This window comes from Phyllobacterium sp. NPDC097923 (genome assembly GCF_044760925.1).
Taxonomy (GTDB): Bacteria; Pseudomonadota; Alphaproteobacteria; order Rhizobiales; family Rhizobiaceae; genus Phyllobacterium; species Phyllobacterium calauticae.
This window is the reverse complement of record NZ_JBIWBL010000005.1, coordinates 167921-283263: the sequence shown is the minus strand read 5'-3', so window position 1 is coordinate 283263 and position 115343 is coordinate 167921. Positions and strand designations below refer to the sequence as shown.

At 60.6% G+C, this 115343-nt stretch carries 101 protein-coding genes, 1 tRNA gene and 1 riboswitch (2 of these 103 running past the window's edge); of the genes, 55 read left to right on the top strand and 47 right to left on the bottom strand.

Going from position 1 to position 115343, the window contains the following annotated elements:
- Window positions 1–520, top strand: the end of a protein-coding gene (locus ACIQWS_RS21700; protein ID WP_403184163.1) for an alpha/beta hydrolase. The gene continues 665 nt to the left of window position 1, outside the view; the window shows 520 of its 1185 coding nt (coding positions 666–1185); its start codon lies beyond the left edge, outside the window; its stop codon occupies window positions 518–520.
- On the opposite strand, the gene ACIQWS_RS21695 is transcribed toward ACIQWS_RS21700, so the two are convergent.
- Window positions 521–1003 carry a MaoC family dehydratase gene (locus tag ACIQWS_RS21695; RefSeq protein ID WP_223615957.1) on the bottom strand — a complete coding sequence of 161 codons (483 nt, stop codon included), beginning with the start codon at window positions 1001–1003 and terminating at the stop codon, window positions 521–523. It lies immediately after the preceding gene.
- A 131-nt stretch (window positions 1004–1134) separates the two neighbouring features.
- Complete coding sequence (locus ACIQWS_RS21690) at window positions 1135–2061, bottom strand: LysR family transcriptional regulator (protein WP_403184161.1); 927 nt, start codon at window positions 2059–2061, stop codon at window positions 1135–1137.
- Between the two features lie 88 nt (window positions 2062–2149).
- Between ACIQWS_RS21690 and ACIQWS_RS21685 the strand changes: the two genes are divergently transcribed.
- On the top strand, window positions 2150–3109 hold the full coding sequence (locus tag ACIQWS_RS21685) for an NAD(P)H-binding protein (RefSeq protein ID WP_403184160.1): 960 nt from the start codon (window positions 2150–2152) through the stop codon (window positions 3107–3109).
- Window positions 3110–3203: 94 nt separating this feature from the next.
- Here the strand turns inward: ACIQWS_RS21685 and ACIQWS_RS21680 are convergent.
- Together ACIQWS_RS21680 and cpdR are read right to left on the bottom strand one after the other, a co-directional pair.
- Window positions 3204–3278, bottom strand: a tRNA-Val gene (locus ACIQWS_RS21680).
- A gap of 101 nt (window positions 3279–3379) precedes the next feature.
- Window positions 3380–3742 carry a cell cycle two-component system response regulator CpdR gene (gene cpdR / locus ACIQWS_RS21675; protein WP_091878276.1) on the bottom strand — a complete coding sequence of 121 codons (363 nt, stop codon included), beginning with the start codon at window positions 3740–3742 and terminating at the stop codon, window positions 3380–3382.
- A gap of 275 nt (window positions 3743–4017) precedes the next feature.
- Here cpdR and ACIQWS_RS21670 point away from each other — a divergent pair, with 275 nt between their 5' ends.
- Window positions 4018–4908, top strand: coding sequence for an N-formylglutamate amidohydrolase (locus ACIQWS_RS21670; protein ID WP_346305329.1), 891 nt, complete (start codon window positions 4018–4020; stop codon window positions 4906–4908).
- A gap of 249 nt (window positions 4909–5157) precedes the next feature.
- Window positions 5158–5931 carry a histidinol-phosphatase gene (gene hisN, locus ACIQWS_RS21665; RefSeq protein WP_288194345.1) on the top strand — a complete coding sequence of 258 codons (774 nt, stop codon included), beginning with the start codon at window positions 5158–5160 and terminating at the stop codon, window positions 5929–5931.
- A gap of 4 nt (window positions 5932–5935) precedes the next feature.
- Here hisN and ACIQWS_RS21660 read toward each other — a convergent pair whose 3' ends face one another.
- On the bottom strand, window positions 5936–6919 hold the full coding sequence (locus ACIQWS_RS21660) for an alpha/beta hydrolase (protein ID WP_346305330.1): 984 nt from the start codon (window positions 6917–6919) through the stop codon (window positions 5936–5938).
- 194 nt (window positions 6920–7113) lie between these two features.
- Window positions 7114–7563: a hypothetical protein gene (locus ACIQWS_RS21655; protein WP_403184154.1), complete on the bottom strand. Its 450-nt coding sequence runs from the start codon at window positions 7561–7563 to the stop codon at window positions 7114–7116.
- 298 nt (window positions 7564–7861) lie between these two features.
- On the opposite strand from ACIQWS_RS21655, the gene ACIQWS_RS21650 reads away from it, so the two are divergent.
- The gene (locus ACIQWS_RS21650; RefSeq protein ID WP_403184152.1) at window positions 7862–8332 is read left to right on the top strand and encodes an Hsp20 family protein; all 471 of its coding nucleotides are present in this window, start codon (window positions 7862–7864) and stop codon (window positions 8330–8332) included.
- A 46-nt stretch (window positions 8333–8378) separates the two neighbouring features.
- On the opposite strand, the gene ACIQWS_RS21645 is transcribed toward ACIQWS_RS21650, so the two are convergent.
- Window positions 8379–9428, bottom strand: a complete 1050-nt coding sequence (locus tag ACIQWS_RS21645; RefSeq protein WP_403184150.1) for a threonine aldolase family protein — start codon at window positions 9426–9428, stop codon at window positions 8379–8381.
- 453 nt (window positions 9429–9881) lie between these two features.
- Between ACIQWS_RS21645 and gltB the strand changes: the two genes are divergently transcribed.
- Together gltB and ACIQWS_RS21635 are read left to right on the top strand one after the other, a co-directional pair.
- Complete coding sequence (gene gltB / locus ACIQWS_RS21640) at window positions 9882–14600, top strand: glutamate synthase large subunit (RefSeq protein WP_403184148.1); 4719 nt, start codon at window positions 9882–9884, stop codon at window positions 14598–14600.
- Between the two features lie 114 nt (window positions 14601–14714).
- Window positions 14715–16169, top strand: a complete 1455-nt coding sequence (locus ACIQWS_RS21635; RefSeq protein ID WP_403184145.1) for a glutamate synthase subunit beta — start codon at window positions 14715–14717, stop codon at window positions 16167–16169.
- Window positions 16170–16177: 8 nt separating this feature from the next.
- On the opposite strand, the gene ACIQWS_RS21630 is transcribed toward ACIQWS_RS21635, so the two are convergent.
- Window positions 16178–17380: a DUF459 domain-containing protein gene (locus ACIQWS_RS21630; RefSeq protein ID WP_403184229.1), complete on the bottom strand. Its 1203-nt coding sequence runs from the start codon at window positions 17378–17380 to the stop codon at window positions 16178–16180.
- A 23-nt stretch (window positions 17381–17403) separates the two neighbouring features.
- Entirely contained in the window at window positions 17404–18630 is a 1227-nt protein-coding gene (locus tag ACIQWS_RS21625; protein ID WP_223615969.1) for a lytic murein transglycosylase, read from the bottom strand.
- 223 nt (window positions 18631–18853) lie between these two features.
- Between ACIQWS_RS21625 and galU the strand changes: the two genes are divergently transcribed.
- Window positions 18854–19759 (top strand): UTP--glucose-1-phosphate uridylyltransferase GalU, encoded by a 906-nt coding sequence (gene galU / locus ACIQWS_RS21620; protein ID WP_223615970.1) that lies wholly within the window; start codon window positions 18854–18856, stop codon window positions 19757–19759.
- 35 nt (window positions 19760–19794) lie between these two features.
- Here the strand turns inward: galU and ACIQWS_RS21615 are convergent, their stop codons facing one another.
- On the bottom strand, window positions 19795–21474 hold the full coding sequence (locus ACIQWS_RS21615; RefSeq protein WP_403184141.1) for an outer membrane beta-barrel protein: 1680 nt from the start codon (window positions 21472–21474) through the stop codon (window positions 19795–19797).
- A 236-nt stretch (window positions 21475–21710) separates the two neighbouring features.
- Here ACIQWS_RS21615 and ACIQWS_RS21610 point away from each other — a divergent pair, with 236 nt between their 5' ends.
- Window positions 21711–22706 carry an SIS domain-containing protein gene (locus ACIQWS_RS21610; protein WP_223615980.1) on the top strand — a complete coding sequence of 332 codons (996 nt, stop codon included), beginning with the start codon at window positions 21711–21713 and terminating at the stop codon, window positions 22704–22706.
- Between the two features lie 166 nt (window positions 22707–22872).
- Here ACIQWS_RS21610 and ACIQWS_RS21605 read toward each other — a convergent pair whose 3' ends face one another.
- The 8 genes from ACIQWS_RS21605 to ACIQWS_RS21570 form a co-directional block, all read right to left on the bottom strand.
- A complete protein-coding gene (locus ACIQWS_RS21605; RefSeq protein ID WP_403184138.1) occupies window positions 22873–23334 on the bottom strand; it encodes an NfeD family protein in 462 nt (153 codons plus the stop codon).
- Window positions 23335–23358: 24 nt separating this feature from the next.
- A complete protein-coding gene (locus ACIQWS_RS21600; RefSeq protein WP_346306411.1) occupies window positions 23359–24369 on the bottom strand; it encodes an SPFH domain-containing protein in 1011 nt (336 codons plus the stop codon).
- A gap of 134 nt (window positions 24370–24503) precedes the next feature.
- Complete coding sequence (gene hemH, locus ACIQWS_RS21595) at window positions 24504–25547, bottom strand: ferrochelatase (protein WP_403184135.1); 1044 nt, start codon at window positions 25545–25547, stop codon at window positions 24504–24506.
- A gap of 198 nt (window positions 25548–25745) precedes the next feature.
- Window positions 25746–27605, bottom strand: a complete 1860-nt coding sequence (locus ACIQWS_RS21590) for a 5'-nucleotidase C-terminal domain-containing protein (RefSeq protein WP_403184133.1) — start codon at window positions 27603–27605, stop codon at window positions 25746–25748.
- Between the two features lie 177 nt (window positions 27606–27782).
- Entirely contained in the window at window positions 27783–28175 is a 393-nt protein-coding gene (locus tag ACIQWS_RS21585) for a hypothetical protein (RefSeq protein WP_223615976.1), read from the bottom strand.
- Between the two features lie 541 nt (window positions 28176–28716).
- Window positions 28717–30159 carry a homospermidine synthase gene (locus ACIQWS_RS21580; RefSeq protein ID WP_403184130.1) on the bottom strand — a complete coding sequence of 481 codons (1443 nt, stop codon included), beginning with the start codon at window positions 30157–30159 and terminating at the stop codon, window positions 28717–28719.
- Window positions 30160–30311: 152 nt separating this feature from the next.
- The gene (locus ACIQWS_RS21575) at window positions 30312–31223 is read right to left on the bottom strand and encodes a heme-dependent oxidative N-demethylase family protein (RefSeq protein WP_403184126.1); all 912 of its coding nucleotides are present in this window, start codon (window positions 31221–31223) and stop codon (window positions 30312–30314) included.
- On the bottom strand, window positions 31220–33055 hold the full coding sequence (locus ACIQWS_RS21570) for a M3 family oligoendopeptidase (RefSeq protein ID WP_403184227.1): 1836 nt from the start codon (window positions 33053–33055) through the stop codon (window positions 31220–31222). Before ACIQWS_RS21570 ends, ACIQWS_RS21575 begins: the two co-directional genes overlap by 4 nt.
- Window positions 33056–33512: 457 nt before the next feature.
- Here ACIQWS_RS21570 and ACIQWS_RS21565 point away from each other — a divergent pair, with 457 nt between their 5' ends.
- Window positions 33513–35408: a DUF882 domain-containing protein gene (locus tag ACIQWS_RS21565; protein WP_403184225.1), complete on the top strand. Its 1896-nt coding sequence runs from the start codon at window positions 33513–33515 to the stop codon at window positions 35406–35408.
- Window positions 35409–35646: 238 nt separating this feature from the next.
- Here ACIQWS_RS21565 and ACIQWS_RS21560 read toward each other — a convergent pair whose 3' ends face one another.
- Complete coding sequence (locus ACIQWS_RS21560; protein ID WP_346307206.1) at window positions 35647–36288, bottom strand: 2-dehydro-3-deoxy-phosphogluconate aldolase; 642 nt, start codon at window positions 36286–36288, stop codon at window positions 35647–35649.
- Window positions 36289–36326: 38 nt separating this feature from the next.
- A complete protein-coding gene (locus ACIQWS_RS21555; RefSeq protein WP_403184124.1) occupies window positions 36327–36959 on the bottom strand; it encodes an N-acetylmuramidase family protein in 633 nt (210 codons plus the stop codon).
- Between the two features lie 125 nt (window positions 36960–37084).
- Here ACIQWS_RS21555 and ACIQWS_RS21550 point away from each other — a divergent pair, with 125 nt between their 5' ends.
- The 5 genes from ACIQWS_RS21550 to modC all read left to right on the top strand — a co-directional run bounded on the left by ACIQWS_RS21550 (window position 37085) and on the right by modC (window position 41607).
- Window positions 37085–38014 (top strand): rhodanese-related sulfurtransferase, encoded by a 930-nt coding sequence (locus ACIQWS_RS21550; RefSeq protein ID WP_403184123.1) that lies wholly within the window; start codon window positions 37085–37087, stop codon window positions 38012–38014.
- Between the two features lie 87 nt (window positions 38015–38101).
- Entirely contained in the window at window positions 38102–38818 is a 717-nt protein-coding gene (locus tag ACIQWS_RS21545) for a tellurite resistance TerB family protein (RefSeq protein WP_403184120.1), read from the top strand.
- 277 nt (window positions 38819–39095) lie between these two features.
- Window positions 39096–39848 (top strand): molybdate ABC transporter substrate-binding protein, encoded by a 753-nt coding sequence (modA, locus tag ACIQWS_RS21540; RefSeq protein ID WP_403184118.1) that lies wholly within the window; start codon window positions 39096–39098, stop codon window positions 39846–39848.
- Window positions 39845–40534 carry a molybdate ABC transporter permease subunit gene (modB, locus tag ACIQWS_RS21535; protein ID WP_403184223.1) on the top strand — a complete coding sequence of 230 codons (690 nt, stop codon included), beginning with the start codon at window positions 39845–39847 and terminating at the stop codon, window positions 40532–40534. The genes modA and modB overlap by 4 nt, the downstream gene beginning before the upstream one ends.
- Window positions 40531–41607 carry a molybdenum ABC transporter ATP-binding protein gene (gene modC / locus ACIQWS_RS21530; RefSeq protein WP_403184116.1) on the top strand — a complete coding sequence of 359 codons (1077 nt, stop codon included), beginning with the start codon at window positions 40531–40533 and terminating at the stop codon, window positions 41605–41607. Before modB ends, modC begins: the two co-directional genes overlap by 4 nt.
- Window positions 41608–41610: 3 nt before the next feature.
- Here the strand turns inward: modC and ACIQWS_RS21525 are convergent, their stop codons facing one another.
- Complete coding sequence (locus tag ACIQWS_RS21525) at window positions 41611–42780, bottom strand: pyridoxal phosphate-dependent aminotransferase (protein WP_403184114.1); 1170 nt, start codon at window positions 42778–42780, stop codon at window positions 41611–41613.
- A gap of 91 nt (window positions 42781–42871) precedes the next feature.
- Here ACIQWS_RS21525 and ACIQWS_RS21520 point away from each other — a divergent pair, with 91 nt between their 5' ends.
- Both ACIQWS_RS21520 and ACIQWS_RS21515 read left to right on the top strand, forming a co-directional pair.
- Window positions 42872–43546 carry a GNAT family N-acetyltransferase gene (locus ACIQWS_RS21520; protein WP_403184112.1) on the top strand — a complete coding sequence of 225 codons (675 nt, stop codon included), beginning with the start codon at window positions 42872–42874 and terminating at the stop codon, window positions 43544–43546.
- 61 nt (window positions 43547–43607) lie between these two features.
- Window positions 43608–43820 carry a hypothetical protein gene (locus ACIQWS_RS21515; RefSeq protein ID WP_403184110.1) on the top strand — a complete coding sequence of 71 codons (213 nt, stop codon included), beginning with the start codon at window positions 43608–43610 and terminating at the stop codon, window positions 43818–43820.
- Between the two features lie 10 nt (window positions 43821–43830).
- Here the strand turns inward: ACIQWS_RS21515 and ACIQWS_RS21510 are convergent, their stop codons facing one another.
- The 4 genes from ACIQWS_RS21510 to ACIQWS_RS21495 all read right to left on the bottom strand — a co-directional run bounded on the left by ACIQWS_RS21510 (window position 43831) and on the right by ACIQWS_RS21495 (window position 47769).
- Window positions 43831–44946, bottom strand: coding sequence for a nickel/cobalt transporter (locus ACIQWS_RS21510; RefSeq protein ID WP_403184108.1), 1116 nt, complete (start codon window positions 44944–44946; stop codon window positions 43831–43833).
- Window positions 44947–44950: 4 nt separating this feature from the next.
- The gene (locus tag ACIQWS_RS21505; RefSeq protein ID WP_346307210.1) at window positions 44951–45565 is read right to left on the bottom strand and encodes a DUF1007 family protein; all 615 of its coding nucleotides are present in this window, start codon (window positions 45563–45565) and stop codon (window positions 44951–44953) included.
- A gap of 112 nt (window positions 45566–45677) precedes the next feature.
- Window positions 45678–46577: a LysR family transcriptional regulator gene (locus tag ACIQWS_RS21500; RefSeq protein ID WP_223612442.1), complete on the bottom strand. Its 900-nt coding sequence runs from the start codon at window positions 46575–46577 to the stop codon at window positions 45678–45680.
- 1 nt (window position 46578) lies between these two features.
- Entirely contained in the window at window positions 46579–47769 is a 1191-nt protein-coding gene (locus ACIQWS_RS21495; protein ID WP_403184106.1) for an amidase, read from the bottom strand.
- Between the two features lie 541 nt (window positions 47770–48310).
- Here ACIQWS_RS21495 and odc2 point away from each other — a divergent pair.
- Window positions 48311–49444: an ornithine/lysine decarboxylase gene (gene odc2 / locus ACIQWS_RS21490; protein ID WP_105731891.1), complete on the top strand. Its 1134-nt coding sequence runs from the start codon at window positions 48311–48313 to the stop codon at window positions 49442–49444.
- A gap of 84 nt (window positions 49445–49528) precedes the next feature.
- Window positions 49529–50158, top strand: coding sequence for a GNAT family N-acetyltransferase (locus tag ACIQWS_RS21485; protein ID WP_403184221.1), 630 nt, complete (start codon window positions 49529–49531; stop codon window positions 50156–50158).
- Between the two features lie 33 nt (window positions 50159–50191).
- Here the strand turns inward: ACIQWS_RS21485 and ACIQWS_RS21480 are convergent, their stop codons facing one another.
- The gene (locus tag ACIQWS_RS21480; RefSeq protein ID WP_403184102.1) at window positions 50192–50800 is read right to left on the bottom strand and encodes an alpha/beta hydrolase; all 609 of its coding nucleotides are present in this window, start codon (window positions 50798–50800) and stop codon (window positions 50192–50194) included.
- Between the two features lie 428 nt (window positions 50801–51228).
- Between ACIQWS_RS21480 and ACIQWS_RS21475 the strand changes: the two genes are divergently transcribed.
- Window positions 51229–51792: an isochorismatase family protein gene (locus ACIQWS_RS21475; protein ID WP_403184100.1), complete on the top strand. Its 564-nt coding sequence runs from the start codon at window positions 51229–51231 to the stop codon at window positions 51790–51792.
- Window positions 51789–52787 carry a GlxA family transcriptional regulator gene (locus ACIQWS_RS21470; RefSeq protein WP_403184097.1) on the top strand — a complete coding sequence of 333 codons (999 nt, stop codon included), beginning with the start codon at window positions 51789–51791 and terminating at the stop codon, window positions 52785–52787. Before ACIQWS_RS21475 ends, ACIQWS_RS21470 begins: the two co-directional genes overlap by 4 nt.
- Before the next feature lie 69 nt (window positions 52788–52856).
- Here ACIQWS_RS21470 and gndA read toward each other — a convergent pair whose 3' ends face one another.
- Window positions 52857–54275: an NADP-dependent phosphogluconate dehydrogenase gene (gene gndA / locus ACIQWS_RS21465; protein WP_403184095.1), complete on the bottom strand. Its 1419-nt coding sequence runs from the start codon at window positions 54273–54275 to the stop codon at window positions 52857–52859.
- Window positions 54276–54365: 90 nt separating this feature from the next.
- Window positions 54366–55199 carry a MurR/RpiR family transcriptional regulator gene (locus tag ACIQWS_RS21460; RefSeq protein ID WP_223612448.1) on the bottom strand — a complete coding sequence of 278 codons (834 nt, stop codon included), beginning with the start codon at window positions 55197–55199 and terminating at the stop codon, window positions 54366–54368.
- A gap of 135 nt (window positions 55200–55334) precedes the next feature.
- Between ACIQWS_RS21460 and ACIQWS_RS21455 the strand changes: the two genes are divergently transcribed.
- From ACIQWS_RS21455 to ACIQWS_RS21435, 5 genes are all read left to right on the top strand, one after another.
- Window positions 55335–56138 (top strand): N-formylglutamate amidohydrolase, encoded by an 804-nt coding sequence (locus ACIQWS_RS21455; protein WP_403184092.1) that lies wholly within the window; start codon window positions 55335–55337, stop codon window positions 56136–56138.
- Window positions 56139–56192: 54 nt separating this feature from the next.
- Complete coding sequence (locus ACIQWS_RS21450) at window positions 56193–57773, top strand: amino acid permease (protein ID WP_346307190.1); 1581 nt, start codon at window positions 56193–56195, stop codon at window positions 57771–57773.
- Between the two features lie 81 nt (window positions 57774–57854).
- Window positions 57855–59225 carry a glutamine synthetase family protein gene (locus ACIQWS_RS21445; protein ID WP_223612451.1) on the top strand — a complete coding sequence of 457 codons (1371 nt, stop codon included), beginning with the start codon at window positions 57855–57857 and terminating at the stop codon, window positions 59223–59225.
- 82 nt (window positions 59226–59307) lie between these two features.
- Window positions 59308–60693, top strand: a complete 1386-nt coding sequence (locus ACIQWS_RS21440; protein WP_403184089.1) for an aldehyde dehydrogenase family protein — start codon at window positions 59308–59310, stop codon at window positions 60691–60693.
- Window positions 60694–60713: 20 nt separating this feature from the next.
- Window positions 60714–61880 carry an iron-containing alcohol dehydrogenase gene (locus ACIQWS_RS21435; RefSeq protein ID WP_403184087.1) on the top strand — a complete coding sequence of 389 codons (1167 nt, stop codon included), beginning with the start codon at window positions 60714–60716 and terminating at the stop codon, window positions 61878–61880.
- Between the two features lie 81 nt (window positions 61881–61961).
- On the opposite strand, the gene ACIQWS_RS21430 is transcribed toward ACIQWS_RS21435, so the two are convergent.
- The 4 genes from ACIQWS_RS21430 to ACIQWS_RS21415 form a co-directional block, all read right to left on the bottom strand.
- A complete protein-coding gene (locus ACIQWS_RS21430; protein ID WP_223612456.1) occupies window positions 61962–63029 on the bottom strand; it encodes an ABC transporter ATP-binding protein in 1068 nt (355 codons plus the stop codon).
- 15 nt (window positions 63030–63044) lie between these two features.
- Window positions 63045–63836, bottom strand: coding sequence for an ABC transporter permease (locus tag ACIQWS_RS21425; protein WP_403184084.1), 792 nt, complete (start codon window positions 63834–63836; stop codon window positions 63045–63047).
- Entirely contained in the window at window positions 63833–64648 is an 816-nt protein-coding gene (locus ACIQWS_RS21420; RefSeq protein ID WP_403184219.1) for an ABC transporter permease, read from the bottom strand. The genes ACIQWS_RS21425 and ACIQWS_RS21420 overlap by 4 nt, the downstream gene beginning before the upstream one ends.
- A gap of 242 nt (window positions 64649–64890) precedes the next feature.
- Window positions 64891–65994: an ABC transporter substrate-binding protein gene (locus ACIQWS_RS21415; protein ID WP_223612458.1), complete on the bottom strand. Its 1104-nt coding sequence runs from the start codon at window positions 65992–65994 to the stop codon at window positions 64891–64893.
- A 461-nt stretch (window positions 65995–66455) separates the two neighbouring features.
- Between ACIQWS_RS21415 and ACIQWS_RS21410 the strand changes: the two genes are divergently transcribed.
- Window positions 66456–67157, top strand: a complete 702-nt coding sequence (locus ACIQWS_RS21410; protein ID WP_403184081.1) for an MOSC domain-containing protein — start codon at window positions 66456–66458, stop codon at window positions 67155–67157.
- Here ACIQWS_RS21410 and ACIQWS_RS21405 read toward each other — a convergent pair.
- Window positions 67154–68746 (bottom strand): DHA2 family efflux MFS transporter permease subunit, encoded by a 1593-nt coding sequence (locus ACIQWS_RS21405; protein ID WP_403184079.1) that lies wholly within the window; start codon window positions 68744–68746, stop codon window positions 67154–67156. The genes ACIQWS_RS21410 and ACIQWS_RS21405 overlap by 4 nt on opposite strands.
- A gap of 26 nt (window positions 68747–68772) precedes the next feature.
- Window positions 68773–69951 carry an HlyD family secretion protein gene (locus tag ACIQWS_RS21400; RefSeq protein ID WP_346307182.1) on the bottom strand — a complete coding sequence of 393 codons (1179 nt, stop codon included), beginning with the start codon at window positions 69949–69951 and terminating at the stop codon, window positions 68773–68775.
- Window positions 69952–70132: 181 nt separating this feature from the next.
- On the opposite strand from ACIQWS_RS21400, the gene ACIQWS_RS21395 reads away from it, so the two are divergent.
- Window positions 70133–70771 carry a TetR/AcrR family transcriptional regulator gene (locus ACIQWS_RS21395; protein ID WP_346307181.1) on the top strand — a complete coding sequence of 213 codons (639 nt, stop codon included), beginning with the start codon at window positions 70133–70135 and terminating at the stop codon, window positions 70769–70771.
- Here the strand turns inward: ACIQWS_RS21395 and ACIQWS_RS21390 are convergent, their stop codons facing one another.
- A complete protein-coding gene (locus ACIQWS_RS21390; protein WP_223612462.1) occupies window positions 70772–71176 on the bottom strand; it encodes a Fur family transcriptional regulator in 405 nt (134 codons plus the stop codon). It lies immediately after the preceding gene.
- 256 nt (window positions 71177–71432) lie between these two features.
- Here ACIQWS_RS21390 and aztA point away from each other — a divergent pair, with 256 nt between their 5' ends.
- From aztA to zigA, 5 genes are all read left to right on the top strand, one after another.
- Window positions 71433–72260, top strand: a complete 828-nt coding sequence (gene aztA / locus ACIQWS_RS21385) for a zinc ABC transporter ATP-binding protein AztA (RefSeq protein ID WP_403184075.1) — start codon at window positions 71433–71435, stop codon at window positions 72258–72260.
- Window positions 72261–72265: 5 nt separating this feature from the next.
- A complete protein-coding gene (gene aztB, locus ACIQWS_RS21380) occupies window positions 72266–73132 on the top strand; it encodes a zinc ABC transporter permease AztB (protein ID WP_223612464.1) in 867 nt (288 codons plus the stop codon).
- 22 nt (window positions 73133–73154) lie between these two features.
- Complete coding sequence (aztC, locus tag ACIQWS_RS21375) at window positions 73155–74093, top strand: zinc ABC transporter substrate-binding protein AztC (protein WP_403184072.1); 939 nt, start codon at window positions 73155–73157, stop codon at window positions 74091–74093.
- A gap of 106 nt (window positions 74094–74199) precedes the next feature.
- On the top strand, window positions 74200–75405 hold the full coding sequence (gene aztD / locus ACIQWS_RS21370; protein ID WP_403184070.1) for a zinc metallochaperone AztD: 1206 nt from the start codon (window positions 74200–74202) through the stop codon (window positions 75403–75405).
- A gap of 70 nt (window positions 75406–75475) precedes the next feature.
- A complete protein-coding gene (gene zigA / locus ACIQWS_RS21365) occupies window positions 75476–76681 on the top strand; it encodes a zinc metallochaperone GTPase ZigA (RefSeq protein WP_346307208.1) in 1206 nt (401 codons plus the stop codon).
- A 156-nt stretch (window positions 76682–76837) separates the two neighbouring features.
- Here zigA and ACIQWS_RS21360 read toward each other — a convergent pair whose 3' ends face one another.
- The 5 genes from ACIQWS_RS21360 to ACIQWS_RS21340 form a co-directional block, all read right to left on the bottom strand.
- Window positions 76838–78403, bottom strand: a complete 1566-nt coding sequence (locus ACIQWS_RS21360; protein ID WP_346307177.1) for a TerC family protein — start codon at window positions 78401–78403, stop codon at window positions 76838–76840.
- Window positions 78404–78746: 343 nt separating this feature from the next.
- Window positions 78747–79298 carry a DUF924 family protein gene (locus ACIQWS_RS21355; protein ID WP_346307176.1) on the bottom strand — a complete coding sequence of 184 codons (552 nt, stop codon included), beginning with the start codon at window positions 79296–79298 and terminating at the stop codon, window positions 78747–78749.
- A 26-nt stretch (window positions 79299–79324) separates the two neighbouring features.
- Window positions 79325–81169: a monovalent cation:proton antiporter-2 (CPA2) family protein gene (locus ACIQWS_RS21350; RefSeq protein WP_403184066.1), complete on the bottom strand. Its 1845-nt coding sequence runs from the start codon at window positions 81167–81169 to the stop codon at window positions 79325–79327.
- A 247-nt stretch (window positions 81170–81416) separates the two neighbouring features.
- Window positions 81417–82250 (bottom strand): amidohydrolase, encoded by an 834-nt coding sequence (locus ACIQWS_RS21345; RefSeq protein WP_346307174.1) that lies wholly within the window; start codon window positions 82248–82250, stop codon window positions 81417–81419.
- A gap of 17 nt (window positions 82251–82267) precedes the next feature.
- Entirely contained in the window at window positions 82268–83071 is an 804-nt protein-coding gene (locus tag ACIQWS_RS21340; RefSeq protein WP_403184063.1) for an IclR family transcriptional regulator, read from the bottom strand.
- A 167-nt stretch (window positions 83072–83238) separates the two neighbouring features.
- Between ACIQWS_RS21340 and ACIQWS_RS21335 the strand changes: the two genes are divergently transcribed.
- The 14 genes from ACIQWS_RS21335 to ACIQWS_RS21270 all read left to right on the top strand — a co-directional run bounded on the left by ACIQWS_RS21335 (window position 83239) and on the right by ACIQWS_RS21270 (window position 97391).
- Window positions 83239–84555, top strand: a complete 1317-nt coding sequence (locus tag ACIQWS_RS21335; protein WP_288194395.1) for a sugar ABC transporter substrate-binding protein — start codon at window positions 83239–83241, stop codon at window positions 84553–84555.
- Between the two features lie 108 nt (window positions 84556–84663).
- Window positions 84664–85560 (top strand): carbohydrate ABC transporter permease, encoded by an 897-nt coding sequence (locus tag ACIQWS_RS21330; protein WP_288194393.1) that lies wholly within the window; start codon window positions 84664–84666, stop codon window positions 85558–85560.
- A gap of 1 nt (window position 85561) precedes the next feature.
- Entirely contained in the window at window positions 85562–86428 is an 867-nt protein-coding gene (locus ACIQWS_RS21325; protein WP_346307173.1) for a carbohydrate ABC transporter permease, read from the top strand.
- A gap of 11 nt (window positions 86429–86439) precedes the next feature.
- Window positions 86440–87537 carry an ABC transporter ATP-binding protein gene (locus ACIQWS_RS21320; protein ID WP_223612474.1) on the top strand — a complete coding sequence of 366 codons (1098 nt, stop codon included), beginning with the start codon at window positions 86440–86442 and terminating at the stop codon, window positions 87535–87537.
- A 2-nt stretch (window positions 87538–87539) separates the two neighbouring features.
- On the top strand, window positions 87540–88652 hold the full coding sequence (locus ACIQWS_RS21315) for a mandelate racemase/muconate lactonizing enzyme family protein (RefSeq protein ID WP_346307364.1): 1113 nt from the start codon (window positions 87540–87542) through the stop codon (window positions 88650–88652).
- A 4-nt stretch (window positions 88653–88656) separates the two neighbouring features.
- On the top strand, window positions 88657–88986 hold the full coding sequence (locus ACIQWS_RS21310; protein WP_346307365.1) for an L-rhamnose mutarotase: 330 nt from the start codon (window positions 88657–88659) through the stop codon (window positions 88984–88986).
- Window positions 88987–89181: 195 nt separating this feature from the next.
- The gene (locus tag ACIQWS_RS21305) at window positions 89182–90270 is read left to right on the top strand and encodes a Gfo/Idh/MocA family protein (protein WP_403184058.1); all 1089 of its coding nucleotides are present in this window, start codon (window positions 89182–89184) and stop codon (window positions 90268–90270) included.
- Window positions 90271–90720, top strand: a complete 450-nt coding sequence (locus tag ACIQWS_RS21300) for a MaoC/PaaZ C-terminal domain-containing protein (protein WP_346307367.1) — start codon at window positions 90271–90273, stop codon at window positions 90718–90720.
- A gap of 38 nt (window positions 90721–90758) precedes the next feature.
- A complete protein-coding gene (locus tag ACIQWS_RS21295; protein ID WP_105731930.1) occupies window positions 90759–91493 on the top strand; it encodes an SDR family oxidoreductase in 735 nt (244 codons plus the stop codon).
- 166 nt (window positions 91494–91659) lie between these two features.
- Entirely contained in the window at window positions 91660–92505 is an 846-nt protein-coding gene (locus ACIQWS_RS21290; RefSeq protein ID WP_346307368.1) for a fumarylacetoacetate hydrolase family protein, read from the top strand.
- A gap of 37 nt (window positions 92506–92542) precedes the next feature.
- Window positions 92543–93820, top strand: a complete 1278-nt coding sequence (locus ACIQWS_RS21285; RefSeq protein WP_346307369.1) for an L-fuconate dehydratase — start codon at window positions 92543–92545, stop codon at window positions 93818–93820.
- An 80-nt stretch (window positions 93821–93900) separates the two neighbouring features.
- Entirely contained in the window at window positions 93901–94611 is a 711-nt protein-coding gene (locus tag ACIQWS_RS21280) for a DUF1868 domain-containing protein (protein WP_403184052.1), read from the top strand.
- 111 nt (window positions 94612–94722) lie between these two features.
- Window positions 94723–94923: riboswitch (cobalamin riboswitch) on the top strand.
- A 124-nt stretch (window positions 94924–95047) separates the two neighbouring features.
- Window positions 95048–96292 (top strand): aromatic ring-hydroxylating dioxygenase subunit alpha, encoded by a 1245-nt coding sequence (locus ACIQWS_RS21275; protein WP_288193477.1) that lies wholly within the window; start codon window positions 95048–95050, stop codon window positions 96290–96292.
- A gap of 7 nt (window positions 96293–96299) precedes the next feature.
- The gene (locus tag ACIQWS_RS21270) at window positions 96300–97391 is read left to right on the top strand and encodes a hybrid-cluster NAD(P)-dependent oxidoreductase (protein ID WP_346307370.1); all 1092 of its coding nucleotides are present in this window, start codon (window positions 96300–96302) and stop codon (window positions 97389–97391) included.
- Between the two features lie 223 nt (window positions 97392–97614).
- On the opposite strand, the gene purU is transcribed toward ACIQWS_RS21270, so the two are convergent.
- From purU to ACIQWS_RS21245, 5 genes are all read right to left on the bottom strand, one after another.
- Window positions 97615–98511, bottom strand: a complete 897-nt coding sequence (purU, locus tag ACIQWS_RS21265; RefSeq protein ID WP_346307385.1) for a formyltetrahydrofolate deformylase — start codon at window positions 98509–98511, stop codon at window positions 97615–97617.
- A 4-nt stretch (window positions 98512–98515) separates the two neighbouring features.
- Window positions 98516–99313, bottom strand: a complete 798-nt coding sequence (locus ACIQWS_RS21260; protein WP_403184048.1) for a 3-methyl-2-oxobutanoate hydroxymethyltransferase — start codon at window positions 99311–99313, stop codon at window positions 98516–98518.
- Between the two features lie 16 nt (window positions 99314–99329).
- On the bottom strand, window positions 99330–100562 hold the full coding sequence (locus ACIQWS_RS21255) for an NAD(P)/FAD-dependent oxidoreductase (RefSeq protein ID WP_403184046.1): 1233 nt from the start codon (window positions 100560–100562) through the stop codon (window positions 99330–99332).
- Between the two features lie 2 nt (window positions 100563–100564).
- Entirely contained in the window at window positions 100565–100882 is a 318-nt protein-coding gene (locus ACIQWS_RS21250) for a MocE family 2Fe-2S type ferredoxin (protein ID WP_403184044.1), read from the bottom strand.
- Window positions 100883–100957: 75 nt separating this feature from the next.
- The gene (locus ACIQWS_RS21245; protein WP_403184042.1) at window positions 100958–102052 is read right to left on the bottom strand and encodes a fatty acid desaturase family protein; all 1095 of its coding nucleotides are present in this window, start codon (window positions 102050–102052) and stop codon (window positions 100958–100960) included.
- 161 nt (window positions 102053–102213) lie between these two features.
- Between ACIQWS_RS21245 and ACIQWS_RS21240 the strand changes: the two genes are divergently transcribed.
- Both ACIQWS_RS21240 and ACIQWS_RS21235 read left to right on the top strand, forming a co-directional pair.
- Complete coding sequence (locus ACIQWS_RS21240) at window positions 102214–103245, top strand: LacI family DNA-binding transcriptional regulator (protein ID WP_403184040.1); 1032 nt, start codon at window positions 102214–102216, stop codon at window positions 103243–103245.
- Between the two features lie 126 nt (window positions 103246–103371).
- On the top strand, window positions 103372–104205 hold the full coding sequence (locus ACIQWS_RS21235) for a TIM barrel protein (RefSeq protein ID WP_403184037.1): 834 nt from the start codon (window positions 103372–103374) through the stop codon (window positions 104203–104205).
- A gap of 73 nt (window positions 104206–104278) precedes the next feature.
- Here ACIQWS_RS21235 and ACIQWS_RS21230 read toward each other — a convergent pair whose 3' ends face one another.
- Window positions 104279–107527 carry a glycoside hydrolase domain-containing protein gene (locus tag ACIQWS_RS21230; RefSeq protein ID WP_403184034.1) on the bottom strand — a complete coding sequence of 1083 codons (3249 nt, stop codon included), beginning with the start codon at window positions 107525–107527 and terminating at the stop codon, window positions 104279–104281.
- 438 nt (window positions 107528–107965) lie between these two features.
- Here ACIQWS_RS21230 and ACIQWS_RS21225 point away from each other — a divergent pair, with 438 nt between their 5' ends.
- The 4 genes from ACIQWS_RS21225 to iolG all read left to right on the top strand — a co-directional run bounded on the left by ACIQWS_RS21225 (window position 107966) and on the right by iolG (window position 112610).
- On the top strand, window positions 107966–108895 hold the full coding sequence (locus ACIQWS_RS21225; RefSeq protein ID WP_346307378.1) for a sugar ABC transporter substrate-binding protein: 930 nt from the start codon (window positions 107966–107968) through the stop codon (window positions 108893–108895).
- 75 nt (window positions 108896–108970) lie between these two features.
- On the top strand, window positions 108971–110512 hold the full coding sequence (locus tag ACIQWS_RS21220) for a sugar ABC transporter ATP-binding protein (RefSeq protein ID WP_403184031.1): 1542 nt from the start codon (window positions 108971–108973) through the stop codon (window positions 110510–110512).
- Between the two features lie 28 nt (window positions 110513–110540).
- Window positions 110541–111566, top strand: a complete 1026-nt coding sequence (locus tag ACIQWS_RS21215; protein WP_346307380.1) for an ABC transporter permease — start codon at window positions 110541–110543, stop codon at window positions 111564–111566.
- Between the two features lie 54 nt (window positions 111567–111620).
- A complete protein-coding gene (gene iolG / locus ACIQWS_RS21210) occupies window positions 111621–112610 on the top strand; it encodes an inositol 2-dehydrogenase (protein WP_403184028.1) in 990 nt (329 codons plus the stop codon).
- A gap of 226 nt (window positions 112611–112836) precedes the next feature.
- Here the strand turns inward: iolG and ACIQWS_RS21205 are convergent, their stop codons facing one another.
- The gene (locus ACIQWS_RS21205; RefSeq protein ID WP_403184026.1) at window positions 112837–113970 is read right to left on the bottom strand and encodes a Gfo/Idh/MocA family protein; all 1134 of its coding nucleotides are present in this window, start codon (window positions 113968–113970) and stop codon (window positions 112837–112839) included.
- Window positions 113971–114130: 160 nt separating this feature from the next.
- On the opposite strand from ACIQWS_RS21205, the gene ACIQWS_RS21200 reads away from it, so the two are divergent.
- Together ACIQWS_RS21200 and iolC are read left to right on the top strand one after the other, a co-directional pair.
- Window positions 114131–114973: a MurR/RpiR family transcriptional regulator gene (locus tag ACIQWS_RS21200; RefSeq protein ID WP_403184024.1), complete on the top strand. Its 843-nt coding sequence runs from the start codon at window positions 114131–114133 to the stop codon at window positions 114971–114973.
- A 135-nt stretch (window positions 114974–115108) separates the two neighbouring features.
- Window positions 115109–115343: the 5' end (the start) of a 5-dehydro-2-deoxygluconokinase gene (iolC, locus tag ACIQWS_RS21195; protein WP_403184022.1), read on the top strand. 1697 nt of this gene lie beyond the right edge of the window; only the first 235 of its 1932 coding nucleotides appear in the window; its start codon is at window positions 115109–115111; its stop codon lies beyond the right edge, outside the window.

The window sequence follows — 115343 nt, the reverse complement described above, 5'->3', positions numbered from 1 at the left end:
CATCATCGGGCACAGCCTTGGCACGGTGCCGGCTGTCGAGGCCATTGCCGATGTCTGGCGCAGTGCGCCGCAGCTCATCAGGCAGCAGCCGGTTTCGCTGGTGGCGACCGGTTCGTGCCTGTTGATGATCGCCTTTCATCCGCGTGCAACGGATTTGCGGGAAGACGTGCGGGTTGTCCTGCAGGATACGCCGGTTCTGTGGGCGGAGTATCAGACCATTGCGGATATCGTGCATTTCTACCGGTCGAACCCGGCGGCGGCGCTGGGGATAATCCCGCGCACCGAACCGCTGATCCGGCGTATCCGGTTCAAGCGCATTCACAGCGCCAAGCGCTATGCGCGTGCCAAGAAGAATTTTTTCAAGATGCACCTTCTGTTCCTGAAGGGCGCGCAGATCCGCAATGCCTACGATATGGGCATGTTCGTGCAGGGGCCGTTTGCCTTCCAGGATCTGGCCGTGCGCGACAGTGCGCCGCCGCTGGACGATGCCGGGCGGCTTGTCGAGGCGGTCCGCGCCTGATCAGTCCATTTCCGGCGGATGCTCGAGCACGGCAATCGTCAGCCAATTGGCGACGAGTGCCGGTTTGATCGAGCCTTCGATTTCCAGGGTGACTTCGTAGTTATTGAGCACACGGCCGGACGGGCGGATATCCGCATCCACCAGCTTGAAGCGGGCACGCACCTGCTTGCCGGATTTGACCGGCGCCATGAAGCGCACCTTGTCGAAACCGTAATTGATGCCCATCGTCGCGCCTTCGATCATCGGCAATGCCTCATAGGCGAGCGTCGACAGCAGCGAGATGGTCAGGAAGCCATGGGCAATGGTGCCGCCGAACGGCGTTTCCTTGGCCGCGCGCTCCGGATCGGTATGGATGAACTGGTGATCATCGGTCGCATCGGCAAACTTGTCGATCATGTCCTGGCTGACCACGCGCCATTCCGAACAGCCGATTTCTGTGCCGACACCGGCCTTCAACTGCTTGAGCGTGATAGCGTTCTTCATGGTTCCAAGGCTTTCCGAAAATTGGATCAGATCATCGATGGGGCTGTCGATAGACTTTTATGAGCCAAATGTCATCCCTTGCGCGTCACCCCGTTGTTTCAAAGCCGGAACGCACCGTTATGATCAGCACGTCAGAACGCAGGGGGACCTTGCACCTTCCTGCTTGACGCCAGTTCAATATGGGCAAGCATGCCTCTGATCAGCGTATCGAAGATCAGCCGAAAGCGGTGTGAAGACCGCAGGTTTTCGTGCATGGCGATCCAGGTGGGCAGCATGATCGAAAACGCGTCGGGCAGCAGGCATACGAGGTCAGGATTTGCCTGGCCGAGACTGTCCTGGCATATGCCGATGCCAATTCCTGACCGGATAGCGGCGAGTTGGGCCAGATTGTTATCCGTGCGATAGCTGAACTTAAGCTCGTGTGACATCGGAAAACGTTTCTCGATGCTGCGTATGAAGGCGGTCTGCCTGTCGAACCCGATGAGCCGGTGATTTTTCAATTCTGCCAGCGTGCGGGGCACGCCGTATCTGGCAAGATAGGCACGGTGCGCGTAGAGCCCGAGCGAAATGCCCCCGACATTGCGCACAAGCAGCGCCTCCTGCGTGGGCTCTGCCATTCTGACAGCAATATCAACCTCGCGGTTCAAGAGATTTTCGACCGTATCGGAGGCGGATAATTCGATGTGCAAGTCGGGATATGTCTCAAGCAGCGGCGCGAGTATCTGTGGGAGAACTTCGGTGCCGATAACCTCGCTCGCGCCAATGCGTACCGTGCCTTCCACCGCGTCACGCTGTGCTGTTGCCAGACGGACCAGTGCCGCGGCATTGGCAGCCATGGCGGCAGCGTAGGGTTGCAGTTCCAGCGCGGCATCGGTTGCAAGCAGGCCGTTCGGCGAGCGGGTGAAGAGCTGGGCGCCAATAAGGTCCTCCAGCGTATCGATATGCCGTCCCACGGTAGGCTGTGTCAAACCGAGCTCGCGCGCCGCTGCGGACAGCGAGCCGTGCCGGATGACATGAAGAAAGGTCCAGTAAAGATCCCAGTTCGGCATCTGTTGCATTATTTATGTATAGCTAGTCAAGGAATTTTGTCAATTTTGTTTATCACATTGCTGGTGCACTCTTGCCTAGACAACGGAGAAAACGCGCATGCAATCAACAGAACAGAAGATGGCGCTTGTATTGGGCGCAACAGGTGGCATCGGCGGTGCGGTAGCACGCAACCTCCTGAAGCGAGGCTGGTATATCAAGGCCCTGACGCGCGACGTCGGCAAGGCCGGGAAAACCGCGGGTGATTTCGAATGGATTGCGGGTGATGCCCTCAATCCGCAGGATGTCAGCAAGGCAGCGGAGGGCGTGTCCCTGATCGTCCATGCCGTCAACCCGCCCGGATACCGGGACTGGGAGAAGCTTGTTGTGCCCATGCTCGACAATACCATCGCGGCGGCAAGACGGGTGGGTGCCCGCGTGCTTCTGCCCGGCACTGTCTATAATTTCGGACCCGATGCCTTTCCGGTACTGGGTGAGGACAGTCCGCAACATCCCGTCACGCGAAAAGGCAGGCTGCGTGTCATGATGGAGCAGCGTCTGAAGGATGCTTCCGCATCCGGTCTCGACGTGCTGATCGTGCGCGCTGGTGATTTCTTTGGCCCGAAGGCCGCAAACAACTGGTTCTCGCAAGGGCTTGTCACGCCGGGAAAGCCGGTATCGCTCGTCAGCAACCCTTCAAGGCGCGGCATCGGACACCAATGGGCGTTTCTTCCCGATGTCGCCGAAACAATGGCTCAACTGGTCGACCGGGCCGAAACCCTTCCCCGTTTCGCGGTCTATCACATGCAAGGCTTCTGGGATGCGGACGGCATGCAGATGGCAGCGGCCATCAGGCGTGTGGTTGGCCGCCCGGTGAAGGTCAGATCGTTTCCATGGTGGATCGTGCCGATCATGGCACCCTTCAATGCATTCATGCATGAGTTGAAGGAGATGCGGTATCTGTGGAAGCAACCGCTGCGCATGACGAACACGCGTCTGGTTGGCATACTCGCGGCCGAGCCAAGGACACCGATCGATGAGGCAGTACGGCAGACCCTGGCTGACCTCGGCTGTCTCTGACAGCCCGGGTTGCCTTTGGCGGGTGCCGCCTTCACGCGGCAAAACTGCCACGAACCGCAGATGCAAAGTAGAATATGGTTCAGGGAAGTTCGGATGGTGGGCGTGACAGGGATTGAACCTGTGACCCCTACGATGTCAACGTAGTGCTCTCCCGCTGAGCTACACGCCCATCCGACAGGGGCGCATACACCATATTGATTCCGGTCCGTCAATAGGGTTGGAAGAAGTTATCAGGCTTTCTTCACCGGAGCAGGCAGATAGGGCCTTTGATCAGGCCGCTACCAGCATTTTTTCAATCTCATTGACGAGATCGCGCAGGTGGAAAGGCTTGGAAAGCACTTTCGCATCCTTCGGCGCTTTCGAATCGGAATTCAGCGCCACGGCGGCAAAGCCGGTGATGAACATGATTTTCAGGTCCGGGTCGATTTCCGACGCACGGCGTGCCAGCTCGATGCCGTCCATCTCCGGCATGACAATGTCGGTGAGCAGCAGTGAAAACGGCTCTTCGCGCAATCGGTCGTAGGCGCTTGCGCCATTGTCGAAAGGCGTGACGTGATATCCTGCCTTCTCCAGCGCCTTCACCAGGAAGCGCCGCATGTCATTGTCATCTTCTGCTAGCAGGATTCTCTTCATCAGTCCGTCCGAATTGTCTGTCGCCTGATCATCCCCAGACAGGCGCCCCATCATGCTTAACAAGACGCTTTTTTGGTAAAGATCGCGTGAATGATTTGCTGAAAATAAGGGGGAACCCCGGAAAAGTCGAGCAAGATCGCAGCCGGGCGGCTGAAGAATGCGCCTGGTCCGGTCAGCCTGGAAAAGTTCCGCTGCCTTTGGCGGCTGATCAATTCCCTCCGGGGCGAAGTTGCTCTAAAGTAACGGCATATTCAAGCAAACCGTCGAAGTGAATGATGACCCTCGAGCGCGATTTCCCTGACAAGCTGCCCTATGAACTGCGCCGGCCGGCTGACCAGCGTATTCCGTTTGTGTTCAATTCGCCGCACAGCGGTCAGGTTTATCCGCCGGCCTTCCTGCAGCAGTCGCAGCTCGATGCGCAAACGATTCGCCGCTCGGAAGACTGTTTCGTCGATCAGCTCTTTGCCGCCAGCGTCATGCTCGGTGCGCCGATGCTGGTGGCGCATTTCCCCCGCGCCTATCTCGACGTCAACCGCGAGCCCTATGAACTCGACGCGAAGATGTTCAGCGATTCGCTTCCCTCTTTTGCCAATGCAAATTCGGCCCGGGTTGCCGGCGGTCTTGGCACCGTTCCGCGCCTTGTCGGCGAAGGGCAGGAAATCTACGCGCAGAAACTGCCTGTCGAGGAAGCGCTCGGCCGCATCACCACGATCTACAAGCCCTATCATGCGCTGCTTGCCGGGATGCTGGTGGAAACGCGCAGCCGTTTTGGCTATGGCGTTCTCGTCGATTGCCATTCCATGCCCACCGGCATCCGGTTTCCGGAAAGCGGCCTGCGCCCGGACTTCATCATCGGCGACCGGTTCGGCACCAGCTGTTCGCCGGAATTGACGCACACCGCCATCCACCTCCTGCGCGAGATGGGCTATGCGGTGGCGCACAACAAGCCCTATGCGGGCGGTTACATCACCGAGCATTACGGGCGCCCGCTCAAGCGTTTCCATGCATTGCAGATCGAGGTCAATCGCGGCCTTTATCTCAATGAGCACAATTACGAGCGCAAATCGGGCTTCGGGCAGCTGCAGCGCGATATCAGCCAGTTCCTGGCCGATCTCGTTTCGCTGCCGGACTTCCACTTCCTCGATGTGCCGCTCGCGGCGGAATAGGGTCTTGTTGCTGTTGCCCGTCCGCAAACAAAAAAAGACCGCGCAAGTGCGCGGTCCAAGTCTAGGGAGGAAACGCCCAAGGAGGGCATAGACAGGTCACCCCGTCTGTTAACCAATCTATGCTGCATCGCACAAATGTCAAGTGATTTGTGCGTTTTTTTAAGCAACATCATTATGTGCCTAAAAAAAATGCAATAATTTAGCCGACAATGCAGGTAAATGAGAAAATTTTGATCGCGAGGAACCATTTTGGCCATTGAACTTTCGTTTTTGCGGCGGATTGCCGAGGTTGCGGCAGCGCAGACATTGCCCCGCTTTCGCACCGTTTCGTCCATCGACAACAAATATCAGGTGGGATTCGACCCGGTCACCGAGGCCGACAGGGAAGCCGAACGGGCGATTCGCGCGCTGATCAACAGCACCTTTCCCGCTCACGGCATCATGGGCGAGGAGTTTGGTTCGGAAAATCTCGACGCTTCGCATGTCTGGGTGATCGATCCCATCGACGGCACGCGCGCCTTCATTTCAGGCCTGCCGGTGTGGGGCACACTTGCGGGCTTGACCATCGATGGCGATGCGGTGGCCGGCGTCATGGCACAGCCCTTCACCGGTGAGCTGTTCATGTGCGACGGCACGGCATCCTATTACGAGGGACCGGGTGGCGCGCGCCAGCTGAAAACCCGGCAGAACCCGGATATCGCCCAGGCCACGCTGTTCACCACGACACCAGCCCTGTTCAAGGACAAGAAGCGCGAGGCCTATGACCGTGTGGAGCGCAGCGTGCGCATGCCGCGTTACGGCGCCGACTGCTACGGCTATGCCATGATTGCCGCCGGTTTCGTCGATCTGGTGGTGGAGACCGCCTTGCATCCCTACGATATCGTTGCGCTGGTGCCGATCATCGAAAAGGCGGGCGGTGTCATCACCAATTGGGATGGCGGCCCGGCGGAAAAGGCCGGCGATATCGTGGCGGCGGGCTCAAAGGAACTGCACGCACAGGCGCTGGAGCTTCTCAACCGCTGAAAGCTCACATCTGCGTGGCCTGTTCGTTCTCTATACCAGCCATGTCGCCGCCGGTTCCGGGAATGAAGGCATCGAATGCCGCGAAAAACTGTTCGCGGTAAAAATCCTTTTCCTGCAGGATTTCATGCTTGGCGCCGTCGATGGTGACCAGTGTCGCATTGCGCAATTGCAGGGCGAACCGTTCGATTGCCGGGGTGGACACAACGCTGTCCGCCCCGGCGGCGACGACAAGGCTGGGGATGCGGATCGCCTCGATGTAATCGGGATTCGTCACGCGTTTGATCGCCTTGGCCGCCGACGCTATCCATCCGGCGGTCGGGCCGCCAATGGCGAGCTCCGGCGCGGTTTTCACTATTTCGCTGTTGCGCAGGTAGCGCGCGGCGTCCGATGTAACCTCGTTGAGGGCAAAGGGCTTGATCACCGGCTTGCCGCCGCGGATGTACATCCCGCCGAGACCGGTCAGCCGCAGGCTATTGGCGACGGCGCTGAGCAGGATCTTGCCGAGCCGGCTGCCGTTGACGTCGAGTAGCGGCACCATCAGCACCATGCGGCGGATGCGGTTTGCCAGGGCAGGGGCTGCAAGAAGCGCCGCCAGCGCGCCGGTGGAATGGGCCAGCACGTAAAACGGTCCGCGGCAGTCGGGCAGGAGCACGCTTTCGAACAGCAGCTCCAGGTCGGCCGCATAATGGTCGAAACTCCGGACATGGCCGCGCAGCGGGTCCTTCAGCAGGCGGCTCGAACCGCCCTGGCCGCGCCAGTCGAAGGTGGCCACGGCAAAACCCCGCTTGGCAATGTCACGGATGGTCTCGAAGTATTTTTCAATGCATTCGTTGCGGCCCTGCAGGATGATCACGGTGCCCTGGACGGGATGGGTGGTGGCGGGGAAAATCGCGTAGCGCAGCTGCCTGCCGCCCTTGAGCGGCAATGCGGCAACGCGGGCATCCTGCGGTGTCGGGTTGGCGGCTGTTTCGACAAGCGGATGGGTCATGAATACCGGTCAGTCCTCGTCCCGCCCATGGGGGGATCACACGGGTGCATTTGCATCTTTTGATAAAATGCATGGCAATAAAGGTCAAACCGGGTTCGCGTAAAAACAAAAAAATGACCGGAAACCCTTGGGAGGGCTTCCGGTCAGTACATTCCAGGCGGAAGGGACGTTACACCTGGAACGATCTCAGGAAATCAGTAGCCGTTCGCCGGGCGGATCTCGATGCTGAACCCGTTGTCGCTGCGGCGGTCGCGGTAGCCGCGCCGATCGTCCATCACGCGGGTATCGAGGATGTCGCCATCGCGGGATACGGTGACCAGAACCGGCGCGCCGCGGCGCCATGCCTGGACAAAATAACGGCCGCGTTCGAAGTTCACATCGCGGACACGGTAGCCGCGGCGCTCCAGCATGCGGGTTACCTCGCGCGGACCGATCTGGTCGCGGAAGCGCTCATCGCGGCGCCATTCTCCACGCCGATCACCATAGAAACGGCGGTCCTGAACGAGCAGGCCATCCATGTCACCGCCGCCATCCATGTAGATTGCCCGGTCACCGCGATAGGTGAAGTCGTCGGCCATGGCCGAGGCAGAAAAGCCTGTGACCAGCAGGGCGGCGGCGGTCAGTGCCAGAACAGTCTTTTTCATCATCTTGTCCTCGTCTCTTGCCGGTCAAATCCCGGCGTTGGATGTGTTTATAGGGGAGGGCGTGTGAACGTATCCCGAAGGGCGCGTTCATCTGGCGTTCATCGCTGCGGGATGCGTTCGGAGGTGTAAAAACCGGAACATCCGGCAGCAAAAGGGGGCTTGAAATGGCTCTGGCCGTTTCCCAAATACCTGATGTGACCGCCATAACGGGGTCACTGGTTCAGCGGGACTTGCCGATTGAGGGGGTCTCTTGACGAGCCAGAACACGCAACATTGTCGCTCTAAAGGAGGGCTTACTATGCGTCACGTGGATTTTTCCCCACTCTATCGTTCGACTGTCGGTTTTGACCGGCTTTTCACCATCCTCGACTCGCTGGCTCAGCCAGACGGTGCCCAGTCCTATCCGCCCTACAATATCGAGCGGACCGGCGAGAACACCTACCGCATCACCATGGCCGTTGCCGGCTTCTCGGAAGACGAAATCCAGATCGAAGCCCATCGCAACCAGCTCAAGGTGACCGGCGAAAAGGGTGCTGAAACATCGGACGATAATGCCGAAACCCTGTATCGCGGCATTGCTTCCCGCGCGTTCGAGCGCCGCTTCCACCTTGCCGATTTCGTGGAAGTCAGTGGTGCCAGCCTGAAAAACGGCTTGCTGCATATTGATCTCAAGCGCGAAATTCCCGAGGAAATGAAGCCGCGCAAGATCGCTGTCACTGCCCTGTCGGAAAAGACAGCCAAGCAGATCGAAGCCAAGACCACGAACTGAGCTTTTATGGCTTGAGTGAAAGAAGCGGCGCGATTGCGCCGCTTTTTTATGCGATCAGGTCGCCGAAGCGGCGGATGTCTTCGGAGGTCGTGGCGAAGCTCGTGACAAAACGGGTGATCGTTTCGTCTTCGGCAACGTGGCCCTTTTCGGCATGGGGCGTGTGCCAGTCATAGAAAACGGCGCCCGCCGCCTGCAGTTTTGCCGATGTCTGCTTTTTCATGATCGCGAACACTTCATTGGCGCGTGGCTGCCAGGCGAGACGCAGATCGTTCGAATTGCTGATCAGCTTTGCCAGTTCCGCCGCCATGGCATTGGCATGCGTTGCCGTTTCCAGCCACAGCCCGTCGGCAAAATAAGCCTCGAACTGGGCCGCGATGAAGCGGGATTTTGAAAAATTCTGTGCCGACCGCATGCGGATATAGGGCATCTGCCTTGCTTGTTCGGGGTTCATGAAAACCAGCGCTTCCGCACACCAGCAGCCATTCTTGGTGCCGCCGAATGACAGGATGTCGACGCCCTGTTTCCAGGTCATTTCCGCAGGGGAACAGCCAAGCGAGACAAGCGCATTGGCAAAACGCGCGCCATCCATGTGCAGCGGCAGGCCGTTTTCCCGGCACAACGCTGAGATGGCGGCGATCTCGGCCAATTCATACAGTGTACCGCTTTCGGTCGACTGCGTAATGGAAACACTCATCGGCTGGCCCGCATGGACGTGGCCTTCGGGGAAGCCGTTCAGGGCGGCTTTCAGATTATCGATGGCAATGCGGCCGGTTGGCCCGTCGATGGCCTGCACCCGTGCGCCGCTCGCGAAAAATCCGGGGGCACCTGCCTCATCGGCAATCATGTGCGCTTCGCGGTGGGCAAAGGTGATGCCGCCAGGACGGACGATGCTGGCCTGCGCCAGGGAATTGGCCGCTGTTCCGGTCCCGACAAAGAAGACGACGACGTCGCGCTCGAAAATTGCGCTGAATGTCTGCTGGACGGCGCGGTCGAGATCGCCCGTGCCATAGGCAGCCGCGAAACCGCTGGCATGTCTGGTCAGATTTTCGGCAATTTTCGGATGGGCTCCGGCCCAATTATCGGATGCGAAAAGCATGAAACAACCTCGGATGTGAAACTGACGCCGCCACGCTTACGCTTTTCCCCGCGGGCTGGAAAGCAGAAGATGATGTCTTTCCCGCAAGGGACTTTCGGGGTGTGTGGCGGAACCGTCTGTTTTTCCTTGCTTATTTAGGGGAAAACGCCTGACTCGAAATGAAATGCATAAATCACCCGATGTTTGCGCAATGATATTTCGTCCAATGCTGTTATTTTTTGCTTTTCCATCTTGTTTGTTTGGAATTATTCTGGCATACGAGGATATGACAGCAATGCTGTCCTAATTTGCACGATCCAAGCGCGGGATGGCAAGCAAGGGTGCTTCCGTCCTCAAAATGGTGACCGCAGTTTGCAACCGGAAGATATGCCGCACCAGAAGGGGCAGGAATATATGCTATTCCGTCCCGCGAGGAATTGACCGCCCCAAGGGGCCCATTTGGAGGGAATGACGATGTCGGATTTGACGCCATCTGTAACGACTGAACTTGCTCAGGCCGTACAGAACCGTGCGGTCAAAACCAATAAATCGTCCGGCATTCCCACCCGACAAGGCTTGTACGACCCGCGCAACGAACATGACGCCTGCGGCGTCGGTTTCGTCGCGCATATGAAGGGTGTCAAGTCGCACAAGATCATTGAAGACGGGCTGTTCATGCTCGAAAACCTGACGCATCGCGGTGCCGTCGGCGCCGACCCGCTGATGGGCGATGGCGCAGGCATGCTCGTGCAGATTCCCGATGCGTTTTTCCGCGCGGAATGGGCCGAAAAGGGTGTCGAGCTGCCGCCGGTCAATCATTACGCCGTCGGTTATCTGTTCATGCCGCAGGATGCCGAAGAGCGCGCCCATATCGAAACCGTCATCACGGAAGTGATCGCCTCGGAAGGTCAGACGCTGATCGGCTTCCGCGATGTTCCCGTCGACAATTCGTCCCTGTCCAAGGCGCCGCATATCGCGGCGACGGAACCGTTCCACCGCCAGGTGTTCATCGGGCGCAACCCGAACATCGAATCCAACGAGGATTTCGAAGGCCGGCTGTTTATCCTGCGCAAGGTGATTTCCAACCGCATCTATCAGGAGAACGGCGGCAAGGAGAGCGACTTCTACGTCGTGTCCATGTCGGCGCGCACCATCGTCTACAAGGGCATGTTCCTCGCCTATCAGGTCGGCGCCTATTACAAGGATCTGAAGGATCCGCGTTTTGTCAGCGCGGTGGCGCTGGTGCATCAGCGGTTCTCGACCAACACTTTCCCGTCGTGGAAGCTGGCGCATCCCTACCGCATGGTTGCGCACAATGGTGAAATCAACACCCTGCGCGGCAACGTCAACTGGATGGCGGCGCGTCAGGCGTCTGTCGACAGCGAATTCTTCGGCAACGACATCTCGAAGCTCTGGCCGATTTCCTATGAAGGCCAGTCCGATACGGCCTGTTTCGACAACGCGCTGGAATTCCTGTTCCAGGGCGGCTACTCGCTCGCCCATTCGATGATGATGCTCATTCCCGAGGCATGGTCGGGCAACAAGCTGATGTCGGACGACCGCAAGGCTTTCTACGAATATCATGCCGCCCTGATGGAGCCATGGGACGGCCCGGCAGCGGTTGCCTTCACCGATGGCCGCCAGATCGGCGCGACGCTCGACCGCAACGGTCTGCGTCCGGCCCGCTATATCGTCACCGACGATGATTTCGTCATCATGGCGTCGGAAGCCGGCGTGCTGCCGGTACCGGAGGAAAAGATCGTCAAGAAGTGGCGGCTTCAGCCGGGCCGCATGCTGCTGATCGACATGGAAAAGGGCGAAATCGTCTCCGACGACACGATCAAGTCCGAGATCGCCAACCGGCATCCCTACAAGACATGGCTGAAGAACACCCAGCTCATTCTTGAAGAGCTGAGCCCGGTCGAGCCGCGCGCGCTGCGCAAGGATGTCAGCCTGCTCGACCGCCAGCAGTCCTTTGGCTATACGCAGGAAGACACCAAGCTGCTGATGTCGCCGATGGCGACGACGGGGCAGGAAGCCATCGGCTCGATGGGTACGGACACGCCGATCTCGGCCATGTCCGACAAGTCGAAGATGCTCTACACCTATTTCAAGCAGAACTTTGCGCAGGTCACCAACCCGCCGATCGATCCGATCCGCGAGGAACTGGTGATGAGCCTTGTTTCGTTCATCGGTCCGCGTCCGAACATTTTCGATCTGGTCGGCACGTCCCGCCGCAAGCGTCTGGAAGTGCGCCAGCCGATCCTGACCAATGGCGATCTGGAAAAGATCCGCTCCATCGGCCACACGGAAGACCGCTTCGATACGAAGACGCTGGATATCGCCTATAATGTCGAGGAAGGCGCGGCTGGCATGGCCGGTGCGCTGGAGCGTCTGTGCGAACGCGCCGAGGCGGCCGTGCATGGCGGCTACAACATCATCATCCTGTCCGACCGTCAGGTCGGGCCGGACCGCATTCCGATCCCGGCACTGCTGGCGACGGCTGCCGTCCACCATCACCTTATCCGCAAGGGCCAGCGCACCTCCGTCGGCCTGGTCGTGGAATCGGGCGAGCCGCGCGAAGTGCACCATTTCTGCTGCCTCGCCGGCTATGGCGCGGAAGCGATCAACCCCTATCTTGCCTTCGATACGCTGCTCGACATGCACAAGCGCGGCGAGTTTCCGCCGGAAGTGGACTCCAAGGAAGTCGTATCGCGTTACATCAAGTCCATCGGCAAGGGCATCCTCAAGGTCATGTCCAAGATGGGCATCTCCACCTACCAGTCCTATTGCGGCGCGCAGATTTTCGATGCGGTCGGTCTCAAGTCGGAATTCGTCGACCGCTTCTTCTTCGGAACGGCGACGACCATCGAAGGTGTCGGCCTGGAGGAAGTGGCCGAGGAGACGGTGCGCCGCCACCGCGATGCATTCGGCAATGACCCGGTCCTGCTCAGCACGCTGGATGTCGGCGGTGAATATGCCTACCGCATGCGCGGCGAGGCACATCTCTGGTCGCCGGATGCGGTAGCCAAGCTGCAGCACGCTGTGCGCACGGAGTCGGCCACCACGTTCAGGGAATATTCCGATCTGGTGAACAGCGAGTCCGCCCGCGCGCAGACCATCCGCGGCCTGTTCAAGATCAGGATGGCTGGAGATGCCGGGCGCAAGCCTGTCACCATCGACGATGTCGAACCGGCCAAGGATATCGTCAAGCGGTTCTCAACCGGCGCCATGTCGTTCGGCTCGATCAGCCGCGAGGCGCACACGACCCTTGCCGTCGCCATGAACCGGATCGGCGGCAAGTCGAACACGGGTGAGGGCGGCGAGGAGCCGGACCGCTTCTATCCGCTGCCGGACGGCAAGCCGAACCCCGAACGCTCGGCCATCAAGCAGGTCGCATCGGGACGCTTTGGCGTGACGACCGAATATCTCGTCAACTCCGACATGATGCAGATCAAGGTGGCGCAGGGTGCCAAGCCCGGCGAGGGCGGCCAGCTGCCCGGCCACAAGGTCGACGCGACGGTTGCCAAGACCCGCCACTCCACGCCGGGTGTCGGCCTGATTTCGCCGCCGCCGCACCATGACATCTATTCCATCGAGGATCTGGCGCAGCTCATCTACGATCTGAAGAACGTCAACCCGCAAGCCGATGTTTCGGTCAAGCTGGTGTCGGAAGTCGGCGTCGGCACGGTTGCGGCCGGCGTTGCCAAGGCGCGCGCCGACCACATCACCATATCGGGCTATGACGGCGGCACGGGTGCATCGCCGCTCACTTCGCTCAAGCATGCCGGTTCCCCGTGGGAAATGGGCCTTGCCGAGACCCAGCAGACGCTGGTGCTCAACGGCCTGCGCTCGCGCATTGCCCTGCAGGTCGACGGCGGTCTGCGCACCGGCCGCGACGTGATCATCGGTGCCCTGCTGGGCGCCGACGAATTCGGCTTCTCCACGGCGCCGCTGATTTCCGCCGGCTGCATCATGATGCGCAAGTGCCATCTCAACACCTGCCCGGTCGGTGTGGCAACGCAGGATCCCGTCCTGCGCAAGCGCTTCAAGGGCACGCCGGAACACGTCATCAACTTCTTCTTCTTCATGGCGGAAGAGGTGCGGCAGTTCCTGGCCGACATGGGTTATACAAGGCTGGAAGAGATCGTCGGCAAGGCCGAACTGCTCGAAAAGCGCGAGATGATCGATCACTGGAAAGCCAAGGGTCTCGATTTCACCCGCATCTTCCACAAGCCGGAAGCGGCGGAGGAAAAGACGCGCTGGACCGAGCGGCAGAACCATCCGATCACCGATATCCTGGATCGCAAGCTGATCGAGCAGGCCATGCCCGCGCTGGAAAGCAAGATCCCGGTCAAGATCGAAATGCCGATCAAGAATGTTGACCGATCGGCGGGTGCCATGCTGTCGGGTGAGGTGGCCAAGCGCTACCGGCACAAGGGTCTGAAGGAAGACACGATCTCGGTCACGTTCACCGGGACGGCCGGCCAGTCCTTTGCGGCATTCCTCGCACGCGGCATTTCGTTCGAGCTGATCGGCGACGGCAATGATTATGTCGGCAAGGGCCTGTGCGGCGGACGTATCGTTATTCGCCCGCCGGACAACACGAAAATCGTGCCTGAGAATTCCATCATCGTCGGCAATACCGTGCTGTACGGTGCCATCGAAGGCGAAGCCTATTTCCGCGGCGTCGCGGGCGAACGCTTTGCCGTGCGCAACTCCGGCGCCATCGCGGTGGTTGAAGGCACGGGCGATCATGGCTGCGAATACATGACCGGCGGTGTCGTCGTGGTCATCGGCCAGACGGGACGCAACTTCGCGGCAGGCATGTCCGGCGGCGTGGCCTACGTCCTCGATGAAGCCGGTGATTTTGCCCAGCGCTGCAACATGGCGATGGTCGAGCTGGAGCCGGTGCCGGAAGAGGATGATATCCTCGAAAAACTGCACCATCACGGCGGCGATCTGGCCCATAAGGGCCGCGTCGATGTCTCGGCCAATATGACCAGGCATGACGAGGAACGCCTCGTGCAGCTCATCTCGAACCACATGCATTACACGGGTTCGGGCCGGGCGAAGGAAATTCTCGACAATTGGGAAGCCTTCCGGCCGAAATTCGTGAAAGTCATGCCGGTCGAATACCGCCGGGCGCTCGAAGATATGGAGCGCATGCGGATGGGTGTCGCAGCGGAATAAAATCAACGCACTCCTGCTTCGAGCGTCATCACAATGATGCTCGGCATGGGGTCCAATGCTGCCCAGACCCAACACGGGAACGGGTGGTCCTCCAAGGGTGAGGGGAGCAGTTTTATGGGTAAGGTTACAGGTTTTCTCGAGATCGACCGGCAGGTCGGAAAGTATCAGCCCGCGTCTGACCGCATTCGCCATTTCCGGGAATTCACCATTCCCATGACCGATGGCGAAGTGAAGAAGCAGGCCGCCCGCTGCATGGATTGCGGCATCCCGTTCTGCCACGGGCCGACCGGCTGCCCGATCCACAACCAGATTCCGGACTGGAACGATCTCGTCTACAACGACAATTGGGACGAGGCGATCCGCAACCTGCATTCCACCAACAATTTCCCCGAATTCACCGGCCGCATCTGCCCGGCCCCGTGTGAGGAAGCCTGCACGCTGAATCTGGAAGACGTGCCGGTGTCCATCAAGACGGTGGAACAGGCGATTGCCGACAAGGCCTATGAAAAGGGCTTTATCATCCCGCAGCCTGCGGCATCGAAGACCGGCAGGAAAGTGGCCGTCATCGGCTCCGGCCCGGCCGGTCTGGCCGCGGCCCAGCAGCTTGCCCGCGTCGGCCATGAAGTGCATGTGTATGAGCGCGAAAGCCGCGCTGGCGGCCTGCTGCGTTACGGTATTCCCGATTTCAAGATGGAGAAGCACTTCATCGACCGCCGCGTGGCGCAGATGGAAGGCGAAGGCGTCACCTTCTTCTACGGCGTCAATGTCGGCATCGACAAGCCGGTGCAGGAACTGCTCGATACCTATGATGCGGTGCTCTATTGCGGCGGTGCCGAAACGCCGCGTCCTGCGGGCATTCCGGGTGCTGATCTCGACGGCGTCCACGATGCCATGAACTATCTCGTGCAGCAGAACCGCCGCGTCGGCCGCGAGAACATCGAATCCGTGGCCTGGCCGAGCGATCCGATTGTGGCGTCAGGCCGCCATGTGGTTGTCGTCGGCGGCGGCGATACCGCTTCGGATTGTGTCGGCACGGCATTCCGCCAAGGCGCGGTGAAGGTCACCCAGCTCGATATCCGGCCGCAGCCGCCGGAAAAGGAAGACAAGCTCAGCGTCTGGCCCTATTGGGCGACGAAGATGCGCACGTCCTCCTCGCAGGCGGAAGGCGCGGACCGCGAGTTCCAGGTGGCAACGCTTGAATTCATCGGTGAAAACGGTGCATTGACCCATGTCAAATGCTGTGAAGTCGACGAGGCGCGCAAGCCGGTTCCCGGCACCGAATTCTACATCAAGGCGGATCTCGCCTTCATCGCCATCGGCTTTTCCGGTCCGTTCGAAACCAGTGTTGTCAAGGAACTCGGCGATACGCTGGAGATGCGGGCGGATCGCCGCGGCAACCGTTCGATTGCCGCTGATGACAAGGATTACCGCACCAGCGTCGACAAGCTGTTTACCGCCGGGGACATCCGCCGCGGCCAGTCGCTGGTCGTCTGGGCGATCCGTGAAGGCCGCCAGGCGGCACAGGCCATCGATGTCGCGCTGATGGGATCGTCGGTTCTGCCGCGATAGTCAGGCCGTTATTTCGGTGCTGCGTCGGACTTTGCCGGCCACGCATAGTCGTTGATGCGGCCCGGCTGGGCGTCCGGCGCCTTGCCTTCGAGAAGCAGCTTGTCCTGCGCCGACTTGTCGGCGGCCGCGGCTTTCGGTGCGGCGCCGAGGAGATCGGTGCCGCCATCCAGTTCCGGGTCGCTCAGGCTGATCGGTGCGATGCGGTCGACCTTGACCGGTGCCTGCGGCGTTTCCGGCAGTGCCTGCACGGGCGAGCCCGGCTTGACAGCGGCGATGGCCGGTGACGTGGCGTTGCCCAGCATCTGGCGCAATGGTTTTTCCGCATAAAAGGCCAGCTTGCGCTTGCCTGCAGTGGTCAGGCCGACGCCGTCATTGTTGCGCAGGCGGGCTGTCTGGCCGGAGATGTCAAAGCCCGACAGCGTAAAGCTGCCGCCCTGGTCGACAAAGCCTTCCCAGACATCGACGAATTTGCCGTCGGCCTTCTCCGTCGCATTGCGGTAGAGCTCATTGAACGCCAGCAGGTCGGTGCTCATGTTCTTGAACTTGAACGAGGGCTGGCCGACCCACACCACGGGGTGCCCGGTCTTCTTCACCGCTTCAAGGAAGGCGTTGATGCGGCCCTGGTATTCCTTTGTCCAGGCTTCGCTCTGCGGCGCGGGGCCGTTGGCGAATTGCTGGCGGTCATTGGCACCGATCATCACGACGACGACAGCCGGTTTTTCCGCGTCGATCAGACTGCCGATGGTGGCAGGCCAGTTGCGGTGGTCGCTGCGCACGAAACCGGATGAGCCGTCGCTCTTGTCGACCACGCGCACGCCGGGCGAATCCATGAAGGCCGCGTTGAGGCCTTCGGCAAGGCCGCTGGCCATGAAGTCACCGACAACCAGGATGGTTTTGGCATCGGCCAGTTTCGACGGAATGACCGGTTCGTCCGCCGGCGCGGAGGGTTGGCTGGCGGGGGCTGCCGGTTGCGGCCGCGGCCGCTCGGCCCGCTTGGTCGTGCGGTTCTTGGAGGGGCGGACGGGCCGGTTGTTCTCATCGAAGATCATCCGGTCGGTATTTTCGCGGTAGACTTCGCGGCGCGAGCCGAAGAGCATGTCGAGCAGTGTGCGCTGCTGGGCGGCAGCGATGTCGGTAAAGACAAGGCCGCCGGCCGCACCGAGGGATACGGACACAACGATGCAACGGATGAGGCGAGCCGGCCGTTTCATTGTATCCATCGTATTTCCAAACCTTATCGCTTGCGGATAATGGTCAGCACTTCCTTGCTGGGATGACCATCGGGATCGAGCCCCATTTTCTTCTGGAACGCCTGGATGGCATCCCGTGAGCCGGAGCCGATTTTCCCGTCCACTTCGCCGTCATAATAACCCAATGCGCGCAGATGTGTCTGCAATTCTTCACGCTCCTTCATCGAGATGGGCGTGAATGGGCGATTCCAGTCGCGGCGCAGCGGCGGCGCACCGCCGATCTGATCCGCAAGAAGACCAACGCCAAGGGCATATTTGTCGGCATTGTTGTAGTTCTTCAAAACGGAGAAATTCCGGGTCATCAGGAAGGCGGGCCCCTCGCGCCCGTCGAGCACCTTCAGCTGGGCCTTTTCATTGCCACGCGGGAACGGTTTGCCGTTGGCGCGCACCACGCCGAGGCTCTGCCATTCCGCCATGGTCTTTGAGCCAGCGGGAAATTTGCGCCCGGCCGGAAGGGTCACTTCGTAACCCCAGGTCCGGCCCGATTCCCAGCCGTTCTTGGCCAGGAGATTGGCGGCTGTCGCCAGCGCATCGGGTACGGATGTCCAGATATCGCGCTTGCCGTTGCCGTCCATGTCGACGGCATAGGCGAGATAGCTCGTGGGAATGAACTGTGTATGGCCAAGGGCGCCCGCCCAGGACCCAGTGAGGTGGCTGCGGTCGATGTCTCCGGTCTGCAGGATCTTCATCGCCGCAATCAGCTGGGTGCGGGCATATTTTGCCCGGCGCTGGTCGGCATAGGCGAGGGTTGCGAGCGAACGCACGGCGTCGCGCATGATGTCGGGCCGCTGCATGGCTTCGCCGTAATTGGTTTCCATCGACCAGATCGCCAAAAGGATATTGCGGTCGACACCGAATGATTTTTCGATGGCGGCGAGCCAGCGGCTGTATTTGCGCGCCATTTCCCGCCCGGTGGTGATGGAATGCTCATTGACGCGGTTGTCGATGTAATCCCAGACCGGTGCCGTGAATTCCGGCTGATAGGCGGCTTTCTGCAGCACTTCCGGATCGATATCCTTGACGCCGGCAAAGGCGCGCTGGAACGTCGAGGCGGAAATTCCGCTCTGCAGCGCCGTGGTGCGGAAATTGGCAATCCACGTCTGGAACTTTGCATCGGCGGAGGCACTCGTCGCCGTGACTGCAAAAGCCAGGCTCGCGGTTGCGGCCAAAATCATGATTCGCTTTGCAAAACTCGACGGGCTCTTGAACATGTTGTCTCCTTGAACTGGGTTTCCACCTATTCCGGCAAACAATAAATTATGCACATCAAAGTTAGGAATTGGTTTACCATGCATATTTGACGGGCGGTTCCTGCGGGAACATTACCGGTCGAAAAAAATGTTTATTATGCAGCTCAAACTATTTTCATTCTTTGCAGGGCAAATGTCCATTACCAATGTTAACTGAGTTTTTGTGTGAGATGGGGAATATATTGTGACGACAGCGAAGAGAATCCGCAAAGCCGTTTTTCCAGTCGCAGGTTTTGGCACCCGCGTTCTTCCGGCAACCAAGTCTATCCCGAAGGAAATGCTGACCGTTGTCGACAAGCCGGTCATCCAATACGTGGTGGACGAAGCCCGCGAAGCCGGTATCGAGCACTTTATTTTCGTGACCGGCCGCAACAAGGCGGTCATCGAAGATTATTTCGACGCCCAGTACGAGCTCTATTCAACCCTAGCCGAGCGCGGCAAGACGGCGCTGCTCGACGAGTTGCAGAGCATCCAGCCGGGACCCGGCACGACCAGTTTCACCCGCCAGCAGGTGCCGATGGGGCTGGGCCACGCCGTGTGGTGTGCCCGCGATATCGTCGGCGATGAGCCTTTCGCGCTGCTGCTGCCCGACATGATCATGCAGCCGGAGAAAAACGGCTGCCTTGCCGACATGGTCGAGCTGTATAATCAGGCGGGCGGCGGCAACATCGTGGCTGTACAGGAATGCGATCCGGAAGAAGCCCACAAATACGGCATCGTCGGCAAGGGCAAGGATGTCGGCAACGGTTTCGAGCTCACCGAAATGGTCGAGAAGCCTGCCAAGGGCACCGCGCCATCCAATCTCTACATCAACGGCCGCTATATCCTGCAGCCGGAGATTTTCGACATTCTCGAGCATCAGGAGCGCGGTGCCGGCAATGAAATCCAGCTGACCGACGGCATGCTGAAACTGGCCAAGGAGCAGGATTTCTTCGGCTATCACTTCCAGGGCCGCACCTATGATACGGGCTCGAAGGAAGGCTTTGTCGAAGCCAATGTGGCGTTTGCCCTGTGGCGCAACGATATCCGCAACGGCGTGATCGACAATATCGGCAACATGCTGAAGACCATCCAGCCGCGCAAGGTTTGAGATGCGTTGAGGGGGGGATATCACCCCCCTCTGTCCTACCGCTGCAGCGTCAGGCCCATATAGACGCTGCTTTCGCTGGTCTGGCGGGTATCGACCTCGCTGCGTGTGACGCGGTGCCGGGCGCTGACATCCAGCCCGAGGAAGCGGTTGAACCAGTAGGTGGCGCCGACTTCCGCGCCAAAGCCCTTGTCGAGGCCGCTGCCATCCTTGTTGTCGCGCAGCGACGCGCTCAACTCGGCATTGACGCTGAGGTTTGAGCGGATCTGGCGCTTTACGCCAAGCCGTCCCTCATAGAAGATCGAACCGCTGTCATTGGGCGTTGTCCCGCCTTCGACACGGGTGAGCAAACCAAGATTGACATCGGTGCCACGCTGCGGCGACCATTTGATTGCCCCGTCGACGCTCAGACCATCGATATTGGACAGCCGCTCATCGTCGATACTCTGGCGCAGATAGCCCAGCGCCAGCTCGCCCGAGAGTTTCTCGCCGAAATCGGCCTCGATACCGCCGCGCAGCGCGGTGCGCATACCGGAGCGGCGAAAGCCGTTGGAATCTTCCGTTTCATCGTAGATCAGCTTGCCGATCTCCACTTCGGCGAAGGGTTTGATCGCCGGGGACATTTCGAAGCCGCCGCGCAGCGCGATGCTGGCAAAGGTGTTGTTGCGATCCTTCTGGCTGAGCGTTGTCCCGTCGGGGAACTGGGCCTGACCATAGGTTGTCCGGTCGACCTTGCCCTTCACCTGGCCAAAGAACCGGCCAAATTCATGCCGCACGCCCAATGTGCCATCCAGTTCCTGCACGCCGGGCCTGTTGGATGCGCCGACAACCGCCGTCGGAGCGCTGGCATCCTCCTGCCGGTAGCGGTAGCCGCCTTCGCCGGTCACGGTCGTGCGGTCGCCGAGATCAAGCTTGAAACCGCCGCGCAGCCCGACATTGGGCGCGGAATACTCCTGACCAGACAGCGTCTTGTCGTAGAGACCGTCGAAATCGAGAAAGGCCGAATGGCGCGACCAGTCCGTCGTCGCCCGCAGGCGTAGCCGTGTTTCCGAGAGAATCGCGCTCTTGCCGGTTGAACTGCCGTCGGCGTTGGTCGTGGCGCGCAGGCCCTGCGATATGGATGGCCGCAGCGTGACCGTACCGGCCCTGATGCCGAAGGGTGCAAACGGGTCCGGATCCGGCCGCACGGTCCGCCGCTCGATGGCCGGTTCAGACACGCTGTCCCTGCTTTCACGCTGTACGCGCGGATTGCCGTCCGTATCGTCGGCAATGCTGCCGGTGGTTGGTGTGGCCGGCGTCTGTCCGTTGCGTTGGGCGCGTGGAAGAGGACGTGTTCGCTGCGTTGCTGCCGTCGTGCGGTCGGCCGGAAGCGGAACGGTGCCTGGCGTGGCAGTGGGACGCGGATTGAGCGTGCGGCTGTTGTTCACCGGTCCGGATGACAGCGAGGTGTCATTCGCCGTCCCGGTCACCGTCGGCGGAGCGCCCGCATCGTCATTGGGCAGGGCGCCCGGACTGACGGGTTCATAGGGGTCCGACGGAATACCGCCCGCGGTGGCGGGTGATGGCGCTGGCGTTGCGGCAACCACAGGCGCGCGCCGCACCGGGGCGCGCGGCGCATTCTGCTGGGTTTGCAGGACATTTTCGTCCACCGCGCCGCGCAGGGGCACGGCCTGCTGGGCCATGGCCGTTCCACTGGCGGAAAACGCAACACTGCTCATCAACCCCGTCCACAGACACAGGTTGATCGCAGAGGTGAAGCTGCCGCGATAGGCCGGTGCTCCGATGCGGGATTGCCGATGATACATAAATAGCATTGCCAATGAGTTCGAACGTTTATGGAGCGTAAACTGTCATGGTTAATGACTGGTTTCCGCTTGGGCCGCCGGACAGGTTTGAAAGGGGCGGCGCAACAAAAAATGGACAGCGGCGCGGCAAAGCGCTAACGGTTCTCGCCATGCAGGCAATAAACGACAGCGAACTGGACAAGACCGCAGCGGTGGACTCCGCCAAGCGGACGATTTCAACCGAAAGAGACGGGCTGAGCGCGCTGCGCGATGCGCTGGATGGCAGCCTTGCGGATGCCTTCGGCAAGGCCATCGAACGCATCGCCGCGGTCCGGGGCAGAATCATCGTCACCGGGGTCGGCAAGAGCGGTCACATCGCTTCCAAGATCGCCGCGACCTTTGCCTCAACCGGGACGCCGGCCTTTTTCGTGCATCCGGCCGAAGCCAATCACGGCGATCTCGGCATGATCGGCAGCGACGATGCGATTCTGGCCCTGTCATGGTCGGGCGAAACGGCGGAGCTGAAGGGGATTGTCAGCTATTCCAGGCGGTTCCGCATTCCGCTCATCGCGGTTACATCAGGGGAAAACTCGGCACTGGCCCTCGCCGCCGATGTCGTCCTGCTGCTGCCCAGGGTCACCGAGGCCTGCCCGCACGGGCTGGCGCCGACCACCTCGCCGCTGCTGCAACTGGCCATGGGTGATGCGATCGCCATTGCCCTCCTGGAAGCGCGGGGCTTTACCGCCGTCGACTTCAAGACATTCCACCCCGGCGGATCGCTCGGCGCGAGCCTGACCCATGTGCGCGAGATCATGCATCGCGGTGACGAGATTCCGCTGGTTCCGCTTGGGACGCTCATTCCCGATGCGATGAAAGTGCTGTCCGGAAAGCGTTTTGGCTGTGTTGCGGTTCACAATGATGACGGCTCGCTGGCCGGGATCATCACGGATGGCGACCTGTCGCGCAACCTTCACCGCAATCTGGTGACGGTGCGGGTCGAGGAAATCATGACCCGCAATCCCAAAACCGTGCCGACGAGCATGCTGGCGAGCGCCGCGCTCGCCCTGCTCAATGAGCACAATATCGGGGCGCTGATCGTGACGGAAGACCGCTTCCCCGTTGGTATCGTGCACTTCCACGACCTCTTGCGGATCGGCGCCGCCTGATTTCAGTGTCTGCAGGCTCGTGGTGCGTGGTTCGACAAGCTCACCATGAGGGAAGTGGATTGGTGCAACGCTCATCATAGACGTTGCAGAACTTGGCTCCCTACAGCCCACTCCATTCCTCATGGTGAGCTTGTCGAACCACGCACCGCACATTAACGTCCCCGGATCAAGCCGCTTCGACCGTCAGCGTTCCCTGATCGGTGCCGGTGATCCTGACCCGGCTGCCAGCGGGCAGATCGGGGCCTTTGACACGCCACAGGCTGTCGCCGATGCGGGCGCGCCCGTGCCCGTTCACCGTTGCCTCCTCCAGCACGACGATCTGGCCGATCATCTGTTCGTTGCGCCGGTTGAGCAGTGGTTCATCGGTCGGCACGTCAGCCGCGCCCATCAGCCTGCGGCCGATGAAGACGGTGATGACAGACAGAATCAGAAACAGGATGATCTGCACCTGCCAGCCGAGGGCGAGCATCGGTCCAAGCACGAGGATCGTCAGGAAGCCGACGATGATGGCGGCAATGCCGAACCACAGCAGGAAGATGCCGGGCACCGCCACTTCAAAAATCAGGAGGATGAAACCGAGCACCACCCAGTTCCACGGGCCGAGTTCATAGAAGAGATGTTCCAACATCAGTGCAACTCCTCCATAAATGCGTCAGGTCGCCGAGCCGGTCCCGCCGCCCGTGCCGGGAACGGTGCGCCCGCGCCCCGGCTGTGCCGGGGGCGATGTCCGTTCCGTCTGCGCCGCATCACCGAATACTTCCCTGGCGATTGCGCCGATGCCGCCGAGCGTGCCCACCAGTGACGAGGCCTCCATCGGCATCAGGATCAGCTTCTGGTTGTTGCTGGTCGCAAACTTGCCAAAAGCCTCGGTGTATTTCTGCGCGACGAAGTAGTTGATGGCCTGCACGCTGCCCGCGTTGATCGCGGCGGACACGAGTTCGGTCGCCTTGGCTTCGGCCTGCGCGAGGCGTTCGCGGCCTTCGGCCTCGCGGTAGGCGGCTTCGCGCTTGCCCTCCGCTTCGAGAATCTGCGCCTGCTTCAGGCCTTCGGCGCGCAGGATCTGTGCGGCGCGGTTGCCTTCGGCCTCCAGGACCAGCGCGCGCTTGTCGCGTTCCGCCTTCATCTGGCGCGCCATGGAATCGATCAGGTCCTTCGGCGGATTGATGTCCTTGATCTCGACACGGGTCATCTTGATGCCCCAGGAATGGGCGGCCTCATCCACCACCCGCAGCAGGCGGTCGTTGATCGCGTCGCGATTGGACAGGAGTTCGTCGAGATCCATCGAGCCCATGACCGTGCGGATATTGGTCATGGTGAGGTTGAGAATGGCGTTCTTCAACCCGCTGACCTGGTAGGCGGCCTGCGGTGCATTCAGGATCTGGTAGAAGGCGATGCCGTCGACGGCGATATTGGCGTTGTCCTTGGTGATGACCTCCTGCGTCGGCACGTCAAGCACCTGTTCCATCATGTTCAGCTTGGCGCCGATACGGTCGAAGAACGGAACGATGAGATTAAGGCCGGGTGCGAGGGTACGGGTATACTTGCCAAAACGCTCGATGGTGTAATTATAACCCTGCGGCACGGTCTTGACGCCCGCAAACAGCACCACCAGAACCAGAAGAACCAGCACCGGAATGGTAAAATCGAAACCGCTGAACGGCATTGTACTCCCCCTTGCCTGACATCAGGATCAATGTCATCTCGCATCATCATCCTCTATACGGATGAGGCCAAGATAGACCAAAGTCTTGATCTCAGAAAGGCTTAAGCCGGGAATTATACAGGCGTTCCGTCGGCTCAGATCCAGCCCTGCAATTCGCGCCGCACCAGCTCTTCGATTACCCGCATGCCTTCGTCGGAATCATTCAGGCAGGGGATATGGGTGAAGTTGATGCCGCCATGCTCGCGGAAGGTGTTGCCGGCTTCAACGGCGATTTCCTCCAGCGTTTCCAGGCAGTCGGCGACGAAACCCGGATTGAACACGGCAACGGATTTTACGCCGTCCGCGGCGAGCTTTTCCATCGTCTTGTCCGTATAGGGCTGCATCCACTCTTCCGGACCGAAGCGGGACTGGAAACAGGTGATCAGCTTCTTCTCGTCCCAGCCAAGCCGCTCGCGCAGCAGGCGCGTGGTCTTCCAGCAATGGCAGGGGTAGGGGTCGCCGCGCTTGAAATAGCTTTGCGGGATGCCGTGATAGGAGGCAACCACCACCTCCGGCTCGAAATCCAATGTCGCAAAATGCTTCTCGATGGAGACGGCAAGCGCTTCGATATAGACAGCCTCGTCCTGATAGGAGGGGACGGTGCGGGTGGCGGGCATGAAGCGCATCTTGGTGAGCGCCTCGAAGAATTTATCGTTGACCGTCGCCGTGGTCGTTGCCGAATATTGCGGATAGAGCGGGAACATGACGATGCGCTTGCAGCCCTGCTTGTCAAGCCGTTGCAGCGCCTCTTCGATGGAGGGCTGTCCGTAGCGCATGCCCCAGTCGACGATCACATCGGGATGGGCGGCGAGGCTTGCGGCCAGCTTTTCGCTTTGCGCGCGGGTATAGGTGCGCAGCGGCGATTCATTGCGCTCGCGGTTCCAGATCTTGTCATAGAGCGCGCCGGATTTTTTCGGGCGGGTGTTGAGCACGATGCCATACAGCACCGGCAGCCAGATGGCGCGGGGCCATTCGATCACGCGCTTGTCCGACAGGAATTCCTTGAGGTAGCGCCGCATGGAGGTGACATCCGTGCCGTCAGGCGTGCCCAGATTGACCAGAAGCACGCCGACTTTCGAGGTTTCGATGCGCGGATGGTCGCCGGGCTTGTTCATTGCCACACCAACCTCACCAGACATCACCATCTCTTTCAACTCCTGCTTTGCGGTTGGAACCTAGTGGCGGGAACCGGGATTGCAAGGGCGCGAAAAGACGCAGCAAAATGGGGTAAATCGCAATCGGGCGGGGAAAACCCTGGCTGCTATGAAAGAACCCGGCACAACATTCAAGTTGCACCGGGTCGAAATAACAGTCCTGGGACCGTTTGTCCTAGGGGATTACTTCGGCGGGATTGTCATCTCGCCGCCGATGGGCAGTTTCTCGGCGATCATCCGCGGATTGGCTGCCGCCAGCTTTTTCCAGTCCGAACCCTTGCCGTAGACCTGCTTGGCAATGTTCCAGAAATTGTCGCCGCGCTTGATCGTATAGGTCGATGGCGCGGCAACGGCTGCGGGTGCCGGCGCTGCTGTTTGCGCCGCAGGCTTGGCGGGCGGTGCCGGGTCCGCTGCGGCTGGTGTGGCCGCTGCGGCCAGAACGGTTATGCGCCCGTCCGTATAGGGCTTGTAGGGCGTGTTCTTGGCGAGATAGTCCGATACCACGGCTTCAAGGCCGGGGCCGTAATCATAGGCGTTCTGGGCATTGCTGGCGAAAATCTTGTAGCCGTCGCCGCCCGCGCGCATGTAGTTGTTGGAGACGACGCCGTAGGTGGCGGCCGTGTCAATCGGCTTCCAGCCGCTGCCGTCGCGCACTTCCACGGCGGAAACGCGCTGGCCGACGGGTTTCGACACATCGAATGCGTATTTGAGGCCGGAAACCTGCGCGAAACGGCCCGCACCCTGATCGATCTGGCTGACGCCGTTTTCCAGCGCGGCCACGACGTCGGCCCCCTTGAGCTGGAAGGTCGACAGCGTGTTCTGGAACGGCAGCACCGTCAGGACTTCGCCCATGGTCACATCCCCGGCATCGATGGATGCGCGCAGGCCGCCACCATTGATGATGGCGATGGTCATGCCCTGATCCTTGACCCGGTCGAGCATGGCGTCGGCGACGAGGTTGCCCATGGAGCATTCGACCACCCGGCAAACTTCGCGGGCCGCTTCGATGACACCGGTGGATTCGGCCACCTTTTGGGCTTTCAAGGCTTCGATCGGCTTGGCCAGTTCCTTGACCCGCGCGAGATAGGCGGGATCGGGCACCACGGAGGAATCGAGCAGGATCGGCGCGCCCTCGCTCCTGATGACATTGCCGTCATCGTCGAAGGTCACCTTCAGCTCGCCCAGATATTTGGAATAGGATTTCGCCTGGACGATCGGCACATCGCGGCCGGATGGCCCCTTGACGAGGGTCGGGTAAGGTCCAAGCGCCTGCGGATCGGTGTTCGACAGGAGGGTGTGGCTGTGCCCGCCGACAATCACGCTGATCCCGGCAACACTGGCGGCGATCTGCTTGTCCTTGACATAGCCGTCATGGTTGAGCGCGATGATCTTGTTGACGCCCTCGGCCTTCAGTGCCTCGACCTGCTTTTTCAGGGTCTCGATCTCATCGGCGAACTTGACCGTCGGTCCGGGCGTTGAAATATCCGCTGTGTCGGTGGTGATGGCCGACACGATGCCGATCTTCTGGCCGCCGATGTCCTTGATGACATAGGGCTTGTACTTGCCGGCGATGGGCGAGCCGTCAGCGGCAATGGTGTTGGCCGAGATGACAGGGAATTTCACCTTGCCGAGGAATTTTGCCAGCGTGTCGACGCCATCATCGAATTCATGGTTGCCGAGGGCCATGACATCATAACCGATGCCGTTCATGAATTCCGCGGTGTCGTCGCCCTTGTAGGTCGTGTAGAACAGCGAGCCCTGGAATTCGTCACCCGCATTGAGCACGATGACATTGCCGCCATCCTTGGAGAGGGCGGCGCGGCGCTCGTCAATCTTGGCTTTTACGCGGGCAATGCCGCCAAAGCACTCGTTCTTGCTCTCCTCCTCGGCGGAGCAGGTCGAATCATATTTGTTGATCGATTCCTGGCGCGAGTGAAAATCGTTGATGTGCAGAATGGTGAGCGTGTAGTCGGCCATGGCCGCACCGGCGGTCATGACGAGGGCCGAGGTGCCGAGCAGAATTCTGGCGAGGATTTTTGACATGAACTGTTCCCCTGTTGCGATCGCCTGATGCTGTCACCGGTCGTTGGCATCCGTGTGACAGATGCGCCGATGCTTTCATTCCTTGGCGTGGCATGCAAGGGAAGAGCGGCGGTTTTTGCCGCTCAGGGTAAAGGCAGAACCGGCCGGTGCAGCTGCCTGCGCGGGCCGGCGATGGTGTCAGCCTGTCTGGCCGCCGCGGCGTGTCAGCGAGAACTGCTGGCCGCTGGACGAGGTGCAGTTCAACTGGCCGGGATTGACGAGGGCGCAATTGACCTTGGACTGCGTGCCGCGGGCAAGCGAACGCAGGTTGATCTCGATGAGGCTGGCGGAAGCAAAGCGATAGCTGCCTTCGGCCAGTTTTTCCTTGGTGTCGTTGGCGCGAGTCTCGAAAACGCCGCCGTTGAAATTCGAGAAGGCAACGCCCGATGTATCAAACCATTGGCCCTGCACGGCGTCGGTCGGGCGGGAAGCCTGCACCGGTCCGCTGTCGTGAATGGGGCCGCTGGTCTGGCAAGCAGCAAGTGCCACTGCCATGGTCGCTGCGCTGAAGGCCAGTGAAATACGTTTCATCCGATCAATCTCCTGATGGGTTGCCCTTTTAAATGCCGTGAAAACCAAGCAAAAACAAGACATAAGTTTAATAAGCCGCAGAGTTTCGCCGCGTGTGGCTTCCGCAAAACTGCCATGTTGTCCGTTGGCGGGCGCTCATATCAGATCGGTGTTCACCCCCTCTGGCCTGAAACTTATCCAACACTTCCCATCCGCGCTTATTCTTCTCGTGTCCTTTCCGGCGGGAATGCTTCCGGAAACTTTCGAAAGTCGGGAAAGGATCGGCGCTTCGGCTCGTGGGAGAACCCCCGGGCGGGGGAGGTTCAGTCCAATCATGCGATATTGGGCAAGACCGATTGCCGGGGCGGGTGGTCCAAGGGATCGCAACAACCGCAACACCAACCAAAGACCTCAGCGCTCCCGATGGACCGCCCGTCTTTCCCATCTTTCAACAGCCAGACGCGAAAGCGGGCGTGGCAACGGGGAGAGCGTTGCAGAACAATCATGCACCACAGCCACGCAGCGGATATGAAAACGGCAACCCTTGGGTTGCCGTTTTTGATCAATGCACGAGAATGTTGCGGAACTGCCAGGGGTCGCTGGTGTCGATGTCTTCCTTGAAGAAGCCAGGACGGTTTTCCAGCGGCGTCCAGTCGGTATAGTGCCCCTTGAGCGGCCCGAGATAGGGCTTCTGGATTTCAAGGCAGCGGCGGAAATCGATCTCATCGGTTTCGACAATTCCGGCTTCCGGATTTTCCAGCGCCCAGACCATGCCCGAAAGAACAGCCGAACTGACCTGAAGACCGGTGGCGTTCTGGTAAGGCGCCAGTTTGCGGGCTTCCTCGATGGTCAGCTGCGAGCCGTACCAGTAGGCGTTCTTGTCGTGGCCATAGAGCAGGACACCGAGCTCATCCGCACCATCGACGATCTCGGATTCCTCCAGAACGTGGTGGATTGCCTGCGGCTGGCCGGCGGCACCAAACATTTCGTCGAGCGACAGCGTTGCCACGTTGGACGGATGATAGGCGTAGTGGCAGGTCGGCCGGTAGGCAGCCTTGCCCTTCTTGTCGAACACGGTGAAGAAATCGGCAATCGAGATCGCCTCATTGTGCGTCACCAGCAGGCCGAACTGCGGTCCCTCGGTCGGACACCAGGTGCGGATACGGGTATCGGCGCCGGGCTGTTCGAGGAAGATCGCGGCCTTGTTGCCCTTCTTCTGCTTGCGGGCGTTCTTGGGCAGCCATTTTTCATGCGTGCCCCAGCCCAGTTCCGCCGGCTGCAGGCCTTCGGAAATGAAGCCGTCCACCGACCAGGTGTTCCAGAACACGCCGAACGGCTTCGGCTCGCCCGCGCGCTGGGTGTCGCGTTCGGCAATGTGAATGCCCTTGATGCCGGTCTGGCGCATCAGGCGCGCCCAACCGTCGCGGTCATTGCGCGCCGGTTCAGTGTGCTCGATACTCAGATCCTTGGCGAGATTGACAACCGCCTGTTTGACGAACCACGACACCATGCCGGGATTGGCACCGCTGCAGGAGACGGCCGTGGTGCCGCCGGGCTTGCGGCGCTTTTCCGCCAGCAGCGTTTCGCGCAGCGCATAATTGGTGCGTTTCGCGTTGTCGCCGCCCGCATTGTAAAATCCGGCCCATGGCTCGATGACCGTGTCGATGTAGAGCGAGCCGAGCTTGCGGCACAGGCGCATGATATCGACCGACGATGTATCGACGGACAGATTGACGCAAAAACCCTGGCCATCGCCTGCAGTCAGCAACGGCTTCAACAGCGTCTTGTAATTTTCCTTGGTAACGGCTTCCTGAATGAAGCGGATGCCACGCTCGTCGAGCAGTTTCTTGTTGGCATCACTCGGGTCGATGACGACCAGGCGGGACTTATCGAATTTGAAGTGGCGCTCTATGAGGGGCAGGGTACCCCGTCCGATGGACCCGAAACCGATCATCACGATCGGACCAGTAATTTCTCCATGTACAGGCCAATTCGCCTTCGCCATTTTTTTGCTACTCCTAATTTTTTAATCTCCATCAATGAGGGCAGCGGTTATTTCACCGCTTCAAAGAAACCATAGAGCATAGTGATGACAAAGAGCAAACAACCGTTCACCCAAAAGGGGTGAAAACCGCAACTACTGTTAATTGAAATGCTTCAAAGCGACTTTAAAGCCGCGACAAGCCTGTCACGGACAGCCATGATGCCTTTGTAATGCGCCTGCGCCTCGCTCAGCGACTGGAGCTGATGGGCAAAGGCTTCGGCCACGCCGCGGCATTGCGGGTGCTTTTTCAAGGCACCCACCGGATCGAGATGAATGCGGATGGTGAAGAGAATGTCGCCGGATGCCGGCAGTTTGCGCAGGGTCTGGCGTTCGACGCGGACAAAGCTCTGGGCAACGATATCGTCATCCGTATAGCGTGCGCCCTTCTGGTGGCTCGACAATGGGTGGTAGAGGTCGCCGTCCGGCTGCAACGACCAGTTCATGCGATAGACCGAACGGTCCGGCCGCAGATTGTCGAACATGCGGCTGATCAAGCCCGCATTGCGGGTGCCCGCGCCGAAATCCGGCACCGGCGCATGGATGTCCTCCATGGAGCGACCGAACTTTTCCAGAAGGGTCCAGGAGGAGGGGAAGGACAGCGATGCCGCCGCCAGATGCCAGCCGCGCCGTTCGTCCTTGCGCATCAGGACGAGGTCTTCCTGCACGAGATTGGCGGCGCGATGCAGAAAGGGCGAACCGGCATCGCCCAGCGGAACCTGCTCGTCCCAGCCGGTAACCGCGATGGTCCCGCCGTTCCGGTGGTAAAGCGCGGGATAATGCTCGGCGAGATGCGCGCTCAAGAGGTCGAGTACTTCCCTTTGCGCGTCGCCGGTTCCCGGCTCCTCGACGAAAATCTTCCCCGCATGCAGCCCGAACAGCCGTTGCTTTTCCCTGAGGTAGGGAAGGAGATTGCCGTCAATCTCGATCCAGTCCTTCAGGTCGAGCTGGTGCAGCCCGATGGTGAAGGGCTGCGCCGAACCGTCATAGGGCGTGTGGGCGGGGGGCGTGTGGGCCGGCGCACTCATTCGGCGTTGTCCATCGCCTCCAGCTCGTCGATGATGCCTTCGATGACGGAAAGGCCCTTCTGCCAGAATGCCGGGTCGGTGGCATCGAGGCCGAACGGCGCCAGCAGCTCCGAATGGTGTTTTGTGCCGCCGGCCTTCAGCATGTCGAAATATTTTTGCTGAAAGCCCGCATCGGCATTCTGGTAGACCGCATACAGCGAATTCACCAGGCAATCGCCGAAGGCATAGGCGTAGACGTAGAACGGCGAATGGATGAAATGCGGAATATAGGTCCAGAAGGTTTCGTAGCCGGGGCCGAAGCGGATCGCCGGTCCGAGGCTTTCCTTCTGCACGTCGAGCCAGATCTCGCCGATGCGGTCGGAGGTCAGTTCGCCATTGGCGCGCTCGGTGTGCACCCGGCGTTCGAACAGGTAGAAGGCGATCTGGCGCACGACCGTGTTGATCATGTCCTCGGCCTTCTGCGCCAGCATGGCCTTGCGTTCGCGCTTGTCTCTGGTTTTTTCCAGCAGCGAGCGGAAGGTCAGCATTTCACCGAAGACGGAAGCGGTTTCGGCGAGCGTCAGCGGTGTTGAGGCCATCAGCGCACCCTGATCGCCGGCCAGAACCTGATGCACGCCATGGCCGAGTTCGTGGGCAAGGGTCATCACGTCACGCGGCTTGCCCATGTAGTTGAGCAGCACGTAGGGATGGACCGAAGGCACGGTCGGATGGGCGAAGGCGCCCGGCGACTTGCCAGGGCGCGTGGGCGCATCGATCCAGTTTTTATCGAAGAAGGCGCGGGCGATATCGGCCATTTCCGGGGCAAAGCCGTTATAGGCAGACAGCACGGTATCCCTGGCCTCGGTCCACGGGATCACCGCCTGCGGCGTCTCCGGCAAGGGCGCGTTGCGGTCCCAGTTGTTGAGGTAATCAAGGCCGAGCCACTTGGCCTTCAGCGCGTAATAGCGGTGCGAAAGGCGCGGATAGGCCGCCTGTACAGCCTCGGCCAGCGCATCCACCACCTCCCGCTCGACGCGGTTGGCCAGATGGCGGCTGTCGGCAATATCCTGGAAACCGCGCCAGCGATCGGAGATTTCCTTGTCCTTGGCCAGGGTATTGGTGATCAGCGTGAAGGTGCGCAGATTGTCCTTGAATGTCTTTGCCAGGGCGTCGGATGCCTTCTTGCGCACGGCTCCGTCGGCATGCTGCAGCATGTTGAGCGTCGGTTCGAGTGCAAGGTCCTCGCCGTCGACATCAAACCGCAGTGCCGTCATGGTTTCGTCGAACAGGCGGTTCCAGGCGCCGCGCCCGGTGATCGACTTTTCATGGAAGAGCTGTTCGATCCTGTCATCGAGCTGGTAGGGCTTGTCCTTGCGCAGGTCGACCAGCCAGGGCCGGTAATGGCCGATGGCGGGATTGCCGTCCATCGCCTTCTCGATCACCGCATCGTCGATGCGGTTGAGTTCGAGACTGAAGAAGATCAGGTGCGCACTGGCATTGGTCATCTTTTCCTGGATGTCGCCATAGAGCTTGGCGCGCTTGGGATCGGAGGTATCGCCCGCATAGACCAGCCCGGCATAGGAGACGATCTTGCCGATCAGTTCTTCCAGCGCTTCGAATTCGCGGATCGCGTCGGCAAAGGTGCCGCCCAGCGGTTTGGCGGCTTCGGCGGCCAGATTGCCCTTCCAGCGATTGGCGAAGAGCACGGCAAGTTCATCGGCCTTTTGCAGGTCCGTCTTGAGTTCGGTGCTGTCCGCCGATGGATAGAGATCGGCAAGGTTCCACTCGGGCAGGACGCCGAGAGCGGTTTGTTCCGCCTTGGCGGCGGCAGCACCGGACTTTCCGGAAGGCATGTGGTTCGTGATTTCGAATTTCATTTTGGCACCGTTTTTTGGCAATCAAGCGCTTGTTCAAACGCGAATCATGAGGGATAGTTTCGGCGAGCGAAAGCTTAAAAGTCCATTGGCGATTGTTCCAGTTGCGTATTCCGCGTTTACAAAACGTGCGTGTGTAAGACCTAAGAAGGGTGGATTCTCACGCCAAAAGGTCTTAATGGTGCTGTTAACCACCCGTTGACCATGTCTTGAATCAGCTTTTCGCGTCTGGGTTTTTGCCATGCTCTCAACGTATTTGTTCTTCAATAAGTGACCATTAACCATTAAATCGGATAATCCAGATATTCGGGGACTGGAAAAAACGGTCAAGGTTGGGACGACATTGTCAAACATGATTCATGCACAGAACGGCAAATCGACGGCAGGTTCTTTTGTACGCGCCAGCTGGTTTGTGTTCCTCATGGTCTTCGGCTCGATGCTGTTTGCATCGGCACAGGCTTCCGCTGAGACACGCACGCTCAAGCTCTATTTCATCCATACGAAGGAACGTGCGGAAATCACGTTCAAGAAGAATGGACGCTATCAGCAGGACGGCCTGAACAAGCTCAACCGCTTCCTGCGCGACTGGCGCCGCAACGAACCGACGAACATGGATCCCCGCCTGTTCGATCTGGTCTGGCAGGTTTATCAGGCTGTCGGCGGCTCCGATTATATCCACGTGGTTTCCGCCTACCGCTCTCCGGCTACCAATTCGATGTTGCGCTCGCGCAGCCGCGGCGTCGCCCAGAAAAGCCAGCACATGCTGGGGAAGGCGATGGACTGGTATCTTCCCGGCGTGAAACTCTCGACCCTGCGCGTGACCGCGCTGAAGTTCCAGGCTGGCGGCGTCGGCTATTACCCGACATCCGGCTCGCCTTTCGTCCACACGGACGTGGGCAATGTCCGCATGTGGCCGCGCATGAGCCGCCGCGAACTGCTGGCCGTGTTCCCCGATGGCAAGACGATGCACATCCCCGCGGATGGCAAGCCGCTGCCCGGCTATGAACAGGCCGTTGCCGCCTATGAATCGCGCAAGCGCAGCGGCGGTTCCGTTCAGGTTGCCAGCAATTCCTCCAGCTCCGGCCGTCGCGGCAAGACCCTGTTCGGCATGCTCTTTGGCGGCGGCGGTGCCGACGACGAGGAGGATTCCAGCGAAGGCAGCGTCGCCGTGGCCTCCGCGCCGACCCCGTCGCGCGGCGTAGCCCGTGTCGCACGGCCGGCTGCATCGGATGATGACGAGGGCGGCGGTGCAACATCGTTGCCGGGCGTGGCGGTCGGACAGTCCGCCCCTGCAGCAGCGCCGGCGGCGGCCGCTGCACCGGCTCTGCCGACCCGCAATGCGCCTGCGCCTTTGACAGCGCCGCGGCCTGAAACGCCGGTCGAAGCCTCGCCGGAAGACAATGCCGCGCTCGCCTTTGCCGTTCCCGTGCCGCTGCGCCGTCCGGATTATGCGCCGACGCCTGAAGCGGGCGCCCCGGCCACACTGAACGCGCTCGCCGAGGATCAGTCGACCGTTGTCGCAGCCCTGCCGACGCCGCGTCCGACCGACAGCGCCGGTGCGATCCGTGACATGATCGCCGCCAATGTGAACACCCCGGCCAATGAGCCCGCACCGGCCCAGCCGGAAATGGTCAACGCGCTGGTTCCCGTTCCCTTCGACAAGCCGCAGTCCGGTCCCAAGCGCACCGACATGATGGTGGCATCGGTCGTGCCGAACCCGCGCCCGGCCATGCCGCCTGCGCAGGCACAGGTCGCCGCTGCGTCGGAACATGATGTCATTCCGGTTCCGAACGAAGATCTGGAAACGATCATCAAGCAGTCCGATGCCGTCCATGCCAAGGCACCGGCCGTTGCCGTGGCCCAGCCGGCCCAGGCCATTCCGACAGTGCCGGCAACCACGGGCGGCCGCGTCGTGCGCAACAAGCCTGCGCCGACACAGAACACGCAGCTGGCATCCGCTGAGCCTCAGCCGTCGCTGCGCCGCACCATGCTGGATGCGGGCGGTTCGGCCGATCCGGTTGCCATGCTCGACAGCGGTGTGATCACCACGGGCAAGACCTCGAAGCCGCGCCGCCAGACGGCCAAGAACCAGGGCGCCAAGGCCATTCAGGTTGCCTCGGAAGTGCCGGACCGGGCGCTGTCCAGCCAGCAGGTCGCCGAGACATCGCCGAACGTCGAACCGGCTGTCCTGCGCAACGAAGCCATGCGCACTGCGCCGACGACGGTGTATACGGCAGGCTTCCAGCAGGCGCTGCCGGTGGCCGACACCAACAAGTTCACGGGCAAGGCTGTGACCTTCCTGTCGATCGCGAAGTTCACCGCAACCAACTGATCGCCCGTTCGCGGGTCAAACAAAAGGGCGGCCCGTTGCGGAGCCGCCCTTTTTCATGAATTCCACTATCTGTTGCATCCTGCCAGTGCGTGGTTCGACAAGCTCACCATGAGGGAGGTGGTTTGGTTTACATGCCAATCGCGATGGTTACAGAATATACCCCTTGCAATCCTCACCCTCCCTCATGGTGAGCTTGTCGAACCACGCACCAAGCGGCATGCTGCTTGAAAATAGCGCTTTATGCTTTTGCCAGTTTGGCGGCCTCGGCGGCGAGCTTGGTGATGTCGTCCCACTTCCCGGCCTGAACCAGATTTTCCGGGGCAACCCAGGAACCGCCGACGCAGACGACGTTCGGCAGATCGAGATAGGTCTTCGCGTTGCCAGCACCGATGCCGCCGGTCGGGCAGAACTGGATACCGGCAAAGGGTGACGACAGAGATTTGAGGAAGGACGCCCCACCTGCCTGCTCGGCCGGGAAGAATTTCAGCATGGTATAGCCTTCTTCGCGCAGGGCCATGATCTCAGCCGGTGTGATCGCACCGGGAAGCAGAGGCACCTTGCCGGCGCTGGCAGCCTTCAGCAGCTGCGGCGTGGCGCCGGGGCTGACGATGAAACGCGATCCCGCGGCGCTGGCCTCTTCATACTGGCGCGCATTGAGAATGGTGCCGGCGCCGACGATGGCCTCGGGCACCTCATTGGCGACGGCGCGGATGGCGTCGAGCGCGGCGGGCGTGCGCAGGGTGATCTCGATCGCCGGAAGGCCACCGGCGGCCAGCGCCCGGGCCAGAGGCGCCGCATGGGCGACATCGTGGACGAGAATGACCGGGATAACCGGCTGGCCCTTCAGAACGGGTAATAGCAAATCGGTCTTCTGGGCCATGTCAAACTCTCCGCGGTTGATGGGTTCAATCGATTTAGTCATACCGGGCCGCTTTGTCCACCGGTTGCTGTGGTGCCGCGAGATTCCGCCGCGGCAAAACGGCGCCAGGCGAGGGCCAGTTTGGCATCATAGCGGTTCTGTGTGAACTTTGGACCATTATAGGCGCGGGCAAACCTCTTCCAGTCGTGCTGTGCCAGGGCGGGCATGAGGTTGTTGTGCCCGATGAAGCGGATCATCAGACGAAGCTGCCCCTTGAGGCAAGCGCGCGCCTCGGCGGCGAGCGCCTCGACGCTGTCATGGCCAAGGCATTTCCAGTGGGCACCCATGACCTGGCCTATCCCCCAGGATACGGATTCAAGCGCCGCCTGCCGGTCTATGGCGATGGCTGCCTCCAGCAGCTGCCAGCGCGCCGCCTGCGATGCGGGATTGCGGACCGCACCGGCGGCAGGGTTGGCAAGACCCCTGCTGCGGGCGACCTGCCGCTGCGCGCCAGAGAGACGCTGGTCGAAATAGTGCCCCTCGAAGCGGATGGGCGGTTCGCTGCGCCCATTAATCCGGTAAAGGCAGACGCCGCCGCTTTCCACCTCGGCGACCGCGAGCAGCACCGCCGGTTCAATCCCGGCCTGCTGCGCCTCGTCGCGGATGTCGCGTATATCCTGTTGTGAAAACATATTCTCAGTCCCTCGGGAATTGTACCTGTTCACCAGGGATTATCCGAGGCCTTGGGCCGGGATGGATAAGTAAACGCTGCAAATCTCTTGAAATCATCGCTTAGGAGCAGTAGTTGCAGGGGATCATGACCGATCACACCGCAAACTTGCCCTTCAAAGTGGCAGCACTCTACCGTTTTGCCCGGCTGGAACATTACCAGTCGTTGCAGGAGCCGCTGGCGCAGCTATGCTGCGGGTCGGGCATCAAGGGCACGCTGCTGCTGGCGGCCGAAGGCATCAACGGCACCGTGGCCGGCACGCCCGAAGCCATTGACAGGCTGGTCGCGTTCCTCGAAGCGGAGCCGGCCATTGCCGGCATGGAACTGAAATTTTCCCACGCGAGCGAAATGCCGTTCAAGCGCATGAAGGTGCGCCTGAAAAAGGAAATCGTCACCATGGGCGTCGAGGATATCGACCCGCTCCAGAGCGTCGGCACCTATGTCCCGGCGCAGGAGTGGAACGCGCTGATTTCCGATCCCGGCACGATCGTCATCGATACGCGCAATGATTATGAGACGGCAATCGGCACCTTTGCCAATGCGGTCGATCCGCAGACAAAGACGTTCCGCGAGTTCCCGCAATGGGTGGAAAACCACCGCGACGAACTGGAAGGCAAGAAGATCGCCATGTTCTGCACCGGCGGCATCCGCTGCGAGAAGGCCACGGCCTTCGTCAAGGGACTGGGCTTCGATGATGTGTTCCACCTGAAGGGCGGTATCCTCAAATATCTCGAGGACGTACCGGCCGAGGAAAGCCGCTGGGAAGGCGAATGTTTCGTCTTCGACGAGCGCGTCTCAGTCGGTCATGGCCTGGTGGAAGGGGCGGCGGAGCTGTGCCACGCCTGCCGCAATCCGATTGCGCCGGAGGACAAATTGTCCCCGCTGTTCGCGGAAGGCATTTCCTGCCCGAAATGCTATCACGAGCGGACGGACGCTGACCGCGCCCGCTTTGCCGAACGGCAAAAACAGGTGAAACTCGCCAAATTGCGCGGCGAAAAGCACCATATCGGCTCCTGATCACAAAAAATCCATCTGTCATTGCAATGACGTGATGCCGACCCTAACTAGGTCGGGACGCATCCGTGCAGCCATGAGGAGATTTGCATGTTCGACCCGAAGAAGATTCTTGATGATTTTCTGGGAAGCAGTATTCCCGGAACTGGAACCTCCGTTCGAGATACGGCCGGCAAGGCAACACAGATGGCCAAGGACAATCCGCTGGCTGCCGGCGCTCTGGCCGCTGTGCTGCTGGGCACCGGCACGGGCCGCGACATCGCCGGTGGTGCGCTGAAGCTCGGCGGCCTCGCTGCCGTGGCCGGGCTCGCCTACAAGGCCTATCAGAATTACCAGTCGGGCAATGCACCGGCCGAAACGGCAAAGGCCGGGGAGCCGGACCTGCTGCCGCCGCCCGACGATTCAAGCTTCCATCCGGCAACGGCGCCGCAGGGCGAGCATGAGTTCGCGCTGGTGCTGGTGCGCGCCATGATTGCCGCTGCCCGCGCCGATGGCCATGTGGATGAGGCGGAACGGGCACGCATCGTCGAAAAGCTCTCGCTTTCCGGCATGAACAGCGACACGCAGGAATTCCTGGCGACAGAGCTGAACGCCCCCGTCAATGTCGACGCGCTGGTTGCCGCCGCCGCCACCGATGCGCAGAAAGTCGAACTCTACACGGCATCGCGCCTGGCCATCGAGGCCAAGACCCGCGCGGAACGCGGCTATCTCGATCTCCTGGCCGGACGCCTGAAACTGCCTGACAATCTCATCGATCATATCGAGGCCACCGTGGCCAATGTGAAAACGCCCGCGCCGCAGGCGTAACGGCGAGCGAACCGGCGTTGAAGACACCCGCCCCCACAGGCGGGTGTTTTGCTCTCGACAAGACAAACGACTCCAGTCTAGTTTGACGCGTTCTGACTCGGGGCCGAGGGTTCGTCAGGACATAAGGGCAGTGTCGATGGCTGCCATTGCGTCAAGGGTTTTGAGAGCGTCCGGGTCGCGCGCGCTTTGTTCGGACCCACCATCATGTCTCTATGTATGCAACTGGATGCATGGCCGGTGTGAGACCGCCATGGATTCGTGGACAGGGGTGGACCTCATGAAAAAAATTCTCATTCTGGGCTTTATGGTTCTGGCGGCGATGGCGGGTGTCAACGGTGCCTCTGCCGCCGAGAAGGTAACGGTGTTTGCGGCTGCAAGCATGAAGGAAGTGGTCGAAACGGCGGCTGCGAAGTTCGAAGCAAAGACCGGCACGAAAGTGACCTCCTCCTTTGCCGCATCGTCAGTGCTGGCCAAGCAGATCGAGCAGGGCGCGCCTGCGAACATCTTCATTTCCGCCGATCTCGACTGGATGGACTATCTCGAACAGCGCAATCTCATCGACAAGCCATCGCGCAGGGTCGTTGCGGGCAATGCATTGGTGATCCTGACCAAAGCCGACAAGGGCGATGCGGCGGCCATCCTGAAGGCCGGGCGCTTTGCCATGGGCGATCCCAGCAACGTGCCGGCCGGCAAATATGGCAAGAGCGCTCTGGAAACATTGAAAGTCTGGGACGACGTCGCCAAGAACGCCGTTTTCACCGAGAACGTGCGCGCGGCGCTGGAATTCGTGCGCCGCGGCGAGGCGAATTCCGCCATCGTCTATGCCTCGGACCATACGGCCGCGCCCGAACTGATCGAAGCCTATCGTTTCGCCGGTTCGACCCATAAGCCCATCCTCTATCCGGCCGCGCTGGTCGGCAAGGAGCCTTCGGCCGAGGGCAAGGCGTTCCTTGATTTCCTCGCCAGCGATGAAGGCCAGGACATCATCAAGTCGAAAGGCTTTGTCGGCGCATCTGACAAGGCAGGCTGACAGTGCTGGGTGAGACAGAATGGGCTATCGTTCTTCTGTCGCTGAGGGTCGCGCTGGTCGCGATCCTCGTCGCTCTGCCCTTTGCCTTCGTTTTCGCCTGGATTCTGGCGCGCTTTTCCTTCTGGGGCAAAAGCCTGCTGCAGGCGCTGATCACCATGCCGCTGGTCATTCCGCCAGTGGTCACGGGCTATCTCCTGCTGGTGTGGTTCGGCGCGCGCGGCATGCTGGGCGGTTTCTTCAATGACGTGTTCGGGCTGACCTTTTCCTTCCGCTGGACCGGTGCGGCGCTGGCGGCGGGCGTCATGGCCTTTCCCCTGCTGGTGCGGCCGATGCGCCTTTCCATCGAAAGTCTCGATCGCGGCCTTGAGGAGGCGGCGCGCTCCCTCGGTGCCGGCCGCATCGTGGTGTTCCTGACAGTGACGCTGCCGCTCCTGCTGCCGGGTATTCTGGCCGGTGCGGTGCTGGGCTTTGCCAAGGCGCTGGGCGAATTCGGCGCGACGATCACTTTTGTGTCCAATATTCCGGGTGAAACGCAGACCCTGTCGCTTGCCATCTATTCGCTGCTGCAGAGCCCGAATGGCGATGTGGCCGCGCTGCGCCTGATCCTCGTTTCCGTGGTGATCTCGATCGTTGCGGTTGTGGCATCCGAATGGCTGCAGCGGCGCCTCAGCGGAGGCCGGGCATGAGCGAGACGCTGATTGTTTCCGTTGAAGGGCAGGTCGGGACATTCCCCGTCGCTGCCGCGTTTACGGCAGGCGGCGGCGTCACCGCGCTGTTCGGCGAATCCGGTGCCGGCAAGACAACGCTGCTGAAAATGATCGCCGGGGTGACGCGCCCGGCCAAGGGCCGGATCGCCATCCGGGATCACGTGCTGTTCGACAGTGCTAGAGGTATCCATCTTGCGCCGGAACAGCGCCGGATCGGCTATGTCTTCCAGGATGCGCGGCTGTTTCCGCATCTTTCGGTCAAGAACAACCTGACCTATGCGCGCTGGGCGGGGCGGCGCAGCGAGGGCCTGTCCTATGACCGGGTGGTGGCGCTTCTCGGCCTTGAACATCTGCAGCAGCGCGCACCGGCACTGCTGTCCGGCGGCGAGCGCCAGCGCGTGGCGATCGGGCGGGCGCTGCTGTCCAATCCGGCGCTGCTGCTGATGGACGAGCCGCTGTCGTCCCTCGATCATGCCCGCCGTCAGGAGATCCTGCCCTTTCTTGAGACCCTGCGCGACGAAACCGGATTGCCGATCCTTTATGTCAGCCACGAGATTGACGAGGTGGCGCGGCTGGCCGACGAGATCGTGCTGCTGCAGGGCGGCAGGGTCACGGCGAGCGGACCCGCGGAGGCGATCTTTTCGCGACTCGGCAGCCATGACGATGCCGGAGCTCTGGTGACGGGCGTGGTCACGGCAAGCGACGAGGCTTTCGGGCTGACATCGCTCGACATCGGCGGCCAGCCGTTCCAGATCGCCAGGCTCGGCTTTGCCGCCGGAACAAAGCTGCGGCTGCGGATAAGGGCGCGGGACGTTTCCATTGCCCGCGCACTGCCGCAGTCGATCAGCGTGCGCAATATCCTGCCCGCGCGCATTACCGGCATGGAGACCAATGACGGTCCCGACTGCGACCTGACGCTCGACATTGGCGGCCAGACCATCGTTGCGCGGCTGACGCGCAAGTCGGCGAGCGAGCTTGCGCTCAAACAGGGCGAGGCGGTGTTCGCCCTGGTCAAAGCCGCATCGGTGGATCGCGGCGTGCTGCGCGGCTGAAGCCTATCTGGCGAGGAACCGTTCGATGCGCTCGATGGCGCGCAGGATGTTTTCCTCCGAATTGGCGTAGGAGAGGCGGATATAGCCCTCGCCGAGAATGCCGAAATCCGGGCCGCCGATCAGCGCCACACCGGCTTCATCCAGCAGTGCCGCCGCCAACTGCTTGGCCGGCCATCCCGTCTGCTTGATATTGGGGAAGGCATAGAACGCGCCCTTCGGCGTGGCGCAACTGATGCCGGGCAGGCTGTTGAGGCCGTCGACGACGATCCTGCGGCGGCTGTCGAAAGCGCGGCACATCTTTTCCACATCGTCCTGCGGACCGTCGATGGCGGCGATGCCGGCATATTGGCTGGGAGCGTTGACACAGGACCAGCAATTGACCGCGAGCTTGCGCACCTTGTCATAAAGGCTATCCGGCCAGATCGACCAGCCCATGCGCCAGCCGGTCATTGCCCATGTCTTGGACCAGCCATTGAGCACGATCAGCCGGTCGCGGATCGACGGGAAGGTCAGGAGCGAGCAATGTTCCTCGCCGTCATAGGTCATCACGTCGTAGATCTCATCGGACATGATGGCGACGTGCGGATGCGCTTCCAGCCCCTTGACCAGCTTTTCAATCTCGGCCTTCGGGGTAACGCCGCCTGTCGGATTGGCGGGTGAATTGAGGATCAGCAGCCGCGTCCTGGGTGTGATCAGGGCAAGCGTCTCCTCAGCCGAGAAGGCAAAGCCGTTCTCCTCGCGGATCGGCACAGGAACCGGCGTCGCGCCGGTGAATTCGATCATCGAGCGATAGATCGGGAAGCCGGGATCGGGGTAGAGGATTTCCGCGCCGGGTTCACCGAAAATCAGGATGGCGGCAAACATCGTGACCTTGCCGCCGGGAACGATGATGACGTTCTCCGGCGAGACTTCCACGCCCGTGGTGGTCAGCGTGCGGCGCACCACGGCCTCGCGCGCAGCGAGCAGTCCGGTTGCTGGCGTATAGCCGTGATGGCCGTCCCTGAGCGCCTTGATGGCCGCCTCGACGATATGGCCGGGCGTTTTGAAATCCGGCTGGCCGATGCCGAGATTGATGATGTCCTTGCCCTGTGCGGCGAGGGCGGTGGCGCGGGCGAGAACAGCGAAGGCATTTTCTTCACCGATACGGTCGAAACCGGAGATGGTACGCAGCATTATCTTGTCTCACATACAATTTATGTCTTCTGCTTTGTGCGGTTCCGATTGTATGGAGTCAAATACTCATATGCAAAACAGGTCCGCTAGCATGACTGATCTCAAAGACTGGACACCGCGCCCTCTGCCCGCCCGCGAAGCCATCGAGGGGCGATACGTCACTCTGGAGCCGCTGGATGCCGCCAGGCATGGCGACGGGCTTTACGAGGCATCGAGCGTTGCGGATGCGGCCGACCGTTTCCGCTATCTGTTCGAAACGCCGGCGGGCGACCGCCCGGCATTCGACGCGTGGTTGGAAAAGGTTTCGGCCAGCAAGGCCCCGCTGTTCTTTGCCGTCATCGACAAGGCCTCCGGTGCGGTGGCGGGTCGGCAGACCCTGATGCGGATCGACCCGACATTCGGCGTCATCGAGATCGGCAACATCTATTGGGGACCGCTGATCTCGCGCAAACCGGCGGCGACCGAGGCGCAGTATCTCTTCGCTTCCTATATCTTCGATACGCTTGGTTATCGCCGCTACGAATGGAAATGCAACAATGCCAATGAGCCGTCCAAGCGGGCGGCGGAGCGGTTCGGCTTCACCTTCGAGGGCGTTTTCCGCCAGCACATGGTGCAGAAGGGTGAGAATCGCGACACCGCATGGTATTCGATCATCGACAGCGAATGGCCGGCGCTGAAAGCCGCCTATCAGGCATGGCTGTCGCCGGATAATTTCGATGCGGACGGGTTGCAGATCAGGCGGCTTGAGGATTTGCGCGCGGGTTAGAGCTTGCGTTCGGGCGCAACGGGGCTAAAAAGGCTGCGACAGTTGTGCCCCAGGAAAGACAATGACCGTGAGTGATCCCAAAAGCCGCAATGCTGCCATCGCCGCAGCCTGTATCATGCTTGGTTTCGGGTTTGCCGCGTTCTACATGCCCAACATGATGATCGCGCTGGGTGCCCGCTCGCCGGTGCTGGCGGGCGTTTTCGCCGCTGTCTTTGTGGTCGGTTTTTTTCTGGTATTCTGGTTGCGCGGCAGGAGCCAGCGCCGCAAGGACTAGAGCCTTTCCTTTAAAAACGCAGCGCCGCCGTCAGCAGCAGCACGCCGACCAGCACGATGAACAGCGCGCCGCCGACTTCGATGGTGTTCTGAACCCGGGTTGAAAGCGCGCCGCCGCCGGAAATCCTTAAGGCGACATTCTTGGCCGTGACCGCCAGCGTCGCCAGCACCGCCACGGTGATGAAGGTGCCGAAGGCCATGGCGAAAACCGAGAGCACGCCGCCGAGCATCAGCCCGTTCAGCAGCGAGAATGTCAGCACGATCAGCGCGCCGGAACAGGGGCGCAGGCCCACCGCCACGATGGCCGACCATGCGGTCTTCCAGTTGAACTCACCGCCGAGCATCGCCGGATCGGGCGCATGGGAATGTCCGCAGGTGGCGCAGACCTCGCTCGCCGCATGATGGTGATCGTGATGATCATGCGTGTGGTGGGCGTGCGCATGCGCCGCGTGGCTGTGATCGTGGTGGCCATGATCGTGATGGTCATGCCCGCAACCGCAATCATCGTCATGGCTGTGATGATGATCGTGGTGGTGGTCGGTCAGGACGGAACCGTGATCGTGCTTTTCCGGCATGAGATGGGCGACGCGCGGGCCGAACAGGAGCGGCAGCTTGCGCCAGAGCAGCGACAGGCCGAAGGCGATGATCAGGACGAAACTGGCGATCTCCATATAGCGCGCCGCGTCGTTCATCGACACGGTGGTGCCGCGCAGCACGAGCCAGGCCAGGCCGACGATGAACAGCGCGGTGATGGCCTGCAGCATGGACGAGGCGAAGGACAACAGGATGCCGCGCTTCAGCGTGGTCTCGTTGGCGAGCATGTAGGAGGAAATCACCGCCTTGCCGTGTCCGGGGCCGACCGCATGCAGGATGCCGTAGAGGAAGGAGAGGCCAACGAGGACAGAGGCCTGCCAGGGGTCCTCGCGCATGGCTTTGAGCGCATGGGTCATGGCGAGGTAGAAATTGCGCTGCTGGATGTTGATCCAGAGGATGATTTCAGCGAAAGGCCCGGTCGGCTGCATCGCCACCTCGTTCGAACCGATACCGAGCGACGAGGTCTGCGCCCATGCGTGGCCGCCAAACAGCGCTGCGAGAATAAGGGCACAAACAAGGGTTGTTTTCCGCATCATCTTATCCTTTTGCCGGGCAGTCGATTTCCAGCTTGGTCGCAAAGATTTTCGACATGTTGGTCCCGGATGGGTCGTTGAAGAAAGAATCGGTCAGCGTCGCCTGGTTGGCGGCAAGCGCTTCATCCGGATTGGGCCGCACCACCTTGGATTTGCAGTTGGCGGGCAGGCCGGTGACATGAATATCGCTGTCATTGACGTAGTCGATCGCCGTGTAGAAGGTCGGATCATAAACGCCGAAACTGGTGACCTTGCCGAGCTTCAGCGGCTGCTTCGGCTTGCTCTCGAAGATGATCAGCAGCTGGTTGTTCTGGAAATCCGCGATCAGATGCTCCGGCGGCGCCATGACGACCTTCTTGTTGTCGAGCGTCACGGTCTGGAAATAGTCGAACTCGGAAATCGACGCGTTGATCGTGTTTGCAAGGTCGGTCAGTTCCTTCTCGTCCAGCTTCAGGTCGCCGTTCTTGTCGAATTCGACGAGAACGGTGCTGGAAAAGAGATCATCGAAACGCCAGACATGGCCGAGTTTCTGCACGGTTCCGTCGGGATTGATGGTGACGTCGAGACGCGCTTCGGCAAAGACATGCGGGTGCACATACGCCGGTGAGGCGATCATCATGCCTGCTGCGAGGGTTGCGATGAAAATCGCGAATCTTTGGTGCATTATTCCGCCTGTAACATGAGCGCAAAGGACATTCCGAACGTGTCGAAATTGGGACGATATAACATATTCACGCCCTGCGGTTGTCCTTGAACCATTTTGCCAGATAGTCAACAAGCACGCGCACTTTCGCCGGAAGATAGCGGCGGTGCGGGTAAACCGCATAAATTCCGCCATCGCGCAGCGAAAATTCCTCGAGCACACTGACCAGCCTGCCGCTTTCGATATCGGGCCTGGCGATGAAATCCGGCATGGAGCCGAACCCCAGCCCGGCCAGCACGGCGCGGCGGGTGGACAGCGGGCTGTTGATTTCCATCTGCCCGGATACCTGAACCGAAATCGTCGGGCCGCTGTCGTTGAGAAACTGCCAATTGTTGCGCGAGCGGTTGTTGGTATCGATGATGCAGGGCAGGGACGCCAGCTGTTCGGGGCGGGTCGGACGCCCGACCCGCTCGATCAGATCGGGAGAGGCGCACAGCAGCGTGCCGAAGGGGGCGATGCGTTTGGCGATGAGCGAGGAATCCTGCAGCCGGGTGATGCGGATGGCAAGATCGAAACCCTCCTCGACCAGGTCGACGAACCGGTCATCCAGGCGCACGTCGAGAATGATATCCGGCTGCGCGATGCAGAAGTCGATCAGGCATTGGCCGATATCCGCATCGGCGAAGGTGCGCGGCGCCGATATCTTGATGCGGCCCTTGATGTCGCTGCTCGATTCACGCACCGTTTCCTGCAGGCTTTCCACCTCGCGCAGGATTTCGCTGGCGCGCTGGTAATAGGTGTGCCCGGCTTCGGTCAGCGAGAATTGCCGGGTGGTGCGGTTGAGCAGCAGCGCGCCGAGCTCGTCCTCCAGCTCCCGCACATATTTGGACAACAGCGCCTTGGAGCGGCCGATCTTCCGGGCTGCGGCGGAAAAGCCTTCCGCCTCCACCACATCGATATAGGCCCGCATCCGGGTGAGTGTGTCCATGTCAGTGGTTTCCTTCCGCGGCGGACAGGATGGCGCTGCCAAGCCGGATGAGGGCGCTGTCGCTGCCCTTGGGGCCAAGCAAGGAAATGCCGAAAGGTGCGCCGTGCACCGCGCCGAGCGGCAAGGTGATCTGCGGAAATCCCGAGAGGACGGACAGGCAGAGCAGGTGCAGGGCGCGTTCCCGGTAGGTCTGCAGTTCGTCGAAGGGCGAGCTGACCAGGGGCGCGGCACCCGGAACGGTCGGCAGGACCATGACGCCGTCATCCCCAAGCACATCGGCAAGCTCGCGGCGGAAGAGATCGCGGCGCCGGGTCTGTGCCCCATAGGTCGCGCCGTCGATGGCCGAACCATAGTCGAAGCGGTCCTTGACGCCGGGGCCAAGCTGGCGATCCCCTGCCGATATCCAGGCGCCATGGCTGGCCCAGGCCTCGAAGCCCTGGATCTGCCGGAAGCAAAGATAGAGGTCGTCCATGGAGGCTGTGGACTGGCGGGCGGATCTGGCGTGGCCGAGATGGGCGGCGACGTGCCGGTACATGGCGCGGAAGGCGGCGTCTTCCGCTTCGCCGAGCAGGTAGTGTTCGAGCAGCGGGATGAACAGCGGGCGGTTGAGCTTGAAATCGTCCGCGTCCGGTCCGAGCAGGACCGCGCCGACTTTGCCGTAGAGGTCCCTGTCGCGGGCGAACCAGCCGAACGTGTCGAGCGAGGGGGCAAGCGGCATGGTGCCGGCAAGCGATATGCGGCCGTGGGTCGTGCGCAGGCCGATCAGTCCGCAGAAGCTCGCCGGGGCGCGGATCGAGCCGCCGGTGTCCGATCCGGTGGCGATGTCGGCCAGCCCGCCGGCCACGGCCGAGGCGGAACCGGACGACGATCCGCCGGTTACCCGGTCCGGTGCCCTCGGGTTGACCGGAAAGGGGTAGTGGCTGTTCTGCCCCATCAGCGAAAACGCCAGCTCGTCCGTCTGCGTCTTGCCGATGAAACGGGCGCCGGAATCCAGCAGTTTCTGCACCGACGGCGCGGTAATACTTGCGGCTGATTCGTGATTTTTCGCCGGATTGCCGCATTGCGTCGGCAAACCGGCCACATCGAAGATATCCTTGACGGCGAGCGTATAGCCGCTCAGCGGGCCCTCCACGGATGGAAAGGCCTGAAAAGGCAGATTCAGCAGGGCATTCAGGGGCGAAATCGTGCTCATCGTTCAATGATTCTATGTGATTTGACCCCCTTTGTTCAATGAATAAAAAAAATTCGCAGATGCGAGATTTGTCATTGATTGGACACAAGTTTGGACTTATATCGCCCTTGCCCAAAGTCGCACGTGCCCCATGGGTGTCCGCCGATCTTCATTATGGTGAAGAAGCGGTATGGTACCTGGAACTAACCCCTCCAGTCAGTTTGACGGCCTACTGCCAGACTGAGGACATCTTGAAGCAACGACGGTGCGGGCCTTTCTGGTGTCTTTCGGCTGTCCACAAGCCGGAATTACTGAAGAGGCACACCTTCATTGCCGGTAGTGCGGATGGCATCATCCAAACCAAGGCAGACAAAGCGGATCAACGCTGGCTTAGCGTAGATCCATCGCCGCATGAACTTGTCCGTGTTTCCAGCATCTCCAAAGGCTGGCTTCGCGCGAGATGGATTCACGCACTTTGTCCTGGCGGTCATACGGGGGAGAAACCCCTGCGATCGCGACTTGTTGAGGCGGCCGGAAGTGCCGTCACGATTGGAGACCCAAGATGGCTACACAGCGCATTCTCGATTTCATCAATACCCGACGCCCGAATGGCCCTTGCATGGTGCTCGACCTCGAAGTCGTGCGCGAAAATTTCCACAATTTCGAGATGGCCTTGCCGGACTCGAAGATTTTCTATGCCGTGAAGGCCAACCCTGCGCCGGAAATCCTGCGTCTCTTGGCTTCGCTTGGCTCGAACTTCGACACCGCGTCGGTTGCGGAAGTCGAAATGGCGCTGGATGCCGGTGCATCGGCTGACCGCATTTCTTTCGGCAACACCATCAAGAAGGAGCGGGACATTGCCCGCGCCTTCGAACTCGGCATTCGCCTGTTCGCCGTCGATTGCGTCGAAGAGGTCGAAAAGGTTGCCCGTGCCGCTCCCGGCGCCCGGGTGTTCTGCCGTGTCCTGACCGATGGTGCCGGCGCCGAATGGCCGCTGTCGCGCAAGTTCGGCTGCGTGCCGGCCATGGCTGTCGACGTTTTGCGCGCGGCGCAGAAGCTCGGCCTCGAATCCTACGGTGTGTCGTTCCATGTCGGTTCGCAGCAGACGGACCTGGCTGCCTGGGACCGTGCCCTGGGCGATGCCAAGCAGGTTTTCGACGCGCTGGCCAAGGAAGGCATCACGCTGAAGATGGTCAATATGGGCGGCGGTTTCCCGACCCGTTACCTCAAGGACGTGCCGACCGCACAGGCCTATGGCCAGGCGATCTTCCAGTCGCTGAGCAAGCATTTCGGCAACCGCCTGCCCGAGACCATCATCGAGCCCGGCCGTGGCATGGTCGGCAATGCCGGTGTCATCAAGGCGGAAGTCGTGCTGGTTTCGAAGAAGGCCGACAACGACAATGTCCGCTGGGTCTATCTCGACATCGGCAAGTTCGGCGGCCTGGCAGAGACCATGGACGAAGCCATTCGCTACCAGATCACCACCCCGCGGGATGGCGATCGCAGCGAACCCTGCGTGCTGGCCGGTCCGACCTGCGACTCCGCTGACGTGATGTACGAAAAGAACCCCTATCCGCTCCCCATTTCGCTGACCATCGGCGATGAGGTGCTGATCGAGGGAACAGGTGCCTACACCACGACCTATTCCGCTGTGGCCTTCAACGGCTTCGAACCACTCCGATCATACGTCATCTAAACCGGCTTCAAGCCCGGTTGAAACGTTCTGCCCGGCAACGCGCCGGGCAGCGGTGACACGCACATGACACGATTGGTCGAGACAATGGACGCAGCAGAAAACATCGAACAGAACCTGGTACCCGACGGCCTGTATTTTGCCGGCGCGGGTGCCTATGCCATCGTCAACGAACTGCCGCAGGACGAGAAGGCGCGCGAAGATTTGCTCGACCGCGCCATGGGCGAGGGCCGCCGCCGCAAGTCTTCGGAAAAGCTGCGCCGTGGCCGCCTGCCGTCGGAAGGTCTTGCCTTCTCGGCACGCGGCGCGGGCGGCGCGCTGCTCGGCACGGTCCGGCTCTGGGACATCCAGGCCGGCCATGACGCCGCGGGCAAGGGCGTGCGCGCGCTGCTGCTCGGACCGCTTGCCGTCGATCCCGCATCGAAGGATCTCGGCATCGGTTCGGCGCTGATGCGCCATGCGATCAAGGAAGCCGCCCGGCTCGGCCACGGCGCCGTCATCCTGGTCGGCGACCCTGAATATTACGAACGCTTCGGCTTCACCGGCGCGAAGACGGCAGGGCTTGCCATGCCGGGTCCGGTCGAACGCCGGCGCTTCCTCGCGCTTGAATTGAAGCCGGGGCATCTGGATGGCGCCAAGGGACTGCTGACGCCGAAAGGCCGCCGCTCATCGCGGGCGATGCGGATCATTCCTGTGTCGCTGCGGTTCTCCGCCTGAATGGAAAAGCCGGCCCTTTGGCCGGCTTTTTGTTTAACGGGCGAGGAATTCCTGGATCGCTCCGATCTCGCTCTGCTGGATTTCATGTCCGCCGGGATGCCAGGCGATGGCCACGTCGGTTCCCTGTGCGGCGAGATAATCCGCCAGCGCCTGCGTGCGATCGGGCGGGCAGATCGGATCACGCTGCCCGGCGGTGATCAGTATCCGCTTTCCCGCCAGTTTCGGCTGCGGCGCCGGTGTCCACGGAATCAGCGGATGCATCAGGACGGCCGCGTCAAACAGCTCCGGTTGCTCCAGCATGACTGAGGCAAGAATGTTGGCGCCGTTCGAATAGCCAAGACCGACAACGTCGGATGGATTGGCAGCGTCCTTGTGGGCTTTGACAAAATCTGCCATGGCCCGTGTCCGCACGGCGAGATCGTCCATGTCGTAGACGCCCTCGGCGGTGCGGCGGAAAAAGCGCGCGGCACCATGTTCCGAGACATCGCCGCGCGGCGAGACGATACCCGCTGACGGGATCAGGCGGCGGGCGAAATCGAAGAACTGGTTCTCGTCACCGCCCGTTCCGTGAAAGACGAAGAACAGGGGGCTGTTCGGGGTTTGCGCCGCATGGATGCGGTGCTGATAGGAATGCGTCGACATATCCGTCCCTTCCGCCCGGTGCCTTTGCACCTGGGCCATGGATTGCACTGTGTTGCCTCACATATGGAATGCCTGATGCCATAGCGGAAGCTACCCGCCGCTTGATGGATTGTCTCCGTGGCGGAGACAGTGAGCGTGCATGGTTCTGAAATCTTTGACAACGCTTGCAATGGAGTTGGTGCGTGGTTCGACAAGCTCACCATGAGGGAGGTGAGTTGGCCGCAAGGCCAATTCTGCAATGTTGCAGAATACGGCTCCCTGCAATCCTCCACTTCCCTCATGGTGAGCTTGTCGAACCACGCACCAGATGGAAGTGCAAAGGAATGCAATCGATGTCCTTTTTTGTCCGCTTCTCGTCCGCTGCATGCGTATCTGCCGATTGCATCGCATTGTACTGTTGGGATATCAACACACAGGAGATGCCAGAAATGTCCGCAGATACCGCTCTTATCGTCATCGACGTGCAGGAATCCTTCCGCCAGCGCGCCTACTGGAACGAAGCCGAAGCACAGGCTTTCATTGCCAATATCCAGCGGTTGATCGATGGCGCCAAGGCTGCCGGCCTTCCGGTCATCCAGATTTTCCATGTCGACGGGGATGGCCCGTTTGCACTGGACTCCGGCTTCATCCGGCCGCTGGCACCGGTTTCTCTCGAAGCCGATGTCGTGTTTCACAAGGCCCGGCACAGCGCGCTTGTCGGCAGCGGGCTCGATGTCTGGCTGACCGAGAACGGCATCCGCAAGCTGCTGGTGTCGGGCATCCGCACCGAACAGTGCTGCGAAACCACCACGCGCCATGCCTCGGATCTTGGCTATACCGTCGATTACGTCTCCGAGGCGACGCTGACCTTCGCCATGACCAATGCCGCCGGGCGCACCTTCAGCGCCGACGAGATCCGTGCCCGCACCGAGCTGGTGCTGGCCGGGCGCTTTGCCCGGATCGTCACGGTCGATGAGGCGTTGAACGGGGCGGGGCAGGCGCTGGCCGCATGAAAACGGACGGCACCCGGCATATCGATGTTCTGGTGGTGGTGCCCGCAAGGGCGCTGCTGCTTGATATTGCCGGACCGGTGGAGGTGCTGCGCAAGGCCAATCTGGAACAGGACACGGTGCATTTCGACGTGCGCTATGTCGGCCCGCTCGCCAGTGTCACCACGTCCATCGGCTTGACCATCAGCGGCATCGAGCTGTTGCCCGACCATGTGCCGGATGATGCGATGATCATGCTGGCGGGCGATACCACGACGCTGCTGGACACGGCGGCGAGCCGCGAGGCGGAGGTGCATGGACACCGCGATGCGGATATTGTCGCCTGGCTGAAAGCGCATATGGGGGAAACCCAGACGCTGGTGACCATCTGTTCCGGCGCCTTGCTGGCGGCGCGTGCCGGCCTGTTCGATGACCGCATTTGTACCACGCACTTTGCTTCGATTGACGAGTTGCGCGCGCTGGTGCCGACGGCGCGGGTGCTGGACAACCGGCTCTATGTCGAGGACGGCAACCGGTACTCAAGTGCGGGGATCACGGCGGGTATCGACCTGATGCTGCATCTGGTCAGCGAGATGGCCGGTCCGGCCTGTGCCGTGGCCGTCGCGCGCTATCTGGTGGTCTATCTCCGGCGCAGCGGCACCGATCCGCAATGGTCGCCATGGCTGGACGGACGCAATCACATCCACCCGGCGATCCACCGGGTGCAGGACCGGCTCGCCGCCGACCCGGCGCAACACTGGACGCTGGAAAGCCTGGCGGATATCGCCGCAACCAGCCCGCGGCACCTGTCGCGCCTGTTCAACGAACATGCCGGAATGAGCATTCCCGATTATCTCAACCGCCTGCGGGTGGCGCTGGCGCAGGAAATCCTCAGCCATACGCGGCTGGATATGGAGGGTGTGGCGGAACGCACCGGTTTTGCCTCGGCGCGTCAGCTGCGCCGGGCGTGGGGCCGCATCCACGCCACGCCGCCGAGCGGGGCGCGGGGAACGCCGTGATCAACCCAAAAAGAAACCGCCCCGTTGGCGGAGGCGGTTTCAAAGGGATCATTTCAGCACGTGATATTGTCAGCCGACATCCGACCATGGGCCGTGGAAATCGCCTTCCTTGTCCACGCGCTTGAAGCCGTGCGCGCCGAAGAAATCCCGCTGCGCCTGGATGAGATTGGCCGTGCCGCGCGCCTGCCGGTAGCCATCGAAATAGCCGAGAGCAGCAGCAAGCGCCGGGGTCGGCAGACCGGCCACGGCCGCCTTGGCAACCACGTCGCGCAACGCCGTCGATGCTGTCTTCATGCGTTCGACGAAGGATGGGGCAAGCAGCAGATTGTCCTGGCCGCCACCGGCGAAAGCCGAGGCGATCTCGTCGAGGAACTGCGAACGGATGATGCAGCCGGCGCGCCAGATTTTCGCCGTGGTGTCGAGCGGGATGTTCCAGCCATGCTCGGCCGAAGCACCAGCCATGACGGCAAAGCCTTGCGCATAGGCGGCAATCTTGCCAGCCAGCAGGCCCTGTTCGAGTGCGTCGATGAACGACTGGTCGGTGCCCGCAAGCTTGGGCGTGCCGAGCGAGGCATAGGCCTTGGCCGCCTTGGCGCGTTCGCCGCGCAGCGCGGAAATGGAGCGCGCGGCAACCGCCGCTTCAATGCCGGTTGCGGGGATGCCGAGCATCTGCGCCTCGATGGCGGCCCAGCGGCCGGTGCCCTTCTGGCCAGCGCTGTCGACGATGATCTCGACGGCCGGCTTGCCGGTTTCCGTGTCGGTGGCGGCGAGCACCTTGGCGGTAATTTCGATCAGGTAGGAATTGAGCGGGCCCTTGTTCCATGTGTCGAAAATCTTGCCGATCTCAACCGGCGACAGCCCGAGACCATCGCGCAGGATGCCGTAGATTTCGGCGATCATCTGCATGTCGGCATATTCAATGCCGTTGTGGATCGTCTTGACGAAGTGACCGGCGCCATCGGGGCCGAGCAGCGCGGAACAGGATTCGCCCTCATACTTCGCCGAAATGGCTGTCAGGACCGGCTCGATGCGCGCATAGGATTCAGGCGTGCCGCCGACCATGATCGATGGGCCATGCCGTGCGCCTTCCTCGCCGCCGGAAACGCCCATGCCGACGAAGGTCGGATCGTTGGCGCCGAGTTCCTTCAGGCGGCGGACCGTGTCGTGGAAGTTGGCATTGCCCGCATCGATGATGATGTCTTCCTTGGCAAGGAAGGGCTTCAGCGCTGCAATCTGCTCATCGACGGCCTCGCCGGCCTTCACCATCAGGATGATCGGGCGGGGTGCACGGATGTTTTTGGCCAGGTCTTCCAGCGTTTCGCAGGAAATGATCTTGTCTTTGAGGGCGCCCGCTTCCTGATGGAAGGCGTGGGTCTTTTCCACCGTCCTGTTGTACACCGCGACGCGATAACCGTTTTCGGCAATATTGAGCGCGAGATTGGCACCCATGACGCCAAGGCCGATCAATCCAATGTCAGCTTGCTGCATGATTATGTCCTTGCTTTATTCGATTCGAACGCAGGCCCAGAGCCCGGGTGAGCATTTGTATATCAATGTGCCTGCCGGGCAATGACAATCTCAGCCATCACGCAACTGTTCCATGTCACGGATGCGTTCGGCGCTGCTGTTCTGCAGCTTGTGCGTCACCCCGGCGATCAGGGTTTCCGCCATCAGGAAAAGCGTGGTGGAGGAGTCCCAGGGCGAGGGGACGGCCGTGCGCCCGGCGATGACATGGCGGGCGAAGCGAGCGATGGGGGACAGCCACTGGTCGGTGATCAGCACGATCTCGACACCACGCGCCTGCGCCTTCTCGGCGAAGCGGATGAGGCTGTCCTGATAACGGCGGATATCGAAGATGACGAGGACATCCTTCCTGCCCATGTCGATCAGCTGGTCGCGCCAGTTGCTTTCCTGGCCGGTGAGGTGGGTGACGCCGGAACGGATGATCTTCAGATGTGCCGCCATGTAGATGGCGATCGGATCGGTGAAGCGGCCGCCGAGCAGATAGACGTGGGTGCGGGTGCGGCTGAGCGCCTCCGTCGCATCGTCCAGCTGCTGCGTCGAAAGATGGTGAAATGTTTCACGGATGTTCTCGATGGCCGCTTCCATCAGGGGGTAAGCGGCGCTGCCCTTGGATGACTGAATGATCGTCGCGCGGTTGAGCGGCGACTGGATCTGGGCTGCCAGCTCCTGCTGCAGGGCCTGCTGAAATTCCGGATAGCCCTGAAAGCCGAGGCGCGAAACGAAACGCAGGATCGTCGGCGAACTGACCCCCGCCTGCGCCGAAAACTCCGCCACTGTACGCAGGCCGATCAGCGGGTAGTTGGCGATGAGGGTCTGCGCGGCCTTGCGTTCCGACGTCGACATGGCATCGATTTTTTCGCTGATCAGTTCGGAAATGCTTGTTCCCATCAAACTTCTTTCGGTCAAAGTCAAGAAACGCAATTTTCGCATTTGACAATTTTGTGACTTGTGTATCAAATCATACGTGAGTGGAAATAAAAATACAAAATGTAATACAAAGTACAAATTGCCGAAGAGGGCAAAATGGGATTATCGCAGGCCACGCACAGTGTCTGGGAGCCGGTCCGGGTATCCAACCCCGATGGTGGCTCGCCGTTTGTCATTCTCTGCGATCACGCTTCCAACCACATTCCCGCGCCCTATGGCCGTCTCGGCCTCGAGCCGGACGATCTGCAAAAGCATATCGCCTGGGACCCCGGCGCGCTGGGGGTCAGCCAGGGGATGGCTGCGCTGCTGGATGCGCCGCTGGTTGAATCCTGCGTCTCGCGGCTGATCATCGATTGCAACCGGCCGCTCGAGGCGCCCGATCTCATCCCGGCCACGAGCGAATTGACCACGGTGCCCGCCAATACGGGGCTCGATGCTGCGGAAAGGCAGCGGCGCATCGCGCTGTCGCATCAGCCCTATCATGCGGCCATCGAAGAACTGGCAAGGGAGCGTGCGCGCAAGGGTTTTCCGGCGCCGGTCTATGTGGCGGTGCATTCGTTCACGCCGGTCTATCGCGGGGTCGAGCGGCCCTGGCACATCGGCATCATCCATGACGATTACGATCAGGTTGCGGCACCCCTCATTGCGGGCCTGCAGGCGCTCGATCAATACTGCGTCGGCATCAATGAGCCCTATTCGCCCGCCGACCGGGTCTATTACACGCTTGACCGCCATGCGTCGGCGCAAGGGCTTGCCGCGGTGATGATCGAGATCCGCAACGATCTCATCACCACACCCAAAGAAGAAAAAGCATGGGCCGGGACACTCTCGGCCATTTTGAAGGAAATTGCCCAAGGGCCGCTTTCCACAACCAGGAAGGCTGCAAACAGGATCGCATAAGGATTGGTATCTGACGTTAGAAATTTCTCAAGAATAACGGGGAACGTGAGTACGATGACACACCAAGATTATACCGACGTGGATAAATCGGAGGACATCAAAGTTCTCCACGGCATGGGCTATGCCCAGGAACTGGAACGGCGCATGAGCCGTTTCTCCAACTTCGCCATCTCGTTTTCGATCATCTGCATCCTGTCCGGCGGCATCAATTCGCTGGGGCAGGCGACGGCGGGTGCCGGCGGTGCCGCCATCGGCATCGGCTGGCCGCTCGGCTGCCTGGTCTCGGCGGTCTTCGCCATCGCCATGGCGCAGATCAGCTCAGCTTACCCGACCGCCGGCGGCCTCTATCACTGGGGTTCGATCCTCGGCAATCGCGGCACCGGCTGGCTGACAGCCTGGTTCAACCTGCTCGGCCTGATCACCGTGCTCGGCGCGATCAATGTCGGCACCTATTATTTCTTCATCGGCGCCTTCGGCACCTATCTCGGGATCACGGATTCCATCACGGTGCAGATCATCTTCCTGATCATCCTGACCGGCATCCAGGCCCTGGTCAATCATATGGGCATCGGCCTCACCGCCAAGCTGACCGACTTTTCCGGCTATCTGATTTTCGCCACGGCGATTGCCCTGTCGCTGGTCTGCCTCGCTTCGGCCAAGTCGTTCGAATTCAGCCGCCTGTTCACATTCGCCAACTATTCCGGCATGCCGACGCCGGCGGCGGATGGATCGATGACCGGCAGCCCCGTCTGGCCCACCAGCTCGAGCCTGTGGGTATTCCTGCTTGGCCTGCTGCTGCCGATCTACACGATCACCGGCTATGACGCATCCGCCCATACATCCGAAGAAACCGTCAAGGCGGCGCATTCCGTGCCGCGCGGCATGGTTTCATCGGTGCTCTGGTCGGCCGTCTTCGGCTACATCATGCTGTGCTCGTTCGTGCTGATGCTGCCAAGCATGGATGCGGCGGCGGCACAGGGCTGGAACGTGTTCTTCTGGGCGATGGGCGAACAGGTCAATCCTGTCGTCAAGAACATTCTCTACTTCCTGATCTTCATCAGCCAGTTCCTTTGCGGTCTGGCGACGGTAACCTCGGTCTCGCGCATGATTTTCGCCTTCGCCCGCGACAAGGGCCTGCCGGGATCGAGCCTGTTGTCGAAAGTCAGCCCGCAATACCGCACGCCTGTCGCCGCCATCTGGACCGGCGCTACCCTGGCGGTGCTGTTTGTCTGGGGGTCGAACATGGTGTCCATCGGTGACACGCCGGTCTATTCGGTGGTCGTTTCCTGCACGGTCATCTTCCTGTTCTTCTCCTTCGCCATTCCGATCGCGCTGGGCTTTTTCGCCTGGGGTACGCCGAAATGGAACAAGATGGGACCATGGAACCTGGGTGAAGGCATGTTCAAGCTGTTCGCCATCCTGTCGATCCTCGCCATGGCGCTGATCTTCGTCATCGGCATCCAGCCGCCGAATGAATGGGCTCTCTACATCACCGTCGGCTTCCTGGTGGTGACGGCCGCTGTCTGGTTCGGCTTCGAGCGCCGCCGTTTCCAGGGCCCGCCCATCGGCGATGCCGTGGCCAAGCGTGCCGCCGAAATCGCTGCCGCTGAAAAGGCCGTCGGCGAACGCGGCTGATTGCAAAACGGGGGCGGCGGGCTCGGGCCGGCCGCCCTGTCTTTTGACCCAATCCAAATTCTGTTTGAGGATAGACAAGAAATGCCCGGACATTGGAGTTTCGACGAATTAAAGCGCCATGTAACCAATGGCGAAATTGACACGGTGCTGGCCTGCTTCGTCGACATGCAGGGCCGCCTGATCGGCAAGCGCTTTCATGCCAGCTTCTTCGTCGACTCCGCCCATGACGAGACGCACGGCTGCAACTATCTCTTGGCCAACGACATCGACATGGAGCCGGTGCCCGGCTACAAGGCGGCCAGCTGGAAACAGGGCTATGGCGATTTCGTCATCAAGCCCGACCTTTCCACCATCCGCCATATTCCGTGGCTGGAAAAATGCGCGCTGGTCCTGTGCGATATTCTCGACCATCACCATCACGAGGATCTCGCCCATTCGCCGCGCGCCATCCTGAAACGCCAGCTGGCGCGGCTGAAGGAGCGGGGCTATCTCGCCTACTTCGCCTCGGAGCTGGAATTCTACCTGTTCGACGAGACCTATGAGAGTGCGCGTGCCAAGCACTGGAAGGGCATGACCACCGCATCGCCCTATATCCAGGACTATGTGATCCAGATGACCACTAAGGAAGACGCCGTCATGCGCGCCATCCGCAACGGTCTGTTCGATGCGGGCATTCCCGTCGAAAACTCCAAGGGCGAATGGGGGCCGGGCCAGGAAGAAATCAATGTGCGCTATGCCGAAGCGCTCGAAATGGCCGACCGGCATGTGATCATGAAGAACGGCTGCAAGGAAATCGCCACCCAGATGGGCAAGGCGATCACCTTCATGGCGAAATATGATTATGCGCTGGCGGGCAGTTCCAGCCACGTGCACAACTCGCTGTGGAGCGCCGATGGCAAGACGCCGCTGTTCTATGACAAGAACGCCGAACACACCATGTCGCCGCTGATGCGGCAATGGGTGGCCGGGCAGCTGAAATATGCCGACGACTTCACCTTCTTCCTCGCGCCCTACATCAACTCCTACAAGCGCTTCCAGGCGGGCACCTTTGCGCCGACGAAGAATGTCTGGAGCCTCGACAACCGGACGGCGGGCTTCCGCTTGTGCGGCGAAGGCACCAAGGGCATCCGCATCGAATGCCGCATCGGCGGGGCTGATCTCAATCCCTATCTCGCCTTTGCCGGTCTGATCGCGTCGGGTCTGGCAGGCATCGACGAAAAACTTGAACTCGACAAGCCGTTCCAGGGCGATGCCTATGGCGGGGCGCGGTTGCGGGAAATCCCCAAGACCCTGCGCGAGGCGACCGAAACGCTGGCGAAGTCGAAAATGCTGAAGACGGCGCTCGGCGACGAAGTGGTCGAGCATTACGTGCACACCGCCAAGTGGGAACAGTTCGAATATGACCGCCGCGTCACCGATTGGGAGTTGCATCGCGGTTTCGAACGGTATTGAAGATCACGGCAAAGGCCTGTCCCGCGGCATGCGTCCGCGGGGCGGGGCCAGCTTTTGGAAAACACAGACTAGAGGTTTACCCATGACCGAGACGGTCAAACTGATCACCCCCATCGACGGCTCCGTCTACGCGGAGCGTCCCGTTGCAACGGACAAGGCCATCGACGCGGCCGTGGAAGCGGCAAGGCAGGCGCAGGCCGGCTGGTCGCAGACCAGCATTGCCGAACGCGGTAGGCTTTGCCTTGCGGCGCTGGATGCCTTGCTCGGCATGAACGACGAGATCGTGCCGGAGATTGCCTGGCAGATGGGCCGCCCCGTGCGCTATGGCGGCGAAAAGGGCGGTGTGGAGGAACGCACCCGCTACATGGTCGGGATTGCCGAACGGGCGCTTGCGCCTGTTATCGAAAACGACAAGCCGGGCTTCCGCCGCTACATCAAGCATGTGCCGCTCGGCGTCGTCATGGTCATTGCGCCATGGAATTATCCGTATCTGACCGCCGTCAACACGATCATCCCGGCGCTGATGGCGGGCAATACCGTCATTCTCAAACATGCGGCGCAGACGCTGCTGGTCGGCGAGCGCTTTGCCCAGGCTTTTGCTACGGCCGGGCTGCCGAAGGGCGTTTTCCAGAACATCGTGCTGAACCATGCCCAGACGGAAAAACTGCTGGGGTCGGGCCGGATCGACCATGTCAATTTCACCGGCTCGGTCGGCGGCGGCCGCGCCATCGAAAAGGCCGCAGCGGGCACCTTCATGTCGCTCGGGCTTGAGCTGGGCGGCAAGGACCCGGCCTATGTGCTGCCGGACGTCAATCTCGACCAAGCGGTGGCCAATCTGGTCGACGGCGCCTTCTTCAACTCCGGCCAGTGCTGCTGCGGCATCGAGCGCATCTATGTGCATGCGGATGTCTATGACCGCTTCGTTGACGGCTTTGTCGATCTGACCAAGCAGTATGTGGTCGGCAATCCGCTCGATGCGGCAACGACGATGGGACCGATGGCGCAGACGCGCTTTGCCGAACTCATCCGCGAGCAGAAGGCGGAAGCCCTGCGCAAGGGCGCCAAGGCGCATGTCAATATGCGCGTTGCCAATGACGCGGCGGGGTCGCCCTACCTCGCGCCCGAAGTGCTGACCGGCGTCGACCATCAGATGAGCGTCATGCGCGAGGAAAGCTTTGGCCCCATCGTCGGCATCATGAAGGTGCGCAATGACGAGGAAGCGCTGGCGCTGATGAATGACAGCCAGTACGGCCTGACGGCGTCGCTGTGGACCACCGATACGGACCGCGCCGCCGCCATCGGCGAGCGGATCGAAACCGGTACAGTGTTCATGAACCGCTGCGATTATATCGATCCGGCGCTGGTGTGGACCGGCGTCAAGGAAACCGGCAGGGGCGCTGCCATGTCGGCCATCGGCTACGGCAACCTGACCCGTCCCAAATCCTTCCACCTGCGTGAAGCGATCTGACTTTCTGAAAGAGACACATGATGAGCAAGCTGATCTCCAAATGGAATTACCCGACCACCGTTCGCTTCGGTGCGGGCCGTATCAAGGAACTGCCCGAGGTTCTCGAAGCGACCGGCATCAAGAAGCCGCTGTTCGTCACCGATCCCGGCCTGGCCAAGCTGCCGGTGGTGGCGAGTACGCTGAAAATTCTCGACGATGCCAAAGTTCCCTACGGCGTTTTCTCCGAGGTGAAACCCAACCCGGTCGAATCCAACCTCACCGCCGGCATTGCCGTGTTCAAGAAGGGCAAGCATGACGGCGTCATCGCCTTCGGCGGCGGCTCGGCGCTGGATCTAGGCAAGCTTATCGCCTTCCAGGCGGGCCAGACCCGGCCGGTCTGGGATTTCGAGGATGTGGGCGACTGGTGGACGCGCGCCAACAGCGATGTCATCGCGCCGATCATTGCCGTGCCGACCACGGCGGGAACGGGTTCGGAAGTGGGCCGCGCCGGTGTCATCACCAACGAAGAGACCCACACCAAGAAGGTGATCTTCCATCCGAAGCTGCTGCCGGCAATCGTCATTGCCGATCCGGAGCTTTCGGTGGGCATGCCTGCCTTCATCACCGCCGGTACCGGCATGGACGCGCTGGCGCATTGCCTCGAGGCCTATTGCGCACCGGGCTATCACCCGATGGCCGACGGCATCGCGGTCGAGGGCATCCGCCTCGTGTTCGAAAACCTGCCCAAGGCCTACGCCAACGGCAAGGACCTGACGGCGCGTGCCCATATGATGAGCGCGGCGGCCATGGGCGCCACCGCCTTCCAGAAGGGGCTCGGCGCGATCCACTCGCTGTCGCATCCCATCGGCGCGCTGTATGACACCCATCACGGCATGACCAACGCGGTGTTCATGCCCTACGTGCTGGCGTTCAACCGCGATGCGGTGGAAGAGCGCATTGCGCGGCTGGCCAGCTATATCGGCATCAAGGGCGGGTTCGACGGCTTTGCCAAGGCGATCCTCAAGCTGCGCAAGGAGCTGAAGGTGCCGCATGCGCTGCCCGGTCTGATCAAGGATCTCAACATGAGCAAGAAACAGAAGGAACTGATCGCCGACATGGCGATTGTCGATCCGACCGCTGGCGGCAATCCGGTCAAACTGACAAAGAAAGCAGCGCTCAAGCTGCTGGACGAAGCGATTGAAGGATAGGCTCCGGGCCTGCTTCAATCGTCAAATTGAAACGGGGTGCTGGCAGCAGCACCCCGTTTTGTTTTGCCGACATGATGCGGATCAGTGCTCCAGAACCAGCAGGTCCTTGGCGGCGAGGCTGACCTTGACGTCTTCACCGGGCACCGGCGGCGGTGCGCTCGGATCGTTGAACGTATCGAAGGACACGGTGTTCTGGCCGAGCGAGGCGCGGATGCGGATGACCGAGCCGAGGAAGTGCACGCTGTTGATCTTGCCGTCCAGCGTCGTCTCGCGATTGCCGGTGGCGCCGCCGAGGCTCACGGCCTCCGGGCGCACAGCAAGGGAAATCTTGTCGCCAGTCTTGTGGCCGTTGAGGCGCTTGAGGCCGATCGACACGTCCTTGCCGTCGACGGTGATGGTGCCGGTGGCCGCATCGCGCACAACCGCATCCAGCGTGTTGAGCGTGCCGACGAAGGACGCGACGAAACGCGATGAGGGCTGGTTGTAAATCTCGAATGGCGCGCCGACCTGCTCGGCCTTGCCTTCATACATGACGACGATACGGTCGGAGATCGACAGGGCCTCTTCCTGGTCGTGGGTGACGAAAATCGTGGTGATGCCAAGCTTGCGCTGGATCGCCCGGATTTCCTCGCGCAGCGACACGCGGATCTTGGCGTCGAGCGCCGACAGCGGCTCGTCGAGCAGGAGAACCTGCGGCTTGGTGGCAAGCGCGCGGGCGAGCGCCACGCGCTGCTGCTGGCCGCCGGAGAGCTGATAGGGGAAACGTTCGGCCAGATGGTCGAGCTTGATCAGCGACAGCATCTCGTGCACCGTCGCGTTGATCTCCGCCTGCGGCTTCTTGGCAACCTTCAGGCCGAAGGCGACGTTCTGCGCCACGGTCATGTTGGGGAAAAGCGCATAGGCCTGGAACACCATGCCGATATTGCGCTGGTTGGGCTTGAGGTTGACGACGTCCTTGCCGCCGATGCTGATCGTGCCGGATGTCGGGGTTTCAAAACCGGCGACCATGCGCAGCACCGTTGTCTTGCCGCAACCGCTGGGGCCGAGGAAGGAAATGAATTCACCCTTCTCGATGCTCAGGTTGAAATCATGAACAACCGTCGTGGCTCCAAAACTCTTTTTCAAATGGCTGATGGTGAGAAATGACATTGGCAAGGTTCCCGATTATCGCTTGGTTGCAGCGAGGGATTTGTTGAAGCGGGTGACGACCTGGATAAGCCCCATACAAACCCAGGTTATGGCAAAGGCGATGACGGAGAGCGCCGCCGGTTCATAGGCGCGGTTGGCGCCGAGCAGCTGCAGGAACGGTCCGAAAGCCGGACGGTTCAACAGGGCTGCCATGGTGAATTCGCCGATGACGATGGCGAAGGTCAGGAACGCACCCGACAGCACCGCAATGAGCACATTGGGCAGGATAATGCGTGCCATGATGGTTATCCGGCTTGCGCCAAGGCTTTCGGCGGCTTCCGTCATGGTGCGGATATCGATAGCGCCAAGGCCGGTATCGACGGCGCGGTACATGTAGGGCAGCGCCAGTGTCGTATAACCGAAGCACAAAAGGATGTTGGTGCCCATGGCCGAACCGGTCAGCGGCAGCATCGAGGAGGTGTTGTACAGCCTGATATAGCCGAACACGATGACAATCGCCGGAATGACCAGCGGCAGCAGCGTGATGAACTCGATGAACGGCCGCCAGCCCGGCAGGCGCAGACGCACCCAATAGGCCGTGGGAACGATGAGCAGCACGCCGACGAAAATGGTGGCGATGGCCATGACGACGGAATAGGCGAACGTCGCCTGGAAGCCGGGATCGCTCAGCACGACCCAATAGGCATCGAGCGAATAGACCCCGCGCCGCATGCGCAGCGAAAACTCAAACAGGCCGATCAGCGGCAGGGCAAAATAGAGAATGCCGAAGGCGAGGGCAAGCCAGGACCAGAAACGGTTTTTCTTCATTTGAGCCACCGTTCACTGCGGGCGCGCATCCAGATGTAAATGCCGTTGGAAATGCCTGTTATGATGATCATGCCGAAGGCCAGGGCGTAGCCGAGCTGCGGGTCCTGCAGGACATCGCCGCGGATCTGGGCGTAGAGGACGATCGGGACGATGCTGAGCGACGAGCCGGTCAGCGCATAGGCCGTGGCGATCGCACCGAAGGAATTGGCGAAAAGCAGAAGAATGGTGCCAAGCAGGGCAGGCCACAGGATCGGGAAGGCGACCATGCGCCAGTATTGCGGCCCGGTTGCGCCGAGAATGGTGGCGGCTTCCTTCCATTCGCGCTTCAGCCCGTCCAGCGCGGGCGTGATGATCAGCACCATCAGCGGAATCTGGAAGTAGAGATAGGTGATGGTCAGGCCCCAGAAACTGAGAAGATTGAAGCCATGCGCGTAGAGATTGAACCCGAAGACGTTGACCAGGAGGTAGGTGACGAGGCCGGTACGCCCGAGTGTGAACAGAAAGGCATAGGCCAGCGGAACGCCGGCGAAATTCGATGCGACGCCGGAAAACGTCATCATGGGTGCGCGGATCCAGCTCGGCAGGCCGCCCAGGGTGATTGCCGCGGCGATGCTGAAACCGATGAAGGCGCCGAGCAATGCCGATGTCAGCGAAATCTTGATCGAAATCCAGTAGGCATCCATGATGGACGGCTGGAACAGATTGACGAGATTGGCGAACGTCAGATTGCCCTGCGCATCCTGGAACGCCCCGGCGACGAGATAGATCGTCGGCAAAACCAGAAACATCACGGCAAACAGGAAGAACGGCATGACACCGAGCCAGTCAAGCGACAAGCGCTTGCGCTCCTGGGTGGCGGCAGGTGGACTAGAGGAGGTGCTTGCTTCTGAAATCACACTCATGGATTTTGAAGACCGCTTTCTGAGCTGCATTATAGACGCTACCGCATCAATTGCGAAGCGAACAAACTGACCGAGGGTTCGAGCAGGGCGCGCCTTGTCTCTGAAAAAGGGAATCCCCGCGGATGTTTCCACGGGGATCCGATGGTCAGAGATTACTTGACGTTGGCGCCGACAACCTTGTCCCAGCCCTTGGTGATGACTTCCTTGGCGGCAGCCTGTTCATCAAGCGTCGGGAAGAAAGCCTTTTCGTAGGCTGCTGCCGGCGGCAGCTTGTCGAGGACTTCCTTCGGTACCTTGTTGTTCTTTATCAGATCCTTGAAGCGGGTCGGATGGCAATAGCCCTTGAGGTAACCGATCTGGCCTTCGTCGGAATAGAGATATTCCATCCAGAGCTTGGCGGCATTGGGATGCGGTGCATAGGCGCTGATGGCCTGGACATAGACACCGGCAAGAACGCCCGATGCGGGAACAACGACTTCAACCGGCGGATTGCCCTTGAGCGTATCACGACCGGCGAGGGCGTTATAATCCCAGGTGATGATGATCGGGGTAGCACCCTGTGCCAGTGTGCCTGATTTGCCGATGACCGGAACGAAGTTGCCGGCCTTGTTGAGGTCAGCAAAATACTTCAGGCCGGCTTCGGCAGCAGCGGCACCGGGCTTGGCACCGGTCGATGCACCGGCAGCCTGTACGGCGAGAATGGCCTGGTTGGACGCGCGGGGATCACCGGCAAGCGCCACAGTGTTGGCGTATTCCGGCTTGAGCAGGTCAGCCCAATCCTTCGGGACATTCTTGACGATATCGGTATTCACTTCGAGTGACATGACGCCGTAATAGTCGCCATACCAATGGCCGTCGGCATCCTTCAGTTCGGCCGGGATCGAATCCCAGGTGGAAACCTTGTAAGGCTGTGTCAGGCCGTCTTTCTTGGCATCGGGGCCAAAGGAAAGACCGACGTCGATGACGTCAGGCGCCTGCGGGCCCTTGTTGTCCTTGTTGGCCTTGATCGCTTCGACTTCGTCCTTCGATCCGGCATCCGGATTGAGTTCGTTGACGGTCAGGCCGTACTTTGCCTTGAAACCGGCAATGATATCGCCATAACCACACCAGTCGTGCGGCAACGCGATGGTCGTCAGCGACCCTTCCTTTTTCGCGGCGGCAACCAGATCAGCCGGCGCATCCGCGAACGAAAGCGTGGTGCTTGCGAACAGCAGCGCTGTCGATAGAGAGAGCAAGCGTTTTGAAGAAACAACCATTTTAACACCCCTGTTTAAGCGACAAACGTCATTGGCTCTGTTTTCGACGTTCCTGCCTCCCGATATAGGGCTCTCATGTCAGTTAGATGACAGGCCTGCGAACGTCTTTTGCTGAGCAGTGGAAAGAAGTGAAACATTTTTTTGGTGGCTTAGCAATTCGCGCGTGAGAGAATTATGACAGTGTCCGGACAGTCGGCTGAATTGCTCCCATAACGACAAAAAGATTGGCATGAGCGGCAATTAGCCGAATAATGAATGTCGCATTTGATTTCCTGCGACATGCTCATCCACAAGGACCGGCGGGGGCTCGAAAAATCCGGTTAGCGGACTAACATTATTTTGCAAAAATTCGGGAATCTGCCGCGTCTGGCGGATACCGTGGTACAGCCGTTTTCCGGTGGAATCGCCGTGCTGGATTCGGGTCGCAATTCGGCGCAAATCCTGCTAGAAAACCGGGCATCATGACGATCAAAGATTGTACAATCGCACTGCTGACCGGTGCCCTCGCGCCGCTCGGCGACAAAAAAATACCGAGCGGGATAGCAAAAAAGCGGGTCAACGGGCGGCTCTGGCTTGGCGAGACCGGTTTTGAGGGGGATGCGCAGGGCGATCCTGTGCGCCATGGCGGCATCGAGAAGGCCGTCCACCACTATCCCTACGATCACTATGACAAATGGGTTGCCGATATCGGGGCAATCCCCCTCCTCGAACAGGCCGGGGCCTTCGGCGAGAATATATCGACCACCGGGCTTGATGAGACCACGGTGGCGCTCGGCGATGTATTCCAGCTAGGCGGCGCGCGTGTCGAGGTCTCGCAGGGACGCCAGCCTTGCTGGAAGCTGACCGCGCGTTTCGGCGTCGCCGACATGTCCATGCGGGTGCAGAAAACGGGACGGACAGGCTGGTATTACCGGGTTCTGCAAAGCGGCTATGTCGCGCCCGGTGATACGCTGGCGCTCATTGACCGCACTTCGCCCGAGTGGACCATCCACCGACTGTGGCGCACGCTGTACGTGGACACCATGAACCTCGATGAACTGGCGCAGATGGCCGCGCTGGAACGGCTTCCCGATGGATGGCGCCGCTATGCCGAGCGCCGTCTGGCCACCGGCAAGGTCGAGGACTGGTCAAGCCGCCTCAAGGGCGAACAAGAAGGGCACTAGTGCCCGCCGCCTCCGCCGCCCGAGGCAGCGGGTGCCGGTTTGCGCATGAGCACGGCAAAAAGCGCCAGCGAGGCGAACAGCATCGTCAGGATATAGAAGACGTCCATGAACGACATCAGCGAGGCCTGCTGATGCACCATGCCGGAAATTCGGCTGAGTGCCGCGGACGAGCCGTCAATGCCGTGCGACTGGAAATTCTTGGCCATGCTGGCCATCAGATTCTCCGCTTCCGGATTGCCCCAACGCACCTTTTCGGACAGCTGGGCGTAATGCTTGACACTGCGATCCGTCAAGATCGTGTTGATGACGGCAAGGCCCACGGCACCGCCAAGGTTGCGTGTCAGGTTGAACAGGCCCGAAGCGTTCTTCAGGCGGGACAGCGGCAGGGTGCCGAGCGCCAGATTGTTGATCGGCACCATGCACAGCATCAGCGAGCAGCCGCGCAGAATCTGCGGCAGCAGCAATTCATAGAAGTCCCAGTCGGCGGTGAGGCCGGTCATGGTCCAGGTGCCCGCGGCAAAACCGATGAAGCCGATCATCATCATCAGGCGCGGATCCATCCGGTTGGACAGGAAGCCGGCGACAGGGGCGGTCATGAACATGGCCAGGCCGCTGACGAACAGGGCTTCGCCGATCATCAGCGCGTCATATCCCCGGATGCGGCCGAGATAGAGCGGATAGAGATAGGTCAGGCCATAGAGGCCGACGCCCATGATGAAGGAAAACACCGAGCCGAAGGCGAAATTGAGGTTCTTGAAGGCGCGCAGGTCGACGATCGGCTCCTCGGCGGTGAAGGCACGATAGAAGAACAGCAGCGCACCAAGGACGAGAACGATGGCGAAGAAAAAGATCGTGCTGTCCTGCAGCCAGTCATTGCGCGGACCTTCCTCGAGCACGTATTCGAGCGAGCCGAGGAACGCGCCCATGCCGGCCAGACCCCACCAGTCGAACTTGCTGAACAGCGACTTGTCGCCCTTGTCGAAGTCGATGAGGTTCCAGGCGGCAAAGGCAACGATGATGCCGGGAATGACGTTGACGAGGAACAGCCAGTGCCAGGAAAAGGCGTGGCTGAGATAGCCGCCGACGGTCGGCCCGATGGTCGGCGCCAGCGTGGCCACGAGGCCGATGATCGGCGAGACGATCGAGCGCTTGGAAGGCGGGAAGATGGTGAACGCAGCGGCAAAGACGCTGGGGATCATGCCGCCGCCGATGAAACCCTGGATGGCGCGGTAGACAATCATCTGGTCGATATTGGTGGCCGTGGCACACAGGACGCTGGCTGCGGTGAAGCCCGCCGCCGAAATGGTGAAGAGAACGCGTGTCGACAGGAGCCGGCCGAGGAAGCCGGACAGCGGGATCATGATGACTTCGGCGATGAGATAGGAGGTCTGCACCCAGGAAATCTCGTCGGAGCTTGCGCTCAAACCCGCCTGAATTTCGGCAAGCGATGCCGAAACGATCTGGATGTCGAGGATGGCCATGAACATGCCGAAGACCATCGCCACGAAGGCGATGGCTTTCTTCGGATCGATGTGATCGGACGGCACGGCCGGTGCCGCTGGCTTTCCGCTGATGGTCGTGCTCGACATGATCTCGGGTCCGGTGCTGGTTGTGCTTACTTGGCCGGTGCCGTGCGGGTATCGACGTCAACGATGACGCTCAAGCCCGCCTGAAGCCTGCCGGATGCCAGAATGTCGGCGGGCAGGGCGATGCGAACCGGGACGCGCTGGACAACCTTGGTGAAATTGCCCGTGGCATTCTCGGCTGGAAGCAGCGAGAACACGGCGCCGGATGCCGGGGCAATCGAGGCGACGGTGCCTTCAAACGTGTCACCGGAGAGCGCGTCGACCCGTACCCGTACCTTTTCGCCCGGCACGATGTCCCGCAGCTGCGTTTCCTTGTAATTCGCGTCGATATAGAGCGAATTGACGGGAACGAGGGCGGCAAGCCGCTGGCCGGGGGTGACGAGATCACCCTTCTTGGCCGAGAGATTGCCGACAACGCCATCGAGAGGCGCACGGATGACGGTGAAGGAGAGGTCGCGGGCGGCCTTATCCTTGCTCAGCTGCAGCGAGGCAATCGATCCCTCGGCTTCCTTGTACTGGGCTTCCAGCACACCGACATTGGCGACCGCCGCAGCGATCTGGGCATCGGCGGCAACGAGGTTGGCCTTGGCCTGATCCAGCGCCGCGGTGGCATCGTCGAGCTGGGACTGGGAGGCAAAACGCGTGGCATGCAGCTGGCCGGCGCGGGTTGCGGCGGCTTCCGCATTGGTCAGGACCGCCTGTGCGGCGACCTTGCTGGCTTCGACCTGCTTGACGGATGCTTTGGCTGCTTCCGTCTGGGCCTCGATGCGCAGAAGCGTCAGGCGCTGTGTCGCGATCTGCGCCTCGGCCTGTTCTTCCGCAATGGTATAGTCGCCATTGTCGAGCGTGATCAGCGGATCGCCCGCCTTGACGCGCTGGTTGGCGACGACGTTGATCGTATCGATATAGCCGGTGATCTTGGGCGCAATGGCGGTGATGTCGCCCTGGATGTAGGCGTCGTCGGTCGAGACCATGAAGCGGCCCGTTGTCCACCATTCGTGGCCATACCAGGCACCGGCGCCGACAGCGGCGACAATGATGACGGGCAATATGAAGCGCTTCACCGAGCGTTTTGGCGGTGCCGGGGTCGCAGTGACCACGTCGTGCTGCGGGGCTTCACTTTTCACCGGTGCTTCGGCTTTGGAAGCAGGGGCGGGTGCAGGGAACTGACGAATCTCAGCCTCGTTGGTGGATTTCGGCGCGGACATAGAGAGCTCTTTCTACAGATGTTCAATCTGAAAACTGATTGAACCAATCGGTTCGATCGTTGACATAGCGCAAATGAGAGCGCATATCAAGGGGATCGAACCGCTTGGTTCGAAAAAGAATCGAAAATGAGGAAACTTGACTACTATGTCGTCTACCAAGGCACCCGTTATGGACCCAGGCATGACCGCTTCCGAACGTCCCGGCCGTCTGGCCGCAGGGCAGGATCCCGTCAAACGGCAGCAGATACTGGATGGGGCCAATCGCGTTTTTTCGCAGATGGGTTTTGATGCGGCCAGCATGAATGACATTACCCGCGAAGCGGGCGTGTCGAAGGGCACGATCTACGTCTATTTCAACAACAAGGAAGAGCTGTTCATCGATCTGTGCCAGCAATACAAGGCGGCGCTGTTCGACGGTATCTATCATGCGCTGGAGAGCAACAACAGCGACCTGCGCGAAGCCTTGATCCAGTTCGGCATCTCACTGTCGACGCTGATTACCTCGAATGCTGGTATCCGGGCGCAGCGTGTCATCATCGGGGTGGCGGAGCGCATGCCCTCCATGAGTTCCAGTTTTTACGAAAAAGGGCCGAAAAAGGGCCTCGCCCTGATGCGCGCGCTTCTGGACAAGCACGTCGCGGCGGGATTTCTCGCGATCGAGGATACGGAGCTGGCGGCCTATCAGCTTTCAGACCTTTTCCATTCGGGCCTGCTGCGCCGCCGCCTGTTCGGCCAGATGGAGCAGGAACCGGAGCCGGAGCAGATCCGCAAGACCGTGACTGCGGGTGTCGACCTGTTTCTCAAGGCCTACAAGGCCTGATCAGGCGGTGCCGCAGGCGGCACAGACGCCACGGATTTCGATGGTGGTCTTGGTCTGTTTGAAGCCGTTCTGCGTGGTCCATTCGCGCACCCGCTGGGTGATGATATCATCGGAAAATTCCGAGACCTGCCCGCATTTCTCGCAGATGGCGAAGGCGATCATGCCGTGATTGTGGCTGTGATTGTGGGGATGCGCGCAGGCGACAAAGGCATTGATGCTTTCGAGGCGGTGGACCATGCCGTAATCGAGCAGCTTTTCCAGGGCGCGGTAGACCTGCAGCGGCGCACGGAAACCGTCGCCGCGCAGCTGGTCGAGGATGGTGTAGGCGCTCAAGGGCCCTTCGGCGCGCGACAACGTATTGAACACCAGGGTCTGGTTCTTCGTCAGCTCATGGGCGGTTGTCATTGCCTTCGGGTCTCCTGAACGTACACGTTTAAGTCGCTAGCGCGTGATATTGCCGTAAACAAGTCCGTTTCCGTAAAAATCTGCTGTCTCTAAGATAAGCAGCGGCGTCATCGCCTGCCAGTGGATAAATTAATTTCGTCTGTTCTCAAATTTGCCATTGTTGACTAATGTAATAACATCACATATCGAGACGTCAAGAAGATGCCGGATGGACGTGACCGACCGAACACCGCCGTCCGGAGCATGTGGATAGACCATGACTGACCAATGCCTGACATTCCGTGACCTTACCCTGGGGTATCGCAGTCACCCTGCCGTTCATCATCTGAGCGGTGTGGTCGAGCGCGGTTCGCTGACGGCGGTCGTGGGTACGAACGGTTCGGGCAAGTCGACGCTGATGAAGGGTATTGTCGGTGTTCTCAAGCCGATGTCCGGTTCCGTCGTGGTCGAGAAGGACGTTCGCGTCGCCTATCTGCCGCAGCAATCGGAACTGGACCGCTCGTTTCCGGCGCGGGTCATCGATCTGGTTTCGCTGGGGCTTTGGCCCCGGCGCGGCCTGCTTGGCCGCTTTACCGCCGGTGACCGTGAGCAGGTTTCGCGGGCCCTGATGGGCGTCGGGCTGGGGGGCTTTGAAAAACGTCCCATTGACAGCCTGTCCGGCGGGCAATTGCAGCGCGCCCTGTTTGCCCGGGTGCTGGTGCAGGACGCTGACCTCATTCTGCTCGACGAGCCGTTCAATGCCATCGACGCCAAGACGGTCGGCGATCTCATTGCGCTGATCAAGCGCTGGCACGGCGAAAAGCGCACCATCATGGTCGTGGTCCACGATCTCGATCTGGTGCGGGAGCATTTTCCTGAAACCCTGCTGTTGGCGCGCAAGCCCATTGCCTGGGGTGCCTCGCGGGAGACGCTTCGTCCGGAAAACCTTTTGCATGCGCGGCAGTTCCACGAGGCCTGGGCCGAGAGTGCGCCCTGGTGCGAAGACGATGCCCGATTGTCCGCGACCGGCGGTCATGAACACGATCACGCGCATGATCACACGCATCATGCGCATCATGATGGTCACAGCCGGGCGGGGGGCTGATCGGGATGTATGATTTCCTCATTGCCCCCTTCATCGATTACAGCTTCATGCAGCGCGCCTTGCTCGGCTCGCTGGCGCTGTCGCTCAGTTCCTGCCCTGTCGGCGTGTTCCTGATGCTGCGGCGGATGAGCCTGACCGGCGATGCCATGTCGCACGCCATCCTGCCGGGAGCCGCCGCCGGTTTCCTGCTCTACGGCCTGCAGATCGTGCCGATGACCATCGGCGGGCTGATCGCAGGGGTGATCGTGGCGCTCGGCGCCGGGGCGGTGTCGCGCTTCACGATCCAGAAGGAAGATGCCTCGATGGCGGCCTTCTACCTGATATCCCTTGCGCTGGGGGTGATGATCGTTTCGCTGCGCGGTTCGAATGTCGACCTGATGCATGTGCTGTTCGGCACGGTTCTTGCGCTCAACAACGAGGCGCTGAGCCTGATCGGCCTGATCTGCGGCGTCAGCATCGTGACCCTCGCCATTTTCTGGCGCGGCCTGGTGGCCGAGTGCCTTGATCCCCTTTTCCTGCGTTCGGTCAGCCGCATCGGCACGCCCGTGCATTTCATCTTCCTGGCGCTGGTGGTGCTCAATCTCGTCGGCGGCTTCCAGGCGCTCGGGACGCTGCTGTCGGTCGGCCTGATGATGCTGCCTGCCGCCGGCGCGCGCTTCTGGACGACCCGTGTCGGCCCGATGTGCGCGGTTGCAATCCTGATCGGGATGATATCCTGCGTTGCAGGCCTGCTGATTTCCTATCATTTCGCCCTGCCGTCCGGCCCGGCGATCATCCTTTCCGCCGGTGCGATGTATATCGCGTCCATTCTCATCGGCTCACGCGGCGTTCTCAGCAGCCGCATGCGTTCCCACCGCCACAGAACCGCCTAAACCTCGATAAAGGAGACTACCAATGCGCAAAGCTCTTAAACTCGCTACAACTCTGAATGTTATACTGTTACTGTCTGCGGCTTCTTCCACCGCTTTTGCGGCTGACCTTAAGGTTGTTTCCAGCTTCTCCATCATCGAGGATTTTGCCAAGAACGTCGGCGGCGACAAGATTTCGCTGACCAATCTGGTCGGCCCGAACGGCGACAGCCATGTCTATGAGCCCAAGCCGTCCGATGCGGCGGCGCTGGCAAAGGCGGATGTGGTTCTGGTCAATGGTCTTGGATTTGAAGGTTTCCTGCCGCGGCTGGTCGAGGCCAGCGGCACCAAGGCGCCCATTGTCGAACTGACCAAGGGTATCGAGCCCCTCAAGGCGCAGGAAGAGGAAGAGGGCCATGCGGAGGCAGGCGCAGAGCATCACCACGATCACGGTGCCTTCGACCCGCATGCGTTCCAGTCGATCGCCAACGCCAAGATCTACGTGAAGAACATCGTCGATGCCTTCTGCAATGCCGACAAGGCGAATTGCGATACCTACAAGAAGAATGGCGCGGACTATACCCAGAAGCTGGATCAGACCGAGATCGATGTGAAGGCCGGTATCGCCGCCATTCCGGAGGCCAAGCGTCTGATCATCACCTCCCACGATGCATTCGGCTATTTCGAGCATGCCTATGGGCTGAAGTTCCTGGCGCCCGAAGGTCTTTCAACGGATGCGGAGCCGTCCGCGGCCGATGTCGTCGCGCTGATCAAGCAGGTCAAGGAAGACAAGGCCTCGGCGATCTTCGTCGAGAACATCACCAATCCGCGCCTGATCGAGCAGATCGCCAGCGAGACCAAGCTGAATGTCGGCGGCACACTGTTTTCCGATGCTCTGTCGGAGCCGGGCGAAGGCGCCAGCACCTATATCGATATGATGCACCACAATATCAGTGCCTTCAAAAAGGCCATTCTCGGCAGCTGATCGGCTGCGCCGGAAAAAGCGGGGGATGACTCCGCTTTTTTCATTGGCAAGAATGTAATGTTATTACATTATCTCAGCGAACTCCCACGACGCATAAGGAACAAGCATGTCACGACATCTGAAGAAAGTTTTGCCCCTCGCCATGGTCTTCGGCTTTGCCGCCTTGCCTGCACTGGCCAATGAGCAGACCGCCTGGCGCGTTTTCGTCTCGGACCATGCTGAGCCGACCATCCGCGTGCTCGACCCGCGAACCGGCGGGATTATCGATACGTTCAAGGTGAAGGCGCCGGCCGGCCTGTCGCTGTCCGACAGCGGGAAAACAATATTTGCCGTGCAGCGGGACGGCGGCGAGGTGGCGGTCCTGTCGACCGGCATTGCCGTTGAGGACCACGGTGCCCATGGCGATCTCAAGGTCGAGGCGCCGAAACTGCTCGATCTGAAACTGGAGGGCCAGCGTCCTTCGCACTTCGTCGATCACAACGGCAACATCGCCCAGTTCTTTGACGGCGATGGCGTGGTGAAGGTCGTCAGGGAAAGGGATGTGCTTGCCGGAAAAGCCGATGTGCGCAGCATCAAGCTCGCGTCACCGCATCACGGCGTTGCCGTCTCCTATGGCGGCACGGTGCTGGTGACGGAGCCGCATCCGCAAAAGCCGGTGGATGAACTGCCCATCGGCATCAAGGTTCTCGGCGGCGACGGCTATCCCGTCGGCGCGCTACACGCATGCCCTGACCTGCATGGGGAAGCTTCGTCCGGCAATATTCTGGCTATCGCCTGCAAGACCGGACTGCTTCTGGTCAAATCCGGCGCGGATACGCCCGAGATCAACCATCTCGCCTATGCGACATCGCTGCCGGATGGAAAGATCACCACGCTTCTCGGCGGCAAGGGCCTGCAGTATTTCCTCGGCAATTACGGCCCGCAGGCGGTGGTGCTGGTCGAACCAGGCAATGCCGAACCGTTCCGCCGGATCGAACTGCCCGCCCGCCGCGTGCATTTCGCCGTCGATTCAGCGCGCCCGCGGTTCGCCTACATCTTCACCGAGGACGGACAGCTGCATCAGCTGAATGTTATTACCGCCAAAATCGAAAAGTCGATCAAGCTGACGGAACCCTACAGCATGGATGGTCACTGGAGCCTGCCGCGGCCGCGCATTGCTGTTGCCGGTGACGAGATCATCGTCAGCGATCCGCTGAAAAGCCGCCTGCACGTGATCAAGGCGGCCGCCTTCGCGAAGGACCGCGAGATCGCGCTCGAAGGCAAGCCTTTCAATGTCGTGGCCGTCGGCGGCTCCGGCGAAGTTCACGACTGACGTTATCCGGCCTGCTGCGGCCCTCGCGGCAGGCCATTGCAAGAGGGCAATAGCCATGCACAACACAGCCATACCCAACCGTCTTCCGGTCACGGTGCTCTCGGGCTTTCTCGGAGCCGGCAAGACCACTTTGCTCAACCATATTCTCAACAATCGCGAGGGGCGGCGCGTTGCCGTCATCGTCAACGATATGAGCGAGGTGAACATCGATGCCGCACTTGTACGCGACGGCGGCGCCAATCTTTCGCGCACCGATGAACAATTGGTCGAAATGACCAATGGCTGCATCTGCTGCACCTTGCGCGACGACCTGCTGCAGGAGGTGGAAGCCCTGGCCAAGCAGGGACGTTTTGATTATCTCCTCATCGAGTCGACGGGCATTTCCGAACCCTTGCCCGTGGCGTCGACCTTCGATTTCCGCGACGAGAACGGCCGCAGCCTGTCCGATGTGGCAAAACTCGACACCATGGTGACCGTGGTCGACGCGGCGAATCTCCTGAAAGATTACGCCTCGGCGGATTTTTTGAAGGACCGGGGGGAATCGCTCGGTGATGCCGACAACCGGACGCTGGTCGATCTGCTGGTCGACCAGATCGAGTTTGCCGACGTCATCATCCTCAACAAGATTTCCGACTCGTCTCTCTATGACCGGGACCTGGCGCGCAAGATCATCCGCGCGCTCAACCCGGATGCAAAACTCATCGAGACGGATTTTGCCGATGTGCCGCTTAACGAGGTGCTCAATACCGGCCTGTTCGATTTCGACAAGGCGCAGGAGCATCCGCTCTGGTTTAAGGAACTCAACGGCTTTGCCGACCATGTGCCGGAAACCGAGGAATATGGCGTCCGTTCTTTCGTCTACCGGGAGAGGCGTCCGTTCGATCCGCAGAAGCTCCATGCCTTTCTCGACAGGAACTGGCCCGGTGTCATCCGCTCCAAGGGGTTCTTCTGGCTGGCGACACGGCCGGATTATGTCGGCGAACTCAGCCAGGCCGGTGCGCTGGTGCGGGCGGAAAAACGCGGGCTGTGGTGGTCGTCGATCCCGCGCAACCGCTGGCCGGAGCATCCGGAATGGCTGAAATCCATGAAGCCCTACCTGCACAAGGTCTGGGGCGACCGGCGGCAGGAGATTGTCTTCATCGGCGTCGATCCGATGAATGAAGTGCACCTGCGGGCACAGCTGGATGCCTGTCTGGTGGACGCGGATGAGTTCACGCCGGGCAAGTGGGAAGACCTGTTCGACCCATTCCCGAGCTGGGTCCGGCAGGCCGCCTGATTTCGGCCGGACTGATAGGGTTATCGCTTGGGCACCGCACGACAGACACGACAATCATACCGCTGGGACCATAGGCCAAATCCAGCGGGTCGTGTTGCTGGACGATGCTCCATTCCCGTCCCGGGGTCAGCCGGGACGGGAATATTTTTGGTGGGGTCAGATATAGGCGGCGGTTTCGGTGGGCGAAATCCGCACCTTGCCGATGTTGCGGCCGTCCATTTCGACGATTTCATACTCGTAATCATCGACCTTCAGCTTTTCGCCCTGTGCGGGGATGTGGCCGAGATTCCACAGGATGTAACCTGCCAGCGTCGTGTAGCGGTCGCCGTCATCGACGAGGTCGCGTTCGATCAGGCCGCCGAGGCGGCGGATGTCGATATAGGCGTCCACCACCATGCTGCCGTCTTCCGACCGCTCGAGGATCGGGCTTTCCTCGCCTTCATCCGGGAAGTCGCCGGCGATGGCCTCAAGAATGTCCGTCGGCGTGACCACGCCCTCGAATGAGCCGTGTTCGTCGAGAACAATCGCCATCTGCACCGTCGTGCCGCGCAATTGCTCCATCACGCGCAATACGTTGGCATTCTCGTGCAGGATCAATGGCTGGCGGGTCACCTTGTCCCAATCGATCTTGCCGCCGTCGAGAATGGCGAACAGCAGGTCCTTGGTCAGGGCCACGCCGACGAATTCGTCAACCCGTCCGCGGGCCAGAACCACGCGGCTGTGGGAGAGCGTGCGGATTTCCGCCAGCAGTTCCTCGTTGGTCTCGTTGAGGTCGAGCCATTCGACCTCGTTGCGCGGTGACATGATGGACCGCACCGGCCGCTCGACCAGGTCGAGAACGCCGCGGATCATTTCCTTTTCTTCCGGGTGGAAGACTTCGCCCGCTGCCGTCTGCTCGGCGATCACATCCAGCGCATCCGAGTGATGGCTGGCATCGCCGGAACGGCCGCCGCCCAAAAGGCGCAGCACCGCGCCTGCCGTGCGGTCACGCAGGTCCATCGAGGTAACGCGCTTGTCGCGGTTATGCCGTCCGACCTGATTGGCCGCTTCGATGAGGACGGAGAAGCCGATGGCGGCGTAGAGGTAGCCCTTCGGAATATGGAAGCCGAAGCCTTCGACGATCAGGCTGAAACCGATCATCATGAGGAAGCCAAGGCAGAGGATGACAACGGTCGGATGGCGGCTGACGAAGGCCATGAGCGGTCTGGACGCAAGCATCATGACGCCTACCGCCACGACAACGGCGATCATCATGACTTCCAGAGATTTGACCATGCCGACGGCGGTGATCACGCTGTCGAGCGAGAAGACGGCGTCGAGCACGACGATCTGGGCGATGACCTGCCAGAAAACCGCATGGGCGACGTTGGATTCCTTGGCGGACATATGTCCTTCAAGACGCTCATGCAGTTCCATCGTGCCCTTGAACAGCAGGAACAGTCCGCCGATGATCAGGATGAGGTCGCGCCCCGAAAAGCCGAAACCCGCCACGCTGAACAGCGGTGTCGTCAGTGTCACCACCCAGGAGATGGAGGCAAGCAGCGCCAGGCGCATGATCAGGGCGAGGGACAGGCCGACGATGCGCGCGCGGTTGCGCTGGCTCGGCGGCAGCTTGTCGGCAAGAATGGCGATAAACACGAGGTTGTCGATCCCGAGTACGATCTCGAGCACGATCAGCGTGGCGAGACCAATCCAGGCATTGGGGTCGGCAATCCATTCCATTGGGAAGTCGGTTCCTTCTAAGAGATGCGGGTCAGGGCACGACATGGCGTGCGGATGCGGCTGGAAAAGCCAGCGCAAATCCGCCCGCGATGCAGGCCAAATCGGATGTTGGGGAGAAAAACGGGAATTGTTGCTGACGCTGCGTGGGCAGAGTCAGCTTGCTTCGCAAGTCCGGACTTGGAGGCTCTTCAGATTGTTCGTCCGGCATCGAGGCGCGGTCAGTCCCTGTTTGACTGGCGTCATGGGTGAAACTTACGGGTGCCAGATGCGCTTATAATGGCAGTCAGTACGGCTGCGTTCAAGAGGATGTGGCGAAAATTCGGCAGCGGGGCCGCAAATCCGCCTATCCGGCAAAGCCACCCGCATCGAGGAATGCCTGTTCGTCCGGCGTGGATTTCCGCCCGAGAATGGCATTGCGATGGGGAAAGCGGCCAAACCGGTGGATGATGTTGTAATGATCTTCGGCCCATTCGAGCTGGCTCGGGGCCGATGCGGTGTAAAGCTTCACGCAGCGCAATTGCTCGTCGATGTCTTCCGAATGCATGAAGGGCAGATAGAGAAAGCCGCGCACGGATGGCTCGAGGGCAAGATCATGGCCTCTTTCCAGCGCCTCTCCGGCGTAATGGCGCGCCAGCGAGTCCGTCGCATACATGTGGCCGGTGCCGCGAAAGCAGTTGCGCGGGAACTGGTCGAGCAGGATCATCAGCGCCAGCGCGCCGTCGGCGGTTTCGATCCAGTGGTCATAGTCGCGCCGGGCGGCAGCGAAATGCCTGTTGTGAAAGGTCTGGTGGAACGTTTCGTCAAACGCCGCGTCCTTCTTGAACCAGGCGTCGGGTCCGGCCTTGCGCCAGAAGCCGACAATACCGTCGATGATGGCCTGATCGGTTTCAACCATTGCTTGTCCTTCCATGGTGGTTGCAATCAGTTTGCACTGTCGGCGGTTTGCGCCGCCGGCAGCACGCGGGCGGTTTCTTCGCTCAGAGCCCGGCCGGTTTGCCGTGGTTTGACCAGGGGGCCTGGCACCGGTGCGTTGCCCCTCATCAGATCGTTGCCGGCGCGGATGCCGCCGGCGAGCTGCAGGTCGAGGCGTTCGGCATCACGCTGGCGCACGTCACCGATGATCTCCGCCGCTTCCTCGGGCGCGACGCCGAGGCCGATCAGCGTGTTCTCGCCAAATGACAGGGCCGATTCGAAGGTTTCGCGGATCTGGTACTCGACGCCGGCTTTGATCAGCGCCAGCGTGTTGCCGCGGTCGAAGGAGCGGGCATAGACCTGCACCAGCGGATATTCCGCCTTGATATGCTCGGCGATGGCGAGAATGGTGTCGGGCTTGTCGACGCAGATGAGGACGGCCTGCGCACGGCCGGCGCCTGCCGCATGCAGGATGTCGAGACGCGTGCCGTCGCCGTAATAGACCTTGAAGCCGAATTCGGCTGCGGCCTGGATCATTTCGATATCATTGTCGATGATCGAGACATCGACGCCGCGCATCAGCAGCGGTTGGCTGGCGATCTGCCCGAACCGGCCGAAACCGATGACGAGGACGCTGCCGGACAGGCCTTCCGCGACATCGACGCCATCCAGCGACTGCTTTTCGCGCGGCAGGATATAGCGCAGGCCGATGATGGCGATCGGGGTGAGCACCATGGAGATGATGATGATGGCCGTCAGCATGGCATTGGCACGGCCATCGAGAATGCCGACCGACGTGGCGGTGGAATAGAGCACGAAGGCAAATTCGCCGCCCTGCGCCATCACGACGGCGCGCTCCAGCGCTTCCGTGTGGGACGAGCGCATCAGGCGGGCGACGATATAGATCGCGATGCCCTTCACCACCATGAAGGCGGCGACGTAGAACAGCACGCTGCGCCAGTTGGCGGTGACGACGCTCAGGTCAAGCGACATGCCGACGGCGAGAAAGAACAGGCCGAGCAGGATGCCGCGAAAGGGTTCGACATCGGCTTCGAGTTGATGCCGGAAGGTGGATTCGGACAGGAGCACGCCGGCAAGGAAGGCGCCCATCGCCATGGAGAGGCCGCTGACCTGCATGACAAGCGCGGCACCGAGCACGACGAGGAGGGCGGCGGCAGTCATAACCTCGCGCGCCCGGGACTGGGCGAGGAAGCGGAAGAGGGGGTTGAGCAGATAACGGCCGGCGACGATGAGACCGACCACGGCGCCGACGCCGATGCCGATATCCATCCAGCGCAGGCCCGACGGCGGCGCATCGGTGGCGGCGATCGGCGCAAGGAAGGCGACGAGCGCGAGAAGCGGCACGATGGCCAGGTCTTCCAGCAGCAGGATCGACACCATGCGCTGGCCCTTGGTGCTTGATATCTCGCCGCGTTCTTCCAGCAGCTGCATGACGATGGCCGTCGAGGTCAGGACGAAACCGGCACCGGCGACGAAGGATATGGCGACGGGAAAGCCGGTGGCGATGCCAACCCCGGTGAGCAGGAGTGCACAAACGCCGACCTGCAGGGCGCCAAGGCCGAAAATCTCCTTGCGCAGGCCCCAGAGGCGGGAGGGCTGCATCTCAAGGCCGATGATGAAGAGGAACATGACGACGCCGAGTTCGGCGACGTGCAGGATCGTCTGCGGATCGGAGAAGAATTTGAGGCCGAATGGCCCGATCACCAGACCGGCGGCGAGATAGCCGAGGACGGAGCCAAGCCCGAGCCGCTTGAAGACGGGCACGGCGACGACGCCTGCGCCCAAAAGCACGACGGCACTGAGAAGGTCCGGTCCATGAAGCTCCGCTGCCATTGTATCTCCCGCCATTGGTTATGCTGCTGGTTACCAGAGGTAAAGCGCCGGGGGCTGGCAGGCAAGGGGGTGCGTGGTTCGACAAGCTCACCATGAGGGATGTGGAGGATTGCAGGGAGTTATATCCTGCAATGTTCGTCGTTGGCGTTGCAACCAAACCACGTCCCTCATGGTGAGCTTGTCGAACCACGCACTGTGATCCTGCAACCATCACCGAATGATAACGGAAACGGGGTGGAACTCCGGCCTACAACCCCCACAGCCGCTTGGCGTTGCCGGAAAACAGCCTGGTCTTTTCGCTTTCACTGCATCCTGAAACCAGCGCGTGCGTGGCGGCGATCCACGTGGCAAGGCCGCCGCCCAGCGTGCAGACCGGCCAGTCGCTACCCCAGACAATCCGGTCCCAACCGAAACTGCCGATGACATGCTGCACATAGGGTTTGAGCGTCTCCGCGCGCCATGCCCCGTCGGCATAGGCGACGATGCCGGAAATCTTGGCGATGACGTTGGCACGTCCGGCGATTTCGGTGATCTTGCCGCGCCAGATGGCAAAATCATCGCCCTTGATGTCAGGCACGCCGCAATGATCGAGGATGAAGGTCACGTCAGGGGCAAGATCGACCAGGGCGATGGCCCTGTCCATCTGGCGCGGCAGCACGCACAGATCAAAGGTCAGGCCCGATCCGCCCATACGCCGGATGTTCTCGCGGAAGACGGAACTCTCCGACAGATCGTCCGGCATGGTGTGCAGGATGCGGCGAAAACCCTTGATGAACGGGTTGGCCTTCTGGCGTTCAAGATAAGCGGCAAAACCGGCCTCTTCCGGGCGGCATGCGGCAATTGCCCCGGCAATCAGGCTGCCCTCCTGCTTCGCGAGGCTGGCGACGTAATCGATTTCCGTCTGGATTTCGGATGGGGTCACATCCACTTCCATGTGCAGTGCCCGGACTATTCCTGCCCGCTGCGCCTGCAGTGCATATTCGCCGTAGAGAAAATCCCGGTTGAGCGCCTCGACGCCGGCAAGCCACGGATAGTGCAGGGCCGACTGGTCGATGAGATGAAGGTGTGTGTCGATGAACATGCCTGATCTGCTCCCGTTCACGCGTGGCGCACAACACTGGAATGGATGACATCCGCGCCCGCAAGCTCGGAGAGTTTGTGTGCCGTCGTCACCAGCATTTCGCGCGCCTGATCGACGTCCGGGGCATCGGGGATGTTCAGGAGCTTGATATAGGGACAGGTCAGGGCCGCAATGGACCGGCCATCGGGGCCGAGAATCGGCGCGGATATATTGTAGACGCCCGCGGTCTGGGCGCTGGGCATGATTTCATAGCCGCGCGCGCGGATATGATCGAGCCGTTCGCGAAAATCCACCGGCTGGGCAATGTCATCGGCATGTTTTTCATATTCGGCAATCATCATGGCGCGTTCCTCATCCGAGCGGAACGCCAGCAGCACGTGACCGGAGCCGGTATTGAAGAGGCTGATATGCGAGCCGACGCGGATGGAAATGCCCCAATAGTCCGGCGCCTCCTGCTGGGCGATGACGACTGCGGCGCCGCGGTCAAAGACGCTGAGCTGGTTGGCCTGCTTGGTCAGGACCGCAAGATCGCGCATCAGCGGCGTGGCATAGGAAGCGAGCCGGCGAACCGGCGCATGCAGCTGGGCGAGGCCGAACAGTTTGAGCGTCAGCGAGTAGCGGTCGCCTTCGAGCCGGGTGACATAGCCGCGCCGGACCAGCCGGTCGAGCATGCGGTAGAACTCATTGGGGCTGCGGCCGAGATGCTTGGCAATTTCCGCCTGGGTGAGGCCGCCGTCGATGCCCGAAAGCAGTTCGAGAATGTCCAGTCCCTTGTCGAGTGCCGGGGCGCGATACCGGTCGCTGTCGTCTTCTTCCAACATGGTTGTCCCCCTCATTTCACTCAATGCATATACGAAGATTATCTTCATAGGAAAGCGTTTCCGCGCTTGACGGTCAAGCCTGTAAATGTTTGTATATGAATGACACGCCCATATATGGGTGAAGAAAAGTGCCGGGAGGCGGCACTCTGGATGTTGGGAGGAACTGCATGAAAAACCTGCTAGCCAGTGTTTCGGCCGGCGCTATCGCGCTGTTGAGCACAAGTTTTGCCTTTGGCGCCGAACTGCCGGGCAAATTCGAGGGCGTCACCATCGACGCCAAACTGATCGGCGGCCAGCAATATGAGCCGCTGTACGAGCGCATCGGTGAGTGGGAGAAACTGACCGGCGCCAAGGTCAACATCCTGTCCAAGAAGAATCACTTCGAGCTCGACAAGGAGATCAAATCGGATATCGCCTCGGGCAGTCTGAAATGGTGCGTCGGTTCGAACCATTCATCCTTCGCGCCGCAATACCCGAAGATCTATACGGATCTGACGGCGCTGATACCGGCGGCGGAAGTCGCGGCTTTCGTGCCGGCCAACATCAAGGCCTCGACGCTTGACGGCAAGCTGGTGATGCTGCCGCGCGCGCAGTTCGACGTTTCCGCGCTGTACTACCAGAAGAGCATCTATGCCGACGAAGCCAACAAGAAGGCCTTCAAGGCCAAGTATGGCTATGACCTGACGCCGCCCGATACCTGGCAGCAGGTGACGGACCAGGCGATGTTCTTCACCAAGGCGCCGGATTTCTACGGCACGCAGTTTGCCGGCAAGGAAGAGGCGATCAACGGCCGCTTCTACGAAATGCTGGTCGCTGAGGGCGGCGAGTACATCGGCAAGGATGGCAAGCCCGCCTTCAACTCGGCAGCGGGCATCAAGGCGCTCGACTGGTTCGTCAATCTCTACAAGGCCAAGGCGGTTCCGGCGGGAACAACCAACTATCTGTGGGACGATCTCGGCCAGGGCTTTGCCTCCGGTTCCATCGCCATCAATCTGGACTGGCCGGGCTGGGCAAGCTTCTTCAATGATCCGAAGTCCTCGAAGGTTGCGGGCAATGTCGGCGTCAAGGTTCAGCCGGCGGGATCGTCGGGCAAGCGGACCGGCTGGTCCGGCAGCCATGGCTTCTCGGTCACGGAAGCCTGCGCCAACAAGGAAGCCGCCGCTTCGCTCGTCTGGTGGCTGACCAACGAAGACAGCCAGAAGCTGGAAGCGAAGGCTGGCCCGTTGCCGACGCGTACGGCGGTCTGGGCTTGGGATATCGAGCAGGCCAAGAGCGATCCGTACAAGACGGAGGTTCTGGCGGCTTTCCAGGAAGCGGCGAAGAATGCCTTCCCGGTTCCGCCGCTCGCCGAATGGATCGAGATTTCCAACGCGGTCTATCCGGAGCTGCAGGCGGCCATCCTCGGAGACAAGACCTCCAAGGAAGCGCTCGACACTGCTGCCCAGAAGGCAACCGATATCCTCAAGGATGCCGGCAAGCTTTGATGCGGTTGGGAGGCGGGGTGATGAATGTCACCCCCCTCTATCCTGCCGGACAGGGGGGTAACGCATGCGACCTACCCGAGAGCAGAGATTAAAAGGCCAATATCTCCGATGAAATTTCCCAAACTATCAGCGCCGACGCTCCTGCTGCTGCCTGCCATTATCGTGCTGGCAGCGGTCATCGTCCTGCCCCTGCTGTTTTCGCTCTACTCCAGCTTCACGCCGTTCCGGCTGACGAAACCCGAGACGATCTGGGTTCTCATCGGGTTCCGCAATTATATGAGTGCGCTGACGAGCTTGGAATTCTGGACCGCGTTCGGACGGACGGTTCTCCTCCTGACCATCGCGCTCAACGCCGAAATGTTCCTTGGCCTTGGCCTTGCCATGCTGGTCAACAAGGCCACGCGCGGCCAGCGCCTGTTGCGCACGCTGATGATGTTTCCGATGATGTTCTCGCCGGTGCTCGTCGGCTTCCAGTTCAAGTTCCTGTTCAATGACAATATCGGCTTCGTCAACAATGTGCTGCAGTCGCTGGGGATAACCACATCGGCCATCCCGTGGCTGATCGACGGCAACCTGGCGCTGTTCTCGATCATTGTCGCAGAAATCTGGTCATCGACCTCGGTGTTTGCCATTCTGATCCTTGCCGGCCTGCTCGCCATGCCGCAGGAGCCCGTGGAAGCCGCGCGGGTCGATGGCTGCACGCCGTGGCAGACCTTCCGCTATGTCACCTGGCCTTACCTCATGCCCTTCGCTATGATCGCCATGACCATCCGCTCGCTCGACGTGGCGCGCGCCTATGACATCGTCAAGATCATGACCGATGGCGGTCCGGCCAAACGCACGGAACTGTTGTGGACGCTGGTTGGCCGCACGGCCTACAGCGATGCGCGCATGGGCATGGCCAACGCCATGGCCTATATCTCGATCCTGCTCTCCATCCTGTTCACCGTGTATTTCTTCAGAAAGCTCGCCGCGGCGCGCCAGCAGATCGGAGCGGAGTGGTAAGATGGATCAGAACAACGCACATCGTCTCAAGCGCCGCGGCCTGAAAGTCCTGCATCTCGTCGGCCTGTTCCTGGCCATGCTGGTCATCTGCCTGCCGGGACTGTGGATCGTCCTCAATTCGCTCCGCCCGACGGTGGAGATCATGGCCAAGCCGCCCGTGTGGATTCCGCAGGATATTTCGCTCGATGCCTACCGTTCCATGTTCGGCGGCGCCGGGCAGGGCGGCATTCCGGTCTGGGAGTATTTCCGCAATTCGCTGATCATTTCGATCACCTCGACTATCATTGCGCTCATCATCGGCATGGCGGGCGGCTACGCCTTTGCCCGCTACAAGTTCAAGGGTAAGTCGGCGGTGTTCCTCGGCTTCATGCTGACCCGTGCGGTTCCCGGCATCGCGCTGTCGCTGCCGCTGTTCATGATTTTTGCCCGGCTCGGCATCATCGATACCCATTTTTCCATGATCCTGATCTATGTGGCGCTGAACGTGCCCTTCACCATCTGGCTGATCGACGGGTTCTTCCGGCAGGTGCCGAAGGATCTTGCCGAGGCCGCACAGATCGACGGCTGCACGCGCTGGCAGGCCTTCTGGCAGGTGGAGTTTCCGCTGGCGGGTCCGGGTATCGCCTCGGCGGGTATTTTCGCCTTCCTCACCTCGTGGAACGAATATGCGCTGGCATCGCAGATCACCCGCTCGGTCAATTCGAAGACGCTTCCCGTGGGGCTGCTCGATTACACGTCGGAATTCACCATTGACTGGCGCGGCATGTGCGCGCTCGCCGTGGTCATGATCGTTCCGGCGCTGACCCTCACATTCATCATTCAAAAGCATCTGGTGTCCGGACTGACGTTCGGCGCGGTGAAAGGTTAAAGGCTCTACCCATGGCACCCGTAACCCTGAAAAAGCTGGTCAAGCGCTACGGCAATGTGGATGTCGTCCACGGCATCGATCTTGAGGTGAAGGACCGCGAATTCATCGCGCTGGTCGGGCCGTCCGGCTGCGGCAAGTCGACGACGCTGCGCATGATAGCCGGGCTGGAAGACATCAGCGACGGCGTCATCGAGATCGGCGGCAAGCCGGTCAACGATCTGCCGCCGCGCGCCCGCAACATCTCGATGGTGTTCCAGTCCTATGCGCTCTATCCGCACATGACCGTGCGCGAGAACATGGGTTTTTCGCTGAAGATCGGCAAGGTGCAGCAGGCCGAGATCGACCAGCGCGTCAATGAAGCCGCTGCCATTCTCGATCTGGAAAAATACATGGATCGCCGTCCGTCACAGCTCTCCGGCGGCCAACGCCAGCGCGTGGCCATGGGCCGTGCCATCGTGCGCAAGCCGGAAGTGTTCCTGTTCGATGAACCCCTGTCCAACCTCGATGCCAAGCTGCGCACGCAGGTGCGCACCGAAATCAAGCGTCTGCACGCCAAGGTGCAGGCGACGATGATCTACGTGACCCACGATCAGGTGGAGGCGATGACGCTGTCCGACCGTATCGTCATCATGCGGGACGGCTATATCGAACAGGTCGGCACGCCGGAGGAAGTGTTCAAGCGTCCCGCCACGCGCTTTGTCGCGGGTTTCATCGGCTCGCCGCCGATGAACCTCAACGAGGCCACGGTCGATGGCGGCAGGCTGGTACTGAAGGGCGGCCAGAGCCTGCCTTTGCCGCTCGAATTCCGCAACAAGGTGGTTGCGGGCGAAAAAGTCATCTTCGGCCTGCGGCCCGACGATATCTATCCGACCGGCCATGGCCTGAGTTCCGGTGAAGCAACCGACGTTCATGAACTGTCGCTGCCGGTCTCGATCACCGAACCGCTCGGCAACGAGACGCTGGTGTTCATCACGCTGGGCGAAAAGGAATGGGTATCGCGCATGCTCAACCCGCGCCCGCTCGCGGCGGGCGAAACCATCAAGCTGAGTTTCGACCTGTCGCAGGCGCATCTCTTCTCGGCTGAAACCGGCAAAACCCTGCGGAGCTGACCATGGCCAGAATCGAACGCGTCGAATTGCGGATGGTCGACCTGCCGCCGAAAGTGCTGCGGACCGATGCCATCCAGAGCTTTGTTTCGCAGGAAACACCGATTGTCACGATCACCGACAGCGACGGCGCTGTCGGTACGGGGTACAGCTACACGATCGGCACCGGCGGTTCCTCGGTGATGCGCCTGCTCTCGGACCATCTGGTGCCGCGCCTGCTCGGCAGGGATGCGGACCAGATCGAAGCGATCTGGCGCGAGCTTGAATTTGCCACCCACGCGACAACCATCGGTGCGATCACCGCGATTGCGCTCGCCGCCGTCGATATCGCCCTGTGGGACCTGCGGGCGAAGAAACAGAACCTGCCTTTGTGGAAGCTGGCGGGCGGGGCAAAAGACCGCTGCCCGCTCTACACCACCGAAGGCGGTTGGCTGCACATTGAAGAACAGGCGCTGGTGGATGATGCCTTGCAGGCGAAAGCCAAGGGGTTCAAGGGCGCCAAGGTGAAGATCGGCCGTCCGCACGGATCGGAAGATCTTGACCGTCTGTCGGCGGTGCGCGCTGCGGTGGGTGCCGGTTTCGAGATCATGACCGATGCCAATCAGGGTTTTACGCTGGATGAGGCCATCAGGCGCTCGCAGGTGCTGCGCGATATTGACCTCGCCTGGCTGGAAGAGCCGCTGCCCGCCGACGACATCGACGGCCATGTGCGCCTGTCCGCGGCAACGCAGACGCCGGTTGCCGTCGGCGAGTCGCTCTATTCGATCCGGCATTTCCGCGAATATATGCAGAAGCGTGCCTGTTCCATCGTGCAGGTGGATGTGGGCCGTATCGGCGGAATCACGCCCTGGCTGAAGGTGGCGCATACGGCGGAAAGTTTCGATATGCCGGTCTGCCCGCACTTCCTGATGGAGCTGCATGTCAGCCTCACCTGCGCCGTGCAGAACGGCAGGTATGTCGAATATATTCCGCAGCTGGACGACCTGACACGGACGCAGATGCGCATTGAAGATGGCTATGCCATCGCCCCATCGGAACCCGGCATCGGCATCGATTGGGATTGGGATGCGGTGAAGGCACGCAGCATCGATGAATTCACCACGGAAATCCGGAGTTAGGCTGATGCAGCGCATGGGCATGATGATCGGGCTGAACGGTGACAAGGTGGCGGAATACAAGCGCCTGCACGCGGCTGTCTGGCCGGAAATCCTGGCGCTCATCTCCAGCTGCAACATCCGCAACTACACGATCTTCCTGCGCGAGCCGGAGAATGTCCTGTTCGGCACGTGGGAATATCACGGCACGGATTTTGATGCGGATATGGCCCGCATGGCCGCCGATCCGAAAAACAAGGAGTGGTGGGACGTCTGCATGCCCTGTCAGGTGCCGCTGGCAACACGGGCGCCGGGCGAATGGTGGGCGATGATGGATGAAGTCTTCCATCTGGATTGAGGAATACAAATGAACAACCGTCCTTTCACCCCCCTCTGGGCTGCCGCCCATCTCCCCCACAAGGGGGGAGATCAGCCTGCATTGCCGTCTTCGCGAAAATTGAAATATTTCCTAGTGTGCAAAGGTGTTGATGCCAATGTGATCTCCCCCCTTGTGGGGGAGATGCCCGGCAGGGCAGAGGGGGGTATCTGAAGCGTGCAAACACCTGCAAAACCCTTCAATCCATCCACCCTGCAGCAAAGCTGGCCGCTTCCGGCGACGCCGCGCCCCATCGTGACCTTCGGGGCGGGCAGCATCGTCGGTGACGCGCATTATCCGGCCTACCGGAAAGGCGGCTTTCCCATCGCCGGTCTGTTCGATCCTGACCAGGCGAAGGCCGCGAAAATTGCCGCTGAATGGAATGTGACTGCCTATGCATCGGTGGCGGAAGCCGCGGTCGTGGAAAACGCCATCTTCGATCTGGCCACGCCGCCCGCGCGCCATGCGGACGTGCTGAAAGCCCTGCCGGAGGGTTCCTTTGCCCTGATCCAGAAACCGATGGGCAACGATCTTGTGCAAGCCTCGGAAATTCTTGCGATCTGCCGGGGGCGCAACATCACCGCTGCCGTCAATTTCCAGCTGCGGTTTGCCCCGATGATGCTGGCGCTGAAAAACGCGATCGCGCAGGACTGGCTGGGCGAGGTGATCGATTTCGATGCCTGGCTGGCGCTGGACACGCCGTGGTCGCTGTGGCCGTTTCTCAACGGCCTGCCGCGTGTCGAGATCGCCATGCATTCGATCCACTACATCGATGTGATCCGCGAGATTCTCGGCAATCCGCTGGGCGTGCACGCGAAGACGCTGGGTCATCCCGGTCACGCGGTGGCGCAGACACGCACGAGCGCCATCCTCGACTATGGCGATCGGGTGCGCTGCTCGCTGTCGATCAATCATGATCATAAGTTCGGCCGCAGGTTCCAGGCCTGCGAGTTCCGCATCAGCGGCACGCAAGGTGCCGCCTATGTGAAGCTCGGGGTCAATCTCGACTATCCGCGCGGTGAACCGGACGCGCTGATGATCTACCCGAAGGGCGGCGCCGATTGGATCAATGTTCCGCTGCACGGCGCATGGTTCCCTGACGCCTTTGTCGGGCGCATGGCCAATCTGCAGCGCTTTGCCAGCGGCGAGGACAAGGCGCTGGTGAGTTCGGTCGAAGACGCCTGGCACACCATGGCGCTGGTCGAAGCCGCCTATCAATCAAGCGCGGCGCCGGCGACACCGCTGGCGCGAAAGCCGGAGGCTTGAATGTCTGAACAGGCCATCTATTTCGAGGATTATGCCATCGGCCATGTGCGCACCACGACGGGCCGCACAATCACCGAAACCGATTTCGTCGTGCATGCGGGCCATACCGGGGATTTCTTCCCGCATCATATGGATGCCGAATTTGCCAAGACCACGCCGTTCGGCCAGCGGGTTGCGCATGGCACGATGATCTTTTCCATCGGTGTCGGCCTCACCGCCAGCCTGATCAATCCGGTGGCATTCTCCTATGGCTATGACCGTCTGCGGTTCGTGCGGCCGGTCTTCATCGGCGACACGATCCGCACGCGCGTGACGATCAGCGCCAAGGAAGACGATCCGAAACGCCCGGGGAGCGGGCGCGTGGTCGAGCGCTGTGAAGTTCTCAATCAACGTGATGAAGTCGTGCTTGCGGCGGACCATATCCTGATCGCCGAGCGCAGAACAACTTGATATGACGGGCACCTCAATGTGCCAAATGGAGGTTTGAAATGACGGGTAAGCTTGCAGGCAAGCGGGTTTTGATCACGGCGGCAGGGCAGGGCATCGGCCGGGCTTCAGTGCTGGCTTTTGCGCGCGAAGGTGCAATCGTCCATGCCACAGATATCAACCAGCAATTGCTCGATGCGCTGCCGAAAGAGGCGGGGATCAAACCGCGCAAGCTGGATGTATTGAAAACCGAAGAGGTCAATCAGGTTGCGGGCGAGATCGGTCCGATTGACGTGCTCTTCAACTGTGCCGGGTTCGTCCATGGCGGTTCCATCCTCGAAATGCCCGATGCCGATCTGGATTTCGCCCTCGATCTCAATGTCCGGGCGATGATCCGCACGATCCGCGCCGTTCTGCCCGGGATGATCGAACGCGGCGATGGCGCGATCATCAACATGTCGTCGGTGGCCAGCAGTGTGAAGGGCGTACCGAACCGTTTTGCCTATGGCGTTACCAAGGCGGCGGTGCTCGGCCTCACCAAGTCGGTGGCGGCCGAGTACATCACGCAGGGCATCCGCTGCAACGCGATCTGCCCCGGCACGGTGGAAAGCCCGTCGCTGGAACAGCGCATGCGCGCTGGCGGTGACTACGAAGCCGCGCGCGCCGCCTTCATTGCCCGCCAGCCGATGGGCCGTCTCGGCCTGCCGGAGGAAATTGCCGACCTTGCCGTCTACCTCGCCGGTGCGACCTACACGACGGGGCAGGCCTACAACATCGATGGCGGCTGGACCGTCTAGGAGACTTTGCCAATCCACCCTGATGGGCATCTGATGCGATTTTCTGCGCTTCCGGTGCTCATGGACGAAAATGTCCACTGCGCTCCGGTTCTCGAAAACCGCACCAGCTCCCTCATCAGGATGAATTGTCGGAAGCCTCCTCCCATGCAATCGGAAGGAATGAACGATGAAATTTCTACGTTATGGCGAACCGGGACAGGAAAAGCCCGGCGTGCTGGATGCCAAGGGGCACATCCGCGATCTCTCCGGCAAGGTGAACGATCTTGCCGGGGCCGTGCTCGACCCGGAAGCGCTGGCAAAATTGTCAGCGCTGGATGTGGAGAGCCTGCCGCAGGTCGGCGGTAATCCGCGCCTCGGCCCCTGTGTTGCCGGCACCGGGAAATTCATCTGCATCGGCCTCAATTATGCCGACCATGCGGCGGAATCCGGCATGGCCGTGCCGCCGGAGCCGGTCATTTTCATGAAAGCCACCTCCGCCATATCAGGTCCGAATGACGATCTGGTCATCCCGCGCGGTTCGGAAAAGACGGACTGGGAAGTCGAGCTTGGCATCGTCATCGGCCGCACGGCAAAATATGTCAGTGAAGCCGATGCGCTGGATTATGTCGCGGGCTACTGCACCGTGCATGATGTCAGCGAGCGCGCCTTCCAGACGGAGCGTGCAGGGCAATGGACCAAGGGCAAATCCTGCGACACGTTCGGTCCGACCGGCCCGTGGCTGGTGACCAAGGACGAGGTGGCCGACCCGCAGAACCTCGGCATGTGGCTGAAGGTCAATGGCGAGACCATGCAGAACGGCTCGACCCGGACCATGGTCTATGGCGTTGCCTTCCTCGTCTCCTATCTCAGCCAGTTCATGTCGCTGCATCCCGGCGACATCATCTCGACCGGGACGCCGCCCGGCGTCGGCATGGGCATGAAGCCGCCGCGCTACCTCAAGGCAGGTGACGTGATCGAGCTCGGCATTGACGGTCTTGGCACCCAGAAACAGGTGGCACGCGCCGACGTCTGACGCGTGCTGACCCGCAACATTATTCAAGAGGCATATTGTGACCCGCATTACCGATCTTCGCGTCTTCGACGTCCGCTTTCCCACCTCGCAGAGTCTGGATGGATCGGACGCCATGAACCCGGACCCGGATTATTCCGCCGCCTATGTCATCCTCGATACGGACAACAAGGCTTTGTCCGGCCATGGGCTGACCTTCACCATCGGTCGCGGCAATGAAATCTGCTGCCTGGCGATTGAAGCGATGAAGCATCTCGTCGTCGGGCTGGAACTGGACTGGGTGAAGGAAAATCCCGGCCGTTTCTGGCATTTCATCACCGGCGACAGCCAGTTGCGCTGGATCGGGCCCGACAAGGGCGCGATGCATCTGGCGACGGGTGCGGTGGTCAATGCGGTCTGGGACTTGCTTGCCAAGGAGGCGGGAAAGCCGGTCTGGCAGCTGGTCGGCGAAATGACGCCGGAAGAAATCGTCGATATCGTCGACTTCCGCTACCTGACCGACGTGCTGACGCGCGAGGAGGCGCTCGCCATCCTGCGCAAGGCGGAGAACGGCAAGAAGGAGCGGATCGCCACGCTGCAGGCGGAAGGCTATCCCTGCTACACCACATCGGCAGGCTGGCTCGGCTATTCCGATGAAAAGCTGCGCCGCCTCTGCCAGGAAGCCGTTGATGCCGGTTTCAACCACATCAAGATGAAGGTCGGCCGCGATCTTGAAGACGATATCCGCCGCCTGACCATTGCCCGTGAGGTCATCGGGCCGGACCGTATCCTGATGATCGATGCCAATCAGGTCTGGGAAGTGGGCGAGGCCATCGATTGGGTCAACAAGCTTGCCTTCGTCAAGCCGTTCTTCATCGAAGAGCCGACCAGCCCGGATGACGTGGCGGGCCACCGCAAGATCCGGCAGGCAATCAAGCCGGTGAAGGTCGCGACCGGCGAGATGTGCCAGAACCGCATCATGTTCAAGCAGTTCATCGCCGAAGGCGCCATCGACGTGGTGCAGATCGATTCGTGCCGCATGGGCGGTCTGAACGAAGTGCTCGCCGTGCTGCTGATTGCCGCCAAATATGAGCTTCCTGTCTGGCCGCATGCGGGCGGTGTCGGCCTGTGCGAATATGTGCAGCATCTGTCGATGATCGACTATATCGCCGTGTCGGGGACGAAGGAGGGCCGGGTGATCGAATATGTCGACCATCTGCACGAACATTTTGTCGATCCCTGCCATATCCGGGATGCCGCCTATATGCCACCGTCGCTGCCGGGTTTCTCGATTGAAATGAAACAGGCGTCGATCAAGGAATATCTCCACCGGCCATAGGAAAAGGGGCGGGGCTTCATCAGTCTGACAAAGAGCTGTCCTATGGCGATTGCATTGTCTTTTCTCGTCACGGGGTTCCCATGCTCGATCTGATCAAGCCTTCGCTTGCCCGCTTTGCCGCCAGCCTGCACCCGGAACCACCGGTGCATCTTGGCCGGCGCTACAACAGCGCGGGCGTCTTTCAGCCGGAACCTGGCAATACGGTGGTCTGCCATCTCGTGAAGGGGTCCGAGTCGGAAGGCTCGGTCATTGCCGTGCGCGACCGGATGCTGGCGATGCCCGATGCCGGGCAACTGGCCTTTACCCCCGTCTCCAGCCTGCACATGACGCTGTTTCAGGGCATTATCGAATATCGCCGCCGCCCGTCCTATTGGCCGGATGATGTTCCATTGGAGACAAGCATCGACGACATGACGCGGCTTTATGTGGATCGCCTGCGGGATTTCGAGGGATGCGGGCCGTTCAACGTGGAGGTGATCGATGTCACGCCGGCAGGTCTGACCGTGGCGGGCGCCAGTGAATATGACGAGCGCATCATGCGCGCCTGGCGCGATGAACTGGCCGTGCCGTTCGGTTACCGGCATCCTGATCACGACACCTATGTCTTCCACATCACGCTGGCCTATCCGATCGCGCGGTTCCCGGATGAAAGGCTCGGGGCCTGGCAGGAACTTCTGGATGATTGCCTAGCATTCATCCGGCGTGAATCGCCGGTCATTGCGTTGAATGCGCCCGCATTGTGCAGTTTTGTCGATATGAATCATTTCGAGGAACTGGTGGTTCTGGATTGAACCAGAGGCCGTTTGATCGCCAATCTGCGACATAGTGTACACGCGCCCGGCGTGTCGTCTTACGTAAATGCGATGTCGTTTCCGCACCTATTCTTTTTGGGTGCCGGATGCTTTTATCGGGGCACTTGAGGTGCCGCTTTTCTAGGGAAGCGGAGAATTGGGAAGCCGGTCGGAAACCCGGCGCTGCCCCCGCAACGGTAGTGGAGTGAAACACGGCATAACAGCCACTGGGTCACAACCCCGGGAAGGCGTCGTGACAGCCGATACGGCAACTCCAGAGCCCGGAAACCAGCCTCGGTACTGAAAACCGACTGATCGCGGTGGGCGATCAAGGAGCATGATTCTGTGCGGGCACCAGCCGGTGGCTGGCCGTGCAGGCGTTCTTCCTCCGTCACCACCAGTCAGTTCTTTCGCAACATCGAGGCGAGGACACGACATGGATATACGCAACGAACTGCTCCGGAACCTGAGAAACCGGAAACCCGGCTACGGCCTTGAACAGTCTTTCTATTCCGATCCGGATTATTTCCGGCTGGATATGGAGAACATCTTTTATCGCGACTGGCTGTTCATCGGCCATGATTGCGAAGTCGCCAAGCCCGGCAACTTCTTCACGGTGCAGGTCGGCGACTATCCCGTGGTCATCGTGCGCGACCGCCAGGGCCAGATCCGGGCTTTTCACAATTCCTGCCGCCATCGCGGCTCGCGCGTCTGCTCGGCTGAGCGCGGCACGTCGGCCAAGCTCGTCTGCCCCTATCACCAGTGGACCTACGAGCTTGACGGGCGCCTGCTGTTCGCCCGCCAGATGGGCGATGATTTCGACGCCAGCCAGCACAGCCTGAAGCCGGTGCAGTGCGAAAGCGTCGGCGGTTACATCTTCATCTGCCTGGCGCAGAATCCTGTCGATTTCAGCGCGACGCGCGCACTGATCGAACCCTATCTCGCGCCGCACCACCTCACCGAAACCAAGGTGGCCTATCAGAGCACCATCGTCGAAAAGGGCAACTGGAAGCTGGTCTGGGAAAACAACCGCGAGTGCTATCACTGCGTGGCCAATCATCCCGAGCTGTGCAAGACTTTCCCGGAAGCGCCGAGCGTAAGCGGTGTCCAGGGCGCCGCCGACGATCCGGAGATTGCCGCGCACTGGCAGCGCTGCGAAGCGGCAGGCCTGCCCAGCATTTTCCGCATGTCCGATGACGGCCAGTACCGCGCCACCCGTGTGCCGCTGCTGCGCGATGCGGAAAGCTACACGATGAGCGGGCGCCGCGCCGTCGGCCGGCAGCTCAGCGACAGCGTCAACGAGAAGCAGATCGGCTCGCTGCTGCTGTTCCATTACCCGACCACCTGGAACCATATCCTCGGCGACCATGCCATTTCCTTCCGTGTGCTGCCGCTCGGCCCGGATGAAACGCAGGTCACCACCAAATGGCTGGTGCACAAGGATGCGGTCGAGGGCGTGGATTACACCATCGAGGAACTGACGCATGTCTGGCTCGAGACCAATGACCAGGACCGCCGGATCGTCGAGGAAAATGCCTTCGGCATCCGCTCGCCCGCCTATGAGCCCGGACCCTATTCGCCCGAGCATGAAGGCGGCGTGCTGCAATTCCTCGAATGGTACTGCAGGTTCATGGAAGAGCGTCTCTCCGGCGGCGATACGCGGCTCAGCAAGGTAGCATAGGTACACAATGAACATGGGCGTTCCTCAGTCTTACCCGCACCTTGACCAGATGCAGCCATGGAATGACCGGCTGCATCTGCTGGAGTGTCTGTCGATCATCGAGGAAGCGCCGAATGTGAAGACCTTCACATTCCGTTCCGACAACCAGAACTGGTTCCGCTACGAGCCGGGCCAGTTCATGACCTTCGAGCTGCCGGTGCAGCCCGAAGCCGTCCTGCGCACCTATACGCTCTCCTCCAGCCCGTCACGGCCCTTCACCATCGCCGTGACGGTCAAGGCACAGGAGAACAGCATCGGCACCCGCTGGATGCTGGATCACCTGACCCCCGGCATGCGGCTGAAGGCCTTCGGTCCGCTCGGCGATTTCTCCATGCGCAGGCATCCGGGGGAAAAGTACCTGTTCATCTCGGCCGGGTCCGGCATCACGCCGATGATGTCGATGACCCGCTGGATGCATGATTGCGCCCCGCAGAGCGATATCAGCTTCGTCACCTGCGCCCGCCGGCCCAGCGACATCATTTTCCGCCGGGAACTGGAATATCTGACAAACTGCATGCCCAACCTGAAACTGTCGTTCCTGATCAAGGAACATGAGATGGGGCAGGTGTGGACCGGTATCCGCGGGCGGTTGGAAGCGCCCAAGCTGCCGCTACTGTCACCCGATTTCAAGGACAGGACGATCTTCTGCTGCGGTCCGGAAAGTTTCATGCGCGATGTGCGCGGCATGCTCGAAGCCAGCGGTTTCGACATGGCGCGGTATCATCAGGAAAGCTTCGGTCCTGCCGCAGAACCCGTCTTGCCCGCCTTCGATGTGATGTCCACCGACGCCGTGGAAGCATCGGCGACGATCACCTTTTCCATGTCGGGCATGGACGTGCCGTGCATGCCGGGGGATACGATCCTCAAGGCGGCGCGCGGCGCCGGTATCCGCATTGCAGCGGCCTGCGAATCCGGCCTGTGCGGCACGTGCAAGGTGATGAAACTCTCGGGCAAGTCCGAGATGGATCACAATGGCGGCATTCTCGACGAGGAGATCGACGAGGGATTTGTCCTTGCCTGCTGCACGAAACCCCTCGGCAATGTGGAGATCGAGGCCTGAGCGCCACCTTTTGAGGTATTCTCCGCTCTGAAGTGCAGGCAATAACTGGCAGGGAAGGCTGGCATTGCGATTGTGCGTGGTTCGACAAGCTCACCATGAGGGAGAGGGTTGGGCTGCAATGCTTAATCACAAGGATTGCAGGATATGACTCCCTGAAGTCCTCATCCTCCCTCATGGTGAGCTTGTCGAACCACGCACCACGCACCGTAAAAAATGCCTGTGCCTAAAACACCACGGTCTTGTGGCCGTTGAGCATGACGCGGGATTCGAGGTGCTTCTTGACGGCACGGGCGAGCACCCGGCTCTCGATATCGCGGCCGGTGGCGACAAAGTCCTCGGCGCTCATGGCATGGCTGACCCGCTCGGTCTCCTGCTCGATGATCGGGCCCTCGTCGAGGTCGGGCGTGACATAATGCGCCGTCGCGCCGATCAGCTTCACCCCGCGCTCGAACGCCTGGTGATAGGGCTTTGCCCCCTTGAAGCTCGGCAGGAACGAATGGTGGATGTTGATCACCTTGCCGAACAGCCGTTTTGACAGATTGTCCGACAGAACCTGCATGTAGCGGGCGAGGATGACGAGATCGGCGCCGGTGTCCTTGACGATCTTCAGCAGCGCCTCCTCCTGCGCCGTCTTGTTGTCCTTGGACACGGGCAGCACATGGTAGGGGATGCCCTCATGCTCGGCAAAGCGGCGGCTGTCCTCGTGGTTGGAGACGATGGCGGCCACTTCCGCATCGAGCCAGCCGACCTTGATCTGGTAGAACAGGTGCAACAGCGCATGGTCGAACTTCGACACCATGATGACGATCTTCGGCTTCTTGGCCTGATCGATCAGCGTGGTCTTCATGCCGAAGCGCTCGATGGCGGGTTTCAGCGCCCGCTCGACATCGTCCTTGGAGGTTTCCTCCGAGGCGGCAAAGGCGATGCGCATGAAGAAGCGGTTGGTCTGGCGGTCCCAGAACTGGTTGCTCTCGGCGATATTGGCATCCAGCGCCGCCAGCTCCGTCGTCACCGATGCCACGATCCCCGGCTTGTCTTCGCACGACAGGGTGAGGACGAAACCGTGCGTATAATCAGAGGGCTGACGGGTTACGGGCGAGGTGGGGGACTGATGATCCATCGGTTCAAACTCCAGGAAGCTCTTTGAGAAAACGGTCCAGTTCGTCATGCGGAATTCCAACCACATGTTCGGCTGCCGGATAGTTTTTTGCGTGCACGTCTGCGACAAACTCGGAAAAGGCTGCGACCCTTTCCTGCTGCAGGCGGTCATATTCGGCAGAAAAGTTGCGGTAGGTCTTGGCATGGCGCGGATAATGGCCGCGGTTCGATCCAAGAATATCCTCGGCGAAGAGATATTGCGCATCGCAGCCGGCACCTGCGCCCATGGAAATCATGAACAGCGAGGTGCGCTCGGAAATGGCGGTTGCAACCGCCACCGGCACCACCTCGATTTCGGCGGCAAAGGCCCCGGCCTCGTCCAGCGCCTTGGTCTGGCGCCAGATGTCGAGCGCGCTTTGCGCCGTCTTGCCGACAGCTTTGAAGCCGCCGGTCCAGGTCGCCTTTGACGGGATCAGGCCGACATGGCCGCAGACAGGAATGCCTTCATCGCGCATGCGCCGGATGGTTGACAGGCTGGCCGCGCAATAGACGGCATCACCGCCTGCGCGCAAGGCGCAAAAGGCGGCGCGCAGGTAATCTTCCGCTGTGATGAAATCGCCGTATTCAAGGCCGGGAATAGTGAAACAGGATGGCGCCGCATCGCGGAAGGCGGGAGAGAGCAGCGCCGGCGGCACGGACAGGATATCGACCCGCGCGCGTTCGGCGGCTTCCGCCTCTTCAAGCGTTTCGACCCGCAGCATGGTCAGCTGGCGACGGCCCTTCATTGCGAGAATGTCCGCCACCGTGGGGCGTTTGCTGGTCATGGTGTCTCCGTCCGTTTCAGGCTGCGAGCAGCGATTTGAGTTTGATGTCCGGAGCGGCAAGATGAACCTGATCGGGACAGGCGCTGCGGGCAATCAGCATTTCCGCCAGCCGGATATCCCGGGCGACGCTGTTGCCAGGACCAATGCCGCTGGCAGCGACAAGGCGTCCATCCGCCGCGAGATGGAACAGGATGAACGCGCCGTCGCCGAGATCCCGGTGGATTGTCCTGATACCCTCGTCGGCAAGCCCGGCCACCTGCAGCCCCAACTCGTACTGATCGGACCAGAACCACGGAACGGCGCGATGCGGCTCGCAAAGCCCAAGCATGTTGCGGGCGGCGAGCGTGCCCTGTTCCTGCGCATTGCGCCACGCTTCCAGCCGCACCTGGCGACCGCCATAGAGGGCAAGCGGAAACGCACAGCAATCGCCGGCAGCAAAAATATCCGGGTCGCTCGTCTGCAGATGCGCATTGACGAGGATGCCATTGGCGGTTTCCAGACCGGCTGCCTCGGCGAGGGCCGTAACCGGAAGGGCGCCGATGCCGATGACGGCGAGGTCCGCCTCAAGCTTTTCACCATCGGCAAGCGTCATGGTGACGCTGGCTTCCCGGTCGGCGATCGCTGCAATGGCAACGCCGCAGCGGATGAGAACGCCTTCCTGCCGGTGACGTGCCGCGATGACTCCGGCGATTTCCTCCGGTACGCCGCGCATCAGAATGCGCGCCTGGGTTTCGAGCACGGTAACCACGGCGCCGCGCTGGCGCGCACTGGCCGCAAGTTCAAGGCCGATGAAGCCGCCGCCGACAATGACAATGCGTGCGCCCGGCTGAAGGTGCGCGCGGATGGCCAGCGCGTCGTCATAGCTGCGCAGACAGGTGCAATGCCTGCTTGCCGCCGCCAGCGGCAGCGGGCGGGGGACGGCACCCGTCGCGAGCAGCAGCCGGTCATAGGCAAGACGTTTGCCACCGGCGAAGATGACGTCCTTCGCTTCCCGGTCTATTCCAATCGCGGTCGTGCTCGCAACGTAGCGGATATCCTGTTCGGCGAACCGGTCCTCTCCCGCGATGGTTCTGGCGACGGGATGCTCCGGTGAAACCATGGTGTCCTTGGACAAAGGCGGCCGTTCATAGGGAAGGTGTTTTTCCGCGCCGATCAGCGTGACCGGCCCGGCATATCCGTTCTCCCGCAGCGCGAAGGCGGCGCGGGCGCCGCATTCGCCGCCGCCGATGATGACCATACCGGCGGTCATCGTCAGGAAGCCAGCTGGATGAGGACCTTGCCGTCCTCGACTTTCACCGGATAGGTCTTCAGATTGACGCAGACCGGCGCACCCTTGGCCTGGCCGGTCTTGTAGTTGAAGCGGCCATTGTGCTTGGGACACTCGATGATATCGTCCATGACGAGCCCGTCGGCCAGATGGATATGCTCATGGGTGCAAAGCCCGTCGGTGGCGAAGAATTCGTCATCGGGGCTGCGATAGATCGCAAAGGTCCGGCCCGCGTGGTCGAAACGCATGACATCCTCCTCGTCGATATCGTCCGCCGTGCAGGCCTCAATCCAGTCGCTCATGCTCTTTCCTCCCTTTGGCAAGAGCCGCACAGGCCCTGCTCATTGGTCTTGTTTGTAAGCTTTTTCTTACCAATTCTATTCCGCTGCAGCGCGGGCATCGTAGCCGTGGAATTCCTCGCGATAGGGTTTTGCCGTCAGCGGCAATTCACGCCTGAGGTAATAGTCTTCATTGCGCAGCTGGCGCAGGAAGGCGGGGATCATCTCGCGGTAGCCGTCGAGGATGGACGGATTGGGGGCGGGCAGGTCGTGCCTGATCATGGCATGCAGGCGTGGCAGCGCATGATAGGGCACCATGGGAAACATGTGATGCTCGACGTGATAATTCATGTTCCAGTAGATGAAGCGGCTGACCGGGTTCATCAGTACCGTGCGGCTGTTGAGGCGGTGATCGATGACATTGTCCGCAAGCCCGCCATGCTGGAGCAGGCCGGTCAGGACATGGTGCCACGCGCCATACAGGCGGGGCAGGCCGACCAGCATCAGCGGCAGGATCGAGCCTGTGTACACGGCCAGCGCAATGGTGGCGGCATAGATCGCCAGCCAGATGCGGGCGAAGCGCACGACCTTGTGCTGCTCCTGCGCGGGAATGAAGCTCTTTTCCCCGGCGCTGACAAACCCGGCGGCGTTGCGCAGCATATCCGCAACCGCATGCCATGCATCGAGAAGGCCGAAGAAATTCAGGAGGATGCGGACGAGATCGGGCGGGCGCATGACGGCAATCTCCGGGTCGCGGCCGACGATGACCGTGTCGGTGTGGTGACGCGCATGGCTCCAGCGCCAGGTCACCGGATTGCGCATGATCATGAAGCAGGCGATCTGATAGACCGTATCGTTCATCCAGCGGGTCTTGAAGGCGGTGCCGTGGCCGCATTCGTGCCAGCGCGAATCCGAAGCAGAACCGTAGAGCACGCCATAGGCGAGAAAGACGGGGATGCACCAGATCGTGCCCCAGAGAACAATGCCCAGCCCGGCAAGGACAACCATGCTGCCGAGCCAGATCGCCGTGTCGCGTATGGCCGGCCCGTCCTCGCGCTTCATCAGCTCCTTCATGGCCTTGCGCGGCACATCAGTGTGATACCACTCGGCGGCGGCCAGCCCGGTCTCGATGGCGCGCTGTGAATCGCGGCCAACGAGGCTGTAATCGCGTGATGCAGGTAATGCTGCGTCCATGGCAGGACCTCCCAATCCTTCGGCACACACTTCAAACACTGCGGCCCGATGGGAGAAGTGTAGCGATGGCAGGGGGCATGCTCAATTCGCGATGATAAAATCCTATCAATCTCCATCATTGGATGATACGGTTTATGATAGAATCTATCATTCGAGGCGATATGGCCAACAGACCGACAATTGCCGATCTTGCCCGGGTTTCCGGGGTCAGCGTGGCGACGGTGGACCGCGTGCTCAACAACCGCCTGCCCGTGCGCGAGGAAACGGCGCGGCGCGTCTATGACGCTGCCAACAGCATCGGCTATCACGCGGCGGGGCTTATCCGCCAGCGCATGCGGCAGGAACTGCCGGAATACAGGCTGGGTTTTCTCCTGCAGAAGTCCGGCCAGCATTTTTATCAGGATTTTGCCCGGGAAATCGATCAGGCGGTGCATGCGGCGCCGCATTTTCGCGGCGTGCCGGTCGTCGACTTCTGCCCGTCGCTGGCGCCGGAGGATATCATCGTCAAGCTGCGGTCGCTGGCCGGGCGCACGCAGTCGGTCGCGCTCGTTGCGCCGGACCATCCATCGATCACCGCCGTGATCGAAGAACTGAAGGCGAAAGGCATTGCCGTATTCTCCCTGCTGTCCGATTTCGCCGCCGGTGTGCGCGAGGGCTATGTCGGCCTGAACAACCGCAAGGCGGGACGCACGGCGGCCTGGATGATCGCCAAAACGGCGCACCGTCCGGGCAAGGTGGCGATCTTTGTCGGCAGTCACCGGTTTCAGGGGCATGAGCTGCGGGAAATCGGCTTCCGCTCGTTCTTTCGCGAAGAAGCGCCCGAGTTTACCGTGCTCGATACGCTGATCAATCTGGAGACACGGCAGATCACGCACGAGGCGATGCTCAATCTTTTGGAACACCATCCGGATCTGGCGGGGTGTTATGTCGCTGGTGGCGGCATGGAAGGGGCGATTGCTGCCCTGCGCGAGAGCATTCTGCCGGAGCCACCGGTGATGATCTGCAATGAAATCACGCCGGAATCACGCGCGGCGCTGGCTGACAATGTCGTCACGATGGCCATTGCCACCCCGCTGCCGCGTCTCTGCCGCGAACTGGTGGAGCTGATGGGCCATGTCATCGAAACCGGCGCGGCCAATACGCCGGGACAAACCTTTCTGCCGTTCGATATTTATCTGCCTGAAAACATCTGAAACAGCCGAATCTATCAGAAATGATAGTTTCTGACTGACAAGAACGATTGACTGACCGCTGAATGGAACAGATGTTTCGCGCGGCGCCGGCATTGTGCTGGCATTTCATTCCTGGGAGGTTTTCCGATGAGCGCGACGCGTTCCGCACCGGTTTTTGCAATCAATCACATGGTCACGCCGGCGTTGCGGCCGCAGGCTTTCTTCCAGCTGGCGCGCGCCATCGGTGTGCAGGACGTGGAAATCCGCAACGATCTCACCGGCAATGCCATCATCGACGGAACGCCGGCTGCGGATATTCGCGCGCAGGCGGCGGAGGCCGGGGTGAAGATCGCGACGATCAATGCGCTGCAGCGCTTCAATGAATGGACGCCCGAGCGCGAAAAGGAAGCCATTGAACTCGCCGATTATGCCAGGGATGCAGGCGCGGCGGCTCTCGTTCTGGTGCCGGTCAATGACGGGACCGGTCAGGAGGACGGCGCGCGGCAGAAGAGTCTGCGTGCGGCGCTGACAGCGCTCAAGCCGATCCTGGAGGCGCGGGGGCTGCTCGGGTTCGTCGAACCGCTCGGCTTTGAAATCTGTTCGCTGCGCTCAAAACGCGAGGCCATCGAGGCCATCGAGGACATTGGCGGGCAGGACACGTTCCGGATCGTTCACGATACTTTCCACCACCATCTCGCCGGGGAACCGGCGCTCTTTCCGCAATGGACCGGCCTCGTTCATATTTCAGGCGTCACCGATGCCGCCATCTCCATCGGCGACATGCGCGATTCGCATCGCGTCCTCGTCGATGGGCAGGATCGCCTCGGCAACATCGCGCAGATCCGCGCGCTTCTGGCCGGGGGTTATGCGGGGCTGTTCTCGTTCGAGCCGTTCGCCGAGGAGGTGCAGCGGTTGGACGATCCGGCTGGGGCGATCAGGACAAGCATGACCGCGGTAAAGAATGGTCTTGCTCAATCCTGATCGTTGACGGCTGCCAAAAAGTGGGCGCCGGGGTGAGCCGGCGCCGGTTTTCAAGGTCAGAAATTTCATCACTCTACGGGATGATTTGCGCACCCGCGGGCGGTTTGGCTGTGGACTTGCTGTAATCGGCGCCCGGCCCCGAGGGCGGAACAAGACTGTCATCTTCGCCCCATGCCGTTGGCGTCGCTGACAGCTTGAAGTTCAATTTGCCGCCGTCTCTGATCTTGTCGAGGGGCAGCCACAGACCCTGATAGGGCGTGTCATTGAGCTTCATTTCACCGATGTAACGGACATTGTCGAGCATCGCATCCTTGTCGGTATTGATGTGAAGTTCTTTATCGTTCCCAAGCCGGACAGTGATGTCGGAGAATTGCGGCGTGGATACTGCCAGCCCGGGTGCAGACGGGATGACCGGGTAAAGCCCGAGGGCCGCCCAGACATACCATGCCGATGTCGCCCCCATGTCATCATTGCCGGGCAATCCGCCGACGTTAATGGAGAAGTTTTTATTCATGATCACCGGAATGATGTATTGCGCATATTTCGGTGCAGCCGCCCAGTTGTAGGCCCACGGTGTCTGAAAGGCCGGTTCATTGCCGATGTAGTATTTTGAGGATTTTTCACCGTCGTTCAGGCTCTTTGGAGTAGGCTCGCGGCTTGTATCGTTGAATTCTGAGAGTGCAGGGATGGAAAACAGCTTGTTCAGCCGTGCGATGGCCGCATCCTTGCCGCCGAGCTTGTCGATGAGCGCGGTCCAGTCATGGGCAAATGCCCAAATGTAATTTTCCTCCGTCGATTCGTGGAAATCGCCGTCTCGCGATTGGTCAGCATACCATTGGCCCGCAATGTTTTTGGCGCGCAGTTTCTTCTGGCTTATGTCAAAAATGTTCAGCCAGTTGGATGCGCGTTTGAACAGGTTCTGAATGGTGCCGGGACCAACACCTGCCGATGCGGGCAGACTGGCAAGGAAGGCCCCGGCGGATCGATCGCTGGTTGTCATTTCAATGGTGGCAGAAGATGCATGCCACTTTGCGGCTGCATCGGTAGCGATGTAACCAAGTTTCAGATAGTCCGGCAACGCAGGTTTGTCGGCATCGCGTCCGACGCTGAGCTTGTCATTGCAGGTGCTTTTGGGATCCGACGTGGATTGTTCCATGTATTTGCGGGCTTTGGTCAGGTCGAATTTCCGGGCCCCGAACATGTAGGATCCGGCGATAACGTTAAGGGCGTGATCGCCCTGCATGGGGATGGTGTCCTCGCTGCCATTCACCCAATGCGGAAATGCACCGCATTGCTGCGCGTCGGCAACAAGCGATTGCATCATCTCGCTGGCTTCATCCGGAGCGACAAGAGCCACCAGTTGCGCGGCGGAACGGTAGGTGTCCCACATGGAGAAGCCGGAATAATGCGTCTTGTAGCCGCTTTCCTTGCCGTCCAACGCGAATTTGTAATTGGCCACGTTCTCGGTTATGCGGTCAGGCAGAGTGTCCTTTGCCGGGAACGGCAACGTCTGTTTCATGCTGCGGTAGTCGCCGTTGACATCGCTGAAGATCGTAGGCCCGCTGTAAACGCGGTAAAACGCCGTGTAGAATTTTGTCAGATTGGCTACTGCGCGCTGCTGTTGGTCCGATGTCAGCTTTACTTGTTCCTCAGCTTTGGCAAGACCGATCTGGATGGTATTGAGGCGCTTGTTCCAAGTATAGCGTGATTGCTGGCTGACGGTTTCGAATAACCAGCCATTGTTCTCGGCCTCAAGATTCTTCCTGGCATTGTCAGCACTGACTGATGAAATGCCGATTTTGACCTGGACGGCTTTATCAGTATCGGTCAGATCGAATTGCAGAGTGGCTGCACCGTCTTTGACCGAAGATGTGTTCTTCAAGGGTTTGTCGAAGACGGCATGGAAATAGACGGGCTGATCCCATGTTCCGCCACAGAAGCTCCCGGCTAAAGCTTTGCCGGAAATCGTTCTTTTATCCTCGCCCAAGGTGATTGTGGCAAGATTGGCAAGCTTATTTAAGTCTCTCGTTTTTGCTCGGTTGTTGAGCGTGGCGTCAATGACGAGGAAAGCCTTGTCCTTGTCGGCGTAGGAGAAACGCGCCATGCCGGTTCTCGTCGTTGCGGTCAGTTCGCTGATGATGTTGTTGAATTTGACCCGGTAGTAGCCGGGCCGGGCTCGTTCGTCGGTGTGGTTGTATCTTGCGCCGTTGCTCGATATCGGGCCAGCAGTTTCCTGCGGCAGCATGGCGACCGCGCCCTGGCTGCGGCAGCCGGGACCGTTCAGATGGGTCATGCTGAAATACTGAATTGCCGCATCGTCGTAATAATACCCACCTGATCCCACGCCAAACTCGCCGCCGCTGCCCTTCGTGTCCGGTCCGAAGCTGACCATGCCGAAGGGTGTCTGTGCGCCGGGGTTGACGTTGCCGGAATGACCGCCGCCGCTATCGGTATTGGTCGTGCCAATGAAGAGATTGACAAACTGGGCCAGCGCCATGTCAGACTCAGATCGCGGTTGCAGGCTGTCAAGTGCGTTGTCCAATGCAGCCAGGCGCGGGCTGAGGTCCTTGGTTGCACCGCCGCTGCTTCTCTTCAGCGCTTCAATCGCGATTGACAGACTGACGATCTGGTCTGTCAGCGCTGTAATCGATGCTGCATCGGCTTTGGTTTTCACCGTTTCCAGCAGTTGCCGGATAGCATCATTCGCTGATGCGAGAGCGGCGCGGTCTGTGTCGAATTTGGTACTGGCGGCAATCAGATCAGTCTTGGCTTTTTCAAGGTCGCCGGCCAAATTCTGCAGGCGGGCCCTGTCAGCCGCCACCAGCGGGAAATTGGTCTGCAACACACCGATACGCTGTTGCAGGTTCTCTGCGTATGCCATCAACGGGTTAAATTTGGACGGGCCGATGTCACCCAGTTTCAGTGCAAGTGCGGCGGCATCGTCTTCTGCCTGCGGAAGATTGAACCGCCGCAATTTGGTAAGGTCGTTTTCCGTCTTCGCTGCGGTTACGCCGGCTTCCAGAGTCTTCAGGGTTTGCTGGACCTCGCCAAGCGTTACTCGCAAAGCCGCAATGTCGGCATCGCCCTGAGCTTGTTTGACCTGTACTGCTTGGCTGATTGTGTCCGATGGTTGAGATGCCTGCGTGTTCAGGTCCTTGGCTACTCCGCCGAACGTTCCCTGGGATGCCACAGTGTCCTTGTTATCCGAGCCGGTACAACCCACCAATGCGACGCAGCTGAACAAGCCCGCAATAAGCGGTGCCTTTAATCTCATAATGTCCTCCCAAAATTTTTTGTCGTTGAAAATGGAATGCAGCTGCAAATGTCGTCGCCGCTGGCAAGCCTCGCCCAAATCGGCCCCTCCAAAGTCGATTTAAAACGATTGAAAGCGATAATTTTATCAATTCAGGATGCGGGTCAATTATCAATAAGTCTGAAGAATACCTGATGTGAGGGTAAAAACCGGCGTTGAAGACAGGCAATCCGGTTGCGCAGCTGTGCAAAATTTACCCCTCAATCATTGCCTGGTTTTCACGAACCCCGCTTGACGCCGTCTTGAGAAAATGGAATAAATATTTCAGAAACTGGATGCGACGGTTTTTATATTCCGTATGACAAGTCCAGAAAAGTTTGCGCGACGTTTCGCGCACTCTAGGGGCAGAGGCATCGCTGGCAGCAGGGGTTGCGTGGCTACGATGCCGACGTTCGCGGAGCTTCCGGATCAGGACGGTGTGGCCGGGCACCATGTGGAGGAGACGAAATGAAAAAACTGATATTGAGCGTGGCTGTTGCAGCCTTGATGAGCACGTCGGCATTGGCCGCCAATATTGGCGTGTCGATGGCGCAGTTCGACGACAACTTCCTGACAGTCCTGCGCAATGGCATGCAGGACTATGCCAAGACGCTGAATGGCGTGAAGCTGCAGGTGGAAGACGCGCAGAACGACGTTGCCAAGCAGCAGAGCCAGATCCAGAACTTCATCGCCTCGAAGGTCGATGCCATCATCGTCAACGCGGTGGATACGGACGCGACAGCCGCCATGTCGAAGCTGGCGACCGCAGCGGGCATTCCGCTGGTCTATGTCAACCGCGAGCCGGTCAACGTCAACGAACTGCCGGCAAAGCAGGCCTTTGTTGCATCCAACGAAGTCGAGTCCGGCACGCTGGAAACCAAGGAAGTCTGCAAGCTCCTGAAGGGCAAGGGCAAAGTCGTTGTCATGATGGGCGAGCTGTCCAACCAGGCGGCGCGCCAGCGCACGAAGGACATTCACGACGTCATTGCCACGGATGAGTGCAAGGGCCTTACCATCGTCGAGGAGCAGACCGCCAACTGGTCGCGCACCCAGGGTGCCGACCTCATGACCAACTGGCTCTCCGCAGGTCTGGAATTCGATGCCGTCATTTCCAACAATGACGAAATGGCCATCGGCGCGATCCAGGCTCTCAAGGCCGCCGGACGCAAGATGGACACGGTTATTGTTGCCGGTGTGGACGCGACGCAGGATGCGCTCGCTGCCATGGCTGCCGGTGATCTCCGCGTGACCGTGTTCCAGAATGCCGCCGGTCAGGGCAAGGGTGCGGTCGACGCCGCATTGAAGCTGTCGAAGGGCGAAAAGGTTGAGACCAAGGTCTATATTCCTTTCGAGCTGGTGACGCCGGACAACCTGTCGAAGTACCAGTCCAAGAACTAAGGCACCGCGCCTTGCACGGGGACGCGCCTACGGGCGCGTTCCCGCCTTTGCTCAATGTCTCGGGAGGAGACGATTATGGCAGTCAGCCCAACAACGATGGCTGCGGTTCGCGCCAGTGGTGCGGTGCCGAACGCCGAATATCTGTTGAATGTCGAAAATATCCGCAAGGAGTTTCCCGGTGTCCTGGCGCTGGACGATGTGTCGTTTCGCCTGAAGCGCGGGACAGTGCACGCGCTGATGGGCGAAAACGGCGCCGGCAAATCCACGCTGATGAAGATCCTGGCTGGAATATATGTTCCAGATCAGGGCGAGGTGTTTCTCAAGGGGCTGCCGATCCGGCTGAAATCGCCGCTCGATGCGCTGGAGAACGGCATTGCCATGATCCATCAGGAACTGAACCTGATGCCGTTCATGACGGTGGCCGAGAATATCTGGATCCGGCGCGAGCCGAAGAACATGTTCGGCTTTGTCGATCACGGCAAGATGTTCGCAATGACCGCCGAGCTGTTCAAGCGGCTGAACATCGCGCTTGATCCGGAAGCGCAGGTGCGGGATCTGAGCGTCGCCAATCGGCAGATGGTCGAGATCGCCAAGGCGGTCTCCTATGAATCCGATGTGCTGATCATGGATGAGCCGACCTCAGCGCTGACCGAGCGCGAGGTGGCGCATCTGTTCGAGATCATCCGCAGCCTGCGCAGCCAGGGCATCGGCATTGTCTATATCACCCACAAGATGAACGAGCTGTTCGAGATCGCCGACGAATTCTCGGTGTTCCGCGACGGCCGATATATCGGCACGCATGCATCCACCGACGTGACGCGCGACGACATCATCAAGATGATGGTCGGGCGCGAGATCACCCAGATGTTCCCGAAGGAGACCGTGCCGATCGGCGATGTCGTGCTCTCGGTGAAAGACCTCGCGCTGAAGAATGTGTTCAGCGGCGTTTCCTTCGATGTGCGGGCCGGTGAAATTCTCGGCATTGCCGGGCTGGTCGGGTCGGGCCGCTCCAATGTCGCCGAAACCATATTCGGCGTGACGCCTGCCACGACGGGCTCGATTGCCATCAACGGCAAGCCGGTTGCCATCGCCTCGCCGAACCAGGCGATCCAGCATGGCATGGCCTTCATCACCGAAGACCGCAAGGAAACCGGCTGCCTGCTCATTCTCGACGTTTTGGAGAACATGCAGATCGCCGTGCTGCAGGACCGGTTCGTCAAATTCGGTTTTGTTTCGGAAAAGGGCATTGCTGCGGCCTGCAAGGTGATGAGCGACAAGCTGCGGGTCAAGACGCCCAATCTGCAGGAGCGGGTCGAAAATCTTTCCGGCGGCAACCAGCAGAAGGTGCTGATCGGCCGCTGGCTTTTGACCAATCCGAAAATTCTCATTCTCGATGAACCGACGCGCGGCATCGATGTCGGCGCCAAGGCGGAAATCCACCGCCTCGTCTCCGAACTCGCCAAGCAGGGTGTTGCCGTCATCATGATCTCGTCGGAAATGCCCGAGGTTCTCGGCATGAGCGACCGCATCATGGTGATGCACGAGGGCCGTGTCACCGGTTTCCTGGATCGGGAAGAGGCAACCCAGGTAAAAGTCATGGAGCTGGCTTCCAAGTGAAGCCGCTGCCGGACGGGGAGGAACAACAATGACAAGCGAACAAGCAACCGCAAAGGCAGCCGCACCGGCGGTCTCGAAGCAGGGGCGCCGGCTGCCGCCGGAGGTCAGCATCCTCCTGGTCCTGATCGGCATTGCCCTGATCTATGAAGTGCTCGGCTGGATTTTCGTCGGGCAGAGCTTTCTGATGAACCAGCAGCGCCTGACCATCATCATCCTGCAGGTGTCGGTCATCGGCATTATCGCTGTTGGCGTGACGCAGGTCATTATCACCGGCGGCATTGATCTGTCGTCGGGCTCCGTCGTCGGCATGACGGCGATGATCGCCGCGAGTTTCGCGCAGGCCTCGACCTGGGCAAGGCCTGTCTACCCCAGCCTGACGGACCTGCCTTTCATCATTCCGCTGGCCATCGGTCTCGGTATCGGCCTGATCGCCGGTATCATCAATGGCGCGCTGATCGCACAGACCAAGATTCCGCCGTTCATCGCGACGCTTGGCATGATGGTGTCGGCGCGCGGCGTTGCCAAGTGGTACACCAAGGGCTCGCCGGTTTCAGGGCTCACCGACCAGTTCAATTTCATCGGCACGGGCATCTGGCCGGTGGTGGTGTTCCTGGTCGTGGCTTTCATTTTCCATATCGCGCTGCGTTATACGCGCTACGGCAAATTCACCTATGCCATCGGGGCCAATGTCCAGGCGGCACGCGTCTCCGGCATCAATGTCGAGCGGCACCTGATCAAGGTCTATGCCATCGCCGGCGTGCTGGCCGGCCTTGCGGGTATCGTCACCGCGGCCCGCGCCCAGACGGCGCAGTCGGGCATGGGCGTGACCTATGAGCTGGATGCGATTGCGGCCGCCGTGATCGGCGGCACCTCGCTGACCGGCGGCGTCGGGCGCATCACCGGAACCGTTATCGGCGCCATCATTCTCGGTGTGATGATTTCCGGGTTCACCTTCCTGCGGGTCGATGCCTATTACCAGGAAATCATCAAGGGCGTGATTATCGTTGCGGCTGTCGTCGTGGACGTCTATCGCCAGAAGAAGAGAAAAGTCTGAAACCAATCTGTAATGCCCGGAACCCATCCGGGCATCTTTCCAAGAGGTAATGAAATGACTGTACGCTTTGGCCTGCTCGGTGCGGGCCGTATCGGCAAGGTTCACGCAAAGGCCGTGATCTCCAACCCGCAGGCGAAACTTGTTGCGGTGGCGGATGCGTTCGAACAGGCGGCGAAGGATCTCTCCAGCGCCTATGGCTGTGAAATCCGCACCATCGATCAGATCGAAAAGGCCGGGGATATCGATGCGGTCATCATCTGCACGCCGACCGATACGCATGCGGATCTGATCGAGCGCTTTGCCCGTGCCGGCAAGGCGATCTTTTGCGAGAAGCCGATTGATCTCAATGTGAAGCGCGTCGAGGAATGCCTTGCCGTCGTCGATGAAACCAAGGCGACCCTGATGGTCGGGTTCAACCGCCGCTTCGATCCGCATTTTGCCGCCGTGCGCAAGGCCATCGATGACGGTGCCATCGGTACAGTGGAAATGGTGACGATCACCTCGCGTGATCCGGGTGCACCGCCCGCCGAATACATCACCCGTTCCGGTGGCATTTTCCGCGACATGACGATCCATGATTTCGACATGGCGCGTTTCCTGCTGGGCGAAGATCCGGTGGCCGTGACCGCCCATGCTTCGGTTCTGGTGGACAAGAAGATCGGTGAGCTCGGCGACTATGACAGCGTCAGCGTCATTCTCTCCACCGCCTCCGGCAAGCAGTGCGTCATCTCCAATTCGCGCCGCGCGACTTATGGCTATGATCAGCGCATTGAAGTGCATGGCTCCAAGGGGATGGTTGCCGCGGAGAACCAGCGTCCGGTGTCGATCGAAGTCGCCAATGGTAACGGTTATACCCGTCCGCCGCTGCATGATTTCTTCATGACCCGCTACACGGAAGCCTATGCCAACGAGATCGCCGCTTTCATCGATGCGATTGCGACGGGCGCCAAGGCCGCTCCCAGCGGCAAGGATGGTCTGATTGCCCTTGCGCTCGCCGATGCCGCCCTGCGATCGGTCAAGGAAGGCAAGACGATCAGTCTCTGAGTTTCAATGAAAACGCCCTGCCGGTGCGGTCACCGGCAGGGCGGTTATATGCGGGGTGGTCGTGCGTGGTTCGACAAGCTCACCATGAGGGAGAGCGAGGATTGCAGGGAGCTATATTCTGCAACCTATCAGGTTGGCATTGCAGCCAAACCACCTCCCTCATGGTGAGCTTGTCGAACCACGCACCGCAAACCCGCAATCCACAGGGTGAAGAGGGAAATCCCCCTTACCGCACATCCACCCAGCGCTGTTCACTGAATGACCGAGCCATGGCGTGCACGGTGCGCTCGATCTCCAATCCGTCCTCGAAACCGATCAGATGCGCCTCCTTGCCATCAATGCGCTTGATCAGTTCATGGCACTCGATGATCTTGAGATCGTTGAAGCCGAGACCGTGGCCGGGGGCCGGGATGAAGCGGCCATAGGGATCGTGATGCGGCGCCGTCAGGATCGTGCGGTAGCCCTGTTCCGTCGGCCGGTCTGCGGTGACATAGAGCTGGAATTCATTGGCGCGTTCCTGATCGAACAGGATCGAGCCTTTCGAGCCGAAAATCTGCAGGGCAATGCGTCCCTTGCGGCCCCAGGCGGAACGGTTGACCTGCAGCGTGCCGGCCACGCCGTTTTCCATATGCAGGAGCACGCTGGCGCTGTCATAGGTTTCAACAGCCTTCATGCCGCCATCCTGCGTCCGGCGCTCGGCATAGGGTTTTGACATGTCGCACATGACCCGACTGACCCGGCCGAACAGCGCCCAGAGCAGCGACAGGGGATGCACGGCAAAGTCGTCGAGCGCGCCATAGCCTGACGTTGCGGCGTGCTTCCAGTAGAACAGCGCGTCAGGATCGGCCATGAAATCCTCGTCCATCTCGATGCGCAGATGATTGACGTCGCCGATGATCTTTTCCGCCAGCAGCTGGCGGATATGGCGGATGGCCGGACCCTGGATGTAATTATAGCCAAGCGCCGCAACCTTGCCGGACTGTTTCGCCGCCGCGGTCATGGCTTTCGCGTCATCGAATGCCGGGGCCATGGGCTTTTCGCACCAGACGTGTTTGCCGGCCTGAAGTGCGGCAAGGGCCATCTCGGGGTGAAACTGGTTGGGCGTGGTGATGGAGACGACGTCGACATCAGGGTCGTTGATCACGGCGCGCCAGTCGCCCGACGCCTTGGCAAAGCCGAACTCGGCGGCACGCTGGCTGGCAAGCTCGGCATTGGCTTCACCGAGATGCACAAGGCGGACCGGAGGGACATCACCGAAAACCGCACGGACGGAATTCCAGGCCAAGGCATGGCATTTGCCCATGAACCCGGTTCCGATCAGCCCTACACCCAGTGCGCGCGCATTCCCATGACCCGACATGTCTTCACTCCCACGACATTTGAGGATGTCTGCATCTCTTGCAGATGTTGATTGAAGTAATCTATAACGGATGAAAATGGAATAACTGATCCGTTTTGCGGAATGGATTATTTTGGTAGTCTCGCCATCCGTACCGCAAAACCAAGGGGAACGATTCGCAATGGGCAGCACGGCCACAGAAGCAACTCTGCCGCAGGACTTCGATGCCTTGCGCACGCTGATCCTGGATCGCCGCCAGCTCCTGCCCAAGCGGCTGGCACAGATCGCAGCCTATGCCCTCGGCAATCCCGATGAAATCGCCTTCGGCACGGCGGCAAGCATTGCCCAGTCGGCCGGCGTGCAGCCCTCCACGCTTATCCGCTTTGCCCAGCATCTGGGTTTTGACGGGTTTACCAGCCTGCAATCGGTGTTCCGCGAACGCCTGCGGGAACGGCAGGGCTCGTATGAAGAACGGCTGTCGGGCCTGCGCGGCGACACGCCAGGCCTTTCCAAGAACCGCGTCATTCTCAATGGGTTCCTGTCGGCGGCCAGCCAATCCATCCAGACCATTTCCCGCAGTGCCGAGGAGGATGTGCTGGAGCGCGCGGTGGAAATTCTGGCGCTTGCGGACACGATCTATCTCATCGCCCGCCGCCGGTCCTATCCGATCTCCGCCTATATGGCCTATGCCTTCGGCAAATTGAAAATCCGCAATCAGCTGATTGAATCGACGGCCGGTATCGACCCGGAAATCCTTTCCTTTGCCCGGCCGCAGGATGCGGCGATTGCCATCAGCTTTTCGCCCTATGCCTCGGCAACGGTCGAGCATGCGGCAGCGCTGGCAGCGCGCGGTGTGCCTGTCGTTGCCATCACCGACAGCGCGTTTTCGCCGCTGGCACAATCGGCCAGCGTCTGGTTCGAGGCGGCGGAAGGAGATTTCTCTGGATTCCGGTCTCTCTCGGGGACAATGGCGCTCGCCATGGCGTTGACTGTCAGCGTAGCGGAACGGCGCCGCAGCCCGTAACAGCGCCAAATGAAATGCGGGAAATCTAAAAAGAATATACATTCCATGTTGACGATTTGATAGAATTATTATTTCATATGCAAAAATTCCCGGCCTGTTTTCAGCGGGATGGATCAGCATATCGGGAGGATCGTCATGGGCAGCGCTGCAACAGGCAAAAAGCTTGATGTCATCACAATTGGCCGCTCGTCGGTGGATCTCTACGGCCAGCAGATCGGCTCCCGCCTTGAGGATATCGCATCCTTCGCCAAATCCGTCGGCGGCTGCCCGGCCAATATCGCCATCGGCACCGCCCGTCTCGGATTGCGCTCTGCGCTTCTGAGCCGCGTCGGCGACGAGCAGATGGGCCGTTTCATCCGCGAGCAGATGC

Coding starts and splice junctions, on each gene's coding strand:
- ACIQWS_RS21650 (WP_403184152.1), top strand. CDS start 7,862: ATGCGTCACGTGGATTTTTCCCCACTCTATCGTTCGACTGTCGGTTTT.
- ACIQWS_RS21610 (WP_223615980.1), top strand. CDS start 21,711: ATGCAGGCAATAAACGACAGCGAACTGGACAAGACCGCAGCGGTGGAC.
- ACIQWS_RS21315 (WP_346307364.1), top strand. CDS start 87,540: ATGGCCAGAATCGAACGCGTCGAATTGCGGATGGTCGACCTGCCGCCG.
- ACIQWS_RS21485 (WP_403184221.1), top strand. CDS start 49,529: ATGGACGCAGCAGAAAACATCGAACAGAACCTGGTACCCGACGGCCTG.
- ACIQWS_RS21580 (WP_403184130.1), bottom strand. CDS start 30,159: ATGGCGAAGGCGAATTGGCCTGTACATGGAGAAATTACTGGTCCGATC.
- modA (WP_403184118.1), top strand. CDS start 39,096: ATGAAAAAAATTCTCATTCTGGGCTTTATGGTTCTGGCGGCGATGGCG.
- ACIQWS_RS21215 (WP_346307380.1), top strand. CDS start 110,541: ATGACAAGCGAACAAGCAACCGCAAAGGCAGCCGCACCGGCGGTCTCG.
- ACIQWS_RS21360 (WP_346307177.1), bottom strand. CDS start 78,403: ATGGAATGGATTGCCGACCCCAATGCCTGGATTGGTCTCGCCACGCTG.
- gltB (WP_403184148.1), top strand. CDS start 9,882: ATGTCGGATTTGACGCCATCTGTAACGACTGAACTTGCTCAGGCCGTA.
- aztC (WP_403184072.1), top strand. CDS start 73,155: ATGCGCAAAGCTCTTAAACTCGCTACAACTCTGAATGTTATACTGTTA.
- modC (WP_403184116.1), top strand. CDS start 40,531: ATGAGCGAGACGCTGATTGTTTCCGTTGAAGGGCAGGTCGGGACATTC.
- ACIQWS_RS21200 (WP_403184024.1), top strand. CDS start 114,131: ATGGGCAGCACGGCCACAGAAGCAACTCTGCCGCAGGACTTCGATGCC.
- ACIQWS_RS21395 (WP_346307181.1), top strand. CDS start 70,133: ATGACCGCTTCCGAACGTCCCGGCCGTCTGGCCGCAGGGCAGGATCCC.
- ACIQWS_RS21660 (WP_346305330.1), bottom strand. CDS start 6,919: ATGACCCATCCGCTTGTCGAAACAGCCGCCAACCCGACACCGCAGGAT.
- ACIQWS_RS21590 (WP_403184133.1), bottom strand. CDS start 27,605: ATGTCAAAAATCCTCGCCAGAATTCTGCTCGGCACCTCGGCCCTCGTC.
- ACIQWS_RS21600 (WP_346306411.1), bottom strand. CDS start 24,369: ATGCCGTTCAGCGGTTTCGATTTTACCATTCCGGTGCTGGTTCTTCTG.
- ACIQWS_RS21565 (WP_403184225.1), top strand. CDS start 33,513: ATGCTGTTTGCATCGGCACAGGCTTCCGCTGAGACACGCACGCTCAAG.
- ACIQWS_RS21500 (WP_223612442.1), bottom strand. CDS start 46,577: ATGGACACACTCACCCGGATGCGGGCCTATATCGATGTGGTGGAGGCG.
- ACIQWS_RS21480 (WP_403184102.1), bottom strand. CDS start 50,800: ATGTCGACGCATTCCTATCAGCACCGCATCCATGCGGCGCAAACCCCG.
- ACIQWS_RS21440 (WP_403184089.1), top strand. CDS start 59,308: ATGACCGAGACGGTCAAACTGATCACCCCCATCGACGGCTCCGTCTAC.
- ACIQWS_RS21300 (WP_346307367.1), top strand. CDS start 90,271: ATGTCTGAACAGGCCATCTATTTCGAGGATTATGCCATCGGCCATGTG.
- ACIQWS_RS21670 (WP_346305329.1), top strand. CDS start 4,018: ATGACCCTCGAGCGCGATTTCCCTGACAAGCTGCCCTATGAACTGCGC.
- ACIQWS_RS21335 (WP_288194395.1), top strand. CDS start 83,239: ATGAAAAACCTGCTAGCCAGTGTTTCGGCCGGCGCTATCGCGCTGTTG.
- ACIQWS_RS21645 (WP_403184150.1), bottom strand. CDS start 9,428: ATGCTTTTCGCATCCGATAATTGGGCCGGAGCCCATCCGAAAATTGCC.
- ACIQWS_RS21260 (WP_403184048.1), bottom strand. CDS start 99,313: ATGACCAGCAAACGCCCCACGGTGGCGGACATTCTCGCAATGAAGGGC.
- ACIQWS_RS21445 (WP_223612451.1), top strand. CDS start 57,855: ATGCCCGGACATTGGAGTTTCGACGAATTAAAGCGCCATGTAACCAAT.
- ACIQWS_RS21245 (WP_403184042.1), bottom strand. CDS start 102,052: ATGGACGCAGCATTACCTGCATCACGCGATTACAGCCTCGTTGGCCGC.
- aztA (WP_403184075.1), top strand. CDS start 71,433: ATGACTGACCAATGCCTGACATTCCGTGACCTTACCCTGGGGTATCGC.
- ACIQWS_RS21695 (WP_223615957.1), bottom strand. CDS start 1,003: ATGAAGAACGCTATCACGCTCAAGCAGTTGAAGGCCGGTGTCGGCACA.
- ACIQWS_RS21420 (WP_403184219.1), bottom strand. CDS start 64,648: ATGCCGTTCTTCCTGTTTGCCGTGATGTTTCTGGTTTTGCCGACGATC.
- ACIQWS_RS21340 (WP_403184063.1), bottom strand. CDS start 83,071: ATGTTGGAAGAAGACGACAGCGACCGGTATCGCGCCCCGGCACTCGAC.
- ACIQWS_RS21575 (WP_403184126.1), bottom strand. CDS start 31,223: ATGAGTGCGCCGGCCCACACGCCCCCCGCCCACACGCCCTATGACGGT.
- ACIQWS_RS21525 (WP_403184114.1), bottom strand. CDS start 42,780: ATGCTGCGTACCATCTCCGGTTTCGACCGTATCGGTGAAGAAAATGCC.
- ACIQWS_RS21560 (WP_346307206.1), bottom strand. CDS start 36,288: ATGGCCCAGAAGACCGATTTGCTATTACCCGTTCTGAAGGGCCAGCCG.
- ACIQWS_RS21255 (WP_403184046.1), bottom strand. CDS start 100,562: ATGACCGCCGGTATGGTCATCATCGGCGGCGGCGAATGCGGCGCCCGC.
- ACIQWS_RS21350 (WP_403184066.1), bottom strand. CDS start 81,169: ATGGCAGCGGAGCTTCATGGACCGGACCTTCTCAGTGCCGTCGTGCTT.
- ACIQWS_RS21390 (WP_223612462.1), bottom strand. CDS start 71,176: ATGACAACCGCCCATGAGCTGACGAAGAACCAGACCCTGGTGTTCAAT.
- purU (WP_346307385.1), bottom strand. CDS start 98,511: ATGGATCATCAGTCCCCCACCTCGCCCGTAACCCGTCAGCCCTCTGAT.
- ACIQWS_RS21635 (WP_403184145.1), top strand. CDS start 14,715: ATGGGTAAGGTTACAGGTTTTCTCGAGATCGACCGGCAGGTCGGAAAG.
- ACIQWS_RS21270 (WP_346307370.1), top strand. CDS start 96,300: ATGAACATGGGCGTTCCTCAGTCTTACCCGCACCTTGACCAGATGCAG.
- ACIQWS_RS21615 (WP_403184141.1), bottom strand. CDS start 21,474: ATGAGCAGTGTTGCGTTTTCCGCCAGTGGAACGGCCATGGCCCAGCAG.
- ACIQWS_RS21570 (WP_403184227.1), bottom strand. CDS start 33,055: ATGCCTTCCGGAAAGTCCGGTGCTGCCGCCGCCAAGGCGGAACAAACC.
- ACIQWS_RS21405 (WP_403184079.1), bottom strand. CDS start 68,746: ATGTCGAGCACGACCATCAGCGGAAAGCCAGCGGCACCGGCCGTGCCG.
- ACIQWS_RS21460 (WP_223612448.1), bottom strand. CDS start 55,199: ATGGGAACAAGCATTTCCGAACTGATCAGCGAAAAAATCGATGCCATG.
- ACIQWS_RS21240 (WP_403184040.1), top strand. CDS start 102,214: ATGGCCAACAGACCGACAATTGCCGATCTTGCCCGGGTTTCCGGGGTC.
- odc2 (WP_105731891.1), top strand. CDS start 48,311: ATGGCTACACAGCGCATTCTCGATTTCATCAATACCCGACGCCCGAAT.
- ACIQWS_RS21410 (WP_403184081.1), top strand. CDS start 66,456: ATGACGATCAAAGATTGTACAATCGCACTGCTGACCGGTGCCCTCGCG.
- ACIQWS_RS21630 (WP_403184229.1), bottom strand. CDS start 17,380: ATGAAACGGCCGGCTCGCCTCATCCGTTGCATCGTTGTGTCCGTATCC.
- gndA (WP_403184095.1), bottom strand. CDS start 54,275: ATGCAGCAAGCTGACATTGGATTGATCGGCCTTGGCGTCATGGGTGCC.
- ACIQWS_RS21310 (WP_346307365.1), top strand. CDS start 88,657: ATGCAGCGCATGGGCATGATGATCGGGCTGAACGGTGACAAGGTGGCG.
- ACIQWS_RS21235 (WP_403184037.1), top strand. CDS start 103,372: ATGAGCGCGACGCGTTCCGCACCGGTTTTTGCAATCAATCACATGGTC.
- ACIQWS_RS21495 (WP_403184106.1), bottom strand. CDS start 47,769: ATGAGCACGATTTCGCCCCTGAATGCCCTGCTGAATCTGCCTTTTCAG.
- ACIQWS_RS21220 (WP_403184031.1), top strand. CDS start 108,971: ATGGCAGTCAGCCCAACAACGATGGCTGCGGTTCGCGCCAGTGGTGCG.
- ACIQWS_RS21685 (WP_403184160.1), top strand. CDS start 2,150: ATGCAATCAACAGAACAGAAGATGGCGCTTGTATTGGGCGCAACAGGT.
- aztD (WP_403184070.1), top strand. CDS start 74,200: ATGTCACGACATCTGAAGAAAGTTTTGCCCCTCGCCATGGTCTTCGGC.
- ACIQWS_RS21435 (WP_403184087.1), top strand. CDS start 60,714: ATGAGCAAGCTGATCTCCAAATGGAATTACCCGACCACCGTTCGCTTC.
- ACIQWS_RS21345 (WP_346307174.1), bottom strand. CDS start 82,250: ATGTTCATCGACACACACCTTCATCTCATCGACCAGTCGGCCCTGCAC.
- ACIQWS_RS21470 (WP_403184097.1), top strand. CDS start 51,789: ATGAAAACGGACGGCACCCGGCATATCGATGTTCTGGTGGTGGTGCCC.
- ACIQWS_RS21510 (WP_403184108.1), bottom strand. CDS start 44,946: ATGCGGAAAACAACCCTTGTTTGTGCCCTTATTCTCGCAGCGCTGTTT.
- ACIQWS_RS21225 (WP_346307378.1), top strand. CDS start 107,966: ATGAAAAAACTGATATTGAGCGTGGCTGTTGCAGCCTTGATGAGCACG.
- ACIQWS_RS21430 (WP_223612456.1), bottom strand. CDS start 63,029: ATGTCATTTCTCACCATCAGCCATTTGAAAAAGAGTTTTGGAGCCACG.
- ACIQWS_RS21275 (WP_288193477.1), top strand. CDS start 95,048: ATGGATATACGCAACGAACTGCTCCGGAACCTGAGAAACCGGAAACCC.
- ACIQWS_RS21425 (WP_403184084.1), bottom strand. CDS start 63,836: ATGAAGAAAAACCGTTTCTGGTCCTGGCTTGCCCTCGCCTTCGGCATT.
- cpdR (WP_091878276.1), bottom strand. CDS start 3,742: ATGAAGAGAATCCTGCTAGCAGAAGATGACAATGACATGCGGCGCTTC.
- ACIQWS_RS21290 (WP_346307368.1), top strand. CDS start 91,660: ATGAAATTTCTACGTTATGGCGAACCGGGACAGGAAAAGCCCGGCGTG.
- ACIQWS_RS21450 (WP_346307190.1), top strand. CDS start 56,193: ATGACACACCAAGATTATACCGACGTGGATAAATCGGAGGACATCAAA.
- ACIQWS_RS21280 (WP_403184052.1), top strand. CDS start 93,901: ATGCTCGATCTGATCAAGCCTTCGCTTGCCCGCTTTGCCGCCAGCCTG.
- ACIQWS_RS21515 (WP_403184110.1), top strand. CDS start 43,608: ATGACCGTGAGTGATCCCAAAAGCCGCAATGCTGCCATCGCCGCAGCC.
- iolG (WP_403184028.1), top strand. CDS start 111,621: ATGACTGTACGCTTTGGCCTGCTCGGTGCGGGCCGTATCGGCAAGGTT.
- ACIQWS_RS21625 (WP_223615969.1), bottom strand. CDS start 18,630: ATGTTCAAGAGCCCGTCGAGTTTTGCAAAGCGAATCATGATTTTGGCC.
- ACIQWS_RS21455 (WP_403184092.1), top strand. CDS start 55,335: ATGGGATTATCGCAGGCCACGCACAGTGTCTGGGAGCCGGTCCGGGTA.
- ACIQWS_RS21555 (WP_403184124.1), bottom strand. CDS start 36,959: ATGTTTTCACAACAGGATATACGCGACATCCGCGACGAGGCGCAGCAG.
- ACIQWS_RS21205 (WP_403184026.1), bottom strand. CDS start 113,970: ATGTCGGGTCATGGGAATGCGCGCGCACTGGGTGTAGGGCTGATCGGA.
- ACIQWS_RS21655 (WP_403184154.1), bottom strand. CDS start 7,563: ATGAAAAAGACTGTTCTGGCACTGACCGCCGCCGCCCTGCTGGTCACA.
- ACIQWS_RS21355 (WP_346307176.1), bottom strand. CDS start 79,298: ATGGTTGAAACCGATCAGGCCATCATCGACGGTATTGTCGGCTTCTGG.
- ACIQWS_RS21400 (WP_346307182.1), bottom strand. CDS start 69,951: ATGTCCGCGCCGAAATCCACCAACGAGGCTGAGATTCGTCAGTTCCCT.
- ACIQWS_RS21520 (WP_403184112.1), top strand. CDS start 42,872: ATGACTGATCTCAAAGACTGGACACCGCGCCCTCTGCCCGCCCGCGAA.
- ACIQWS_RS21505 (WP_346307210.1), bottom strand. CDS start 45,565: ATGATGATCGCCTCACCGGCGTATGTGCACCCGCATGTCTTTGCCGAA.
- ACIQWS_RS21605 (WP_403184138.1), bottom strand. CDS start 23,334: ATGTTGGAACATCTCTTCTATGAACTCGGCCCGTGGAACTGGGTGGTG.
- ACIQWS_RS21330 (WP_288194393.1), top strand. CDS start 84,664: ATGAAATTTCCCAAACTATCAGCGCCGACGCTCCTGCTGCTGCCTGCC.
- ACIQWS_RS21585 (WP_223615976.1), bottom strand. CDS start 28,175: ATGAAACGTATTTCACTGGCCTTCAGCGCAGCGACCATGGCAGTGGCA.
- ACIQWS_RS21295 (WP_105731930.1), top strand. CDS start 90,759: ATGACGGGTAAGCTTGCAGGCAAGCGGGTTTTGATCACGGCGGCAGGG.
- ACIQWS_RS21545 (WP_403184120.1), top strand. CDS start 38,102: ATGTTCGACCCGAAGAAGATTCTTGATGATTTTCTGGGAAGCAGTATT.
- hemH (WP_403184135.1), bottom strand. CDS start 25,547: ATGTCTGGTGAGGTTGGTGTGGCAATGAACAAGCCCGGCGACCATCCG.
- aztB (WP_223612464.1), top strand. CDS start 72,266: ATGTATGATTTCCTCATTGCCCCCTTCATCGATTACAGCTTCATGCAG.
- ACIQWS_RS21325 (WP_346307173.1), top strand. CDS start 85,562: ATGGATCAGAACAACGCACATCGTCTCAAGCGCCGCGGCCTGAAAGTC.
- ACIQWS_RS21550 (WP_403184123.1), top strand. CDS start 37,085: ATGACCGATCACACCGCAAACTTGCCCTTCAAAGTGGCAGCACTCTAC.
- ACIQWS_RS21690 (WP_403184161.1), bottom strand. CDS start 2,061: ATGCAACAGATGCCGAACTGGGATCTTTACTGGACCTTTCTTCATGTC.
- ACIQWS_RS21475 (WP_403184100.1), top strand. CDS start 51,229: ATGTCCGCAGATACCGCTCTTATCGTCATCGACGTGCAGGAATCCTTC.
- ACIQWS_RS21250 (WP_403184044.1), bottom strand. CDS start 100,882: ATGAGCGACTGGATTGAGGCCTGCACGGCGGACGATATCGACGAGGAG.
- ACIQWS_RS21415 (WP_223612458.1), bottom strand. CDS start 65,994: ATGGTTGTTTCTTCAAAACGCTTGCTCTCTCTATCGACAGCGCTGCTG.
- ACIQWS_RS21320 (WP_223612474.1), top strand. CDS start 86,440: ATGGCACCCGTAACCCTGAAAAAGCTGGTCAAGCGCTACGGCAATGTG.